92 protein-coding genes and 1 pseudogene (1 of these 93 only partly in view) are annotated in these 105,323 nt (G+C 73.2%); 47 read left to right on the top strand and 46 right to left on the bottom strand.

All coding sequences use genetic code 11. From position 1 onward, the window contains the following. Positions 1-102: the 5' end (the start) of a flavodoxin family protein gene (locus ACFXGN_RS00255; protein ID WP_384851425.1), read on the bottom strand. 456 nt of this gene lie to the left of the window's left edge; the window shows 102 of its 558 coding nt (coding positions 1-102); it begins with the start codon at positions 100-102; the stop codon falls past the left edge of the window. 50 nt (positions 103-152) lie between these two features. After that, the gene (locus tag ACFXGN_RS00260) at positions 153-989 is read right to left on the bottom strand and encodes a class I SAM-dependent methyltransferase (protein ID WP_384851427.1); all 837 of its coding nucleotides are present in this window, start codon (positions 987-989) and stop codon (positions 153-155) included. A 240-nt stretch (positions 990-1,229) separates the two neighbouring features. Here ACFXGN_RS00260 and ACFXGN_RS00265 point away from each other — a divergent pair, with 240 nt between their 5' ends. Then, positions 1,230-2,114, top strand: coding sequence for a LuxR C-terminal-related transcriptional regulator (locus tag ACFXGN_RS00265; protein ID WP_384851429.1), 885 nt, complete (start codon positions 1,230-1,232; stop codon positions 2,112-2,114). Positions 2,115-2,224: 110 nt separating this feature from the next. Here ACFXGN_RS00265 and ACFXGN_RS00270 read toward each other — a convergent pair whose 3' ends face one another. Genes ACFXGN_RS00270 through ACFXGN_RS00340 form a run of 15 tightly spaced genes read right to left on the bottom strand, consistent with a single transcriptional unit; the run spans position 2,225 to position 21,620 of the window. Then, positions 2,225-3,094, bottom strand: coding sequence for a thioesterase II family protein (locus ACFXGN_RS00270; protein ID WP_384851431.1), 870 nt, complete (start codon positions 3,092-3,094; stop codon positions 2,225-2,227). Next, complete coding sequence (locus ACFXGN_RS00275) at positions 3,091-4,098, bottom strand: 3-oxoacyl-ACP synthase III family protein (RefSeq protein ID WP_384851433.1); 1,008 nt, start codon at positions 4,096-4,098, stop codon at positions 3,091-3,093. Before ACFXGN_RS00275 ends, ACFXGN_RS00270 begins: the two co-directional genes overlap by 4 nt. Then, complete coding sequence (locus tag ACFXGN_RS00280) at positions 4,095-5,162, bottom strand: MupA/Atu3671 family FMN-dependent luciferase-like monooxygenase (protein ID WP_384851434.1); 1,068 nt, start codon at positions 5,160-5,162, stop codon at positions 4,095-4,097. The genes ACFXGN_RS00275 and ACFXGN_RS00280 overlap by 4 nt, the downstream gene beginning before the upstream one ends. A gap of 27 nt (positions 5,163-5,189) precedes the next feature. Further along, on the bottom strand, positions 5,190-6,434 hold the full coding sequence (locus tag ACFXGN_RS00285) for an MFS transporter (protein ID WP_384851435.1): 1,245 nt from the start codon (positions 6,432-6,434) through the stop codon (positions 5,190-5,192). Then, entirely contained in the window at positions 6,418-8,058 is a 1,641-nt protein-coding gene (locus tag ACFXGN_RS00290; protein WP_384851437.1) for an AMP-binding protein, read from the bottom strand. The genes ACFXGN_RS00285 and ACFXGN_RS00290 overlap by 17 nt, the downstream gene beginning before the upstream one ends. Beyond that, positions 8,051-9,220 carry an HAD-IIIC family phosphatase gene (locus tag ACFXGN_RS00295; RefSeq protein WP_384853050.1) on the bottom strand — a complete coding sequence of 390 codons (1,170 nt, stop codon included), beginning with the start codon at positions 9,218-9,220 and terminating at the stop codon, positions 8,051-8,053. The genes ACFXGN_RS00290 and ACFXGN_RS00295 overlap by 8 nt, the downstream gene beginning before the upstream one ends. Positions 9,221-9,249: 29 nt before the next feature. Beyond that, positions 9,250-10,290: a 3-oxoacyl-[acyl-carrier-protein] synthase III C-terminal domain-containing protein gene (locus tag ACFXGN_RS00300; RefSeq protein ID WP_384851439.1), complete on the bottom strand. Its 1,041-nt coding sequence runs from the start codon at positions 10,288-10,290 to the stop codon at positions 9,250-9,252. Then, positions 10,287-11,414, bottom strand: coding sequence for an acyl-CoA dehydrogenase family protein (locus tag ACFXGN_RS00305; RefSeq protein ID WP_384851440.1), 1,128 nt, complete (start codon positions 11,412-11,414; stop codon positions 10,287-10,289). Before ACFXGN_RS00305 ends, ACFXGN_RS00300 begins: the two co-directional genes overlap by 4 nt. Beyond that, positions 11,407-11,709 (bottom strand): acyl carrier protein, encoded by a 303-nt coding sequence (locus tag ACFXGN_RS00310; protein WP_384851442.1) that lies wholly within the window; start codon positions 11,707-11,709, stop codon positions 11,407-11,409. The genes ACFXGN_RS00305 and ACFXGN_RS00310 overlap by 8 nt, the downstream gene beginning before the upstream one ends. Further along, complete coding sequence (locus ACFXGN_RS00315; protein ID WP_384851444.1) at positions 11,706-12,605, bottom strand: 3-hydroxyacyl-CoA dehydrogenase family protein; 900 nt, start codon at positions 12,603-12,605, stop codon at positions 11,706-11,708. The genes ACFXGN_RS00310 and ACFXGN_RS00315 overlap by 4 nt, the downstream gene beginning before the upstream one ends. After that, a complete protein-coding gene (locus ACFXGN_RS00320; protein ID WP_384851445.1) occupies positions 12,602-16,069 on the bottom strand; it encodes a thioester reductase domain-containing protein in 3,468 nt (1,155 codons plus the stop codon). The genes ACFXGN_RS00315 and ACFXGN_RS00320 overlap by 4 nt, the downstream gene beginning before the upstream one ends. Positions 16,070-16,086: 17 nt before the next feature. Further along, positions 16,087-16,440 (bottom strand): phosphopantetheine-binding protein, encoded by a 354-nt coding sequence (locus tag ACFXGN_RS00325; protein WP_384851447.1) that lies wholly within the window; start codon positions 16,438-16,440, stop codon positions 16,087-16,089. Continuing rightward, the gene (locus tag ACFXGN_RS00330) at positions 16,437-19,493 is read right to left on the bottom strand and encodes a condensation domain-containing protein (protein ID WP_384851449.1); all 3,057 of its coding nucleotides are present in this window, start codon (positions 19,491-19,493) and stop codon (positions 16,437-16,439) included. Before ACFXGN_RS00330 ends, ACFXGN_RS00325 begins: the two co-directional genes overlap by 4 nt. Then, complete coding sequence (locus tag ACFXGN_RS00335) at positions 19,490-21,337, bottom strand: amino acid adenylation domain-containing protein (RefSeq protein ID WP_384851450.1); 1,848 nt, start codon at positions 21,335-21,337, stop codon at positions 19,490-19,492. The genes ACFXGN_RS00330 and ACFXGN_RS00335 overlap by 4 nt, the downstream gene beginning before the upstream one ends. Before the next feature lie 52 nt (positions 21,338-21,389). Further along, complete coding sequence (locus ACFXGN_RS00340) at positions 21,390-21,620, bottom strand: hypothetical protein (RefSeq protein ID WP_384851452.1); 231 nt, start codon at positions 21,618-21,620, stop codon at positions 21,390-21,392. A 274-nt stretch (positions 21,621-21,894) separates the two neighbouring features. Here ACFXGN_RS00340 and ACFXGN_RS00345 point away from each other — a divergent pair, with 274 nt between their 5' ends. Further along, positions 21,895-22,440, top strand: a complete 546-nt coding sequence (locus ACFXGN_RS00345; RefSeq protein ID WP_384851454.1) for a GNAT family N-acetyltransferase — start codon at positions 21,895-21,897, stop codon at positions 22,438-22,440. A 71-nt stretch (positions 22,441-22,511) separates the two neighbouring features. On the opposite strand, the gene ACFXGN_RS00350 is transcribed toward ACFXGN_RS00345, so the two are convergent. Then, positions 22,512-23,633, bottom strand: coding sequence for a magnesium and cobalt transport protein CorA (locus ACFXGN_RS00350; RefSeq protein WP_384851455.1), 1,122 nt, complete (start codon positions 23,631-23,633; stop codon positions 22,512-22,514). Positions 23,634-23,907: 274 nt separating this feature from the next. Between ACFXGN_RS00350 and ACFXGN_RS00355 the strand changes: the two genes are divergently transcribed. Next, positions 23,908-25,041, top strand: a complete 1,134-nt coding sequence (locus ACFXGN_RS00355; RefSeq protein WP_384851457.1) for a winged helix DNA-binding domain-containing protein — start codon at positions 23,908-23,910, stop codon at positions 25,039-25,041. 105 nt (positions 25,042-25,146) lie between these two features. On the opposite strand, the gene ACFXGN_RS00360 is transcribed toward ACFXGN_RS00355, so the two are convergent. Next, the gene (locus ACFXGN_RS00360) at positions 25,147-25,974 is read right to left on the bottom strand and encodes a response regulator transcription factor (RefSeq protein ID WP_384851459.1); all 828 of its coding nucleotides are present in this window, start codon (positions 25,972-25,974) and stop codon (positions 25,147-25,149) included. Between the two features lie 120 nt (positions 25,975-26,094). On the opposite strand from ACFXGN_RS00360, the gene ACFXGN_RS00365 reads away from it, so the two are divergent. The 3 genes from ACFXGN_RS00365 (at position 26,095) to ACFXGN_RS00375 (ending at position 30,971) form a co-directional block, all read left to right on the top strand. Then, positions 26,095-27,864, top strand: a complete 1,770-nt coding sequence (locus ACFXGN_RS00365; RefSeq protein WP_384851460.1) for an AMP-binding protein — start codon at positions 26,095-26,097, stop codon at positions 27,862-27,864. After that, entirely contained in the window at positions 27,861-29,462 is a 1,602-nt protein-coding gene (locus tag ACFXGN_RS00370; protein WP_384851462.1) for an AMP-binding protein, read from the top strand. Before ACFXGN_RS00365 ends, ACFXGN_RS00370 begins: the two co-directional genes overlap by 4 nt. 288 nt (positions 29,463-29,750) lie before the next feature. Further along, positions 29,751-30,971 (top strand): esterase-like activity of phytase family protein, encoded by a 1,221-nt coding sequence (locus tag ACFXGN_RS00375; protein WP_384851463.1) that lies wholly within the window; start codon positions 29,751-29,753, stop codon positions 30,969-30,971. Between the two features lie 213 nt (positions 30,972-31,184). Here ACFXGN_RS00375 and ACFXGN_RS00380 read toward each other — a convergent pair whose 3' ends face one another. From ACFXGN_RS00380 to ACFXGN_RS00390, 3 genes are all read right to left on the bottom strand, one after another. Then, positions 31,185-31,706, bottom strand: a complete 522-nt coding sequence (locus ACFXGN_RS00380; protein ID WP_384851464.1) for a GNAT family N-acetyltransferase — start codon at positions 31,704-31,706, stop codon at positions 31,185-31,187. Between the two features lie 19 nt (positions 31,707-31,725). After that, positions 31,726-32,529: a TIGR04222 domain-containing membrane protein gene (locus ACFXGN_RS00385; RefSeq protein WP_384851466.1), complete on the bottom strand. Its 804-nt coding sequence runs from the start codon at positions 32,527-32,529 to the stop codon at positions 31,726-31,728. A gap of 117 nt (positions 32,530-32,646) precedes the next feature. Continuing rightward, entirely contained in the window at positions 32,647-33,009 is a 363-nt protein-coding gene (locus ACFXGN_RS00390) for a hypothetical protein (protein ID WP_384851468.1), read from the bottom strand. Between the two features lie 1,639 nt (positions 33,010-34,648). Between ACFXGN_RS00390 and gcl the strand changes: the two genes are divergently transcribed. Continuing rightward, on the top strand, positions 34,649-36,427 hold the full coding sequence (gene gcl, locus ACFXGN_RS00395) for a glyoxylate carboligase (protein WP_384851470.1): 1,779 nt from the start codon (positions 34,649-34,651) through the stop codon (positions 36,425-36,427). Positions 36,428-36,664: 237 nt separating this feature from the next. On the opposite strand, the gene ACFXGN_RS00400 is transcribed toward gcl, so the two are convergent. Continuing rightward, positions 36,665-37,651, bottom strand: coding sequence for an ArsR family transcriptional regulator (locus ACFXGN_RS00400; protein ID WP_384853053.1), 987 nt, complete (start codon positions 37,649-37,651; stop codon positions 36,665-36,667). A 96-nt stretch (positions 37,652-37,747) separates the two neighbouring features. Here ACFXGN_RS00400 and ACFXGN_RS00405 point away from each other — a divergent pair, with 96 nt between their 5' ends. Continuing rightward, a complete protein-coding gene (locus ACFXGN_RS00405) occupies positions 37,748-39,043 on the top strand; it encodes an MFS transporter (protein WP_384851471.1) in 1,296 nt (431 codons plus the stop codon). Here ACFXGN_RS00405 and ACFXGN_RS00410 read toward each other — a convergent pair. The 4 genes from ACFXGN_RS00410 to ACFXGN_RS00425 form a co-directional block, all read right to left on the bottom strand. Then, entirely contained in the window at positions 38,979-39,650 is a 672-nt protein-coding gene (locus ACFXGN_RS00410; RefSeq protein ID WP_384851473.1) for a DUF1524 domain-containing protein, read from the bottom strand. The genes ACFXGN_RS00405 and ACFXGN_RS00410 overlap by 65 nt on opposite strands. A 573-nt stretch (positions 39,651-40,223) precedes the next feature. Then, positions 40,224-41,681, bottom strand: coding sequence for a catalase (locus ACFXGN_RS00415; RefSeq protein ID WP_384851475.1), 1,458 nt, complete (start codon positions 41,679-41,681; stop codon positions 40,224-40,226). Between the two features lie 189 nt (positions 41,682-41,870). Then, positions 41,871-42,761: a 2-hydroxy-3-oxopropionate reductase gene (locus tag ACFXGN_RS00420; protein ID WP_384851477.1), complete on the bottom strand. Its 891-nt coding sequence runs from the start codon at positions 42,759-42,761 to the stop codon at positions 41,871-41,873. Between the two features lie 220 nt (positions 42,762-42,981). After that, on the bottom strand, positions 42,982-43,815 hold the full coding sequence (locus ACFXGN_RS00425; protein WP_384851479.1) for a TIM barrel protein: 834 nt from the start codon (positions 43,813-43,815) through the stop codon (positions 42,982-42,984). A 140-nt stretch (positions 43,816-43,955) separates the two neighbouring features. On the opposite strand from ACFXGN_RS00425, the gene ACFXGN_RS00430 reads away from it, so the two are divergent. The 8 genes from ACFXGN_RS00430 (at position 43,956) to ACFXGN_RS00465 (ending at position 51,235) form a co-directional block, all read left to right on the top strand. After that, on the top strand, positions 43,956-44,207 hold the full coding sequence (locus tag ACFXGN_RS00430; protein ID WP_366445191.1) for a hypothetical protein: 252 nt from the start codon (positions 43,956-43,958) through the stop codon (positions 44,205-44,207). 44 nt (positions 44,208-44,251) lie between these two features. After that, complete coding sequence (locus ACFXGN_RS00435) at positions 44,252-44,590, top strand: helix-turn-helix domain-containing protein (RefSeq protein ID WP_384853057.1); 339 nt, start codon at positions 44,252-44,254, stop codon at positions 44,588-44,590. Positions 44,591-44,745: 155 nt separating this feature from the next. Further along, on the top strand, positions 44,746-45,261 hold the full coding sequence (gene uraD, locus ACFXGN_RS00440; RefSeq protein WP_384851481.1) for a 2-oxo-4-hydroxy-4-carboxy-5-ureidoimidazoline decarboxylase: 516 nt from the start codon (positions 44,746-44,748) through the stop codon (positions 45,259-45,261). Further along, a complete protein-coding gene (uraH, locus tag ACFXGN_RS00445) occupies positions 45,258-45,647 on the top strand; it encodes a hydroxyisourate hydrolase (RefSeq protein ID WP_384851483.1) in 390 nt (129 codons plus the stop codon). The genes uraD and uraH overlap by 4 nt, the downstream gene beginning before the upstream one ends. Before the next feature lie 5 nt (positions 45,648-45,652). Beyond that, complete coding sequence (gene pucL / locus ACFXGN_RS00450) at positions 45,653-46,576, top strand: factor-independent urate hydroxylase (RefSeq protein ID WP_384851485.1); 924 nt, start codon at positions 45,653-45,655, stop codon at positions 46,574-46,576. Positions 46,577-46,648: 72 nt separating this feature from the next. After that, the gene (locus ACFXGN_RS00455; protein WP_384851487.1) at positions 46,649-48,055 is read left to right on the top strand and encodes a nucleobase:cation symporter-2 family protein; all 1,407 of its coding nucleotides are present in this window, start codon (positions 46,649-46,651) and stop codon (positions 48,053-48,055) included. Between the two features lie 48 nt (positions 48,056-48,103). Then, a complete protein-coding gene (locus tag ACFXGN_RS00460) occupies positions 48,104-49,492 on the top strand; it encodes an 8-oxoguanine deaminase (protein ID WP_384851489.1) in 1,389 nt (462 codons plus the stop codon). A 393-nt stretch (positions 49,493-49,885) separates the two neighbouring features. Beyond that, complete coding sequence (locus ACFXGN_RS00465) at positions 49,886-51,235, top strand: nucleobase:cation symporter-2 family protein (protein ID WP_384853060.1); 1,350 nt, start codon at positions 49,886-49,888, stop codon at positions 51,233-51,235. 230 nt (positions 51,236-51,465) lie between these two features. On the opposite strand, the gene ACFXGN_RS00470 is transcribed toward ACFXGN_RS00465, so the two are convergent. Then, positions 51,466-52,068, bottom strand: a complete 603-nt coding sequence (locus ACFXGN_RS00470; RefSeq protein WP_384851491.1) for a hypothetical protein — start codon at positions 52,066-52,068, stop codon at positions 51,466-51,468. A 154-nt stretch (positions 52,069-52,222) separates the two neighbouring features. Between ACFXGN_RS00470 and ACFXGN_RS00475 the strand changes: the two genes are divergently transcribed. The 3 genes from ACFXGN_RS00475 to ACFXGN_RS00485 all read left to right on the top strand — a co-directional run bounded on the left by ACFXGN_RS00475 (position 52,223) and on the right by ACFXGN_RS00485 (position 56,787). Next, positions 52,223-53,188, top strand: a complete 966-nt coding sequence (locus ACFXGN_RS00475; protein ID WP_384851493.1) for a fibronectin type III domain-containing protein — start codon at positions 52,223-52,225, stop codon at positions 53,186-53,188. Positions 53,189-53,284: 96 nt separating this feature from the next. Beyond that, on the top strand, positions 53,285-54,928 hold the full coding sequence (locus ACFXGN_RS00480; protein ID WP_384851495.1) for a hypothetical protein: 1,644 nt from the start codon (positions 53,285-53,287) through the stop codon (positions 54,926-54,928). A 74-nt stretch (positions 54,929-55,002) separates the two neighbouring features. Continuing rightward, a complete protein-coding gene (locus tag ACFXGN_RS00485) occupies positions 55,003-56,787 on the top strand; it encodes a hypothetical protein (protein ID WP_384851497.1) in 1,785 nt (594 codons plus the stop codon). Between the two features lie 125 nt (positions 56,788-56,912). On the opposite strand, the gene aceB is transcribed toward ACFXGN_RS00485, so the two are convergent. Both aceB and ACFXGN_RS00495 read right to left on the bottom strand, forming a co-directional pair. Next, a complete protein-coding gene (gene aceB / locus ACFXGN_RS00490; RefSeq protein WP_384851499.1) occupies positions 56,913-58,535 on the bottom strand; it encodes a malate synthase A in 1,623 nt (540 codons plus the stop codon). A gap of 226 nt (positions 58,536-58,761) precedes the next feature. Then, positions 58,762-59,397: an NTP transferase domain-containing protein gene (locus tag ACFXGN_RS00495; protein ID WP_384851501.1), complete on the bottom strand. Its 636-nt coding sequence runs from the start codon at positions 59,395-59,397 to the stop codon at positions 58,762-58,764. A gap of 198 nt (positions 59,398-59,595) precedes the next feature. On the opposite strand from ACFXGN_RS00495, the gene ACFXGN_RS00500 reads away from it, so the two are divergent. After that, on the top strand, positions 59,596-59,934 hold the full coding sequence (locus ACFXGN_RS00500; RefSeq protein ID WP_384851503.1) for a DUF5955 family protein: 339 nt from the start codon (positions 59,596-59,598) through the stop codon (positions 59,932-59,934). 41 nt (positions 59,935-59,975) lie between these two features. Here the strand turns inward: ACFXGN_RS00500 and ACFXGN_RS00505 are convergent, their stop codons facing one another. Together ACFXGN_RS00505 and ACFXGN_RS00510 are read right to left on the bottom strand one after the other, a co-directional pair. After that, entirely contained in the window at positions 59,976-60,602 is a 627-nt protein-coding gene (locus ACFXGN_RS00505) for a response regulator (protein ID WP_384851505.1), read from the bottom strand. Continuing rightward, positions 60,599-61,927: a sensor histidine kinase gene (locus tag ACFXGN_RS00510; RefSeq protein ID WP_384851507.1), complete on the bottom strand. Its 1,329-nt coding sequence runs from the start codon at positions 61,925-61,927 to the stop codon at positions 60,599-60,601. The genes ACFXGN_RS00505 and ACFXGN_RS00510 overlap by 4 nt, the downstream gene beginning before the upstream one ends. 112 nt (positions 61,928-62,039) lie before the next feature. Between ACFXGN_RS00510 and ACFXGN_RS00515 the strand changes: the two genes are divergently transcribed. Both ACFXGN_RS00515 and ACFXGN_RS00520 read left to right on the top strand, forming a co-directional pair. Continuing rightward, positions 62,040-63,119 carry an ABC transporter permease gene (locus ACFXGN_RS00515; RefSeq protein ID WP_384851509.1) on the top strand — a complete coding sequence of 360 codons (1,080 nt, stop codon included), beginning with the start codon at positions 62,040-62,042 and terminating at the stop codon, positions 63,117-63,119. Further along, on the top strand, positions 63,116-63,796 hold the full coding sequence (locus ACFXGN_RS00520; protein ID WP_384851511.1) for an ABC transporter ATP-binding protein: 681 nt from the start codon (positions 63,116-63,118) through the stop codon (positions 63,794-63,796). Before ACFXGN_RS00515 ends, ACFXGN_RS00520 begins: the two co-directional genes overlap by 4 nt. Before the next feature lie 233 nt (positions 63,797-64,029). Here ACFXGN_RS00520 and ACFXGN_RS00525 read toward each other — a convergent pair whose 3' ends face one another. After that, the gene (locus ACFXGN_RS00525) at positions 64,030-64,836 is read right to left on the bottom strand and encodes an IclR family transcriptional regulator (protein WP_384851513.1); all 807 of its coding nucleotides are present in this window, start codon (positions 64,834-64,836) and stop codon (positions 64,030-64,032) included. Between the two features lie 341 nt (positions 64,837-65,177). On the opposite strand from ACFXGN_RS00525, the gene allB reads away from it, so the two are divergent. After that, positions 65,178-66,512 carry an allantoinase AllB gene (allB, locus tag ACFXGN_RS00530; RefSeq protein ID WP_384853063.1) on the top strand — a complete coding sequence of 445 codons (1,335 nt, stop codon included), beginning with the start codon at positions 65,178-65,180 and terminating at the stop codon, positions 66,510-66,512. 1 nt (position 66,513) lies between these two features. Beyond that, positions 66,514-67,629, top strand: a complete 1,116-nt coding sequence (alc, locus tag ACFXGN_RS00535; RefSeq protein WP_384851515.1) for an allantoicase — start codon at positions 66,514-66,516, stop codon at positions 67,627-67,629. Positions 67,630-67,867: 238 nt separating this feature from the next. Here alc and ACFXGN_RS00540 read toward each other — a convergent pair whose 3' ends face one another. Continuing rightward, positions 67,868-68,608, bottom strand: coding sequence for an SDR family NAD(P)-dependent oxidoreductase (locus tag ACFXGN_RS00540; protein ID WP_384851517.1), 741 nt, complete (start codon positions 68,606-68,608; stop codon positions 67,868-67,870). Positions 68,609-68,853: 245 nt separating this feature from the next. Here ACFXGN_RS00540 and ACFXGN_RS00545 point away from each other — a divergent pair, with 245 nt between their 5' ends. From ACFXGN_RS00545 to ACFXGN_RS00555, 3 genes are all read left to right on the top strand, one after another. Continuing rightward, positions 68,854-69,462: a dihydrofolate reductase family protein gene (locus ACFXGN_RS00545; RefSeq protein WP_384851519.1), complete on the top strand. Its 609-nt coding sequence runs from the start codon at positions 68,854-68,856 to the stop codon at positions 69,460-69,462. 230 nt (positions 69,463-69,692) lie between these two features. Then, the gene (locus ACFXGN_RS00550; RefSeq protein ID WP_384851521.1) at positions 69,693-70,628 is read left to right on the top strand and encodes a DMT family transporter; all 936 of its coding nucleotides are present in this window, start codon (positions 69,693-69,695) and stop codon (positions 70,626-70,628) included. An 11-nt stretch (positions 70,629-70,639) separates the two neighbouring features. Then, a complete protein-coding gene (locus ACFXGN_RS00555) occupies positions 70,640-70,993 on the top strand; it encodes a hypothetical protein (protein WP_384851523.1) in 354 nt (117 codons plus the stop codon). A gap of 102 nt (positions 70,994-71,095) precedes the next feature. On the opposite strand, the gene ACFXGN_RS00560 is transcribed toward ACFXGN_RS00555, so the two are convergent. Continuing rightward, on the bottom strand, positions 71,096-71,317 hold the full coding sequence (locus tag ACFXGN_RS00560) for a hypothetical protein (RefSeq protein WP_384851525.1): 222 nt from the start codon (positions 71,315-71,317) through the stop codon (positions 71,096-71,098). A 144-nt stretch (positions 71,318-71,461) separates the two neighbouring features. Here ACFXGN_RS00560 and ACFXGN_RS00565 point away from each other — a divergent pair, with 144 nt between their 5' ends. From ACFXGN_RS00565 to ACFXGN_RS00575, 3 genes are read left to right on the top strand one after another with little or no spacing between them, the layout of a single operon-like run. Beyond that, the gene (locus ACFXGN_RS00565; RefSeq protein WP_384851527.1) at positions 71,462-72,670 is read left to right on the top strand and encodes a sensor histidine kinase; all 1,209 of its coding nucleotides are present in this window, start codon (positions 71,462-71,464) and stop codon (positions 72,668-72,670) included. Next, positions 72,667-73,344 (top strand): response regulator, encoded by a 678-nt coding sequence (locus ACFXGN_RS00570; RefSeq protein WP_384851529.1) that lies wholly within the window; start codon positions 72,667-72,669, stop codon positions 73,342-73,344. Before ACFXGN_RS00565 ends, ACFXGN_RS00570 begins: the two co-directional genes overlap by 4 nt. Positions 73,345-73,353: 9 nt before the next feature. Continuing rightward, positions 73,354-74,532, top strand: a complete 1,179-nt coding sequence (locus ACFXGN_RS00575) for a cytochrome P450 (protein WP_384851531.1) — start codon at positions 73,354-73,356, stop codon at positions 74,530-74,532. A gap of 140 nt (positions 74,533-74,672) precedes the next feature. On the opposite strand, the gene ACFXGN_RS00580 is transcribed toward ACFXGN_RS00575, so the two are convergent. Then, complete coding sequence (locus tag ACFXGN_RS00580) at positions 74,673-75,647, bottom strand: helix-turn-helix transcriptional regulator (RefSeq protein WP_384851533.1); 975 nt, start codon at positions 75,645-75,647, stop codon at positions 74,673-74,675. Positions 75,648-75,729: 82 nt separating this feature from the next. Here ACFXGN_RS00580 and ACFXGN_RS00585 point away from each other — a divergent pair, with 82 nt between their 5' ends. Both ACFXGN_RS00585 and ACFXGN_RS00590 read left to right on the top strand, forming a co-directional pair. Beyond that, positions 75,730-76,464 carry an alpha/beta fold hydrolase gene (locus ACFXGN_RS00585; RefSeq protein WP_384851535.1) on the top strand — a complete coding sequence of 245 codons (735 nt, stop codon included), beginning with the start codon at positions 75,730-75,732 and terminating at the stop codon, positions 76,462-76,464. 385 nt (positions 76,465-76,849) lie between these two features. Then, positions 76,850-77,629: a hypothetical protein gene (locus ACFXGN_RS00590; RefSeq protein WP_384851537.1), complete on the top strand. Its 780-nt coding sequence runs from the start codon at positions 76,850-76,852 to the stop codon at positions 77,627-77,629. A gap of 421 nt (positions 77,630-78,050) precedes the next feature. On the opposite strand, the gene ACFXGN_RS00595 is transcribed toward ACFXGN_RS00590, so the two are convergent. The 5 genes and pseudogenes from ACFXGN_RS00595 to ACFXGN_RS00615 form a co-directional block, all read right to left on the bottom strand. Continuing rightward, entirely contained in the window at positions 78,051-80,282 is a 2,232-nt protein-coding gene (locus ACFXGN_RS00595; protein ID WP_384851539.1) for an FG-GAP-like repeat-containing protein, read from the bottom strand. Between the two features lie 164 nt (positions 80,283-80,446). Further along, positions 80,447-80,572, bottom strand: a complete 126-nt coding sequence (locus ACFXGN_RS00600; RefSeq protein ID WP_384853126.1) for a hypothetical protein — start codon at positions 80,570-80,572, stop codon at positions 80,447-80,449. 157 nt (positions 80,573-80,729) lie between these two features. Next, complete coding sequence (locus ACFXGN_RS00605; protein ID WP_384851541.1) at positions 80,730-81,650, bottom strand: GlxA family transcriptional regulator; 921 nt, start codon at positions 81,648-81,650, stop codon at positions 80,730-80,732. Between the two features lie 95 nt (positions 81,651-81,745). Continuing rightward, a pseudogene (locus ACFXGN_RS00610) lies at positions 81,746-82,498 on the bottom strand (IS5 family transposase). After that, on the bottom strand, positions 82,498-83,493 hold the full coding sequence (locus tag ACFXGN_RS00615) for a Gfo/Idh/MocA family oxidoreductase (RefSeq protein ID WP_384851543.1): 996 nt from the start codon (positions 83,491-83,493) through the stop codon (positions 82,498-82,500). The pseudogene ACFXGN_RS00610 and the gene ACFXGN_RS00615 overlap by 1 nt, the downstream one beginning before the upstream one ends. A 101-nt stretch (positions 83,494-83,594) precedes the next feature. Between ACFXGN_RS00615 and ACFXGN_RS00620 the strand changes: the two genes are divergently transcribed. From ACFXGN_RS00620 to ACFXGN_RS00655, 8 genes are all read left to right on the top strand, one after another. After that, entirely contained in the window at positions 83,595-84,350 is a 756-nt protein-coding gene (locus ACFXGN_RS00620; protein ID WP_384851545.1) for a GntR family transcriptional regulator, read from the top strand. A gap of 87 nt (positions 84,351-84,437) precedes the next feature. Continuing rightward, positions 84,438-85,457 (top strand): sugar ABC transporter substrate-binding protein, encoded by a 1,020-nt coding sequence (locus ACFXGN_RS00625; protein ID WP_384851547.1) that lies wholly within the window; start codon positions 84,438-84,440, stop codon positions 85,455-85,457. Next, positions 85,454-86,509, top strand: coding sequence for an ABC transporter permease (locus tag ACFXGN_RS00630; RefSeq protein WP_384851549.1), 1,056 nt, complete (start codon positions 85,454-85,456; stop codon positions 86,507-86,509). The genes ACFXGN_RS00625 and ACFXGN_RS00630 overlap by 4 nt, the downstream gene beginning before the upstream one ends. Continuing rightward, a complete protein-coding gene (locus ACFXGN_RS00635) occupies positions 86,509-87,300 on the top strand; it encodes an ATP-binding cassette domain-containing protein (RefSeq protein WP_384851551.1) in 792 nt (263 codons plus the stop codon). The genes ACFXGN_RS00630 and ACFXGN_RS00635 overlap by 1 nt, the downstream gene beginning before the upstream one ends. Before the next feature lie 37 nt (positions 87,301-87,337). Next, entirely contained in the window at positions 87,338-88,513 is a 1,176-nt protein-coding gene (locus ACFXGN_RS00640; RefSeq protein WP_384851553.1) for an ROK family glucokinase, read from the top strand. Continuing rightward, positions 88,510-89,088, top strand: coding sequence for a hypothetical protein (locus ACFXGN_RS00645; protein WP_384851555.1), 579 nt, complete (start codon positions 88,510-88,512; stop codon positions 89,086-89,088). Before ACFXGN_RS00640 ends, ACFXGN_RS00645 begins: the two co-directional genes overlap by 4 nt. A 198-nt stretch (positions 89,089-89,286) precedes the next feature. Next, positions 89,287-90,273 (top strand): proline racemase family protein, encoded by a 987-nt coding sequence (locus ACFXGN_RS00650; RefSeq protein WP_384851557.1) that lies wholly within the window; start codon positions 89,287-89,289, stop codon positions 90,271-90,273. After that, entirely contained in the window at positions 90,270-91,205 is a 936-nt protein-coding gene (locus ACFXGN_RS00655; RefSeq protein ID WP_384851559.1) for an ornithine cyclodeaminase family protein, read from the top strand. Before ACFXGN_RS00650 ends, ACFXGN_RS00655 begins: the two co-directional genes overlap by 4 nt. Positions 91,206-91,260: 55 nt before the next feature. Here ACFXGN_RS00655 and ACFXGN_RS00660 read toward each other — a convergent pair whose 3' ends face one another. Genes ACFXGN_RS00660 through ACFXGN_RS00680 form a run of 5 tightly spaced genes read right to left on the bottom strand, consistent with a single transcriptional unit; the run spans position 91,261 to position 96,908 of the window. Beyond that, entirely contained in the window at positions 91,261-92,241 is a 981-nt protein-coding gene (locus ACFXGN_RS00660) for an ABC transporter ATP-binding protein (protein WP_384851561.1), read from the bottom strand. Further along, on the bottom strand, positions 92,238-93,242 hold the full coding sequence (locus ACFXGN_RS00665; RefSeq protein ID WP_384851563.1) for an ABC transporter ATP-binding protein: 1,005 nt from the start codon (positions 93,240-93,242) through the stop codon (positions 92,238-92,240). The genes ACFXGN_RS00660 and ACFXGN_RS00665 overlap by 4 nt, the downstream gene beginning before the upstream one ends. Continuing rightward, on the bottom strand, positions 93,242-94,228 hold the full coding sequence (locus ACFXGN_RS00670) for an ABC transporter permease (RefSeq protein WP_384851565.1): 987 nt from the start codon (positions 94,226-94,228) through the stop codon (positions 93,242-93,244). Before ACFXGN_RS00670 ends, ACFXGN_RS00665 begins: the two co-directional genes overlap by 1 nt. Next, a complete protein-coding gene (locus ACFXGN_RS00675) occupies positions 94,225-95,151 on the bottom strand; it encodes an ABC transporter permease (protein ID WP_384851567.1) in 927 nt (308 codons plus the stop codon). Before ACFXGN_RS00675 ends, ACFXGN_RS00670 begins: the two co-directional genes overlap by 4 nt. A 14-nt stretch (positions 95,152-95,165) precedes the next feature. After that, positions 95,166-96,908 carry an ABC transporter substrate-binding protein gene (locus ACFXGN_RS00680; protein ID WP_384851569.1) on the bottom strand — a complete coding sequence of 581 codons (1,743 nt, stop codon included), beginning with the start codon at positions 96,906-96,908 and terminating at the stop codon, positions 95,166-95,168. Between the two features lie 223 nt (positions 96,909-97,131). On the opposite strand from ACFXGN_RS00680, the gene ACFXGN_RS00685 reads away from it, so the two are divergent. From ACFXGN_RS00685 to ACFXGN_RS00715, 7 genes are all read left to right on the top strand, one after another. Next, positions 97,132-98,289: an NAD(P)/FAD-dependent oxidoreductase gene (locus ACFXGN_RS00685; protein WP_384851571.1), complete on the top strand. Its 1,158-nt coding sequence runs from the start codon at positions 97,132-97,134 to the stop codon at positions 98,287-98,289. 32 nt (positions 98,290-98,321) lie between these two features. Continuing rightward, positions 98,322-98,636 (top strand): (2Fe-2S)-binding protein, encoded by a 315-nt coding sequence (locus ACFXGN_RS00690; RefSeq protein WP_384851573.1) that lies wholly within the window; start codon positions 98,322-98,324, stop codon positions 98,634-98,636. Between the two features lie 436 nt (positions 98,637-99,072). Continuing rightward, positions 99,073-100,596 (top strand): NAD(P)/FAD-dependent oxidoreductase, encoded by a 1,524-nt coding sequence (locus tag ACFXGN_RS00695; protein ID WP_384853067.1) that lies wholly within the window; start codon positions 99,073-99,075, stop codon positions 100,594-100,596. Between the two features lie 449 nt (positions 100,597-101,045). Next, entirely contained in the window at positions 101,046-101,957 is a 912-nt protein-coding gene (locus tag ACFXGN_RS00700) for a dihydrodipicolinate synthase family protein (RefSeq protein ID WP_384851575.1), read from the top strand. Between the two features lie 84 nt (positions 101,958-102,041). After that, complete coding sequence (locus ACFXGN_RS00705; protein ID WP_384851576.1) at positions 102,042-103,046, top strand: proline racemase family protein; 1,005 nt, start codon at positions 102,042-102,044, stop codon at positions 103,044-103,046. Beyond that, a complete protein-coding gene (locus tag ACFXGN_RS00710) occupies positions 103,043-104,428 on the top strand; it encodes an aldehyde dehydrogenase family protein (protein ID WP_384851578.1) in 1,386 nt (461 codons plus the stop codon). Before ACFXGN_RS00705 ends, ACFXGN_RS00710 begins: the two co-directional genes overlap by 4 nt. Before the next feature lie 47 nt (positions 104,429-104,475). Further along, complete coding sequence (locus ACFXGN_RS00715; RefSeq protein ID WP_384851580.1) at positions 104,476-105,156, top strand: GntR family transcriptional regulator; 681 nt, start codon at positions 104,476-104,478, stop codon at positions 105,154-105,156. Positions 105,157-105,323: the final 167 nt, after the last annotated feature.

Consider the following 105,323-nt stretch of genomic DNA (forward strand, 5'->3'; position numbering starts at 1 on the left):
GGCCGCGTACCGGGCCAGGGCCTCGGTGTTCCCGCCGCCGCGCGGGCTGCCCAGGATGAAGGCGAAGCTCCGGCTGCGTACCGATTCGAGCGTGGCAGTCACAGCAGTCCTCACTGCTCGTGGTGGTCGGGCGGAGTGGTCGGGCACGGCGGTCAGACCGTGCGGTCGGCGACCAGCCGGAGGTGGTCCCGGGCGTCGCTGTGCAACTGGTCCGAGTAGTCGATGGCTCCGCCGGGGCCCGCGTACCGGAGCTTGCGCGCCCCGGAGGTGCGGCGCAGGATCGTGACGCTGTTCTGCATGAGCTTCTGCGACTCCAGCAGGCTGACGACCTCCAGCTCGCCCGGGTTGCGCTCCTGGAACTTCGCGATGTAGCGGCGGACCGCGTCCCCCTCCGGGTACGTCATCAGGTAGTGCATGACGACGAGGCCGCCGTCCGGGTTGATGAGCGGCCAGAAGTGGTCGAAGAACCACAGGCACTCCCAGGCGTCGACCCAGGCGAAGTCGATGGGGGTCAGCTCCTCGGGGAGCTTGTCCAGCGAGTCCTTCAGATCGGCGTTGACGACGGTGACCCGCTCGTCCAGGCCCAGTTCGGCGAGCACCTCGCGGACCCGGCCCGCGGAGGACTCGGCGATGGACAGGTTGTCCACGGCGGCCAGCGTCGGACGGTACGGCTCCAGATGCGAGGCGGGCGTGACGAGCGGGGGCTCGGCGAGCAGCCAGCCGTCGTCGAGCGCGCGGCCGGAGTCCAGGTGCTCGCGGGTCTTCGCGGCGAGCGCGAGGGACTCGGCGGCGACCGTCCGCTCGGCCTCGGCGAGCGCGGCGGCGAGGAAGGGGGTCGTATACCCCATCCCGACCTCCAACACCCGCTGGGGGCGCAGAAGTTGGACGAGGTTGGCGAGAAGTGGACCGACCACTTCGGTGCCCATTCCGGGCACCGACAGCCGGGCGACCGCCGTACGGAACTCTTCGCTGTGAATCGAATGAGGCATTTCCATCCCTTGGTAAATGCGGTGTCGAACTGCTGGGAGTGGGCCCACTCATGCTTTCCGCCGCACAGTTGCTGCAACAACTTTCTGACCTAACATGTATGCGCAGCGCATGATCACGCAGGGGGGCAAATGTTACAAACAGGGTGTGTGGGCGCACGGTGTGGACCAGGGTTGTGCGAGTCGGGACTACGCCGTTACGAAAGCGCCGTCACCGGTGGGCCGGTCCCGGCCGATCCGCCGGTGCGTTGCGCGACCGAGCTGGGACTGCTGGTGCCGGTGCCGGGGGAACCGGGGCTCCTGGCGCCGGTCGCCCCGACGATAGCCGCCGGCCGTACGCTGGCTCCGCTGGAGCGGGAACTCGCGGAGAACGGACGGCGGTTGGAGGCTCTGGCCAAGTCGTTCGAGACGGCGGAGGCGGTGTACACCGAGGGCCGCCAGGGCGGTCCGCAGTCGTCGAGGGTGCTGCGCGGCGCCGCCGAGATCGCCGAGACGATCGACACCGCGGTCGGACTGTGCAAGGCGGAGCTGCTGACCGCCCAGCCGGGTGGCCGACGACCGCCGCAGATCCTGGAAACGGTCGTCCGCCGCAATCTCGACCTCCTGTCGAGAGGCGTATCGCAGCGCACTCTGTATCAACATGCCGTATGGAATCATCCGCCCACAGCGGAATACATCCGCACTGTCGTGGAAGCCGGCGGCGGTATCCGGACCGTTGATGAAATGTTCGACCGGGTCATCATCTGTGACCGCGCGGTGGCATTCATTCCGACGCTTTCCGATTCTCCGGACGAGGCTCTGGAAGTGCGCGATCCGCATGTCGTCCGGTATCTGGCCAATGTCTTCGAGTACGCCTGGGCACGCGGCACCCCGGTGGACCCGGCCGCCGGAAAAAGGCCGGAGATCGTCGTCTCGGAGCTGGAGCAGAGCATCGTTCGCTTCCTGGTCGCCGGACACACGGAGGAGAAGATCGCCCGAGGGCTCGGCATCAGCCGCCGGACCGTGGCCGAGTACATCAGCCGGATCTCGCGGCGCCTCGGCAGCGTCAGCCGGGCCCAGCTCGGCTATCTGATCGCGACCAAGGGGCTGTTGCCGGAGTCGCCGAACGAACGGGACTGCCCGCCATGACGGTTGCCCGAAGCCACCCGGCGCTCCCGGGCCCCTCCGGCGGTGGTGACGCCGTCGGCGCGCTCCCCGGGATGCCCCGGTCACGGACTCCTGAACCAGCGGACGAGACGTCATGAAGGCTGTCGCGCGGGGGAGTCGGAGGCCCGATGGCGAGCGCGGGCCGCGGTGATGTCACGGACGACGGCCCGGCAGACTTCCGCCGGGTGCTCGTACAGATAGAAGTGACCGCCGGGCCAGGAGTGCTGTTCGGCCGGGGCGGTGGTGCGGTCGGCCCAGGGCGCGGCGAGCGCCGGACGGGCGACCGGGTCGTCCGCGCCGGTGAACAGGGAGAGCGGCACCTCCAGCGGAGGGCCGGGCCGCTCCTCGTACGTGTCGACGACGGCGAGGTCTCCGCGCAGCGCCTCCACCATCGGTCCGACGATGTCGGGGACCGCGAGCACCTCCTCCGGGGTGCCGCCCAGCTCCCGCATGAAGCGGGTCAGCCGCTCGCGCGACCACAGGTGCCGCTGGGCGCGGTCGGGGCGGTGGCCGGGCGCGGGCGCGCCGGAGAGCCCGACCCAGACGGGCGGTCGCCCGTCCCGGGAGAGCTCCCGGGCCAGCTCGTACGCGACGAGGGCGCCCATGCTGTGGCCGAAGACGCCGTACGGTCCGTCGAGGACCTGCCGGGTGAGCGGGGCGAGCCAGTCCACCGCCTCGGTGGCGGAACGGCAGCCGTCCTCGCCCATGGCCATCAGACGGCCCGGGAGGTCCACGGCGAGCAGCCGCCAGTCGGCGGGCAGGTGCCGTGACAGCGGGGCGAAGGCCGCCGCCGACCCACCGGCGTGATGGACGAACAGCAGCGTGAACGGCGCCGTGGCGGGCCCGTCGGGCGTGCCCGCGGTGTTGTCGTTGCCGACCGGCCGGACCACGGGCGCGGTGACCGGGGCGAGGAGGCGCCGCAGGTCCTTCCAGCCCGCGTAGGGGCGTACGGGAGTGGTCATCGGCCCCGGTACTCCATCGCCGTCACGCTCCAGCTGAAGCCCATGCCGCTGGCGGCGACCAGGACCAGGTCCCCGGGCCGTATCCGCTCGTCCGCGATCAGTCCGTCGAGCGCGATGAACGGGTCCGAGCCGCCCATGTGCCCGTACCGGTGGTAGTTGAAGACGCTTTTCCCGACCGGGATGCCGAGCCTGGCGAGCAGCTTCTCGTGCATCCCCTTGTCGCCCTGGTTGATGAGGAACCAGTCGACGTCGTCGATCCGCTTGCCGAGGGTGCCGAGCACGTCGTCGACGCGGGCCGGGAAGTTCTCCAGATAGGCGTCCGCGAGCCCCTGCCGACGGCCCCGGCGGCGCATCAGGACCCGGTCGTCCTCCACGTCGCCGGAGTAGTAGTCGGCCCACGACGGGTCGGTGCGCATCGCCGAGGCCAGCACGTCGAGGAGGCAGTCCTCGCGGCCGATGAGCAGCGCGGCCGGGGCGTCGCCGAAGTTGAACAGGGCCTTGGACTCGGGGTCCTCGTGGTCGACCAGCCGGCTGAGCCGGTCACCGATGAGCACGAGGGCGTACGGCGCGGTGCCCAGGGCGAGTTCGGCCAGGGCGGTACGGACGGCGGTCATCCCGCCGTTGCAGAAGTTGGCGATCTCGAAGCAGTGGGCGCCGTTGATGCCCAGCTCGTCGGCGACCTTGGCGGCGGGCGACCAGAACGGCAGGTCCCACTCGCCCGAACCCGCGTACACGACGAGACCGATGTCGTCCGGGTCGATCCCCTGGCGCTCCAGCACGGTACGGGCGGCGGTCGCGGCCAGCTCCCACACGGCCTCGTCCTCGTCGAGGGCGGGGAACCGCTCGGTGTGCGTGATGGCCAGGATGTCGTCCACGGACACGCCGGAGGACTGGTGCAGCTCCCGCACGTCCACCGCCGACGACGGGAACACCACCTCGAAGTCGACGATCCCGCCCGGGGTCCGCGCCCCCGCCCCTCCGGTGCGCTCGGCGCGCCCGGTCATGACGCGCCGCCCTCTCCGCCGAGCGAGGTGCGCTCGCGCAGCCGGTTCAGGTGCTCCAGGCTCGCCAGGACGGTGGGCGTGGGCAGCCCGAAGTCGATCAGGCAGGCGATCTCGTCCACGCCGATCGCCCGGAAGCGCTCCACCATGCGCTCCGCCTTGTCGACGGTGCCGAGCAGCCCGCCGTCGTCGAAGTAGCGGTCGAAGGAGCGCGCCACGATGAAGTCGACGTCCTCCGGCGACAGCTTGGACGCGTCGAAGCGCCTGCCGTCGAGCCGCGAGCCCAGCAGCAGCCCGAGCGAGCTGCGCAGGTAGTCGCCGAGCGGGGCCCGTACGGTCTCGCGGACGGCGTCCTCGTCCGGGCCGAGGAAGGCGTGCACCATCAGGGCGACGTGCCCGGTCCAGCCGTCGGCGCGGCCGAGTTCCACGACCTCCTTGCGGTACTCGGCGATCTTGTGCGCGAGGTCGTCGAGGTCCTGGCCGAGCAGATGCGTCAGCAGACCGGAACCGGACCGGCCCGCGTTGCGGAAGGTCTCGACACCACCGGCGCTGGTCACCCAGACCGGAAGCTCGGGCTGCACCGGCGGCGGGTAGATCCCGAGCCGCTGCTCGCTGCCGACCCCGTCGGTGACCGTGATCCGCTCGCCGCGCCACAGTGCGCGGACCTGCTCCACCTGCTCCAGGAGGATCTCGCGGCGGTTCTCGTAGTTCTCCGGGCGCAGCGCGAAGTCGGCGGCGTGCCAGCCGGAGGCGAAGGAGAGGCCGACCCGGCCGTCGGAGATGTTGTCGACGACCGACCACTCCTCGGCGATGCGCAGCGGATGGTGCAGCGGGGCGACGACGCTGCCCGCCCGGATGCCGATGCGTTCGGTCACGGCGGCGATGGCCGCGCCGGTCACCGAGGGATTGGGGTAGAGGCCCCCGAAGGGGTGGAAGTGGCGCTCCGGGGTCCACACCGCGCTGAAGCCGTTGCGGTCGGCGAACTTCGCTCCCTCCAGGAGCAGTTCGTAGCGCTTGGCGGCGGACTCGGTGCTGTCGTTGGCGAAGTAGAAGAGGCTGAAGTCCATGGAGTGCGTTCTCCGTTCGGGCGGCGGTCAGGAGGTGACGGCCGCTGCGGTGCCCGTACCGGTGGCCGGTTCACGGGTGCGTTCGGCCCAGGCGGCCACCGCGGGGGCGGCGAGTCCGGCGCCGAGGAGCAGGGCCGCGAAGATGATCCAGGCCGGCCAGCCGAACTGCACGATGAGCAGGGTGGCGAGCGCGGGGGTGACCATCGAGCCGAGCTGGGTGGACATGCCGAACATGCCCTGGTACTGCCCCTGCGCGTGATCGGGGGCCAGACCGAAGGCCAGCGACCAGGATCCGGCGCTGTACAGCATCTCGCCGATCACGTGCACGGCGGCTCCGGCGAGCAGCGCGGCGACCGCGACCCACACCGGGCGGTCGGCGGCGAGCGCGAAGAACCCGCAGCACACGGCGAGGAAGACACCGCAGCGGCGCAGGGTGCGGGCGCCGCCGCGGACGTCCTCGCTGCCCTTGCCCGCGCGGACCTGGAAGAGCACGACCATGATGGTGTTGAGGATGAGGATCACCGAGTACAGCCACTTCGGCGCGCTGGTGTGCCCGGTGATCCAGATGGGCAGCGCGACCGTGAGGATGGCGACGTTCATCACCAGCACGGAGTTGAGCAGCGCCACCGCCGCGTACGGCAGGTCGCGCAGGACCACCCACTTGGGGCCGCTGCTCTCCTTCGGCACCGGAGCGACCGACGGCACGGTCGTGTACGCGGCTCCGGCGATCAGGAACATCGCACCGCCCGCGATGAGCAGGCCGATGTAGGCGGGCCGGTTGTCGAACCAGAGCGCGACGGCCCCGGCGGCGGCGCCGAGCGTCACACCGAGGTTGCTGACGGCGCGCATGTACGACCAGGCGCGGACGCGCTCCTCCTGCGGGATGAGCCCGGCGATCAGCGCGCCACGGGCGGCGTCCGTGGACGACTCGGCCATCAGCGCGAGGCTGGTGACCACGACGAGGGCGGCGAAGCTCTCGACGAAGGCGTACGCGCCGACGAACACGCCGAGCAGCAGCAGGAAGCCGACGGTCGTGTTGCGCGGGCCCAGGAGGTCGGCGAGCCGGCCGGCCGGGATGCTCGCGGCCATGGCCATCGCCGCGCCGATGCTCAGCGCGAGCCCGACCTGCACGGCGGGGATGCCGACGGTGCGGGTGAAGAACAGCACGCTGACCGCCATCAGGACACCGTGGCCCGCGGTCTTGGCGAAGTTGCTCAGACACAGGGTCCGTACGATGCCCGGTGGCGGGATGATGTCATCGAGAAACGCCATGATGGCCTCCACCGCCGCCGGCCGGTCCGGCCGCGGCGAGATCGGGGGACTGGAGATCGCCGGTGATGCGTGGCCGGTCGATCTTGCCGTTGGGGTTCAGTGGCAGGGCGTCCAGGTGCCGGAACCGCCGGGGCACCATGTGGACCGGGATCCGCTTGCGCAGCCAGCGGCCGAGCTGCTGCGGTTCGACGGGCGCGCCGGTGTGGCAGCCGACCAGTTCGACGTCGTCGCCCCGCTTCAGCGCGATGACGACGGCCTGGTCGAGGTCCGGGTGGCGGCGCATGGCGGCCTCGATCTCGCCGAGTTCGACGCGATAGCCGCGCACCTTGACCTGGTTGTCGAGACGGCCGAGGTGCACGAGACGGCCCGACTCCCAGCGCACCCGGTCACCGGTGCGGTAGTAGTGCTCCGGGGTCAGCGGGCCCTCGCCGTCGTACGGCGTGGCGCCGTCCCCGTCATGGGCGAGGAAGCGCCCCCGGTTGTCGGCCGGGTCGAGATAGCCGTCGAAGCGCTGGGAACCACGGACGACCAGCTCGCCCTCCTCGGCGGGGCGGCCCGCCTCGTCGAGCACCAGATGGTCGAGGAAGTCGTAGACCGGCCCGACCGGCACGGTGTCGTTGGAGGTGGCGGGCCAGTCGGCCGGATCGGCGGGCAGCGCGAACTCGGTGCACGCCACGGTCAGTTCGGTGGGACCGTAGACGTTCTCGATCGACGCCTGCGGGGCGACCGCGTACCAGGCCCGGGCCTGGTCGTAGGACAGCTGCTCGCCGATGAAGACGCTCATCCGCAGGCCCGTCGCCAACCCGGCCGGAAGATTGCCGAGTTGGGCGCTGACGGAGACCACGGACGGCACCGAGAACCAGTGGGTGACGCCGTTCTCCACGATGTAGTCGACCGGGGAGAGCAGCTCCGCCCGGCCCGGTACCACCAGCGTCGCCCCGCCGCCCCAGGTGACGAAGAGGTCGAACACCGAAGGATCGAAGGTCAGGTCGAAGGTGTGCGAGGTCCGGCAGCCGGGGCCGATCCCGTAACGCCCGATGCTGTGCCCCAGGTACGGGCTCAGATTGCGGTGCCTGATCGGCACGCCCTTGGGACGGCCGGTCGAGCCCGAGGTGAACAGGACGTACGCGACCTCGTCCGGCCCCGTGGTGTACGGCGGCAGCTCCGGCGCGGGCGTCGTCGCCGCCCGCCCGGCGGCGGCCACCTCGGCGGCGTCGAGCCGCAGTTCGGTGGGCGCGCAGCCGCCCAGCCCGCCGTCGAGCTGCGCCGCGTCCTCGGCGTCCACGATCAGCACCTCGGCGCCCGCCAGCTCCACGATCATCCGGTTGCGCTGCACCGGGAAGGAGGGGTTGACCGGGGTGACGCACGCGCCGAGCCGCTGGCCCGCCAGATAGGCGGCGAGGACCGCCACCGAACGGGTCGCCATCACGGAGATCCGGCGGGGCGCGGAGCCGTGCGCCGCCAGGATCCGGGCGGCGACGTGCTCGGCGGCCCGCCGCAGCTCGCCGTAGCCGAGCACGGTGCCACCGGCTTCGACGGCGGGCTCCTCCGGGTGCCGCTCGACGGTCCGGTCGAACCACTCGTACAGGGTGCCGGGCAGCTCCTCCGCGACGGGCTCAGCCATGCGACACCTCGGCGGGGACGACCGGGCCGTCCCCCGCGCGCGGGGCGGCGGGGACGGTCAGGTCGGGGGCGTCCAGCCGCATGGTGGTCGGCGGATCCTGCCGTACGGGCTCGATGTGCAGCAGCTCGATGCCGTCCCGGTCCGGTCCGGTGACCGCGGCGGCGCACGGGCAGGCGTCGCCGGTGAAGCCCGCGAAGCGGTAGGCGACCTCCATCATCCGGTTGCGCTCGGTGCGCCGGAAGTCGGCGGCGAGGTGCACGCCCGCCGCCGCGGCCCGGTCGGTCAGCCAGCGCAGGATCACCGAGCCCGCGCCGAAGGAGACCACCCGGCAGGAGGTGGCGAGCAGCTTGAGGTGCCAGACACCGGGGAGCCGTTCGAGCAGCAGGATGCCGACGGCACCGTGGTCGCCGAAGCGGTCGCTCAACGTGACGACCAGCACCTCGTGCCCCGGGTCGGCGAGCAGCGCGCGCAGCTCGGCGTCGCCGTAGTGCACCCCGGTGGCGTTCATCTGGCTGGTGCGCAGGGTGAGTTCCTCGACCCTGGCCAGGTCCACGTCGTCGGCCCGCCGGATCGTCATGACCAGGGCCAGCGTACGCAGGAACTCCTCGTCGGCGCCGGTGAAGTCCTGGCGGGCCGCCTCCCGGCGGGAACCGGCCTGGTACATCTCACGGCGACGGCGCGAGTCGGCGGTGACGACCGGGCTGAACTCCGGGCGCCCGGTGAGCTCCAGCGCCTCCTCGGCCCGGTAGCGCCGCACCTCGGGGAGGTGATGGCCGACCTCGGCGCGCTCGGCGGGCTGGTCGTCGATGAACGCGAGGGTGGTGAGGGCGAAGTTCAGCTGCTCGGCGATGGCGCGCACCGAGCCGGACTTGGCGCCCCAGCCGATCTGAGGGTGCACGAAGTACTCGGCCAGGCCGAGCTGTTCGAGCTTTCCCCAGGCGTGGTCGTGGTCGTTCTTGCTCGCCACGGCCTGGAGGATGCCGCGCTCGTCGAGGGTGGTGATCACCTGCCGGATCTCGTCGGAGAGCACGACCTCCCCGTCTTCGAGCAGGGTGCCCTGCCACAGCGTGTTGTCGAGGTCCCACACCAGGCACTTGACGGTCGTGACGGGGACGGTCTCGGAGGTCCCGGCGGAGTCCGGGGACACGGGGGAGTCGGGCATCTCGGAAGTCCCGGCGTTCTGGAGCACGGTCACACCTCCCACAGGGTCACGGCCCAGGCCGCGACCGGGCTGTTGTTGAGCACGAGCACGAGGTCGCCCGGGGCGAGTTCCCCGCTCGCGAGGAGCCGGTCGAGATTCAGCACCACGTCCATGGCGCCGAGGTGCCCGTACGCGGCGAGGTGCTCGCCGCACACCGGATGGACCGGCAGGCCGAGCAGCGTCTCGTAGAACTGGTAGGCGCTCGCGGTGACGTTCTGCATCAGCGTCGTGGCGACGGAGCCCTTGTCGACGCCCGCCTCCGCGAGCACCTCGTCGACCATCCGGGCCAGCCGCATCCGGCTGTTCATGGCCAGCTCGAAGCGGTACCGGTCGGCCGAGGCGCACTCCTCGCGCCACTCGTAGGATGGCACCTGCTTGTAGTCGACCCGGAACAGGTCGTGGAAGGTGCCGTCGGTCTCCTGGCGGTGGGCCCGCAGCACCGGCCGACCGCCCCGGACCAGGGTCATCGCGTAGGCGCCGTCACCGATCACGGTGACCGGGTACCGGACCCGGTCGAGGCCGGTCGGGCGGCTGCCGTGGGCGATGAGCACGCTCTGCCGCGACGGGTCGGCGAGCAGCAGGTCGCGGCCGAGCGCCCAGGCGGCGCTGGAGCCGGTGCAGCCGAGCCCGTCGAGGGTGAAGGCGAAGGCGCTGTCGAGCTTGGCCTCGGCCTGCACCCGGCAGGCGTCCGAGCCGAGCAGGACGTCGGGGGCGCGCGGCCCGACCAGCATCAGCGTGTCGGGCCGGGCCGCCGCGGGCCCGTTCCCCGCGAGCCCGTCCAGCCGGTCCAGCAGACCGCGGACGGCCAGGGCGGCCAGGTCGCCCGCGGTCGTGTCCTCCAGGACGCCGACCGTCCCGATGCCACTGCCGCGCACGAACTCGGCTTCCTGCGGTTCGAGTTCGGAGAACTCGGGCAGATCGCAGGGCGCGGTGCGGACGGTGGGCAGGACGGTGTGGACGATCCCGATCCCGATGCCGATCCGGGTGTCCGCGCCGGTCCCGGCGCCGACCGCGTCGGCGGTGCCGCTCATGACCACACCGCCAGGGCGTGCTTGCCGAGCAGCAGCTGGCTGATCTCGTTGCTGCCCTCGATGATCTCCATCAGCTTGGCGTCCCGGTAGGCACGGGCCACCGGGCCGCCGTCCCGGGCGCCCGCCGAGGCGAGCACCTGCACGGCCGAGGCCGCGCCGCGTGCGGCGTTCCCCGCGGCGAGGTGCTTTGCGGTGACGGCGGAGGTGACCAGCTCGGGGGTGTTCTCGTCCCAGCAGCGGCTGGCCTGCTCGCAGCAGCGGGCCGACGCCTCGTGGGCGACGTGCAGCTCGGCCAGGTGCCGGGCGACCAGCTGGTGGTCGGCGAGCGGTGCGCCGAACTGGTGCCGGGTCGCGGCGTGCGAGGCCGCGGCCCGCAGGCAGGCCCGCAGGATGCCGACGCAGCCCCAGGCCACGGAGACCCGGCCGAAGGTGAGCGCCGAGGTCACCAGCCAGTCGACCGGGAGCCCGGCGCCACCGAGCAGCCGGTCGGCCGGCAGCCGTACCCCGTCGAAGGTGATGTCGGCGTGTCCGGCGGCCCGGCAGCCCATCGGGTCCGCGACCCGCTCCACGGTCACGCCGGGCGCGTCCGTGGGGACGACCACCGCGCCCGCCCCGGCGCCGTGGCGGCCGAAGACGACGAGGAGGTCGGCGTAGGCGCCCACGGTGATCCAGGACTTGCGGCCGTCCAGGACGATCGTGTCGCCCTCGGTGCGGATCGTGGTGTCCATCGCGCCGAGGTCGCTGCCCGCGCCGGGCTCGCTGAACGCCACCCCGGCCAGTCGGCCGGAGGTCAGCTCACGCAGATGGACGGCCTTCTGCTCGTCGCCGCCGAGCCGCTCGACGGTCCAGGCGGCCATGCCCTGCGAGGTCATGACGCTGCGCAGGGAGGAGCACAGGGCGCCGACATGGGCGGTCAGCTCGCCGTTGTCGGCGCTGCTCAGACCGAGACCGCCGTACGCGGCGGGGACCTGGGCGCAGAGCATCCCCTTGCCGCCGAGCTCGCGCAGCAGCCCGAGCGGCAGCTCGCCGGACCTGTCCCAGCCGTCCGCGCGGTCGCCGATCAGCTCGGAGGCCAGTTGCTGCGCCTCGGCGCGGGTGCCGTCGCCCGCTGTCGGCTCACTCATCGTCGCCGTCCCGCAGCCGCAGTACGAGCGCGGTCATCGCGTCCACGCTGCGGAAGTTGTCGAGCGTGAGGTCGGGGCCGCCGACCTGGACCCCGAAGGACCGCTCGACGTGCACCAGCAGCTCCATCGCGAACAGGGAGGTGACCAGACCGGTGGAGAACAGGTCGACGTCGGCCGTGACCTCGGTCTTGGTGCGCTGCTCCAGGAACGCGGTGAGCGTCTCGCGGATGGCGGCGGTGTCCTGCCCGGCCGTGCCCTGCCCGGCGGTGTCCTGCTGAGTGGTGGGGGTGCTCATGTCGTGCTTCCTCCGTAGGCGAAGAATCCGCGGCCGGTCTTGCGGCCGAAGTCGCCGGCGGCGACCTTTTCCAGGAGCAGGGCGCAGGGCTCGTAGCCCGCGTCCCCGGTGCGCTCGTGCAGGACGCGCAGGGAGTCGACCACGTTGTCGAGACCGATGAGGTCGGCGGTGGCCAGCGGGCCGGTGGCGTGGCCGAGGCAGCCCTCGAAGGCGGCGTCGACGGACGCCGGGTCGGCCACGTCCTCGGCGACGATCCGGGCGGCTTCGTTGATCATGCGCTGCAGGATCCGGTTGATCACGAAGCCGGGCCCGTCGCCGACCAGGACCCCGCGCTGGCCCAGGGCCTCCAGGAGGACCTGGGCGGCGGCGACGGCGGCCTCGCCGCTGCGGGGGCCGCGTATCAGCTCGGAGGTGTGGATGAGATAGGGCGGGTTCATGAAGTGGATGCCGACCAGGTCCTCCGGCCGGGCCACCGAGTCGGCCTGCTCGTCGATCGGGACGGCCGAGGTGTTGGAGATCAGCAGGGTGCCGGGGGCGACCACCGCCGACACTTCGGCGAGCACCTTCGCCTTGAGCGGGGCCAGTTCGGTGACGGCCTCGACGACGGCGGTCGCCCCGGCCACGTCCTCGATCCGGGTGGTGGTGACCAGCTCGCCGGTCGCGCCCTCGCGCGGCAGCTTGCCCATCATCCGGGCGAACCGGAGCTGCCCGGTCGCCGCGGTACGGGCCTTGGCGAGGATCTCCTCGGAGACGTCGACCAGGATCACGTCGACGCCACGGCCCAGGGCCAGTGTGGTGATGCCGGTGCCCATGACACCCGCGCCGATGACGGCGAGCCGGTGCCGACCGTGCGGGACGGCGTTGCCGTCACCGGACGGCGTCGGATTGTCGCTCACTTCTCCCCCTCGATGCCCGTGCCCGTGCCCGCGCCCTCGGCCGCCAGGGCGGGCAGGAGCGAGCCGATGTCCTGGGTGCGGTGGGCCAGGAAGGCCAGTCCGCTGCGGAGCTGCTCGCCGGTGACCAGCGGGGAGAGCCCGGCCTTGCGCAGCCACGGCTGCCAGCCGCGCGCCTGCACACCGGCCTCGTCCAGCTCGTGGCCCTCCATCTCGTAGAGGGCGGTCGCCGCCAGGACCTTGCTGCCGGTGGCCGTGGCCCGCTCCGCGACCAGTCGCTGCCACTCGGTCAGCGGCACCGTGCGGGTCGGCAGCCCCGCTTCCTCCAGCGCCTCGAAGAGGTCCTCCAGGCTCGGCGAGATCTCGTCGACGAGGTGGTAGGCGCGGCCCACCGACTTGGAGGACAGGGCGAGTTCGGCGACCGCGCGGGCCAGCACGTCCACCGGGGAGACCGGCATCCCGCGGTCGTCGACCGGACGGGCGCCGACCACCAGGCCACTGGCGAGCAGGAACCAGATGAGGTCCTTGTCGTTGCAGGCGCCGGTCGCGCTGGAGGCCATGATCAGGCCGGGGCGGAACACCCGTACCCGCATCCCGTCCTGGTCGGCGCGCTCCAGGAGCCGCTCGCCGACCCACTTGCTGACGCCGTAGCCGCCGAGCTGCGGGTCGAGCGGCTGCTCGCGGGTCTCCATCAGCCGTCCGTCGGTGCCCGCGGGCGCGGTGGCGGCGACGGTGGAGATGAAGCTGATGTCACGGATGCCGAGCGGGCGCATCCAGTTCAGCAGGGCGACCAGCGGCAGGATGTTGTCCTCGCGCAACATGCGGTACGGCTCGGTGAAGACGACCTTGGCGGCGCAGTGCAGCACATGGCCGACCCGCTCCGCGAGTTCGCCGCCGCGGTACGTCGCGCAGACCTCGGCGATGCCGCGCAGGTCGCCGGGGACGGCGTGGACGCGCTCCGGGTCGGGCTCGGCCAGGCCGAACTTGGCGGCCGTCGCCCGCAGCCGGGCCATGCCCTCGGCCTCGTCGGCGGCCCGGACCACGCAGTAGACACGGCCCTTCGAAGCGCGCACCAGCTCGTCGAGGAGGAAGGCGCCGAGGTAGCCGGTGGCACCGGTGAGCAGGACGTCCTTGCCGGGCGCGGTCCGCTTGGCGAGCGGCTCCAGGGCGATCTGCAGGTCGGCGTCGACGAGCACGCCGTCGCCGTCGGCCGCCGGGTCGACCTCCTCGTCGCCGAGACCCGCGCCGTTCAGCAGGCCCTCGACGATGGTGGTGAGACGGCGGACGGTGGCCTGGCTGCCGCCCGCCCGGTGGATGTTCACCAGGACGCCGAAGCGCTGCTGGATCTCCAGGACCAGCTGTACGGACAGCAGCGAGGTGCCGCCGAGCGAGGCGAACTCGTCGTCCAGGCCGATGGTCTCGTGCCCGAACAAGTCCTTCCACAGCTGGACCAGACCGGCCTCGACGGTGCCCTCGGCCGCGGTGGACGCGGCGCCGGTGGCGGTGGGCGCGGCGGCGACCGGGCCGTCGTAGTCGAGGTGGTCGAGCGCCCAGTGGCGCTTGCGGGTGAAGGGGTACGTCGGCAGCGCGACGCGGCGGCCCTGTCGGCCGTCGAGCGCGGACCAGTCCACCTCGGCGCCGTGCAGCCAGGCGGTGGTCACCGCGTCGTCGAGGAGCTCGGCGAGAGCCTCCTCGTCCAGCGGGTCGGCCAGGGCCACCACATGACGGCCCTTCGCGGGCTCGCCGTGCCCGACGAGGATCGGGAACCGGCCCTCGGGCAGGCTCTCCTGAGGAGCCGTCAGGGCTTCGCCCAGCTCGGGCAGCGCGGCCCGCAGACCGGCCAGGAGGGCGGCCGGCGGCTGCGGGGCGTCCGTGGCGGGCAGGACGAGGACGGGGCGGCGACCGGCGGCCCGCTCGGTCCGCACGGCGGGCGGCCGTGGCATCCGGAGCGCGGCGGCCAGGCGCTCGCGGGGCGCGGTGACCACGCGCCGCTCGTCGAAGACGGCCCGGCCCGCCCGCAGGGTGTGGGCGACGTCCCCGGCGTCGAGCTCGCCCCCGTCGAGGGCGTCGGCGAGCCTGCGGCAGGCCTGGTCCAGCTCGGCGCGGGTACGGGCCGACAGCACCAGGCGCACGGTGGCGCGGCTCGGGGCCGAGGGGCGCACCGGCTCCGGCGGGGCGGCGAGCACGATGGCCGCGTTGGTGCCGCCGACCCCCATGGAGTTCACCAGGACGTGGCGGTCGGCGTCGGCGCACTCCTCGCCGGTGGTGGTGACGAAGAACGGGCTCTCGTCCAGGATGCCCGGGTCGCGCGGGCGCTCGAAGGTCGGGTGCGGCGGGATCTTGCCGGTGCGGGCGACGTGCACGGCCTTGATGAAACCGGCGATGCCCGCGGCCGGACCGGTGTGACCGATGTTGGACATCACCGAACCGAGCGCGCAGTACGAGGTCTTGTCGGTGCTGGCCCGGAACGCCCGGTCGAGCGCGATGAGTTCGATGTTGTCGCCGACCGGTGTCGCAGTGCCGTGCGCCTCCACGTAACGGAGCTTGTCGGCGCCGACCCCGGCGGTGCCGAGGGCCGCGGCGACGACGTCGGCGACACCGCGCGGGCTGGGCGCGATGAATCCGAGCCGGTCGCCGCCGTCGTTGCCGACGGCGCTGCCCCGGATCACCGCGAGCACGTTGTCGCCGTCGGCGAGCGCGTCGTCGAGGCGGCGCAGCGCGACGACGCCGACGCCCGAGCTGTAGGTGGTGCCGGTCGACGAGGCGTCGAAGGAACGGCAGTAGCCGTCCTCGGACAGTACGCCGCCGGGCTGGTGGCGGTAGCCGCGGAAGGGTTCGAGGACCGTCGCGCCACCGGCCAGGGCGATGTCGCACTCGCCGGACAGCAGGCTCAGGGTGGCGTAGTGCACACCGTACAGAGAGGAGGAACAGCCGGTCTGGAGGCTGACGGCGGGGCCGCGCAGCCCCAGCTTGTAGGCCGCGCGCGAGGTCATGAAGTCGGCCTGTCCGCCGACCGTGAGTTCGAGGTCGTCGACGGCCGCGCGCAGCCCGGACTCGCGGGCCTTCGCGGCGAGCAGGGCGGCGGAGTAGTTCCCGGCGGCGCTGCCCGCGAACACGCCGACGACGGGACCGTTCTTGCTCGCGGGGTGCCCGGCGCTCTCCAGCGCCTCCCAGCAGGCCTCCAGGAAGATCCGCTGCTGCGGGTCGATGGTCTCGGCCTCGCGGGGCGGGTAGCCGAAGAACGGGGAGGCGAAGTCCTCGACTCCGGGCAGCGAGGTGGCGACGCTGACGAAGGAGGGGTCGGCGAGCATCTCCTCGCTGACGCCGGAGGACTTCAGCTGCTCCGGGGACATCTCGCGCATGGAGACGACGCCCCGGTCGATGTTGCGCCAGAACTCCTCGGGAGTGGTGGCGTCGGGGTAGCGCAGGCCGATGCCGATGACGGCGATGTCGGTGGCGTTGCTCATGGTCCGGGTTCCCTCGCTCACTCGGAGACGCTCTGGTCGCGGCGGGCGCGGCCGAGCAGGCCGGCGCGGTTGCGCGCGCCCAGGTCGGTCAGCCGCTCCTCCGCGCCGGAGGTGTCGGCCAGCAGGGCCACCTGGGCCTTGACGGTGCTGTGCTGGAACAGGTCGGAGACCTTCAAGGTCCGCTCCGTCAGCGGTTCCAGCTCCTCCCACAGCATGATGAGGAGCAGTGAACTGCCGCCTGCTTCAAGGAAGTTGGCGCCATCGGGCACCTGCTCGACGCTGTCCAGGTCGAGTACGTCGGCCCATGCCTGCCGGACCCGGTCGAGCAGGTCGGTCTCGCTGAGCGGGGTCGTGGCCACGGTGTTGTTCACGAGATGCTCCTGGTGAAGGGATGGGAGTCGGGGGCGGCGGCGAGGTCTTCGGCGGCGGCGACCACGTCGCTGAGGAGGGTCTCGGCGGTGTTCCGGGTGAAGAGGTTGACGGCGTACGCCAGGCAGAGGTCCAGCCGGTCCTCCGTGGCCTCGGTGGCGACGAGTTCGAGCTCGTACTTGATGTGCAGCGGTTCCAGCGGGAGGAGCCGGGCGTCGATGCCGTCGGCGAGGGCCGCCGGTCCGGTGTCACCGCTCTGGGCGCTGAGGAACACCGGGGTGAGGGCGGGACGGCTGAGGTCCCGGTCGCTGTGCAGTTCGTTGGCGAGGACGTCCAGGGCCACGTCGGCGTGCCGGTAGGAGACGGAGCAGCTCTCCCTGACGCGGCCGAGGAGTTCGCGCCAGGTGGGCTCGCCGCGCAGGTCGAGCCGGAGGATCAGGGTGTTCACGAACATCCCGATCGCCTCGGTGGCGGACGGCTCCTCGCGGCCCGCCCACGGGAAGGCGAAGAGGAAGTCGCGCTGGCTGCCGCGCCGGGCCAGGGCCACGGCGAGCAGTGCCGCCGTGGTCATGAAGAGCGTGCACCCGTTGACCTCGGCGGCGACGGCGCGCAGCCGGGCGGCGGTCTCCTCGGGCAGCCGGGCGGTCAGCAAAGTGGCTTCGGTGGACTGGAGTTCGGACCGTGGCCAGTCGTGCGGCAGCGCGATGTCGTTCGGCGCGCCGTCCAGGTGTGCCAGGAGCGGGGCGGCCCGCTCCCGCTCCCGCGCCGGAGTGGCCGGGACGGCCGGTCCGAGGCGGGCCGGGTGCGTCGGCTCGGCGAGTACGGGCGTGGCGCCGTCGGAGAGGGCGCGGTAGGCCGTGCCGATCTCCGCGAGCAGCAGGTCGCGCGACCAGCCGTCGGCGACGATGTGGTGGACGACCAGGGCGAGCACGGTCCGGTCGGGGCCGAACCCGAGGATCTCGGCGCGGGCGGGCGCCTCTTTCGCGAGGTCCATCGGAGCCCAGCACAACTGGGAGAGCCTGCCGCGCAGTTGGTCGGCGTGCCAGTCGGTGGCGTCGGTGACCTCGACCGGTGCCGGGGTGACCGTGGTGCTGTAGCAGACGTGGCGCTTGCGCCGGTCGAGGGAGAAAACCGAGGACAGCGCGGGGTGGCGGGCGAGGACCAGGTCCACGGCCCGGCGCAGCACGTCGTGGTCGACGGCTCCGGTGTACTCGACGAGGGTGGGGATCAGATAGGCGGAGCGCAGCGACGGCAGCCGGTCCAGGAACCAGAAGCGTTGCTGCACCGGCGAGGCCTGGTGGGTCTCGGTGTCCGCGCTCGCGGGCATCGGGGCGGGCCGCTCGGCGGGCTCGGGCGTGGCTCCGGCGGCCCGTGCCTCGGTGAGGAGCCGGGCGAGACCGGCGACCGTGGGCCGCGGAAGGAAGGCCCTCGGCGAGACGGCCAGTCCGTGCCGCCGCTTGGCCTCGGCGAGCATACTGACCGCGAGCAGCGAGTGCCCGCCGAGCGCGAAGAAGTCGGTGTCCCCGGTGAGCGTGGCCACCGCGGGCGCGGGCGCGAGCCCGCCGCGCTGGGCGAGCGCGGTGACGAAGAGCTCGGCGGCCTCGGCCTCCGCTCCCTCGAGCGCGGCACCGGGCGCCGGGGACGCCCCGGCCGTTCGGCCGTCGGCCGGGACGGCGGTCCGGGTGACCGGCTCGGGCGGCGGAGGCAGTGCGTCGGCCCGTGGCTGGCCCGGCAGTTCCGGCAGCGAGTCCAGCGGCGCGTCCGGATCCGCGACCGCCGCGTCGAGCAGTGCGGCCACGCCCTCGGCGAGGGCCCGCGCGGAGGAACGGCGGTACAGCTCGGAGTCGTACTCGACGGTGACGGCCAGACCCGCGGGCCCGTCCTCCAGGATCAGCAGCAGGTCGAACTTGGCGGTGCCGGTCCCCAGGACGACGGGCGCGGTCCAGCCACTGCCGCCGGACCGGGGCGAGGGCGCGTTCTGGTACACGAATCCGACCTCGACCAGCGGCCGACGGCCCGCCGCGTGCGCGGCGGCCACGGCCGAGGTGAGCCGGTCGAACGGCACCCGCTGGTGCGACAGCGAGCGGAACGCCTCCTTGCGGGTGGCCGTGCACAGCCCCCGGAACGAGTCCGCCGGATCGATCCGGCAGCGCAGCGGCGTGTTGTTGACGAAGAAGCCGACGGCCTCCTCCAGACCCGGGTGGTCCCGATTGGCCGTCATCGTGCCGAGCAGGAACTCGCCGCGCCCCGACCAGCGCTGCAGGACCGCCTGGACCGCCGAGGTGAGCACCACGTACGGCGTGACGCGCAGCGCCCGGGCGAACTCCTCGATCCGGTCGCGGACCCGTGGCGGGACGGTGACGGTGAGCTGCTCGCCGGGCCGTGTGCCGTCCGGCCCGGCCGGCCGGTCGGCCCGGCCCGCCAGCCGGAGGCCGGGGGCGACCCGCAGCATCTCGGCGACCCGCTCGTCCAGGGCCCGCACGTTCGCCGGGTCGTGCTCGGCCGCGCGTTCGAGCGCGGCGAAGTCGGCGTATCGGGTGGGCAACGCGGGCAGCTCCGCCGGATCACCGGCGGCCACCGCCTCGTAGGCCCGGGCCAGGTCGTCGAAGAGCGGTGCCAACGACCAGCCGTCCACAGCGATGTGATGGATGGTCAGCAGTACGGCGTCGCCCTCGGGCAGGCCCTGCCACAGCGTGCAGCGCACCAGCGGGCCGGTCGCCAGGTCGAAGGGCGCCCGGCCGCGTTCCCGCGCCTCCCGCTCGACACGGTTCACCGCGTCCGGTTCGCCGGTGAGGTCGACGACGTCGACCGGCACCGGCTCGGCCGGGCGCACCTCCTGCACCGGGCGGCCGTCGACGAGGCGGTAGACGGTGCGCAGCGGCTCGTGCCGCTCGGCGACCGCCGCCAGGGCGAGGGAGAGGACCTTGGGGTCAAGAGGTCCGGGGGCGCGGAAGAGCAGCGGGACGTTGTACGTCGGGTTGCCCGGCGAGGTCGCGTCGGCGAACCACAGGCGCTCCTGGGCGAAGGAGAGCGGTGAGGGCCGGTTTCCGGTCATGAGGCGCCCGCCAGGGAGGTCGAGGCCACATGCGCGGCCAGCTCGTCGAGGCTGTCGGTCAGCAGCACCGCACCGGCGTCGACCCGGACGTCGAGGCGCTCCCGCACCCGGACGGTCACCTGCATGGCGAGGATGGAGTTGCCGCCGAGGTCGATGAAGTTGGCGGTGGGCTCCACGGCCCCGGTGCCGAGCACCTCGCGCCAGATGTCCTGGAGCACGGCGAGAGCCGGGGCGTGGCCGGACGCGTCGGACCCGGTGCCGGTGGAGACCGGGGGCACCGGGCCCTCCGGCGGCGCGGCGGGCGCGTCGAGCAGCCGCAGCAGTTGCGTACGGTCGGCCTTGCCGGTCGAACCGAACGGGACCCGGTCGAGCACCAGCCAGCGCGAGGGGAGCATGTAGCTCGGCAGGGTCTCGCCGAGCTGCCGGTGGAGGGCGGCGGGCAGCTCCGCCCGGCCGATCCCCTTGTCGGCCTCGGGCGAGGGCAGCACGAAGCCGACGAGCGTGGCGGCGGCGCCGTCCCCGGTCTTCTCGACGAAGGCCGCGTCGGCGAGGCCGCCGGTCGTCGCGGCCCGCTCGATCTCCTCCAGCTCGATGCGGAAGCCGCGCAGCTTGACCTGCCGGTCGGTGCGGCCGAAGAGCTCGACGGCGCCGCTCGGGAGCAGTCGGCCGGTGTCGCCGGTGCGGTAGATCCGCGCACCGGTCGAGGGCAGTGTGACGAAACGGTCCTTCGTCAGCTCGGGGCGGGCGAGATAGCCGAGCGCGACACCCGGCCCGCCCACGCACAGCTCACCGGTCCCACCGGCGGGCACGTCGTTCAGGTCCGCGTCCAGGAGATGGAGGGAGGTCTTCTGGAGCGGGAAGCCGACCGGCACCCGGTCGAGACCCGCGAGGCTCGCCTCGGTGCAGTCGAAGTACGCCGCGAAGGTGGTCGTCTCGGTCGGGCCGTAGCCGTTGACCAGCCGCCCCGGCGGGCCCGCCGCCAGCACCCTGCGCACCGCGCCCAGCTCCAGCTGCTCACCGCCGACCACGACGGTGCCCACGGTGGAGAAGGCGTCCGCGCTCTCGCGCGCCACCGTGTGGAAGAGCGAGGTGGTCAGGAACATGGCGTCGATCCGCTCGGTGCGGATCAGCGCGGTCCACTCGTCCATGGCCAGCTCGGTCACGGACGGGAAGACCACGACCGTCGCACCGCCGCAGAGCGCGTTCCACACCTCGAAGGTGGTCGCGTCGAAGGCCGGATTGGCGGAACTGGCCAGCCGGTCGCCCGGCTCGACCGTGCAGAACAGCGCGTTGAGAGCGAGCCGCAGCACGGCCCGGTGGGGGACGACGACCCCCTTGGGGCGGCCGGTCGAACCCGAGGTGAAGTTGACGTAGGCCGGGTCGTCGGCGTCACCCGTCGGCGCGGGCACCGGCAGACCGGGGTCCTGCTCGGGCGGGTCGAGCGGCTCGACGCCCTCGGGCAGCCAGGACGACAGCTCGGACCAGCGGCCCGCGTCGCCCCGCCGGGCCTCCGGAGCGCGGACGATCACCCGGGAGCCGGACTCGCGGACGATGTCGGCGAGCCGCCCGGTGGGGGCGAGGGCGTCGAGCGGGAGGTAGGCGGCGCCGCAGCGCAGGATGCCGAGGAACGTGACGATCAGGTCGACCGAGCGGTCCTGCGCGACCGGTACGAGATCGCCCCGGCCGACCCCCCGGCGGGCCAGCTCGGCGGCCAGCCAGCCGGAGCGCCGCCACAGCTCCTGGTACGAGAGTGCCCGGCCGCCCGCCGGTTCGCGTACCGCACAGGCGCCGGGCGCCCGCTCGACCCACTGAGCCACGACGTGGTGCACGCCGACCGCCGTCATTTCCTGCCTCTCCGCTGAATTCGAAAGGAACCGTGCGCCGAACGGGACCGGATCATCCCCAGCCGTGGTCTTCGGTTCCGCCGGCGAGGACGAGAAGGCCGCCCTCCGCCGCGGGCCCGGGACCGGCGAACCGGCCCCAGCCGTGATCCGCCACATTCCGGCCGGTCGTCTCGGCCAGGGAACCGGCACCCGCCAGGAGATCACCCGAGACAGCCGGAGCGGTCGCGAGGAAAATGGCCGAGACGGCCAATCCCGTGGACTTGACGAACCGGTTGGTACGCATCGTTCTCCGTTTCAGTTCGACGGCCTTCGAAGGTTTTCGGCCGCGTTCGCTTTCCGAGGTCCTCATCGTGTGATGAGCGAGGAGCGCGGATCAACGAACCGCGAGCGCATACCTGTGCGGCGCATCATCATGCGGACCGGTGAAACGGGCATCCCGGACTGCCCAGGTGAGCGGGCCCATCGGCGCCCGCTTAGGGTGGGCAGCGTTCACCAGAGGGGCGGACGCGCGTCAACTGCCCGTCGTGACACCCGGATCCGACTCGAAGGAGGCTCGTGTGACGCTCTTCGGCCACGACCTGACAGACTCCGCCCAACTGCGCCCACTGGAGCCGTGGCAGGCGGAAGAATTCGCCGGGTACGTCGAACGGGTACGGCCGCACCTCGCGCCGTGGCTGCCCTGGGCGCACTTCGTCGTGGACACGGACTCGGCCCGCACGTTTCTCCAGCGGTACGCGGACACCCAGAGTCAGGACGGCGGCCGGATTTTCGGCATCTGGGTGGACGGCAGAATGGAGGGCGGGGCGCTGTTCCGTATTTTCGACCTGCCGACCGGCGTGTGCGAAATGGGCGTCTGGCTCTCCCCGGACGCCCAGGGAAAGGGCCTTGTCACCCGCGCCGCCGGGTATCTCGCCGACTGGGCACTGCGGGTCCGGGGAATGCACCGGGTGGAATGGCGGGTGACTCCGGCGAACGAACGGAGCATCGCCGTCGCGAAACGACTCGGAATGCGGTACGAGGGCACGCTGCGTGAGGTCTTCGCATTCGACGGAGCACGCCAGGACCTGGAGATCTGGGCACTACTGGCGGGAGACCGCGCCTGAACGGCCCGGCGAAAGTCCCGGGTCGGCTCCACGCCCGGAGCACCGAGGGCTGACCCGGCGGGCGCGCGTCCCTACAGCCAGTCCCGCTTCTTGAAGACGACGTACAGGCTGACGCAGACCACCGCCATGAGCAGGATCGCGAAGGGGTAGCCGACCGCCCACCGGAGCTCCGGCATGGTCTCGAAGTTCATGCCGTAGACGGTTCCCACGAGTGTGGGCGCGAAGAGGATGGCGGCCCAGGAGGAGATCTTCTTGATCTCCTCGTTCTGTTCGAAGCCCGCCTCCGCCAGTGCGCGCATCTCCGCGTTCTGTTGCTGGGTCACCAGGGTCGCGTTCACCGTGAGGATGTCCGCCAGAGCCTGGCGGAAGCCGTCGACTCGTTCGCTCGTGTGGGTCACGTGGTCGGCGACGTCCCGGAGGTAGCGCTGGAGTTCCTCGTCCGTGCCGTACTTCGCGAAGCCCGCCATCAGGCCGTGGAGCATGGCCACCAGCGGGCGGGTCGCGCGCTGGAACTCGACCATCTCCCTGGCGAGTTCGTAGATGCGGCGGGAGACCGCCGGGTCGCCGCCGAAGACCTCCGTCTCGATCTCGTCGATGTCGTTCTGCACGCCCGCCACCACCGGCGCGTAGCCGTCGACCACCGCGTCCAGGATCGCGTACAGCACCGCCTCGGGGCCCAGCGCGAGGAGCTCCGGGTCCTGCTCCATCCGCCGCCGGACCGCCGTGAGGTCCGGGGCGGCACCGTGGCGGACCGTGATCAGGAAGTCCGGGCCCACGAAGACGTGCAGTTCGCCGAAGTCCACCTCCTCCTGGGCGTCCAGATAGCGGGCCGCCCGCAGGACGACGAACAAAGTGTCCCCGTACCGCTCCAGCTTCGGCCGCTGATGGGCCTCCCGCGCGTCCTCCACCGCCAGCTCGTGCAGGTCGAACTCGGCTGCCAAGGAACGGAGTTCCTCCTCCGTCGGGCGGTGCAGGCCGATCCACGCCATGCTGCCCGGGTGCTCCCGCAGCCTGCGGTACGTCTCCGCCAGCGTCGTCGGCGAGAAGACCTCGCGGCCCTCCTGGTACACGCTCGCCCGCACCACGCTCGGCCGGTCCCCGGCCGGGTCCGATGCCTGGTCCTCCGGCGGCGGGGACGCGGGCGGTGTCGCCTGCGGGCGCCGCCAGGCGGCACGGGTGCGGCGGTCGGACATCGTCGGGCACCTCCTCGTCCCCGGCAGGATATAGCAGGGCGTAATCGGATGAACCGGTTGGTTGAACCAGTCGGTGGCGACGGTCGCGGCAGTGTCGGCGGTGTCCGCGGTGTCCGCAGTGTCCGCGATGTGGTCGGTGTGGTCGGTGTGTGCTTCCCGTCTTTCTCGGGACGCCCCCCGCCTTGCCCGGGTGCCCCTCACCTTCCCGGATGCGCCCCCACCCCCCCGCCCTTGCGGACCATACCTGTCCGCAAGCCCGAGTAGCGTGCCCGCCATGGCCCCCAAGACGACCCCTCCCGTGCTCGGCACCCGCGCCCTGAACCGCGCCACCCTCCACCGGCAGCTCCTCCTGGAGCGTGCCTCCATGGGCGTGGCCGATGCCGTCGGGCACCTCCTCGGGCTCCAGGCGCAGAACACGAGCCCGCCGTACTACGCGCTCGCCGCCCGCCTCGACGGCTTCCGGCCCGAGGAGCTGTCCGCGCTCATGGAGTCCCGGGCCGTCGCCCGTATCGTCACCCTGCGTTCCACCGTGCACACCCACACCGCGCGGGACGCCGTCGCGCTGCGCGGGCTCGCCCAGTCGGGGGCCGTGGACCGGGAACTCGCCGTGTTCGTCGCCCGTGGGGGGCTCGACGGCGTCGACCTCGACCGGCTCGCCGCGCTCTCCCGCTCGCTCGTCGAGGAGCGGCCCCGCACCCCCAGGGAGCTGCGCGAGGAACTCTCCCGGGAGTGGCCCGGCGCCGACCCGCCGTCGCTCTCCGTCGCCGCCCGCTGCCTCCTGCCCCTCGTCCAGGTCACCCCGCGCGGCCTCTGGGGGCGCTCCGGGCAGGTCGCCCTCACCACCACCTGCCACTGGTTCGACGGCCCCGGCGGGGAGGCCGCCGACCTCGACGAAACGGTCCTGCGCTATCTCGCGGCCTTCGGGCCCGCCTCCGTCAAGGACATGCAGTCCTGGTGCGGCCTGACCCGGCTCCGTACCGCGTTCGAACGGCTCCGGCCCCGGCTCCTCACCTTCCGGGACGAGCCCGGCACCGAACTCTTCGACCTGCCCGAAGCGCCCCGCCCCGACCCGGACACTCCGGCCCCGCCCCGCTTCCTGCCCGAGTTCGACAATCTGCTGCTCTCCCACGCCGACCGGAGCCGGGTGGCCGCCGTCGAGCACCGCTCCCGCACGTGGACGGGCAACCGGTCCCACTGCGTCTTCCTCGCCGACGGCTTCCTGGCCGGGCTCTGGCACCTCGACGAGACGAAGGAGCGCACCGTCCTGACCGTCGAACCGTTCGCCCCGCTCGGACGCGCCCTGCGCACCGACCTCCTCGCCGAGGCCGAACGGACCCTGAGGACCATGACCCCTACGGACGTCCCCTACGAGATCCGCGTCGGCACCCCTGAGAGCCGACCCGCCTGAGAGCCGACCCGACCATGAGTCGACCCGACCATGAGCCGATACCCCTGAGGGCCGACGCCCGAGAGATGCCCCGCCCCGAGGGAAGGCCCCACGGCAGACCCCCTCTCAGGGCAGCAGCCCCGCCCGCCGGGCCGCCGCCACCGCCTCCGTCCGGGTGTGCGCGCCCAGCTTCCGCATCGCCGCGCGCAGATAGCCCTTCACCGTCTCCGGGCGCAGCCCCAGCCGGGCCGCCGCCGTCGCGTTCGTCGCCCCCGACGCCACCGCCGCCAGGATGTCCTTCTCGCGCGACGTCAGGGTCACCCCGGGGGCGGTGCCGGTCGCCCCGGAGGCCGTCTCCAGCCGTCCGCACACCGCGAGCAGCCGTTCCCGCAGGTCCGGGTCGGCGACCCGGGGCACGAGCCCGCGCAGTTCCCCGTACGCCTGCCGGACCTCCTCCCAGGACGGCCCGGAGGGCGGCCCCTGCGGCTCCGGCGCCAACAGGCTCCGCACCTCGTCGCCGACGGCGAGCGCCTGCTCCACGTCCCGGGCCGCCGCCACCGCCGCGTCGAAGACCCGCTCCCCGATCGGCAGCGACTCCCGCAGCGCCCCGTACAGCACCCCGCGCACCTTCCGGCGTACGACCACCGGGACCGCGATCACCGACCGCAGGCCCTCCGCCGTGACGGGACCGTCGTACTCGTGGGTGATGTGCCGCGCCGACGGATAGTCCGTCACGGCGCACGGCCGGGACAGGGCCAGGCACTTCCCGCCCAGACCGGAGCCGGCGGAGATCGCGAGACCGCGCAGGGCCGGGGTCACCGCCCCGTTCAGCTCGGCGATCCGCAGCGCCCGCCCCTCGTGCAGCAGTCCGCCGAAGACGACCGGGAGGCCGGTGGTGCGGCGCAGCCGCAGCAGCGCGCCCCGCAGCTCCACCGATTCGACGTGCTCTCGCACCGCGCCCTCCTTCGCCGCCCTCGCCGCGGACCCCGCCGGGTTCACCCCCGAACGGGGGTGGTGAGACCTGGGCCACTGATTACACGATGTCCGGGACCGGTCCCGCAACGAGGAGGACGCATGACCGATACGGGCGCGACCAGCGCGACGGAGGAGTTCCGGGCCGCCCGGGACTTCCTGCTCCAGCACCGCGAGGACTACGGGACGGCGTACGAGGGCTTCGTCTGGCCCCGGCCCGAGCGGTTCAACTGGGCGCTCGAATGGTTCGACGTCATCGCGGCGGGCAACGACCGGACCGCCCTGCACATCGTCGAGGAGGACGGGACGGAGACCAGGGTCGGCTTCGCCGAGATGTCCGCCCGCTCCAACCGGGTCGCGAACTGGCTGCGCGCCCGGGGCGTCCGCGCGGGCGACCGGATCCTCGTGATGCTGGGCAACCAGGTGGAGCTGTGGGAGACCGCGCTCGCCGCGATGAAGCTGCGCGCCGTCCTCATCCCCGCGACCCCGCTCCTCGGCCCCGCAGATCTGCGCGACCGCGTCGACCGGGGACAGGCCCGCCACGTCGTGGTCCGCGCCGAGGACACCGCCAAGTTCGACGAGGTGCCCGGCACGTACACCCGGATCGCCGTCGGCGGAGAGGGAGCCGGAGACGCCGCCGAGGCCGGAGCCGGAGCCGGTGTCGGAGACGGAGACGACGCCGGGGTCAGGGGCGGAGACGGCGTCGGCGCCGACTGGCTGGGGTACGCGCACGCGTACGAGGCCTCCGACGTGTTCGAGCCCGACGGGCCCACCCGCGCCGACGACACCCTGATGCTGTACTTCACCTCCGGCACGACCGCCCGGCCCAAGCTGGTCGAGCACACCCACACCTCGTACCCGGTCGGGCACCTCTCGACGATGTACTGGATCGGTCTCCGGCCCGGTGACGTCCACCTCAACATCTCCTCGCCCGGCTGGGCCAAGCACGCCTGGTCGAACCTGTTCGCGCCGTGGAACGCCGAGGCGACCGTCTTCATCCACAACTACACGCGCTTCGACCCGGCCCGTCTGATGGACGAGATGGACCGCAACGGGGTCACCAGCTTCTGCGCCCCGCCGACGGTGTGGCGGATGCTGGTCCAGGCCGACCTGAGCCGTCTGAAGACCCCGCCGCGCGAGGTCGTCGCGGCGGGCGAACCCCTCAACCCGGAGGTCATCGAGTCGGTGCGGCGGGCCTGGAACGTCACCGTCCGGGACGGCTTCGGCCAGACGGAGACCGCCGTCCAGGTCTCCAACAGCCCGGGTCAGCCGCTCAAGGAAGGCTCCATGGGGCGTCCCAGCCCCGGCTTCCGCGTCACCCTCCTCGACCCGGTGACCGGCCGTCCGGACGTGGACGAGGGCGAGATCTGTCTCGATCTGTCGGCCGCCCCGGTGGGTCTGATGACCGGCTACCACGGCGATCCGGAGCGTACGGCCGAGGCCATGGCGGGCGGCTACTACCGCACCGGTGACATCGGCGCCCGGGACGCGGACGGGTACGTCACCTACGTCGGGCGCGCCGACGACGTCTTCAAGGCGTCCGACTACAAGATCAGCCCCTTCGAGCTGGAGAGCGCCCTGCTCGAACACGAGGCCGTCGCCGAGGCGGCCGTCGTCCCGGCGCCCGACCCGCTGCGGCTGGCCGTCCCCAAGGCGTACGTCGTCCTGGCGGCGGGCTGGGAGCCCACGGCGGAGACCGCGAAGGCCCTGTTCGCGCACTCGCGCGCGGTCCTCGCCCCGTACAAGCGCGTCCGCCGCATCGAGTTCGCCGAGCTGCCCAAGACGGTCTCGGGCAAGATCCGGCGCGTGGAGCTGCGCCGTCTGACGGCGGAGGGCGGCGGCACGGAGTACGCCGAGGGGGACCTCGCGTGAACCTCTCGTACGCGCACGGGACCTCCACCACCCCGCTCCTCGGCGACACCGTCGGGGCCGACCTGGACCGGGCCGTGGCCACCTGGCCGGAGCGGGAGGCGCTGGTCGAGGTGCCGACCGGCCGCCGCTGGACGTACGCCCGGTTCGGCGCGGACGTCGACCGGCTGGCGGGCTCCCTCCTCGGCAGTGGCGTCCGCAAGGGCGACCGGGTCGGCATCTGGGCGGTCAACCGCGCCGAGTGGGTCCTCGTCCAGTACGCCACCGCCCGCATCGGTGCGATCATGGTCAACATCAACCCGGCCTACCGCGCCCATGAGTTGGGGTACGTCCTGCGGCAGGCGGGCGTCTCGCTGCTGTTCGCCTCGCTCGCCCACCGGACGAGCGACTACCGGGCGATGGTCGAGGAAGTCGGCGGCGAATGCCCGGAGTTGCGCGAGACCGTCTACTTCGACGACCCGAGCTGGGACGAACTGCTCGCCCGGATACCGGGCGGACTGCGCCCGGAACCGCTCTCCTGCGACGAGCCGATCAACATCCAGTACACCTCGGGCACCACGGGCTTCCCCAAGGGGGCCACGCTCTCCCACCACAACATCCTCAACAACGGTTACTTCGTGGGGGAGATGATCGCCTACGACGAGCAGGACCGCATATGCGTGCCGGTGCCGTTCTACCACTGCTTCGGCATGGTCATGGGGAACCTGGCCGCCACTTCGCACGGTGCCTGCGTCGTCATACCGGCGGCGTCGTTCGACCCGGCGGCCACGCTCCGGGCCGTCCAGGAGGAGCGCTGCACCTCCCTGTACGGGGTCCCGACGATGTTCATCGCGGAACTGGACCTCCCCGACTTCGCCTCGTACGACCTCTCCACGCTCCGCACCGGGATCATGGCGGGCTCGCCGTGCCCGGTGGAGGTGATGAAGAGGGTCGTCGCCGAGATGAACATGGCGGAGGTGTCGATCTGTTACGGCATGACCGAGACCTCGCCCGTCTCCACCCAGACCCGCCGTGACGACGACCTGGAACGGCGGACCGGCACGGTCGGCCGGGTCATGCCGCACGTCGAGGTGAGGATCGCCGACCCGGTGACCGGGCTCACCGTGCCGCGCGGCACGGCGGGCGAGCTGCGCACCCGCGGCTACAGCGTGATGCTCGGCTACTGGGACGAGCCGGAGAAGACCGCCGAGGCGATCGACACCGGCCGCTGGATGCGCACCGGGGACCTGGCCGTGATGCGGGACGACGGCTACGTCCAGATCGTCGGCCGCATCAAGGACATGATCATCAGGGGCGGCGAGAACGTCTACCCGCGCGAGATCGAGGAGTTCCTGTACGGGCATCCCGCCATCGCGGACGTGCAGGTCGTGGGCGTCCCCGACGAGCGGTACGGCGAGGAGGTCCTGGCCTGTGTGATCCCCCGGGACCCGGCCGCCCCGCCCACCCTCGACGACCTCACCGCCTTCTGCCGGGGCCGTCTCGCCCACTACAAGGTCCCGCGCCGGTTGGAGATCCTCACCGAGTTCCCCATGACGGTGAGCGGCAAGGTACAGAAGGTGGAACTGCGGCAGAGGTACGGGGAGGGGGCCGGGGAGCGGTGAGCCGGGCGGACCCGGACCGAGGGGCGGAGACGGCGCGGCCCTTCGCGCACCGAAGCGCCGCACTGGAGGGCTGAGCCGAAGAGCCGCGCCGAAGAACCGCGCCGAAGGGTTGAACCGAAGAACCGCGCCGGAGGGCTGACCCGAAGAGCCGCGCCGGAGGGGCGCCCGAAAGGCCGTCGAAGCTGAAGCTCCGTCACCGGCCGTACGTCCGGGGCCGGAAGACAGTTCTGATCTTGTCACGCGCATGGGGGACTGTGCTTTCCCCGTGCGCGGGCCAAGATCATTCGCATGAGACCTTCCTTGATCCGCCGCGCGTCCGTCGCGGCCCTGGTGCTGGCGGCGACGGTGACCCCCGCGCTGGCGGCCGGTCCCGGCGACGGCGCCACCCGTACCGACGGCGCCACCCTGACCGGCACGGCCCCCCGCACCGGCACCGCCGTGGAGTCCGCCGTCGGAGCGAAGGCCCGGCTGCTGGGCGAGAAGATCGTTCCGCACAAGCTCGCCTTCCAGGACACGACCGTCGGCGGTCTCTCCGGAATCGACCGGAATCCCTGCACGGGCGAGTACGTCATGATCAGTGACGACCGCTCGAATCTGCAGCCCGCCCGCTTCTACACCGCGAAGGTCCGGGTGGACGGTGCCGGTGTGCACTCCGTCGACTTCACCGGCACCCACCCGTTCCTCCAGCCGGACGGCTCGGTCCACCCGCCGGTGAGCGCGGGCGACGGCCGGGCCGTCGACCCGGAGGAGATCCGGGTGGACCCGTGGACCTGCCGCTACTGGTGGGCGCAGGAGGGCGAGCGGCCGAAGTCTCCGGATCAGCCGGTGATCCAGCCCTCGATCCAGTTCGCGGGCCGCTCCGGCGCCTACCTCGGGAAGCTGCCGCTGCCCGCCGACTACGAGGTCACCCTGGGCGACCGGGGTCCCCGGCGGAACAAGGCGATCGAAGCGATCACCTTCGGGGAGGGGGGCCGCGTGCTGACCAGCGCCGTCGAGGGCCCGCTGCTCCAGGACGGCCCGGAACCCACTCTGGAACGGGGCGCGCTGGCCCGCGTCACCCGGCAGGGCCGGGGCGGTGACGTACTCGCGCAGTACGCCTACCCCATCGAAAGGATCTTCACCGCGTCCGACCCGTCCAGCCCCTGGCCCCCGGACACCGGAGTGCCCTCGATCCTCGCGTTCCCCGAGGACCCCAGCCGCTACCTCGTCCTCGAACGGACCTGGGTGGCGGGCTCGGGCTACAAGATCCGCCTCTACGACGCCACCACCCGAGGCGCGACCGACGTGCGGACCTTCGACTCCCTGGTGGGCCGGGACGTCCGTCCGATGCGCAAGAGCCTCGTCGCCGACTTCCACGACCTGGGCCTGTCCACGGTCGACAACACCGAGGGCATGACCTGGGGCCCGACCCTGCCGGGCGGCGAACGGACCCTGGTCCTGGTCAGCGACGACAACTTCGCCGACGACGCGGTCACCCAGTTCGTCGCACTCGGCATCCGCACCCGCTGAGGAACGGGCCACGGCCCGGAGCGGCGAAGCGCGTCCCGTACGGGCCGGGCCCGCCGCCCGACCGGAGCCCGAACGGCCGCTATCGGTCGGTGAGTCACCGGGGGCGGGGCCGTTCTCGGCCCGCCCCCGGGGAGCCGCCGGGAACGGGCCCCGCTCCGCCGCCCGCGCGGTGGACACGGGACACCGGGCTCCCCGTACGGTGTCCCGTGGGACTCAGGGGCCCGCCACCTCCCGGCGCATACAGACGCGGGGCCAGGCCGAGAGGCCGTGGGCCGCCTCGGCGGCGCTGATCGCGCGCAGGCCCTCCGTCAGGGCCGGGTCCGCCCCGGTCAGCGGACGGAAGCCGAGCCGCGTGTAGTACGGGGCGTTCCACGGGACTTCGGCGAACGTCGTCAGCGTCAGCGCCGCGAGACCCCGTTCCCGCGCGGACGCCGCCAGATGCTCGATCAGCGCCCGCCCCACCCCCCGGCGGGCCGCGTCCGGATGCACCGACACCTGCTCGATGTGGGCGGCGCCGTCCACGGTGTCGGCCAGCAGGTACGCCACCGGACGGTCGGCGGCGTCCACCGCCACCCACGCCCGGCCGGCGTCCCGGTACGACTCCAGCACGTCCAGCGGCAGCGGATCGTCGTCCGCGATCGCCGCCATGCCGAGCCCGCGGAACGGTTCGCCCGCCGCCCGTTCGATGTCCTGGAGCAGCGGGAGTTCGGCCGGTTCGGCCGCTCTGATACGCATACGACAGTATGGCGCGGCCTCAGCACCGCCCGCCGACCGCACCCGGTCCCGCGTCCCCGCCACCACCGCCCGGCGGCCGGAATCCGTCCACCTCGCGCGGCCGGTCGAGGAGCCCGCCGTCCCGCGAGAACCTCGGCAGGAACAGCCTGAGCGCCGGATCGCCGTACAGCGCCACGTACAGCTGGACCAGCTTCCCGTCCGTCACCTCGCGCCGGTGCGCGGGCAGCGGATACCGCTCCCGCAGCGCCGACAGCAGCCGCCGCGCCGCCGGGGTCGCGGACGGCAGCCGCAGCAGGACGACCGCCGCGAGCACCGGCAGCGTCCCCGCCGCGAGCGCCCCCACCGCCGTCGTACCGGACCTCCCCGTCGCGTACGCCCCCGCGAGCACCGTCACCGGCACACCGCCGAGGAGCACCCGCGCCGCCCACAGCCGCGTCCGGGGCCGCAGGAGCCCCGCTCCCCGCAGTTCCCCGCTCAGCGCGTCCACCGCCCGCCGCGCCTCGGGCCGCTGCGCCAGGTCCCGCAGCCGGAAGGCCCGGTCCAGCGCCCCGTGCACACCCAGCTGTACGGGGTCCCGGGTGCGGCCCGGCCCGCCGTTGGCCCGAATCGTATGTTTGCGGCCCGCGGCGACCGCGCCGCGCTGGTGGAGCGCCACCAGGGCCACGGTGACGGCCGCCCGCCGCCCGCCCCTCAGCAGGGCGAGCGCCTGGGGCTGCGGTGGTTCCTCCGTTCCTCTTTCCCTGCTGCGCGTTCGCAGCAGCACGGTGGCGAGCAGCAGCTGCCCGCAGGACGCTCCTATGAACCACCACATCGCCGTCGGCATCACGCCCACCCCCCGAGGGTGTTGTGCCCGGGGGAGCGTGATCGTCACGCGTGAATGGCCGGTTTCGGATGCCGAGGTGTTGTGGGCGCCGGGGGCGGAGCGCCGGAGCGGCCCGGCTCAGGGGCCGCCCGCCGCCAGATCGTCGGCGGCGCCGTTCACCGGCTGCGGGGTGCCGGTGAGGTCGAGCACGAACAGCGGCAGCCCGATCTCGGTCGCCCGTGAGCGGGCTTCGGGCGTGTAGCCCGCGAGCGAGAAGAAGACGCTCACCGCCGGGGCGCTCAGCCCGTTGAGCCAGAGGCACTCGACCGCCCGGAGCCCCGTGGGCCGGGTGCTCGGATCGACCTGGGCGACGAGCCCCGGCCCCCGCAGGTCCACCCCGGACACGGGCCGCTCCTCCGGCTGGACCACGTCCCGGAAGCCGAGCCAGCGCAGATACCCGGCAGCCGCGGCGACCGCGTCCCGCGAGGTCCGGATCGTCACGGGCCGGAACGCCCCGCGCACCGGAGCGGGCCGGGGCGCGGTGGGCGGCAGCGGGATGTGCGGGGGGTGCGCGGGATACCGCTCGGCGAAGGTGCGGTGCCCGCCGCCGGGGGACGCCTGCCCGGGACCGGTGGGGGCGGGATCCGTTGGACCGGTCGGCGTGGTCGGGCCGGAGGGAGCGGTGGGTCCGGTCGGTGACACGGGAGTGACGGGTGGGACAGCCTCGGCGGGTCCCGAGGGGCGGGCAAGCTCGGTGGGTCCGGTGGGTCCGGTGGGTCCGGTGGGTCTGGTGGGGCTCTGAGGGTTGAGGGGACCCGTGAGGCCGGTGTGCCCCTCGGGGCTGGTGGAACTCTCGGGGCCGGTGGGACCCGTCTGGTCATTGGGACCCGTCCGGCCAGGGGGGCCCGCCACACCAGAGGGGCCCACCATGCCAGAGGGGCCCGCCGCGCCGACGTCCCCCTCGGGGCCGGTGGAATCCGTGGGACCCGTCCGCGCCGCCCGGCCGTCCGCGCTCGCGGGGCCATGGGGACCCGTGGGTCCGACGGGGTCCGGAGGTCCGGCAGGGTCCACGGGTTCCGGTGGTGCCGCCCGCCCGGGGAGACCTCCCGGACCATCGGGGCTCATAGGGCTCATGGGACCCGTCCGCGTGCCCGAGGCCGTCGGCCCCGGCCGCGCCCCGGAGGCCGTACCGGCGTCGGAGCCCGAGTGGCCCCCGTCGGCGGGTGCGGGCGCGGGCGTGAGACCGGCGCCGGGACCCGGGACCAGGCCGTCGCCGGGTCCGCCGGGTCCGCTGCCGGGTCCGGCGCGGAAGGCACTGTCGGTTCCGGACGCGGGGCGAGGCCCCGGGGCTTCGCCCGGACCCCGGCCGGTGAGGGGGCCCCGCTCCGGGTCCGCGCCGAGATCGAGCCCCGGCCCGGGGACATCGGGCGGGCCGCCCGGCGCCCTCCGGCCCGTGAACGGCCAGCCGGGGAGCGCGCCGGGCCCCTGCCCGCCGGGCCCCGGGGGCCTCACGGGCCCCACCGATCCCTCAGGTCCGGCGGGCGCCGAAGGTGCCCAGCGCCCCGGCGCGCCCGGGGCCGTACCCGTGGGGGAGCCGTCCGCCGCCCCCGGGCCGTCCTTCCCGCGCGGGCCCAGGACCGGTACGCGGAGCAGTGTTCCGCAGGGGCAGCCCAGGTCCGGGTGGGGCCAGTCGTTCTCGCGGCCACAGGCGTCGCAGCGGACGGTGACCCACTCGTCGGTCCAGTTGCGATGGGTGATCGGCTCCGCCGTCGCACCCGGCACCACCGGTGGCGCGACCGGGCTTCCGCACGCGCAGGGCAGGACGGGCGGCGCGTACGCCTGCGTCCGCAGACACACCGGGCAGCGCACCGGTACCGGATCACCCACGGTCAACCCCCTGTCGTTCGGTCCCATCGTCCACCCAACGGGCTTCCGGGGGTGGGCGTTCGGCCACTTCCGCACCCCCTTCGCGTTCCACCGCGCGGACCTCCCTTGACGGTTCTCCGGAGCCCGACCTACATTGCTTCCGTATAGCAGAACAGTATTTCCGCATTACGGAAACAGGCCCCTCGGTTCCTCTTCGAGCCGACCGGTGGGCCTGGGTCCGCCCGGCCGAAGCAGGAGCACTCCCATGCCTCGTATGACCGCCGCCGCAGCGGCCGTTGAGATCCTCAAGCGCGAAGGCGTCACCCAGGCGTTCGGCGTCCCCGGCGCGGCGATCAACCCCTTCTACCGCGAGCTCAAGAACGTGGGCGGCGTCAACCACACGCTCGCCCGCCACGTCGAGGGCGCGTCCCACATGGCCGAGGGCTACACCCGCGCCAAGGCCGGCAACATCGGCGTCTGCGTCGGCACCTCGGGCCCCGCGGGCACCGACATGATCACCGGTCTGTACTCGGCCATCGCCGACTCCGTCCCGATCCTCTGCATCACCGGCCAGGCCCCGGTCGCGAAGCTCCACAAGGAGGACTTCCAGGCCGTCGACATCGCGACCATCGCCAAGCCGGTCACCAAGGCGGCCACCACCGTCCTGGAGGCCGCGCAGGTCCCCGGCGTCTTCCAGCAGGCCTTCCACCTGATGCGCTCCGGCCGCCCCGGCCCGGTCCTCATCGACCTCCCGATCGACGTCCAGCTGACCGAGATCGAGTTCGACCCCGAGACCTACGAGCCGCTGCCCGTCTACAAGCCGCGCGCCAGCCGCGCGCAGGCCGAGAAGGCGCTGGGCTTCCTCCTGGAGTCCGAGCGCCCGCTGATCGTCGCGGGCGGCGGCATCATCAACGCCGACGCGACCGACCTGCTCGTCGAGTTCGCCGAACTGACCGGCGTCCCCGTCATCTCCACCCTGATGGGCTGGGGCACCATCCCCGACGACCACGAGCTGTCCGCGGGCATGGTCGGCGTCCAGACCGCGCACCGCTACGGCAACGCGACCTTCCTGGCGTCGGACTTCGTCCTCGGCATCGGCAACCGCTGGGCCAACCGCCACACCGGCTACAACCTCGACGCCTACACCGAGGGCCGGAAGTTCGTCCACGTCGACATCGAGCCCACCCAGCTCGGCAAGATCTTCGCCCCGGACTACGGCATCGCCTCCGACGCCAAGGCCGCCCTGGAGCTCTTCGTCGAGATCGCCAAGGAGCTGAAGGCGGCCGGCGGGCTCCCCGACTTCACCGCCTGGGCCGCCTCCGCGCAGGACCGCAGGGCCACCCTCCAGCGCCGTACGCACTTCGACGACATCCCGATGAAGCCGCAGCGCGTCTACGAGGAGATGAACAAGGCCTTCGGCCAGGACACCCGGTACGTCACCACCATCGGGCTCTCCCAGATCGCCGCCGCGCAGTTCCTGCACGTCTACCGGCCACGCCACTGGATCAACTGCGGCCAGGCCGGTCCGCTCGGCTGGACGATCCCGGCGGCGATCGGCGTCGCCACCGCCGACCCGGAGACCCCGGTCGTCGCGCTCTCCGGCGACTACGACTTCCAGTTCATGATCGAGGAGCTGGCGGTCGCCGCCCAGCATAAGGTCCCCTACGTCCACGTCCTCGTGAACAACGCCTACCTGGGGCTGATCCGCCAGGCGCAGGGCGGCCTCGGCATCAACTTCGAGGTCAACCTGGAGTTCGAGAACATCAACACCCCGGAGATCGGCGTCTACGGCGTGGACCACGTCAAGGTCGCCGAGGGCCTGGGCGTCAAGGCGATCCGCGTCACCGACCCCGACAAGCTGGGCGAGGCGCTGGAGCAGGCCAAGAAGCTGGCCGTCGAGCACCGGGTCCCGGTCGTCGTCGAGGCCATCCTCGAACGCATCACCAACATCGCCATGAGCAAGACGGTGGACATGAGCGACGTCACCGAGTTCGAGGAGCTGGCGACCGAGCCCGGCCACGCGCCGACCTCGATCAAGCCCCTCCGGGTCTGACCCCGCACGCCGTCGCACCCACGGCCCCCGCCCCGAAGAGCACCGGGGCGGGGGCCGCCGCCCATGCGCCCCCGACAGCATTTCTCCTGAAGGCCGTTGCCCAACGGGCCTTATATGAAGGCTGGTTGCCCGAAAGGTCTCCGTCCGGAGACCGTCGGCCCGATGCCCGATGCCCGATGCCCGATGCCCGATGCCCGGCGCGCCCACGGGGCCTCCGGCCGTCCACCGCCGGTCCATTCAGAGGCGGTGCGCGTCGCCCTGCGCCCGTACGAGCACCTCGCCCGCCGCCGTCCGTTCGTACAGGACCGACCGGCCCGCCCGGTCACGTCGTACGAGCCCGGCGTCGAGCAGCACCTTCAGATGCCGTCCCACCGACCCGAGTCCCTGCCCGGTGAGCGCCACCAACTGACTCGTGGACATGGGCGATCCGAGCCGTACGAGGACCCCGGCGCGGGCCCCGCCGAGGAGCGCGCCCAGCGCCTCGGGCACCGGAGGGCCCGACACGTCCGCGAGGGCGCCGGAGCACGGGTACACGAGCGCGAAACGCTCCGAACCCTCCCAGGAGACCCAGCCCGTCCGAGGCGTCACGGGCACGAAGAGGAGCCGCCCCCCGTCCACCCGGCGCGGCGGATACGCGCGGGCGTTGACCTGGAGCCGCCCCTCGCCCAGCCAGCGCGTCCTGCCCGGACTCAGCTCGCCGACCGCCGCCGCCCAGCCGTCCCGCGCCAGCCGCGCCGTGCGGGCCACCACGTCCGCCTCCAGGACCCGGCGCCGCCGCGCCCAGTCCGGCAGCACCGTCTCCCGCCACACCCACTCCAGGACGCCCGCGAGCCGGTCCGGCAGGTCGTCCGCCGTCCGCAGCGGCTCCGGTACGGGGCCGCCGACCGCCACTTCCAACTGCGGTACGGCGTCGGCGGGTTCGCAGTCCCGGACGGCCGCGACCTCCTCCTCGAAGGACCGGCCGGGCGCGCCCGTGGGCGTCGGCGTCAGGAAGTCCGCGTTCCAGGTGGGCCCGATCGCGGCCCGGACGAGCAGTGCGTCGAGCGGTGCGGCGGCGAGCCGCCGCCGGTACGCGGGCAGCTGCGCGGCCAGCCAGGCGCGCTCACCCGGATGGGAGCCCGTCCCCGTGTGCAGGGTCTTCAGGGCGGCGACCGTCTCGGCGAGCGGCGAGACGACGAACCGGCTCCCGGCCAGCGAATCCGCGCCGATCCGCCACCAGCCCACACCGCCCACCGTCCCCTCCCGCGCCCCGGCCCGTACGGCCTTTCGCCGGTGCGCGAAACAGTACCGGGGCGCCGGGCCCGACCGGAGACTCCCGGCATGACCCGCTACCGCGACCTCTTCCGCGTCCCCGAGTTCACCCCGCTCTTCCTCACCGGCGCCGCCCACAACGCGGCCCAGACCGTCGCCGGGCTCGGCCTCGCCACGCTCGTCTTCCGCGCGACCGGCTCCCCGCTCCTCGCCGCCCTCGCCCTCTTCGGGCCCTCGCTCGCCCAACTGGTCGGCGCCACCACCCTGCTCTCGGCGGCCGACCGGCTGCCGCCGCGCGCCGCGATCGGCGGGATCGCCCTCTGCTTCGCCGTGGGCACGGCGGTCCTCGCGGTCCCCGGTCTGCCGGTATGGGCGCTCTTCGTGATCCTGTTCGCCGAGGGCCTCGCGGCCTCCCTCGGCGGCGGCGTGCGCTACGGACTCCTCAACGAGATCCTGCCCCGTGACTCCTATCTGCTGGGCCGCTCGCTCACCAACATGGCCACGGGCGTCTGCCAGATCGCGGGCTTCGCGACCGGTGGCCTCCTCGTCGCCCTGCTCTCGCCGCGCGGCGCGGTCCTGGCCGGTGCGGGCTGCTACCTGGCCGCCGCGCTCCTCGCCCGGCTCGGGCTCGGCGCTCGTCCGCCGCGCGCGAAGGGGCGGGCGTCCGTCGCCGAGACCTGGCGGACCAACCGGCTGCTGCTCTCCTCGCCCGCCCGCCGCCGCTGCTACCTCGCGCTGTGGGTGCCCAACGGGCTGATCGTCGGCTGCGAGTCACTGTTCGTGCCGTACGACCCCGGGCGCGCCGGGCTCCTCTTCGCCTGCGGCGCGCTGGGGATGCTGGCCGGGGACACCGCGGTGGGCCGCTTCGTACCGGCGCGGCTGCGCGGACGCCTCCGCTTCCCGCTCCAGGCGCTGCTCGCGGCCCCGTTCCTGCTGTTCGTCCTGGCCCCGCCGCTGCCGCTCGCGCTGCTCGCGGTGACGGTCTCGGCGGTCGGGTACGGGGCGAGCCTCCTGCACCAGGAGCGGCTGATGGGCCTGGTGCCGGAGGAACTGGGCGGGCACGCCCTCGGGTTGCACTCCTCCGGGATGCTCGCCCTCCAGGGGCTGAGCGCGGCGCTCGCCGGGACGCTCGCCCAGTACACCTCGCCCCGTACGGGCATGACGCTCCTCGCCGTCACCTCGCTCGCGGTCACCTGCGCCCTGGCGCGGGCGGACCGGACCACCGGTCCCGGCCCTGACGGAGGAGGTGACGGCGGTGACGGAGGACGGGCCGCCGGGGCGGCCGTCGTCGCGGGGTCCCTCAGCGCTGGGGCGTCGAGCGGAGCACGACGGTCTCCTCGCAGGGACCGTCCGCGAACAGCTTGAGCGCCTCCATCTCGTCCTTGTCGACCGACAGGCCCCAGCGCAGCTTGGTGGAGATCCACTCGCCGACGTAGCGGCAGTACTGCCCGGCGTCCGACGGCACCCACTCGGCCGGGTCCCGGTCGCCCTTGGCGCGCTGGCTGCGGGCGGTGACGGCGACGAGCGTCGCGGTCGCCCCCTGGTCGTTCGCGAACCGCTCGCGCCGCTCCTGGGTCCATCCGGAGGCGCCCGACTCCCACGCCTCCGCCAGCGGGACGAGGTGGTCGACGCGGAGCGTCGTCGGGTCGGTGACGCTCTGCCCGTCGTAGTACGAGGTCCACCGGCCGCCGGTCAGCGCACAGCCGGTGCCGGTGCCGGGGGCGTCGACGGCCTCGGCGAGCAGCACCTCGGAGCGGGTGTCGCAGCCGTCGGCCGCGTCGAGGCCCGTGTTCCAGTGGGGGAAGGCGGCCGGGCGGAAGCCGGTCGGGTCCTCGGTGGCCTCCGGCAGTTCGGCGAGCGCGTCGGGCAACAGGACCACCCCGACCCCGGCGGAGACGGCGGGGGAGGGGGCGGCCAGCGGCGACAGGATCAGGGCGAGCGGGACGAGCCCGCGCATCAGGTTCTTCAGCATGGAGAAGTGCATAACCCCGGCCGGGGGGCGAGGTGGTGCCGAATCGCGGTAAACCCCCCGGGCGGGTGCGCGTCTTCACCGCAGAAACGATGCGGCGGCGGAGTCGTACGAGAAGGCCTCGTACAAGAAGGTCTCGTACAGGAAGGTCTCGTACAGGAAGGCCTCGTACGAGAAGGCGAGGCGCGCGTAGGAAGGGCGCGAGCAGGAAGGGCGGGGCGGTACAGAGGAGGGGCGCAGGAGAAGAGCGCGGGACCAGGGACCGTAGACCTGGTTCCGCGCTCTCCGCCGGTGACCGCCCGGCGGTACGGGGCCGGCGCGACAGGACGTCCGCGCCGCCGGGCGGAGCGTGAGGGCGTTGGGACCGCGGCGGCGGCGACGGGCGGCCGGCACTCCCCTCTCCTTCAGGTCGGGAAGGGGGGCCGCACGCCCTTACCACCGCACTGGCTCGTCGCCGCCGCGGTCCGCACGCTGTCCGGATCTCCGGCCACCCCTCATTCGGGCCGGTCGATCCGGACCACGTACGGCACTGACCTCCCGTCATATGCCGTACGCAGTCTGGAAAGTGAGGGAGTATCAGTCCTCGCGCAGGGCGCGGACCGCCTCGGCCACGCGCTTGCCGTAGTCCGCGTCGGCGGCGGCGAAGTGCGCGAGGTTCTTCTCGATGACGTCCTCGCGGGACACCTGGGACAGACCGCCCGCGATGTTGGCGACCAGACGGCCCTTCTCGTCCTCGGACATCAGCCGGTACAGCTCGCCCGCCTGGAAGAAGTCGTCGTCCTTGGTGTGCTGCGGGGCCGCGTGGGTGCCGGTCCAGCCGTGGACCGCCAGCGGGGCGGAGAGCGCCGCGTCGGTCTGGGCGGGGCCGGAGTACGAGTTGGGCTCGTAGTTCTTGTCGTGGCGCGAGCCCTGACGGGTGGCCATGAGGCCGTCCCGGCCGTAGTTCTCGGCGACGGTCGCCTTCGGGGCGTTCACCGCGAGCTGGGTGTGGTTGACGCCGAGGCGGTAGCGGTGGGCGTCGGCGTAGGCGAAGAGACGGCCCTGGAGCATCTTGTCAGGCGAGGGACCGATGCCCGGGACGAAGTTGTTCGGGGAGAACGCGGCCTGCTCGACCTCGGCGAAGACGTTGTCCGGGTTGCGGTCGAGGACCAGACGGCCCACGCGCTGGAGCGGGTAGTCGCCGTGCGGCCACACCTTCGTGAGGTCGAAGGGGTTGAAGCGGTACTCCGCGGCCTCGGCGGCGGGCATCACCTGGACGTACAGCGTCCAGGAGGGGTTCACACCGCGCTCGATCGCCTGGAGCAGATCGGTCTGGTGCGAGTTGGCGTCCTTGCCGACCAGTTCGGCGGCCTGCTCGGCGGAGAGGCTGCGGACGCCCTGGTTCGTCTTGAAGTGGTACTTGACGAAGAAGGCCTCGCCCGACTCGTTGGTCCACTGGTAGGTGTGGGAGCCGTAGCCGTTCATGTGCCGGTACGAGGCCGGGATGCCTCGGTCGCCCATGAGCCAGGTGATCTGGTGGGTGGCCTCGGGGGAGTGCGCCCAGAAGTCCCAGACGTTGTCCGGCTCCTGCTTGCCAGTGAAGGGGTCGCGCTTCTGCGAGTGGATGAAGTCGGGGAACTTGATCGGGTCCTTGACGAAGAACACCGGGGTGTTGTTGCCGACGAGGTCGTAGTTGCCCTCCTCGGTGTAGAACCTCAGCGCGAAGCCGCGCGGGTCGCGGACCGCGTCCGCGCCGCCGAGCGAGTCGGCCACGGTGGAGAAGCGGATGAAGGTCTCGGTCCGCCTGCCGACCTCGCCGAGGAAGTGCGCGCCGGTGTACGCGGTGACGTCGTCGGTCACCTCGAAGAAGCCGTACGCGCCGGAGCCCCGGGCGTGGACCACGCGCTCCGGGATCCGCTCACGGTTGAAGCGCGCGAGCTTCTCCAGCAGGTGCTGGTCCTGGAGGAGGAGGGGGCCACCGACGCCGGCGGTGGCGGAGTTCTGGTTGTCGGCGACGGGGGCGCCGGACTCGGTCGTAAGCACGCGCTTCGACATCGTGACCTTCCGTACGGGGGCTCTGCTGACGGTCCGAGGAGCGTAGGTTCGGCCCGAACAGGACGTCAACAGTTTGTTGAAAAGGAGGTGGGGTGTTCCGGTCGGTGGCGGCGCCTGGGCGCGACAGGACAGGTTGTCAGCGCCGCCACCGGCCGGAGATCGGGGGCCCCGGCTGAGCCGGGGCGGGCATCAGCCCTGCGGGCCGGAGAGGCGCTCGACGGCGCGCAGCAGGGCCGAGTGGTCCAGACCGCCGTCGCCCTGGGCGCGCAGCGAGGCGACGAGCTGGGCGACGACCGCGCCGACCGGGAGGGCCGCGCCGACGTTGCGGGCGGCGTCGGTCACGATGCCCATGTCCTTGTGGTGGAGGTCGATCCGGAAGCCGGGCCTGAAGTCCCGGTTCAGGAAGTTGTCCTTCTTGCGGGTCAGCACGGTCGAACCGGCCAGACCGCCGTTGAGGACGTCGAGGGCGGCCCCGAGGTTCACCCCGGACTTCTCCAGGAAGACCACGGCCTCGGCGCAGGCCTGGATGTTGACCGCGACGATCAGCTGGTTGGCGGCCTTCACGGTCTGGCCGGAGCCGTGCGGGCCGCACAGGACGATGGTCCTGCCGAGGGCCTCCAGGACCGGCAGGGCCTCGTCGAAGTCGGCCTGCTCGCCGCCGACCATGATGGAGAGGACCGCCTCGACGGCACCGGCCTCGCCGCCGGACACCGGGGCGTCGATGACGCGGATGCCCTTCTCGGCGGCGTTCTTGGCCAGGTCCACCGAGGTCTGCGGGGTGATCGACGACATGTCCACGATCAGCGCGCCCCGCCGGGCGTTCTCCAGGATGCCCTCGGGGCCGTAGGCGATGGCCTCGACCTGGGGGGAGGCGGGCACCATCGTGATGACGACGTCGGCGTCCGCGACGGCCTCGGCGATCGACCCGGCGGCGGTGCCCCCGGCCTCGGTCAGGCGGTCCAGCTTGTCCTGCTCCAGGGTGTAGCCGGTGACGGGGTAACCGGCCTTCAGGAGGTTCTCGGACATGGGGGAGCCCATGATGCCGAGACCGATCCACGCGATCTTGGGAAGGGTGCTCATGAGGGTGCCTCTCGAAAGCGGGTGGTACGGGGAGGAGTCGCGGGCCGACGGGCGGTCGGCGGGGTGGGCCGGGGAGGCGGGGCCCGCCGGGCCGACGGGTACCGGCTGCCGGAGTCCTGCCGGAGTGGCGGGGTGCCGGGGTGCCGGGGTGCCGGGGTGCCGGGGTGTCTCCCGGAGTCCCGCCGGGGTCGGCGGTCCGCCTTCCGGGGTCCCGCCCGGGTCAGTGGGCGGCGCGGGCCCCGGCGGGGAGCCACCCGAAGGACGCGGCGGCGTCGGCGGCCTTGTACTCCAGGCCGACCCAGCCGTCGTACCCGGCCTTGGTCAGTTCGTCGAGGAGCCGCTCCAGCGGCAGCTCGCCGGTGCCCGGCGCGCCGCGGCCCGGCTTGTCCGCGATCTGCACGTGGCCGGTCTTGTCGGCGTACTCCGCGATGACCCGGCTGACGTCCTCGCCGTTCATCGACAGGTGGTAGACGTCGAGGAGGAACTTGGCGTTGCCGAGGCCGGTGGCCGCGTTCACCTTGTCCACGACCTCGATGGCGGCGGGCGCGCTCACCAGGGGGTAGAGCGGCGATTCCGGCTCGTTGAGGGTCTCGATCAGGAGGATCGCGCCGACGCGGTCGGCGGCGCGGGCGGCCAGGACCAGGTTCTCCAGGGCCAGGGTGTCCTGGATCCGCGGGTCGGCGCCCGCCACGCGGTTGCCGTAGAGCGCGTTGAGCGCCCGGCAGCCGACCGAGGCCGCGAAGTCGGCGGCGACCTCGATGTTGGCCCGGAACCGGTCCGACTCCTCGCCGGGCACGGAGAGGGCGCCGCGGTCCGGGCCGGGGAGCTGTCCGGCGTAGAAGTTCAGGCCCACCAGCCGGGTGCCGGCGTCGTCGAGGGCCTTCTTGAGGGCGTCGAGCTCGCTCTGTTCGGGGGTGGCGGTGTCGATCCAGGGCCACCACAGCTCGACCGCGGTGAAGCCCGCCGCGGCGGCGGCCGCGGGGCGCTCCAGGAGCGGGAGTTCCGTGAAGAGGATCGACAGGTTCACATCGAAGCGCTGGTCCGTGAATCCCATGAGGGGCGGCGCTCCTTCCGTATCGCGGAAGTAAGTTTCTGTCTGACGGAATGCTGCAAGGCGGGCGGTGTACTTGTCAAGGGGTCTCCGCAGGTCCGGGGCTCCCGTGGGTCACGGCAGGGCCGTAGCGTGGGGCCATGGTGCGTTTGAGAGTGGAGTTCACGACCGAGCCGTTCGACCTCGACGAGGCCCCGGCGCACGCGGTCGTGGCCCGTGAGGTCATCCAGTCCGCCGAACTGGACGCGGTCGACGTCGGTCCCTTCGGCAACACGGCGGAGGGCGGCGCCGACGCGGTCCTCGGCGCGGTCGACGAGCTGCTGCGCCGGTCCCTCGCGGCCGGTGCCACCCGTGTCTCCCTCCAGGTCAATGTGATCGGGGAGGGTGGGGAGTGAGCGAGCACCCGCTGGTCGCCGCCGTGAGGCCGCTGGCCGACGCGATGGGTGCCGAGCTGCTCGGCCCCGCGCAGGCGGAGGCCGACGACGTGGTCCTGTCCTGGGAGGGCGAGGAGGTCCTCGCCGTACGGCTGCCGCAGCTGTCCGAATCGCTGGACCACATCCTCGCCGCGATGGAGCGGCGGCACGGGATGCCGCTGGCCGAGCTCGACCGCAAGGCCAAGCAGGAGGCCGTCCGGCTCCTGGAGGCGCGTGGCGCGTTCTCGGTGCGTCACGGGGTGGAGACGGTCGCCGGGGCCCTGGGGGTCAGCCGCTTCACGGTGTACAACTACCTCAACCGGGAGACCGCCCTGAGCAGGGAAAAGGCGGCCCAAGGCGAGTAGTTGACCGGTCACCACCGCAAGCCGTCGTCCGGATGTCGGGACGACGGCTTTTGCGTGACCGAGTTTTCAACAAAGTGTTGACGTCGTGTTGTCGAGGGCGTTAGCTATCCGCAGCCCGTCCGACGCACAGCGAAAAACAGCCACGGAGGCTTCCCGTGACTTCAGGTACGACACCGGGTCTCGCCCGGTTCAACACCTCGGCGGAGAGCGAGGCCGTCGCCGCGCTCCACGAGGTGTGCTCCAGTTCGGCGTGGGGGAGCAAGATCCTCGCCCAGCGCCCGTACACCACCGCCGAAGCCCTCTTCCTCAGCAGTGACGCCGCCATGGCCGAGCTGACCGGCGAGGATCTGGCCGAGGCGATGGCGGGGCACCCGCCGATCGGTCGTCCGAAGGCAGGGGACCCGACATCCTCCCGCGAACAGAGGGGAATGGACGGCGCCTCCGAGGGACTCAAGGCCGAGATGCTCGAACTCAACCTGGACTACCAGGACAGGTTCGGCCACGTCTTCCTCATCTGCGCCACCGGCAGGACCGGAGAGCAGATGCGCGACGCGCTCCGGGAACGGATCGGGAACTCGCCCGAGGCGGAGCGGGAGACCGTCCGCACCGAACTGGGCAGGATCAACCGTATCCGGCTGACCCGACTCGTAGAAGAAGAGGACGCGCGATGAGCACCGACACCACGGCCTCGGTGTCCACCCACATCCTGGACACCAGCATCGGCCGCCCCGCCGGGGGCGTGGCCGTCACGCTCGCGGCCCGCGGCGGCTCCGACGCGGAGTGGGTCGCGCTCGGCGGCTCGGCCACCGACGCGGACGGACGCTGCAAGGACCTGCCGGCCCTGCCGGAGGGCACCACCCACGTACGCCTCGACTTCGAGGTCGAGACGTACTTCTCCAAGAACCGAGCCGAGGCGCAGCAGGACGCCCCCCGCGTAAGGGACAGCGGTGCGTTCTTCCCGGAGGTGGCGATCACGTTCGCCGTCGCCCCCGGCGAGCACTACCACGTACCGCTGCTGCTCAACCCGTTCGGCTACTCCGTATACCGAGGGAGCTAGCAGACATGCCCACGATTCTCGGCCAGAACCAGTACGGCAAAGCAGAGAACCGCGTCGTCAAGATCACGCGGGACGGCGACACCCACCACATCAAGGACCTCAACGTCTCCGTCGCCCTCTCCGGCGACCTCGAAGACCTCCACCTCTCCGGCTCCAACGCCCACTGCCTCCCCACCGACACGACGAAGAACACCGTCTTCGCGTTCGCCAAGGAGTACGGCATCGAGTCCGCCGAGCAGTTCGGCATCCACCTCGCCCGGCACTTCGTGTCGAGCCAGGAGCCGATCCGGCGCGCCCGCATCCGGATAGAGGAGTACGCCTGGGACCGCATCGCCACCTCCGAGGCCAACTCCAGGTTCATCGGCGCCGACGAGGTCAACCACTCCTTCGTCCGCCAGGGCCAGGAGACCCGCGTCACCCAGATCACCTACGACGGCGAGAACTGGGAGGTCATCTCCGGCCTCAAGGACCTCGTCGTCATGAACTCCACCAACTCGGAGTTCTGGGGCTACATCAAGGACAAGTACACGACGCTCCAGGAGGCGTACGACCGCATCCTGGCCACCCAGGTCTCCGGCCGGTGGCGGTTCAACTGGACCGACGACGAGCAGCGGATGCCCCACTGGGAGCGGTCCTACGCCGAGACCCGGAAGCACATGCTCCAGGCCTTCGCCGAGACCTACTCGCTCTCCCTCCAGCAGACGCTCTACCAGATGGCCTCGCGGATCATCAACCACCGCTCGGAGATCGACGAAGTCCGCTTCTCGCTCCCCAACAAGCACCACTTCCTCGTCGACCTCGAACCCTTCGGACTGAAGAACGACAACGAGGTCTACTACGCCGCCGACCGCATGTACGGCCTCATCGAGGCCACCGTCCTCCGCGACGGAGCCACGGCGCGGATCCCGGTCGACATGACCAACCTCTAAGCGGCATCTGAGTGAACGGCCCCCGCCCGCGCCGCAGTCGGGCCGGGGCCGCGCCAGACCGGAGGGAATCTCATGGCACAGCCCGCAAAGGGGCCGGCACCCGCCGAAGGCCCGTGTTCCACCTCGCCGGACACCACCCGTCAGGTCCATCCGGTGGACGAGAAGCTCCCCGCCGCGCGGCTGGTCCCCGCGGCACTCCAGCACATCGCCGCCATGTACGCAGGCGTCGTCACCCCTCCGCTCATCATCGGCCAGGCCGTCGGCCTGGACGCGGCCGGGATGACCCGGCTCATCGCCGCCAGCCTGCTGATCGCGGGCTGCGCGACCGTCCTGCAGACCCTCGGCGTCGGACGCTTCGCCGGAAACCGGCTCCCGTTCGTCAACGCAGCCTCCTCCGCGGGCATCGCCCCGATGCTCGCCATCGCCGAGACCAGCGCCCCCGGCCGTCAACTCCCCGCCATCTACGGCGCGGTCATGGTCGCCGGAGTCTTCTGCCTCGCCGTCGGGCCCTTCTTCGGCAGGCTCCTGCGCTTCTTCCCGCCGCTCGTCACCGGCGTCGTCATCACCCTCATCGGGGTCACCCTGATGCCCGTGCCCGTCGGCTGGGCCCAGGGCGGCGACAAGACCGCCACCGACTTCGGCGCCATGAGGCACCTGGCGCTCGCGGGCTTCACCCTCGTCGTCATCCTGCTCTTCCAGCGCTTCGGCAAGGGCTTCGTCAGACAGATCGCCCTGCTCCTCGGCCTCTTCATCGGCACCCTCGCCGCGATCCCCTTCGGCCTCGCCGACTTCAGCGCCCTGCGCGAGGCACCCGTCGCCGCCCTGCCCACCCCCTTCGCCTTCGGCGCCCCCGAGTTCCAGCCCGCCGCGATCCTCTCCCTCTGCATCGTCATGCTGGTCCTCATGACCGAGTCCAGCGCGGGGATGCTCGCCCTCGGCGAGATCTGCGACCGGCGCAGCGACGGCCGGACCATCACCCGGGGACTGCGCACCGACGGCATCGCCACCCTGCTCGGACCCGTCTTCGGCGGCTTCCCGACCTCGGCCTTCGCCCAGAACGTCGGCGTCGTCTCGCTGACCCGGGTACGGTCCCGGTACGTGGTCGCCGTCGCGGGCGGCGCCCTCCTGGTCCTCGGCGCCTTCCCCGTCCTCGGCGCGGTCGTCTCCACCGTCCCCATGCCGGTCCTCGGCGGCGCGGGCATCGTCCTCTTCGGCTCGATCGCGGTCAGCGGCATCCGCACCCTGTCGGAAGCCGGACTCGACGACAGCTCCAACATCATCCTGGTGGCCGTCGCGCTCGGCGCGGGCATCATCCCGCTCGCCGCCCCCACCTTCTACGCCGGTTTCCCCGCCTGGGCGCAGACGGTCCTCGGCTCCGGCATCAGCGCCGGCGCGCTCGTCGCCGTCCTGCTCAACCTGTTCTTCCACCATCTCGGCACCCGGAGCCGCCAGGCGGCCCCGGCACTCAAATCCTCCTAGGGTCCTGCCGTGCCCACTCCACCCCAGAGGAACGAAGGAACAACCGCCATGGCAGCACCTTCGGCAGTCCAGCGCGTCGTCATCGAGAACGCGGCGATCGCCACCGTCGACGCGCACGACACCGAACACGCCTCCGGCCACCTCGTCGTCGCGGGCAACAGGATCGAGTCCATCGGTGCCGGAAAGGCCCCCGAGGGCCTGGAGAACGTGGTCCGGCGCATCGACGCCACCGGCCACCTCGTCACACCCGGTCTGGTCAACACCCACCACCACTTCTACCAGTGGATCACCCGGGGCCTCGCGACCGACCACAACCTCTTCGACTGGCTCGTCGCCCTCTACCCCACCTGGGCCCGGATCGACGAACCGATGGTGCGCGCCGCCGCGCGGGGCTCGCTCGCGATGATGGCCCGCGGCGGTGTCACCACCGCCATGGACCACCATTACGTGTACCCGGTGGGCTCCGGTGACCTGTCGGGCGCCATCATCGGCGCCGCCTCCGAGATGGGCGTCCGCTTCACCCTCGCCCGGGGCTCCATGGACCGCAGCGAGAAGGACGGCGGCCTGCCGCCGGACTTCGCCGTCGAGACGACCGAGGGCGCGCTCGCCGCGACCGAGGAGACGGTGAAGAGGTACCACGACGCCTCCTTCGACGCGATGACCCAGATCGCCGTCGCCCCCTGCTCGCCCTTCTCCATCTCCACCGAACTCCTCCGCGAGGGCGCCGCGCTCGGCCGCCGCCTCGGCGTACGGATGCACACCCACGGCTCGGAGACCGTGGAGGAGGAGAAGTTCTGCCACGAACTGTTCGGGATGGGCCCGACGGACTACTTCGAGTCCACCGGCTTCCTCGGCGAGGACGTGTGGATGGCGCACTGCGTCCACATGAACGACTCCGACATCGCCGCCTTCGCCCGCACCGGGACCGGTGTCGCCCACTGCCCCTCCTCCAACGCGCGGCTCGCCGCGGGCATCGCCCGCGTCCCCGACATGCTGAAGGCGGGCGTCCCCGTCGGCCTCGGCGTCGACGGCACCGCCTCCAACGAGTCCGGCGAACTCCACACCGAGCTGCGCAACGCGCTCCTGATCAACCGGCTCGGCGCCCACCGCGAGGCCGCGCTCGACGCCCGCCAGGCCCTGCGACTGGGCACCTACGGCGGCGCCCAGGTCCTCGGCCGGGCCGACAGCATCGGCTCCCTGGAGGCGGGCAAGCTCGCCGACTTCGTCCTCTGGAAGATCGACGGCCTCGGCCACTCCACGATCGCCGACCCGGTCACCGCCATCGTCTTCGGCGCGGCGGCCCCGGTCACCGCCTCCTTCGTCAACGGCCGTCAGATCGTCGAGAACGACCGTCTGCTCACCGTCGACGAGGACACCATCGCGCGCGACGCGCGCACGGAGGCGCAGCGCCTGGCCCGCATCGCGGCCCGGGGCTGACCCTCCCCACGGAGTCCGGCCGAGGGGGACGGCCCTCGGCCGGTCGCCGCGGACCCGATCGGGGTCCGCGGCAGCCGGGCCGGGAGGTGCCGTACGCAGAAGTCGTACGGCACCTCCCGGGACGGTGAGCCACGCCCGCACCCCCCACCGGGCACCCGTACCCCGCGCCGCACCCCCTCCGCGCGCGCCGCACCACCCCCGCACCGAGCCGCACCTCGTGCACCCCGCACCGCATCGCACCACCTCCCTGACACCCGCGTCACCGCCGACGCGTACCCGACCGGAGGAACCGCCGTGGCCGCAAAGCCCCAGGTTCGCAATGCACAAGACGCAGGCTCCGCCCCCGACGACCACGAGACGCATCCGGTCGACGAGAAGCTGCCCCCACTGAAGATGCTCACCAGCGGCCTCCAGCACGTGGCCGCCATGTACGCGGGCGTCGTCGCACCGCCCCTGATCGTCGGAGCGGCCGTCGGCCTCTCCGGCACCGAACTCACCTTCCTGACCGGCGCCAGCCTGTTCACCGCGGGCCTCGCCACCTTCCTCCAGACCCTCGGCGTCTGGAACATCGGCGCCCGGCTGCCCTTCGTCAACGGCGTCACCTTCGCCGGGGTCGCGCCGATGCTCGCCATCGTCGACACCACCGGGGACAAGGCCGACGCCCTCCCCGTGATCTTCGGCGCGGTCATCGTCGCCGGAGTCCTCGGCTTCATCGCCGCCCCCTGGTTCTCCCGGCTCGTGCGGTTCTTCCCCCCGGTCGTCACCGGCACCGTGATCACCCTCATCGGCGTCTCCCTCCTCCCCGTCGCGTTCGGCTGGGCGCAGGGACCCGATCCCAGGGCCGCCGACTACGGTTCGACCACGTTCCTCTCGCTGGCCGGCATCACCCTGGTCGTCGTCCTGCTGCTGCGCCGCTTCACCCGGGGCTTCCTGAAGCAGATCGCCGTCCTCGTCGGCCTCGTCATCGGCACGCTGATCGCCATCCCCTTCGGCGTCACCGACTTCTCCCCGGTGATCGAGGCGGACGTCGTCGGCTTCCCCACGCCGTTCCACTTCGGCGCCCCCCAGTTCGCCCTCGCCGCGATCATCTCCATGTGCGTGGTGATGCTGGTCTCCATGACCGAGTCGACCGCCGACATGCTGGCGCTCGGCGAGATCGTCGAGCGCCCTGCCGACGAGAAGACCATCGCGGCGGGACTGCGCGCCGACACCCTCGGCTCCGCGATCAGCCCCCTCTTCAACGGCTTCATGTGCAGCGCCTTCGCGCAGAACATCGGCCTGGTCGCCATGACCCGCGTCCGCAGCCGCTTCGTCGTCGCCTGCGGCGGCGGCTTCCTGGTCCTGATGGGCCTCTCGCCGGTCGCCGCCTCGCTGATATCGGTCGTCCCCCGGCCGGTCCTCGGCGGCGCGGGCGTCGTCCTCTTCGGCTCGGTCGCCGCCAGCGGCATCCAGACCCTGGTGAAGGCCGGTCTGGAGAAGGACAACAACGTCCTCATCGTCGCGGTGTCGCTGGCCGTCGGCATCATCCCGATCACCAAGCCGGACTTCTACCACGCCTTCCCGGAGACCGCCCAGATCATCCTGGACTCCGGCATATCCACCGGCTGTGTCGCCGCCGTCCTGCTCAACGTGGTCTTCAACCACCTGGGCGGGGGCCGGGACGACGACGAGGTCACCGCGCCGATGGAACCGGGCGAGGAGATCTCCGGCGCCCGCACCCCGAAGGCGGCGCACCTCCACTGAACCCGCCCTCCCCCCACCCGCCCCGGGCCCCGCGCACCCCGCCGGACCCGGGGCTCCGGCGTCCGGCGGGGACGGGGCACGATGGCCTCCCGCCCGGAGGGAGAGCGCGCCGGGCCGTACGGTCCCGCTCCGATGACCGGTCAGGGCCCGCGCACCGCGCCTTCCGGACCCCGTGACCCCCGCCGTCGAGCACCGCCCGGCCGCCCGCGGCCCCGTACCCGCCCCGCCGCTCACCCCTCCACCGCGATCCGCCGTCGGCACTCCCGGGCCAGCGCGGGATAGGCGGCGGCGATGGCCTCGTACAGCCGCCTCCGGAGCAGCCGTTCGGCCTCGCCGCGCCCGGTCTCCCCGTACAGGCCGTCGAGCAGGGCCTCGTACCGTGACAGCGCCTGCCGCAGATAGCTCACCTGCCATCGCGTGAGCGACTCCCGGGACACCTCGGGCGGTACGGACTCCCCGTCAGGTCCGGGGCTCCGGGCCGTCAGGAGCCGCCGGTGGCGCACCGCCCGCCGCTCCAGCTCGGGCCCCGGCAGCCGGGGCACCTCCACGGGCTCCGCGCGGACGGCGGCCAGCACGGCGGCCCGGCGCCGCTCGGCATGGGCCAGCGCGGCGGCGGACCGTCCGGGGGCGAGGGCCGCGCTCCCGGCGAACTCGGGGGTCCGCTCCACCGTCTCGACCCGGGCGAGGAGATAGAGCCGGACCGGTGTGAGGGACCAGCGGCGCGGGTCGCGGCCCTGCACATCGGGCGTGCCGAGCAGATCCCGCACCATCGTGTCGGTCCAGCCCCGGCGCCGCACTCCGACGTGCGTCACATAGATCGTACGGTCCGTCATGATTCCCCCTGGATCGACTACGGAGAGTGATGTTCCCAGTGAAGCGCACCCCACTGACAACGCTCCCGCGCCCGTCCCGCCGACGCCCCCTTGTCGGAGTCGGCCCCGGTGTGCGATATAGGTCTGGACCATTCCGAAGGATGGAGGCCGGCCCGTGCAACGCCCGTTCGCCACAAGCCTGTTGACGACCCTCGCGCTCAGCCTTGCTCTTATGGGCTGCTCCGCCGCCGCCGCTCCCGAGGTCAAGGACACCGGACCGCCCACCGCCCCGACCGGCGTCACCGCCACGGCGGGCAGCTCGCGCACCGTCCACGTCATGTGGAGCGCCGCCACCGACGACCGGGCCGTCACCGGCTACACGGTCTACAGCGAGGGCCGCCAGGTCAAGGACCTGCCCGCCACCACCCTGATGACCGATGTCGTCGGGCTCGCCCCCGCAAGCACCCACCGCTTCACGGTCCGCGCCCGCGACGCGGCGGGCAACGTCTCGCGGCCCAGCGCCACGGTCACCGCCACCACCCTTCCCTCCGCCGCCGAGGACCGCGCGGCTCCCACCGCGCCGACCGGGCTCCGGGTCGCCCCCGACGGCAGCCGCGCCGCCACCCTCCACTGGCGCCCGGCGAAGGACGACACGAAGGTCACCGCCTACGACGTCTACCAGGCCGACACCCGCATCCACACCGTGCCGGGCACCGCCACCACCGCCCATGTCACCGGGCTCCGGCCCGGCACCGCCTACGCGTTCACGGTCCGCGCCCGCGACGCGGCCGAGAACTCCTCCCAGGACAGCGCCCCCGTGGACCTCACCACGGCCGCCTCGCCCGGCGCCCCCGCGAACACCGCCCCCGCCGACCTCGTCGTCACGGCGGCCCGGGGCGAGATCACCGTCACCTGGCTGCCGCCCGTCACCGGCGCTCCCGTGACCCACCACCAACTGGACCTCGACGGCCGCTTCGCCACCACGATCGTCTGGGGCAACGCCCCGCCCCCCGGCCGCGCCACCTACACCTTCCCGGTCCAGGACCCCCCGGGCACCCGCTACACCCTCACCCTCCGCGCCCAGCTCCCCGACGGCACCTGGGGCGACTTCTCGGCGCCGAGGACGGTCGTCGTGCGCTGACCGGAGGGCGCGACTGGCCGGAAATGCGCCCTTTCGCTCCGGACCGCCGCCCCGCACCCTGCGAACAGGGGATGCGACGGCCGCTGGGGGGCGCCGATGTCCGAGCCGATGTCCGGATCGCCGAGGAGGCACCGCGAGGACCCGCCAGACCACCCGTCGGCGGAGGCGGACGACGGGCGCCCGGCGGCGGGGCCCGCCGAGCCGCCGCTCTACGTGCCCGCGCTGCCCGCGCGGCCGAGCGCGCTCGACGCGTACGCCCTCCTGCCGACCCGGGCGCGCGCGTGCGTGACGCCCCTCTGGACGGTGCCGCCCCCGGGCGGCGGGAGCCGCGCCCGGAGCGCCCGGCCGCGCCATCCCCGGGCGGCCCCTTGGCCCCACCCCGAGCCCGACCCCGACCCCACCCCCCGGCCAGCCCCTGACTCCCGCCCTGACTCCGGCCCTCACCCCGGCCGTCTCGCCGACCACCTGAGGACCACTCTGGACCGCATCGAGGCCGTCCAGCGCGGGCGTCCCGCCTGGGTCGACGCCTTCCACGCCGAGGGCGGGACGGGCCTTCCGGCCGGAGAGCTCCTCCGGTACGGACGCCCCGGCAGCCCGCTCCGGCCGGTGACGGGCGTCGAGCGTCCCGCCCGGCAGCAGACCGCCACCGCCGAGACCGCCCTCGGGAACGGCGACGGCCTCGGCGTGCGCGTCCCCCTGACGGCCCCGCCCGGCGAGGCCCTCCGGGACGGGGTCCGGCGCCTCCTGCGGCGCGTCGCCTTCGCGCACTGCCCGGTGGACCTGCTCCTCGACCTGCGCTCCGTCGTCGACGAGCACCACCCGGCGGAGAAGTGGGCGCTGCGGGCCCTGGACCTCCTCGTCCCGCTCCACCCCTGGCGGACCGTCGTCCTGCTCGCCGGGTCCTTCCCGCGCGCGTACCCCGGGGCGTACGGGGCTCCCCTGGCGGAGGCCCACCGGTTCGACTGGGACCTCTGGCACATGGTCGTGGACGGGCCCGAACGCCCGGACGTCCGCGTGGTGTACGGCGACTACGGCGCCGACCACGCGGGCAGCGCCGACCGGCCCCTGAAGGCGGACGGCGGCGCCCCGTGGGGGACCGTGCGCTACACGATGGAACGCACCTTCGTCCTGGCCCGGGTGCCGACCCGGGGACCGGACCACGCGGACGCGGTCCGCGCCTCGGCCCGGGAGATCGTCTGCGCGGAGGGCTTCCGGGGCGGACAGTTCAGCCGGGGCGAACGCTGGCTCCTGGCCTGCGCGTCCGGAGCGCGGGGAGCGAACGCCGGGAGAGGGCCCGGTCCGTGCGGTACGGGCCGCGCCGACCCCTGCGGCGAGGCGTTCGGCGAGGAGGACCCCACCGGAGCCCCCGTCGCGGGATCCGGCCCGCCCTCCCCGGACCCCGCCGCCCCGACCCCTACGGGACCCGGCACCGCATCCCGTACGGACTCCGGCGACGCGCGTATGGGACCCGGCGACGCATCCCGTACGGTCCTCGCCGCCGCGCCCCCTACGGCACCCGGCACCGCGCCCCCCACCGGGCCCTCGGGGGCGCCCCGTACGGGACCCGCCGCCCCGCCCGGCGCGGAATCCCCCGCCCCGCCCGGCGCCGGGCGCACGCGCCCGTCCTCCCGTACCACCGGCACCGGCACCGGCGGTCCCGGGATCTGGCTCCGCGTCGGACACGTCCAGCACATGGCGCAGGTCGTCCGCGCCCTCCGCAGACGGCTCCCGGACGCCTGAGACGGGCGGTCGCCGCCCCGCCGCCCAGGACGCCCTGCGTCCGATCCGTCCCCCTTCGAACTACTCTGGGAAGCGTGGCCGAGACCGTTCTCACCAACCTGGGGCTCGACAGTTTCCTCGACGGAACCGCCGAGCACCGCGATCCCGTCTTCACCCGAGCCGCCGAGGCGGTCCTCGGACTGCTCGCTCTCCGGGGCGCCGACCGGGGGAGCGGGGTCCCCGAGCCGACGCCCGCTCTGGTGCGGCAGCTGCTCGTGGAGGACCTCCCGACGTTCGTGTACGCCCCGCCCGGCGACCTCGCCGCCTACCTCGCCGTCCTCACCCGGCTCGCCGCCCGGTTCGACGGCACGGGCGAGCCGGTCGCCGCCGTGCTCCGGGAGTCCGCCGCCGACTTCGAACGGGCCATGACCGACCCCGGCAACCTCACCTGGCACCGCTGGTACGCCTCCCTGCTCCGCACCTGCGGCGCCGACCTCCGCGACCCCGAGGACGTCCGGCGCAGACTCGCCGCGCTCGACGGCGCCCCGCTCCCCGACGGCGTGCACCGCGCCGACCTCATGGGGCGGACGGCCCTCGCGGACATCCTCCTCTCGGAGGCGCTCACCCGCGCGTACGTGAGGGACGCCGAGACCCCGCCCGCCGCCGGTCCGCTGCTCACCGACCACGCCGTCGCCACCGGCATCGGGCGGGTGGCGGGCGGGCTCCTGGACCGGTGGACCGCCGCCGGGCTCGCGGAGCAGCTCTCCGGGCCGTACGCGCGCTTCGCGCCGGGACCCGACGACTTCCCGCACCTCGTCCTGGCCGATGTGCTGCTCGACGAGCACCTCGACGACCACGGCGATCCCGCCGTCCCCGCGCCCCCGCCGCCCGCGATCGAGTCCGGGCCGGTCGAGGCGGACGCCGACGCCCTCGTCGGCGCCGTCGAGGAGCTGTCCGAGGAGGAGTTCGAGCCCTACGGAGGCGAGGCGCCGCATCTGCTGTACGTGGTCTACCGGCGGGGCTGCGCGGCGGAGTCCGTCGCCCGCAAGGCCGCCGAGTACGAGGACTGGACGGTCGATCCCGATCTGGAGGACCTGCCCGTCCCCGTGCCGGAGGGGGCGCCGGGCGCGTACGAGCTCCCGCCGCTGCCGGAACTGGCGCGGCTCCTCGGCGCCGTCGGGCCGACCGAGGCGGACCGGACCCGGCTGGAGCGGCCCGCCCGTGATCTCGCCCGGGTCCTCGACCGGCTCGCCGCCACCGGCCTCGTCTTCCGCGCCGGGGACGCCTTCGGGCTCACTCCGCGCGGTGCGGGCGCCGTGCGCTATCTGCTGAGGGTGCGGGGAGTGGCCGCCCCGGATGCCGCCGAGGTGAGGACCTGGTCCGCGCCCGCCGTGGTGGCCGCCGCCACGGGCTGGCCCGGCTGCGTCGCCGCACGGGTGCTCGCGGACTGGCCGCACGCGCGCGGGGACACCGCCGACGCCTGGGCGGCGCTGCTCGGCGCCCTCGGCACGGTCCACGCCGGAACCTCCGGAGCCGCCGCGGTCCGTGGTCTGTTCGGCGTCCTGGACACCCGGAACGTCCCGCCGGACGCCTTGCGGGACGCCGTCTCCGACCCCGTGATCGGCGCGTACGTCCACCGGGCCCTGCGGGCGCGCGACGAGCCCGACGACCCGCTCCGGGTGCGGACCTCGGCGCGGGCGCTGTTCGTCCTGGACCGGCTCCCGGCGAAGAAGGGGCCGCTGGAGTCCCGCCGTACCGCCTTCGACACGGCGGCGGCCGACTGGCCGGGCGGTTCGGCGGCGCTGCTGCGGGCGATGGCGGCGGCGGACCCGCACGAGACCGCGCGCGTCCTCGGACCCTTGGGTCTGACCCCGCCCTGAGCCCCGCGTACTGGTGCACGCGCGACGGCCCCGCCCCGGAACCGTGCGTTCGCCGGGGGCGGGGCCGTCGCGCCGAGAGGCCGTGGCCGACCGGTCGGCCGTACCGATACGTGTACGGGTACGGGTCAGCCGACCAGTTGCTCGTACGCGGGCAGCGTCAGGAAGTCCACGTAGTCCGTGTCGAGCGAGACGCGCAGCAGCAGGTCGTGGGCCTGCTGCCACCGGCCCGCCGCGAAGGCCTCCTCGCCGATCTCCGCGCGGATCGCGGCGAGTTCCTCGGCGGCGACCCGGCGGGCCAGCTCCGGGGTGGCGGGCTCGCCGTTCTCGAAGACGACGCCCGCGTTGATCCACTGCCAGATCTGCGAGCGCGAGATCTCGGCGGTGGCCGCGTCCTCCATCAGGTTGAAGATGGCGACCGCGCCGAGACCGCGCAGCCACGCCTCGATGTAACGGACGCCGACCTGGACGGCGTTGCGCAGACCGTCGTAGGTGGGCCTCGCGTCGAGGGAGTCGATGGCGATGAGGTCGCCCGCGGCGACGGACACGTCCTCGCGGAGCCGGTCCTTCTGGTTCGGCTTCTCGCCGAGCACCGCGTCGAAGGAGGCCATGGCGATCGGGACCAGGTCGGGGTGGGCGACCCAGGAGCCGTCGAAGCCGTCGCCCGCCTCGCGGTCCTTGTCGGCCTTGACCTTCTCGAAGGCGACCTTGTTGACCTCGGCGTCCCGGCGGGACGGGATGAAGGCGGCCATGCCGCCGATCGCGTGCGCGCCGCGCTTGTGGCAGGTGCGGACGAGGAGTTCGGTGTACGCGCGCATGAACGGCGCCGTCATCGTGACCGCGTTGCGGTCCGGCAGGACGAACTTGGCACCGCCGTCACGGAAGTTCTTGACGATGGAGAAGAGGTAGTCCCAGCGGCCCGCGTTCAGCCCCGCCGCGTGGTCGCGGAGTTCGTAGAGGATCTCCTCCATCTCGTACGCGGCCGTGATGGTCTCGATGAGGACCGTGGCGCGGACGGTGCCCTGCGGGAGGCCGACGTGGTCCTGGGCGAAGACGAAGATCTCGTTCCAGAGGCGGGCCTCCAGGTGCGACTCCGTCTTCGGCAGGTAGAAGTACGGGCCCTTGCCGAGGTCCACCAGCCGCCGGGCGTTGTGGAAGAAGTACAGGCCGAAGTCGACGAGCGCGCCGGGCACCGGGCTCCAGTCGAGGACGAGGTGGCGCTCGTCCAGGTGCCAGCCGCGTGGCCGCATGACGACCGTGGCCAGCTCCCCGGCGGGCCTGAGGGCGTACGACCTGCCCGAGCGGGGGTCCGTGAAGTCGATCTTCCGGGTGTACGCGTCGATCAGGTTGAGCTGGCCCAGGACCACGTTCTCCCAGGTCGGCGCCGAGGCGTCCTCGAAGTCGGCGAGCCAGACGCGGGCGCCGGAGTTGAGCGCGTTGATCGTCATCTTGCGGTCGGTCGGGCCGGTGATCTCGACCCGGCGGTCGTTCAGGGCGGCCGGGGCCGGTGCGACCTTCCAGGAGTCGTCGGCGCGGATCGCGGCGGTCTCCGGCAGGAAGTCCAGGGTGGACGTGCGGGCGATCTCGGCGCGGCGCTCGGCCCGGCGGGCGAGCAGCTCGTTCCGGCGCGGGGTGAACCGCCGGTGCAGTTCGGCGACGAAGGCCAGGGCGGCCTCGGTGAGCACCTCTTCCTGACGCGGCAGGGGCTCGGCATCGACGACGGCCAGGGGGGACGGCGCTGGTGCGGACATGAACTGTCACTTCCTTCAGCGGACTTCACGGGCGGTGCCTGGCGGCCGTCGGGCGTCACGGGATGGCACGGAGTGCCACCGGCGCCGGGATACGGCCGCGAGCGCCTCCCGGACCGGCAGGCGCTTCTGATCAGTGGATACTAGTTTCCTCATGGTGGAAGTTCAATCGTTTGTTGATGTCGAGATTCTCAGGATCGACACAACGTGGCGCGCGGTGCCGGGCCGCTCACTCCAGGTGCGCCAGGTCCGCCTCCGTGTCGATGTCGTACGGCTCGGCCACCCCCGAACAGTCCACCCGGGCGATCTCGTCCCGGTGCGCCGCCAGATAGTCCCGCGCCCCCCGGTCGCCCACCGCGCGCTCGGCGATCCCGGCCCAGTGCTCCGCCCCGAACAGCACCGGATGCCCCCGCACCCCGTCGTACGAGGCCGCCGCCAGCGTCCCCCGCCCCGCGTACGCCCCGAGGACCCGGGCCACCGCCGCCGCCCCGATCCCCGGCTGGTCGACCAGGAGCACGAGCGCCGCGTCCACCCCGCGCGGATCGGCCGCCAGCGAGGCGAGCCCCGCCCGCAGCGAGGAACCCATGCCCTCGGCCCACTCCGGGTTGTCCACGAGCACGCACCCCGGCAGCTCCGCCCGCTCCCGTACGGCCCCGGCGGAGGCGCCCAGGACCACATGGACCACCTCGCAGCCCGCCGCCCGCAGCGCCCCCGCCGCGTGCTCCACCAGCGGTCGGCCCCGGTGCGGAAGGAGGGCCTTCGGCCGCCCGCCGAGCCGCCGCCCGCCCCCGGCGGCGAGCAGCAGACCCGCGACCACGGGGGCTCGTCCAGCCGTTCGGTCATGCGTGGTTGTCGTGGTTCTCATGGGAACTGCATACCTCATCAGGCAGAACGCGGCCCCCGCCCGAATCACCCCCGCGGAGGGTGGTGCGCCGGGCGCGCGAAGGAGTTAACTGGCCCCCGCGCCCCCCGGTGCCCGACCGTTGTCCGAGGGGCTCGTCCGGGGCGCCCGGACAGTTCGGGCGGTGAGTTCCGCGCACGGAACGGCGCGAGGGGGAGAACCATGTTGCGAAGCGTGGGGCAGAAGAGGCGAGTGACCGGCGAGGGCGTGGACCCCAGGGTGGCCGAACTGCGGTCCGCCGTGTCCCGGCTCCGCCGCGAACTGGCCGTCAACCGGCTGGAGTTCGCCGACCGGGGCATCGCCGAAGAGGAACTCGCCGCGCTCGACGCGATGGCGCTCAGCGGCGCCCCCGAGGTACGGCGGCTGCGCCGCTCCCTGCTGCTCGTCGCCGGTTCCGTCGGCTCCGTCAGCGCCCTCGCCGGGGGCCTCGCGGGGGTCCGCCGGGCGGTGGAGCTCTTCGGCCCGCCCCCGACCGGCCCGACGGGCCGAGCCGGGACCTGAGGCCCGTCCCGCAGGGGCCCGGAGCGGCCCCGTGCCGCGCCCTACCGTCTGATCAGCCGCCGTGCCGTCGCCGCCGCCACCGCCGCCGTCCGGGAGTCCACGCCCAGCTTCGCGAACACATGCACCAGATGCGACTTCACCGTCGCCTGGCTCAGGAACAGCGCCTTGCTGATCTGCTGGTTCGACAGCCCCTCGCCGACCAGTTGGAGCACCTCCAGCTCCCGCTTGGTCAGCGCCTCCGCCGGGGTCCGCATCCGGTCCATCAGCCGGTGCGCCACCGCCGGGGCCAGCGCCGACTGCCCGGCCGCCGCCGTCCGCACCGCCGCCGCCAGCTCCTCCGGCGGCGCGTCCTTCAGGAGGTAGCCCGAGGCGCCCGCCTCCACCGCCGCCAGGATGTCCGCGTCCGTGTCGTACGTCGTGAGCACCAGCACCTTCGGCCCGCCCGGCACCGCGGTGATCGCCGCGGTCGCCTCCGAACCGTGCATCCCCGCGCCGAACTGCAGGTCCATCAGGACCACGTCCACGCCCCCGGCGGCGGCCAGCTCCACCGCGCGCTCGGCGGTCGCCGCCTCGCCGACGACCGCGAAGTCCGGCTCCGTGTCGAGGACCGCGCGCAGCCCGGCCCGTACCACCGGATGGTCGTCGGCGAGAAGAAGACGGATGGTCATACGAGTGCTCCAGCGGGAAGGGGGAGGGAGACGGCGACGGCCGTGCCCTGGCCGGGCGCCGACTCGACGGTGAACGCGCCGCCGAGGGACTCCGCGCGCGACCGCATCGCCGGGAGCCCGAACCCCCCGTCGGACGAGGGGCGCACGGCCCCCGGGTCGAAGCCCACGCCGTCGTCGACCACGTCCAGGGTCACGGAGGAGTCCATGAACGACAGGGTGATCTCGGCCCGTGAGGCGGCGGCGTGCCGCACGGTGTTCCCGAGCGCCGACTGCGCGATCCGCAGCAGCGCCACCTCGTAGGGCGTGGGCAGCTCGACGGGCGTACCGCTCACCGAGAACCGGACCCGGGGCCCGGCGGCCGGACCGGCCCCGGAGGCGGGACCCGGGCCGGGACCGGGCCCGGAGCCGGGCGAGGCGCCCGAGGCCGAAGCGTCCGCCGTCCGCGCCGAGGGCCCCGCGCCCGTCCCGTACGGCCCCGGGAGCGCTTCCGTCCCGTCCGCCCCCCAGTCCGTCCCGTACGGCCCCACCCCGTCGCACAATCGTTCGAGGGCCGCCGCCAGGGAGCCGTGCTCCAGGTCCGGCGGCGACAGCGCGCGGACGAAGCGCCGGGCCTCCGCCAGATTGTCCTGCGCCGCCCGCCGCGCCCGCTCGATGTGCCCCGCCGCCGGGGAACCGGGCGGCAGCGTCCGCTCCGCCGCGCGCAGCAGCAGCTGGATCGAGGAGAGGCCCTGCGCCAGCGTGTCGTGGATCTCCCGGGCCAGCCGCTCCCGCTCGGCGAGCGTCCCCGCGTGCCGCTCCGCCGAGGCCAGCTCCGCCCGGGTCGCCAGCAGCTCCTCGATGAGCCGCCGCCGCCGCTCGCTCTCCCGGTACAGCGCCTGGTAGCCGAGGACCGTCGCCACCGCGACCGCCCCGCCCAGCAGCGGCCCGATGAACACGCCCGGATTGAGCGGGGCGCCGTGCCCCACGTACGAGAGGATCGCCGCGCCCGCCGTCAGCGCCACCGAGGGCAGCGACCAGCGCGCGGGCAGCAGGTGCAGCTGGAGGAAGTACAGCGGGAACGCCACCCAGAGCGCCTCCGGCGTCAGCCAGAGCATGACCAGCCAGGACGCGCCCAGGACCGCCAGCCACCCGGCCGCCGCCCGCTGCGAGGTCCGTACCGGCCCGAGGTGCGAACCGGCCGCGTAGACCGCCCCCGTCACCGCCGCCGCCACCGTCCCCGCCGCCGATTGCGCGCGGACCGCGGCCAGCACGAGAAGGCCCGCCATCAGCAGATGCAGGCAGAGCCGCAGGACGAACGGGGCGGGGGTGAGGGAACGCGGATGCATGGTCCCCCCAGCGTAGGCGGGGCCGGACAATCCGGGCTCAACCAAAAGTTTGATCGCGGAGCCATCCGGGGCGCGATGCCCCCGCCGCACCTCCGGGACCACCCTGGTGAGCATGTTCGTGGCATGGAGAGACCTCAGGTTCGCCAAGGGGCGATTCGCCCTCATGGGCACGGTGATCGTGCTGATCACCCTGCTCGTCGGATTGCTGTCGGGGCTGACCGCCGGGCTCGCGCGGGAGAACATCTCCGCGATCACCGGCCTGCCCGCCGACCGGCTCGCCTTCGCCGCGCCGCCGTCCGGGCAGTCCGCCTCGTTCACCAACTCGACGGTGACCGAGCGGCAGTGGCGGGCGTGGGCGGAGCGGCCCGGAGTGACCTCCGCCGCGCCCCTCGGCATCCGTACGCTCAACGCCGCCGCCGGGGACCGCACCGCCGCCGTCTCCGCCTTCGGCTCCGAGCCGGGAGCGGGACTCGCGCCCGGCACCGTGGGCCCCGGCAAGGCCGTCCTGTCCCTGTCGGCAGCCGAGGAACTGGGCGTCTCGGCGGGCGACGCCGTCCGGCTCGGCCCCCTGGAGCTGACCGTCGCGGCCGTCGCGGGCGACGCCTCGTACAGCCACACCCCGGTCGTCTGGACGTCCCTCGACGACTGGCAGAAGTTCGGCCACAGCGGTACGGGCCCGGAGGAGCAGGCCACCGTCGTCGCACTCGGCGGGACCGCCGGGACCGACTGGGCGGCCGGGGACAAGGACCTCGGCACCGAGGCGCGGACCCTCGACGGAGCCCTCACCGCCATCGGCTCCTACCAGGCCGAGAACGGCTCGCTCCAGCTCATGCGCGGCTTCCTCTTCGCCATCTCCGCGCTGGTCATAGGGGCCTTCTTCACCGTCTGGACCATCCAGCGCAGCGGCGACGTCGCCGTCCTCAAGGCGCTCGGGGCCTCCACCCCGTACCTCCTCAGGGACGCCCTCGGGCAGGCCGTCCTCATGCTGACCGCCGGGACGCTCCTCGGCACCGCGCTCGCCGTCGGCATCGGCGCGCTGGTCAGCGGCGGGAACGTGCCGTTCGTCCTCGAACCGCTCACCGTCCTCGGGCCCGCCGCCGTGCTCGTGCTGCTCGGCGTCCTCGGCGCCGCCCTGTCCATCCGGCGGATCACCGCCGTCGACCCCCTCACCGCCCTCGGGAGCGCCCGATGAGCCTCGTCCTCGACGCCGTCACCCTCACCTACCCCGACGGCGACGGGCGGCTGACCGCCCTCGACGCCGTCTCCCTCGACGTCCCCGCCGGGACGCTCACGGCCGTCGTCGGACCCTCCGGCTCCGGCAAGTCCAGCCTGCTCGCCGTCGCCGCCACCCTGGTGACCCCGGACCGGGGCCGGGTCGAGGTCGCCGGTACGGACACGGCGACGCTGGACGCCGCCGGGCGGGCGGCGCTGCGGCGGGAGCGGATCGGGATCGTCTTCCAGCAGCCCAATCTGCTGCCCTCCCTGACGGCGGTCGAACAGCTCCAGGTCATGGCCCATCTGTCCGGCCGCTCGCCCAAGGAGGCGCGGAGCCGGGCCCTCGGACTGCTGGACGCGGTGGGTCTCGCCGATCTCGCGGGCCGCCGTCCGCACCAGCTGTCCGGCGGCCAGCGGCAGCGCGTCAACATCGCGCGGGCCCTGATGAACGAGCCCTCGGTGCTCCTCGTCGACGAACCGACCAGCGCGCTCGACCACGAGCGCGGCGAGGCGGTGGTGGAACTGCTCGCGGGCCTGACGGGGGAGCGCGGCACGGCGACCGTGCTCGTCACCCACGACCGTACGCACCTCGCCCGCGCGGACCGCGTGGTGACCGTCCAGGACGGCCGCCTGACCGAACCCGTCACGGCCTGACAGCCCTCGCCGCCCGATCCCCGTACCCGTCACCGCCCGATACCGGTCAACGCCTGATGCCGGTCACTCGGTCGCACCGGTCGGGGATCGCGTCGTTCGCCCGCCCGAGCCGTGCGCGCCCCGCGCCGGACCCGGCCGGGCGTCGGGCCTTCGGTCGGGGAGTCCCGGGCGGTTCGGGGAGGTGCGGGGCCGTCTCGGGCCGGGGCGGTGCGGTTCGGAGCCGTACCGGCGTGTCAGGCTCCCGTGCCGCCCGAGGTGTTCGCCAGGGCCGCCGACAGCTCGCGGGCGACCTGCTGGAGGATCGGGACGATCTTCTCCGTGGCCTCCTCGGTCACCCGGCCCGCCGGGCCCGAGATCGAGATGGCCGCCGCGGTGGGGGAGTCCGGCACCGGCACCGCGAGGCAGCGGACCCCTATCTCCTGCTCGTTGTCGTCGACCGCGTAGCCGGTCTCGCGGACCACGACGAGCGCGTCCAGGAAGCCGTCCGGCGTGGTGATGGTCTTCTCCGTCGCGGCGGGCATACCGGTACGGGCCAGCAGCGCGCGGACCTCCTCCGCCGGGGTGTGCGCGAGCAGCGCCTTGCCGACGCCGGTCGAGTGCGGCAGCACCCGTCGGCCGACCTCGGTGAACATGCGCATGGAGTGCTTGGACGGCACCTGCGCCACGTACACGATCTCGTCCCCGTCGAGCAGCGCCATGTTGGCCGTCTCGCCGGTCTCCTCGACGAGCCGCGCCAGATAGGGGCGGGCCCAGGTCCCGAGGAGGCGGGAGGCGGACTCGCCGAGCCGGATGAGCCGGGGGCCGAGCGCGTACCGCCGGTTGGGCTGCTGGCGCACATAGCCGCAGGCGACCAGGGTGCGCATCAGCCGGTGGATGGTGGGCAGCGGCAGCCCGCTGCTGACGGAGAGCTCGCTCAGCCCGACCTCGCCACCGGCGTCGGCCATCCGCTCCAGAAGGTCGAAGGCACGCTCAAGGGACTGGACGCCCCCGCTCGCGGCGGGCTTGGCGGCGTCGGTGGTGCTGGCGCTGGACGTCGGCACGTCAACGGTCCTTTCGGGGCAGGCGGGCAAGGCAGCAGCCTACCGGGCGCCCCCGGCCGGGGCACACGGTCCCGGGGTCGGCGTCCGCGCCGGTCAAGGGGTGTTTGTCCGGTGTGGCCGACGGTCCGGGGCGGTCCGGGGCGGTCCCGCATGTGCGGAGCTACGTTCTACTTTACGAAATTTACATTCCACTTCGTGGAAACGCCCAAGCGGGGTCCCGGTGGGCCCGGCGGTGGAGGCGTGCCCTTGACGGCATGTCGTCGGTAAGTGAAGACTCCTTCAACAGTTCGTTGAATTCCCTGGTGGCGGATTCCGCCGAAGCACTGGAAGAAGGGGTACGGGTGGACGTCGACCTGGTCCTGCGCTCGACACGCGTCATCACTCCCGAGGGGACGCGCCCGGCGTCGATCGCCGTCTCCGGAGGGACGATCGCGGCTGTGCTGCCGTACGACGCCGAGACGCCCCCCGGCGCCCGGCTGGAAGACGTCGGCGACGACGTGGTCCTGCCCGGTCTCGTCGACACCCACGTGCATGTGAACGACCCCGGCCGCACCGAGTGGGAAGGCTTCTGGACGGCCACCCGCGCCGCCGCCGCGGGCGGCATCACCACCCTGCTCGACATGCCCCTCAACTCGCTGCCGCCCACGACCACCGTCGCCAACCTGCGCGTCAAGCGGGAGGTCGCCCGCGCCAAGGCCCACGTCGACGTCGGCTTCTGGGGCGGCGCCCTGCCCGACAACGTCAAGGACCTGCGCCCGCTGCACGACGCCGGGGTCTTCGGCTTCAAGTGCTTCCTCTCGCCCTCCGGCGTGGAGGAGTTCCCCGAACTCGACCAGGAGCGCCTCGCCACCTCGCTCGCCGAGGTCTCCGGCTTCGGCGGCCTGATGATCGTGCACGCCGAGGACCCGCACCACCTCGCCGCCGCGCCCCAGCGGCCCGGTCCCGCCTACGCCGACTTCCTCGCCTCGCGGCCCCGGGACGCCGAGAACACCGCGATAGGGAACCTGGTCGACCAGGCCCGCAGGCTGGACGCCCGCGTCCACGTCCTGCACCTCTCCTCCGCCGACGCGCTGCCGCTGATCGCCGCCGCCAAGGCCGAGGGCGTCAAGATCACCGTCGAGTCCTGCCCTCACTTCCTCACCCTCACCGCCGAGGAGGTACCGGACGGCGCGACCGAGTTCAAGTGCTGCCCGCCCATCCGCGAGGCCGCCAACCAGGACGCGCTCTGGCAGGGCCTCGCGGACGGCACGATCGACTGCGTCGTCTCCGACCACTCGCCCTCCACCGCCGACCTGAAGACGCCCGACTTCGCGTCCGCGTGGGGCGGCATCTCCTCCCTCCAGCTCGGCCTGCCCGCCATCTGGACCGAGGCCCGCCGCCGGGGCCACACCCTGGAGGACATCGCGCGCTGGATGTCCGAGGGCCCCGCCCGGCTCGCCGGACTCCACCGCAAGGGCGGCATAGTGCCCGGACGCGACGCCGACTTCGCCGTCCTCGACCCGGACGCCACCTTCACCGTCGACCCCGCCGGACTCCAGCACCGCAACCGCGTCACCGCCTACGCGGGCAGGTCCCTCAGCGGCGTCGTCACCTCCACCTGGCTGCGCGGCGAGCGGATCGCCCACCGCGGCACCCTCGCCGAGCCCACCGGCCGCCTCCTCGAAAGGACCACCTGACGTGTCCGCGATACCCGCCTTCACCGGTGACGCAAGCCCCTACGGCGGCGGCGACCCCTACGCCGACTACCGCACCGCCGACTTCCCCTTCACCCGGTACGCCGACCTCGCCGACCGCCGCCTCGGCGCGGGCGTGGTGGCCGCCAACGACGAGTTCTTCGCCGAGCGCGAGAACCTGCTGAAGCCCGGGGCCGCCGAGTTCGACCCCGAACACTTCGGCCACAAGGGCAAGATCATGGACGGCTGGGAGACCCGTCGCCGCCGGGGCGTCTCCGCCGTGGAGCCGCACCCCGCCGACGACGACCACGACTGGGCCCTCGTCCGGCTCGGCGCCCCCGGGATCGTCCGGGGCGTCCTCGTCGACACCGCCCACTTCCGGGGCAACTACCCGCAGGCCGTCTCCGTCGAAGCCACCTCGCTGCCCGGCTCGCCGTCCCCCGAGGAACTCCTCGCCGACGACGTCGAGTGGACGACCCTCGTCCCCCGCACCGCCGTCGGCGGCCACGCGGCCAACGGCTTCGCCGTCGACGCCGCACGGCGCTTCACCCACCTGCGCGTCAACCAGCACCCCGACGGCGGCATCGCCCGCCTCCGTGTGTACGGCGAAGTCGTCCCCGACCCGGTCTGGCTCGGCGTCCTCGGCACCTTCGACCTCGCGGCCCTGGAGAACGGCGGCCAGGTCGAGGACGCCTCCGACCGCTTCTACTCCCCGGCGACCAACACCATCCAGCCCGGCCGCTCCCGCAAGATGGACGACGGCTGGGAGACCCGCCGCCGCCGCGACAAGGGCAACGACTGGATCCGCTACCAGCTCGCCGCCGAGTCCGAGATCCGCGCCGTCGAGATCGACACCGCCTACCTCAAGGGCAACAGCGCCGGCTGGGCCGCGCTCTCGGTCGCGGCCCGGGACTCCGAGGACTGGACGGAGATCCTGCCCCGGACCCGCCTCCAGCCCGACACCAACCACCGCTTCGTCCTCGACGTCCCTGCGGTCGGCTCGCGCGTCCGCGTCGACATCTACCCGGACGGCGGCATCTCGCGCCTCCGCCTCTTCGGCTCCCTCACCGACGCCGGTACGGCCCGGCTCGTCGCCCGCCACCGGGAACTGGGCGGCTGACCTTCCTCCCTTCTTCCGGGGCCCGGCTCCGATGCCGGTCGCCGGTCGTAGGTTGTCGGTCCGGGTGGGGGAGCCCCGGCTCCGACGTGGGTCGTTGGCCGTTGGCCGTTGGCCGTCGGTCGTCGGTCGGGGCGAGGGAGGCCCGGCCCATCCGGGCTGACCCGCCGGGCCCCGTCCCGAGGCGAGGCCCGGCCCCGGGGCCACCCCGAGACCGGGCCCGCCTCGGCCCGATCCGGCCTCAGGCCGCGTGTCCCCCGTCCACCGAGAACTCCGCGCCCGTCACGTACCGGCCCTCGGGCCCCGCCAGGAACGCCACCATCGCGGCCACCTCCTCCGGGGTGCCGAAGCGGCCGAGGGCCGTCAGGGCCCGCTGGCCGTCCGCGTACGGTCCGTCCGCCGGGTTCATGTCGGTGTCCACCGGACCCGGGTGGACCAGGTTCGCGGTGATGCCGCGCCCGCCGAGGTCCCGCGCCAGCGCCTTCGTCAGACCGGTCAGCGCCGCCTTGCTCATCGCGTACAGGCTCCCGCCCGGCCCCGGCACCCGCAGGGCCATGCAACTGCCGACCGTGACGATCCGCCCGCCCTCGGGCAGATGCGTGGCCGCCGCCTGCGAGGCGAGGAAGACCGCCCGGACGTTCACCGCGAGGACCCGGTCCACGTCCGCGAGCGACAGGGACTCCAGCGGGCCCAGGACCCCGACGCCCGCGTTGTTCACCAGCACGTCGAGACGGCCCAGCGCGTCCACCGCCCAGCCGACCGCGCCCGCCGCGTCCCCGGCGTCGGCCGCGTCCGCCCGCAGGGGCAGCGCCCGGCGACCGGCCGCCTCGATCCGCGCGGCGACCTTCTCGGCACCCGCCTCGTCCCGGACGTAGGTGAAGGCGACGTCGGCGCCCTCCCGGGCCAGCCGGACGGCGGTGGCCGCGCCGATCCCCCTGCTGCCGCCCGTCACCAGGACCGCCGTTCCGTTCATCGTGGACATCCCGAAACCTCCGTGGAAGAAAAAGCCAGAAGTGGTTGCGGGTTCAATGAAATGCCTCCGGGCCCCGGAGCGCTGGCGGGTATCGGACGCCGACCCGAAGACTGGAGGGGACGGACGAAGGCTGGAGGGCCGGACGAGGGTCGGAGGGGGAGGACGAGAGCCGGAGGGGCGGACGCCGATGACTTCCGCCGGTTCCACCGGTCGTAAGGGATGAGAAGTACGGGACCGATTCGAAAGGCGCCACCATGGCCACGCTCAGCCTCACCCAGTTCCTCACCCTCGACGGCGTGCACCAGGCCCCCGGCGGTCCGGAGGAGGACGCCAGCGGCGGCTTCGCGCACGGCGGCTGGTCCGTGCCCTACGACGACGAGGACTTCGGCCGGTTCATCACCGGGATCTTCGCCCGGCCGACCGCCTTCCTCCTCGGGCGGCACACCTACGAGATCTTCGCCGGGTACTGGCCGGGGCGCACCGACCCCGCCGACCCGATCGCCGCCAAGCTCAACGCCCTCCCCAAGTACGTCGCCACCACGACCCTCGACTCCGCCGACTGGTCCGGCACCACCCTGCTGCGCGGCGACGCCGTCGCGGAGGTCGCCGCCCTCAAGGAGCGCACCGACGGCGAGATCCAGATGCACGGCAGCGCCGGACTCGCCCGGACCCTCCTCGACCACGACCTCATCGACACCCTCCACCTGGCCGTCCTGCCGGTGGTCCTCGGCTCGGGCCGCCGCCTCTTCTCCGACGGCGTCCGCCCCACCGCCTTCCGGACCACGGAGACGAGCGTCACCAGCACGGGCGTCGTCCTCCTCACGTACGCACGCGAGGGCCGCCCCTCGTACGGCAGCTTCTGAAGCGAGCGCGGCGGCTTTCGAGCCGATGCCGGATGCCGGACGCCGGACGGTCGACGGCCGTCCGGCATCCGGTGGGGGTCCCCGGCCGTCCGACGATCACGATCCGGCAGCCCCGGACCGGGGGCGGCAGAAGGGTGTAGTCACCACACGCCGCCCCCGGTACTGTGATCGCTCCGAGTGCGAGCCGCAGAAGTCTCCACCCCTCCCGATGAGTTGGAGACCGGCCCGAGATGGCAGCTTCGTCCTCCTTCGCCACCCCCCTGCCGCTCGGCGCCCCGCGCCGGGCCTGGCTCACCGACCTGCCCGTCCTGGTCGTCGCCGTCGTCTGGGGCGCCAGCTACCTCTCCGCCAAGGGCATCACCACCAGCCACACCGTCATCGCGGTCCTCGTGCTGCGGTTCGCGGTCGTGCTGCCCGTCCTGGTCGTCGCCGGATGGAGCAGGCTCCGGGCGCTCACCGCGCCCCAGTGGCGGGGCGCCGCCACCCTGGGACTGATCCTCGGCGGGATCTTCCTCCTGGAGACCTACGGAGTCGTCCACACCTCCGCCACCAACGCGGGCCTGATCATCAGCCTCACCATGATCTTCACCCCGCTCGCCGAAGCCGCCGTGACCCGGATCAGGCCGCCCCGCGCCTTCCTCGGCGCCGCCGCGCTCTCCGTCACCGGCGTCGTGCTCCTCACCCAGGGCGGCGGCTTCACCGCGCCCTCCACCGGCGACCTGCTCATGCTCCTCGCCGCGCTCGCCCGTACCGTCCACGTGCTCGCCATGTCCCGGATCAAGGCGGTCCGCTCGGCCGACTCGCTCTCCCTCACCACCGTGCAGCTCGGCGCCGCCGTCGCCGTCTTCGCCGTCATCGCGGCCTTCCCCGGCACCGGCGCCGCACCCTGGACGGTCGCCCTGGACTTCGGCCCGCGCGAATGGGCCGGACTGCTCTTCCTCTCCGTCTTCTGCACCCTCTTCGCCTTCTTCGTGCAGATGTGGGCGGTCCGCCGCACCTCCCCGTCCCGGGTCAGCCTGCTCCTCGGCACCGAGCCGCTGTGGGCCGCTGCCCTGGGCATCGCCGTCGCCGGTGACCGCCCCGGCGTCCTCGGCCTCGCGGGCGCGCTCCTCGTGCTGGCGGGCACCACCTGGGGCCGCCGGGCCGCGGACTCCGCCGCCGGGTAGGTTCTGCGGCCATGCGTTCACTTCCGTACGACAACGCCTTCCGCGCCCGCGCCCGCCGCACCCAGGGCTGGGGGCTCGGGCTGCTCGCCGTCGCCGCCCTCGGCTGGGTCTGGCTCGGGGTGCTCCTCCTCACCCCGTACGGGCCCGAGGACGGCAGCAGTCCCTGCCCCGCGCTCCTCACCAGCTCCTTCGTCCACGACGAGAGCTGCGTCGAGGAACGCGACTGGCCGCTGCTCGTCGGACTCGCGGGCGGCTCCGTGCCCTTCGCGGTGATCGGCGCGGTCCTCTGGACCACCGGATCGGTCTCCCACCGCATGTCCGAGCACCTCGCCGAGGTGACCCGGCTCGACTCGGCGAGCACCTGACCCCAGGACCGGGCCCGGCGGGCTTCCGTACGCGATCCGGCAGACCCCGGACCGGGGCCCGCCGGGTCCTCGGCGTGGTCCCGCGGACCCCGTCCCGGTCCGTCAGGACTTCCGCACCCGGTCCGACACGATCATCAGGACCACGCCGAGGACCACGATCACGATGTTGGCGAACAGCTCCCGGCCCTGGAGGAACCCCACGTTCTCGGTCAGGAACCGCGTCGCGCCCATGAAACGGAACCAGCCGTCCGTCAGCTCGCGCACCACCCCGGCGGCGCCGAAGGCCGCGAGCAGGAAACCGGTGACCTCAAGGAATCGCTTCATGTGGTGATCATGACCCGGCCGGGGGAACGCCCGCGTCCGTCTCCCGTCCACGGCACCGCTACCGAAGTACCGACTTCCGCGACTTCGGTAGCGTCCCCGCCGCTCGTGCCCGGCACCGGATCCCCGGCCGCATACATTGCCGCTATGACACGTACGGACCGGCAGCGCTGGCTGTTCCCCTCCCACCTGGTCGCACCGGGCGGGAGCGGGGCGCCCCGGCCCCGCCGTACCGTCCGCGACTGGATCGTGGACACCGCGCTCTTCCTCCTGGCGGCCTTCTTCGGCCTCGTCGCCGCCGACTCCAGCGCGCAGTACACCAGCGAGGTCGTCACCCTCCTGGACCAGCTCGTCGGAGCCGCCGCCTGCTGCGCCCTCTGGCTGCGCCGCCGCTGGCCCGTCGGCCTCGCCGTCGGCCTCAGCCTGCTCAGCGTCGTCGCACCGGTCGCCGCCGGAGCGGTCCTCGCGGCCCTCTTCAGCGTCGCGGTGCGACGCCCCTTCCGGGAGGTCGCCTGGATCGGGGCGCTCGCCACCGCCGCCTCCGCCGCCCAGGTCTTCGTCCGGCCCGATCCCACCATCAACGTCGGCTTCGCCCTCGCCCTCAGCTTCGTCCTCATCCTCCTCGTCACCGCCTGGGGGATGCTCGTCCGCTCCCGCCGCCTGCTCGTCGAGGCCCTCAGGGAACGCGCCCGCCGGGCCGAGGCCGAGGCCGGACTCCGCGCCGAACAGGCCCAGCGGCTCGCCCGCGAGGCCATCGCCCGCGAGATGCACGACGTCCTCGCCCACCGGCTGACCCTGCTCAGCGTGCACGCCGGAGCCCTGGAGTTCCGCCCCGACGCCCCGCCCGAACAGGTCGCCCGCGCCGCCGGAGTCATCCGCGACAGCGCCCACGAAGCCCTCCAGGACCTCCGCGAGATCATCGGCGTGCTGCGCGCCCCCGACGACGGCGACGGCCACCGCCCCCAGCCCACCCTCGCCACCCTCGGCGCGCTGATCGACGAGTCCAGGGAAGCCGGGGCGGACGTCGTCCTCGACACCACCGTCGACGACCCCGCCGCCGTGCCCGCCGCCACCGGCCGCACCGTCTACCGCATCGCCCAGGAGGCCCTCACCAACGCCCGCAAGCACGCCCCCGGCACCACCGTCACCGTCACCGTGCGCGGACGCCCCGGCGAAGGACTCACCGTGGACGTCCGCAACCCGGCGCCCGCCGGACCCGTCCCGCACGTCCCCGGCTCGGGGCAGGGACTCATCGGCCTCACCGAACGCGCCGCCCTCGTCGGCGGCCGACTGGAGCACGGCCCCGCCCCCGGCGGCGGTTTCTCCCTCCGCGCCTGGCTACCGTGGCCCCCATGACCATCAGGCTGCTCATCGTCGACGACGACCCCCTGGTCCGCGCGGGCCTCACCCTCATGCTCGGCGGCGCCGAGGACCTGGAGATCGTCGGCGAGGGCGCCGACGGCCACGAGGTCCCCGCACTCGTCTCCCGGTACGCCCCCGATGTCGTCCTCATGGACATCCGGATGCCGCAGGTCGACGGACTCACCGCCACCGAACTCCTGCGCGCCCGGCCCGGCGCCCCCGAGGTCGTCGTCCTCACCACCTTCCACGCGGACGAGCAGGTGCTCCGCGCGCTGCGCGCGGGCGCCGCCGGATTCGTCCTCAAGGACACCCCGCCCGCCGAGATCGTCGCCGCCGTCCGCCGGGTCGCCGCGGGCGACCCCGTGCTCTCCCCCGCGGTCACGCGCCAGCTCATGACCCATGTCTCGGGACGGCCCGAGCGGTCCCCGAAAGCCGCCGCGGCCGGGCGCCTCGCCGAACTCGCCGACCGGGAGAGGGAAGTGGCCGTCGCCGTCGGCCGGGGCCTGTCCAACGCCGAGATCGCCGCCGAGCTGTACATGAGCGTCCCCACCGTCAAGACCCATGTCTCCCGGGCGCTCGCCAAACTCGGCCTCAACAACCGTGTCCAGATCGCCCTGCTCGTCCACGACGCGGAGCTCCTCGACGGGGAACGGGGCGGCACCCCGTAGGGTGGAGCGATGTCCGTCATCGAACTGGGGGAGTACGGCGCGGACTTCACCGCGAACCCGTACCCCTTCTACGCGAAGCTCCGCGAAGCCGGACCCGTCCACGAAGTGCGGGTCCCCGACGGCTTCCAGTTCTGGCTGGTCGTCGGCCACGAGGAGGGGCGGGCCGCGCTCGCCGATCCCCGGCTCGCCAAGTCCCCGTCCGTGATCGGCGTACGGCCGCCGGAGGAGGACGTCATCGGCGTCCACCTCCTCGGCGCGGACGCCCCCGACCACACCCGGCTGCGCCGCCTCGTCACCGGCGAGTTCACCGCCCGCCGCGTGGAGGCCCTGCGCCCCCGCGTCGAACGCCTCGCCTCGGAACTGGCCGACGCGATGGAGCCCTCGGGGCGCGCCGACCTCGTCGACGCCTTCGCCTACCCGCTGCCGATCATCGTCATCTGCGAACTCCTCGGCGTGCCCGTGGAGGACCGCGACACCTTCCGCCGCTGGTCCAACGAACTGGTCACCCCGACCGACGAGCGCGACGCGGAGACCGCCATGAAGGGGTTCGCCGGATACCTCGACGAACTCATCGAGGACAAGCGCGCCGCCGGACCCGCCGACGACCTGCTCTCCGGTCTCATCGCCGCCCGCGCCGAGGACGGCGACCGGCTCTCCCTGCCCGAACTACGGGCCATGGCCTATCTGTTGCTCATCGCCGGGCACGAGACCACCGTCAACCTGATCGCCAACACCGTCCGCAACCTGCTCACCCACCCCGAGCAGCTCGCCGCCCTGCGCGCCGACCCGGCGCTCCTCGACGCCACGATCGAGGAGTCCCTGCGGTACGACGGGCCGGTGGAGACCAGCACCTTCCGCTTCACCCGCGAGCCCGTCGTCATCGGCGGCCGGGAGATCCCCGCCGGACAGTACGTCCTGGTCGGCATCGGAGCCCTCGACCGCGACCCGGACCGCTTCCCGGACCCCGACCGCTTCGACATCCGCCGGGAGACCAAGGGCCACCTCGCCTTCGGGCACGGCATCCACTACTGCCTGGGCGCCCCGCTGGCCCGCCTGGAGGGCCGCATCGCCCTCAGAACGCTCCTGGACCGCTTCCCCGACCTGGAGCTCGACCCGGAGGCCGCCCCCTGGGAATGGATCCCCGGCCTCCTCCTCAGAGGCGTCCGACACCTCCCGGTCCGCTGGTGACCACGCCCCGGGGGGCCAGGACCGGTGACGGCCCCCTCAGGGGTGCCCACCGGACCGCCCGCCGGTGGGGTCCATCACGCGAGGCCATCGCGTTGGCGCCGATCCGATGACAGAGGCCCTGTCGCGGTAGATCCGTCCATCTACCGCGACGGGGCTTCCGGTTGTCGTTCGGCGGCGGCGGCGAGTCGACCTGCCAGGTCCTTGAGGGCTTGGCGGAGTTCGTCGGGGCCGTGGATGGTGAAGGGCCACTCGAGAGAGGCGAGCAGGTGCGCCATGCCGTCGAGGCGTTCCGCCCGTGCCCGCATCAGCACGCCGACGGGTCGGGCGGTGAGGGTGACAGCCGTGCGCGGCAGCCTTCGGGCGATCTCGTCGAGGGGGCCGTGGACGGTCACCTCGACCTGCCAGCGGTAGGGCACCTGGGCGAGGGCCGCGGTGAGGTGGGCGACCGGGTCGAAGCCGTCAGGGGTCGTGAAGGTCCACGGGCGGGGGGTGGCGGAGGTGACGCGGTCGATGCGGAAGGTCCGTAGGTCGTCCCGGAGGTGGTCGTGGCCGACGAGATACCAGCGGCCGGTGTGGAAGACCACGCCGTAGGGGTCGATGTCGCGCTCGGTCCGGGTCTGCCGCCAGGACCGGTAGGTGATGCCGACGGTCGTTCTGGTGTGCGAGGCCTGGGCCAGGGCGAGCAGGACACCGCTCCCGGGTGCCTGCGCGCTCACGGCGTCGGTGGTGAAGGACAGAGTCTCCCGCATGGCGGTGAGCGGCTCCCGCAGGGCCTGTGAAAGCACCCTCTCGATCTTGGCCCGGGCGCCCGCGCCGGCCAGTACCGTCGTGCCCATCCCGATCCGTTCGGCCGCGAGGAGTCCGAGGACGACGGCGAGGGCCTCGTCGTTGGTGAGGACCAGGGGCGGCATCCGGTAGCCGCGGGCCAGGCGGTAGCCGCCGTGGCGGCCGCGCTCGGCCTCCACGGGGATGCCCAGGTCGCGCAGGTGGGCGATGTACCGGCGGACCGTGCGGACGTCGGTGCCCAGCCGGTCGGCCAGCTCCGTCCCGGTGAGTCCGGCGTTCGACTGGAGCAGTTCCAGCAGGGTCAGCACACGGGTCAGGGGATGCGACATGGATCACTCGACATTTCAGGGCTGATTCTGTCCTGTATCGACTCTACGCTCCCCGCAGCACCTCACTTCAGGGAGATCAGACATGGCTACCTTCGTACTCGTTCCCGGCGCCTGGCTCGGCGCGTGGGCCTGGAAAGACACCGCCGACGCGCTGCGGGAGCACAGCCACACGGCGCTGCCGCTGACACTGACCGGCCTGGCCGAGCGCGCCGCAGAGGGCGGGCCCCGGACGGACCTGGACGCGCACATCGCGGACATCACCGGCTTCGTCGAGAAGAACGATCTGCGCGAGGTCACCCTGGTCGCCCACAGCTACGGGGCCGCCCCCGTCACCGGGGCGGCCGGGCGGCTCGGCGACCGGCTGGAGCGCGTGGTCTACGTGGACAGCGCACCGTTCGCCGAGGACATGCGGATGCTCGACCTCATGCCGCCGGAGGTGGCGGACCAGCTGGGCGAGCAGGTCGCGGCCCACGGCGACGGCTGGCGGCTGCCGATGCCGCCGTTCGAGGTCCTGGGCCTGTCCAGCAGCCTCGACGGGCTCGATGAGGACCGGCGGGACGTTCTGCGCGCACGTGCCACCTCCCAGCCGTTCGGCACCTATACCCAGCGCCTCGCAGGCCCGGCCGAACCCGGCCCCGGGGTGGACCGTGTCCTGGTCGCCTGCCACGACTTCCAGGGCCTGCTGGACGGTGGGGTGCCGATGCTCGCCTTCCTCGACCACGCGCCGTGGCGGCGCTTCGACCTGGCCACCGGGCACTGGCCGATGCTGTCGGCCCCCGCCGCCCTCGCCTGCATCCTCCACGGGGCCGTCTCCTGACCGAGCCGGGTGCGGGGCTCGATTCCGGACGGCTTCCGCGAGAACCAGGACGGGCTCTTGGCCGTCGTACGGCTCGCGCGCTGTGTTCGTGACCGGCCGAGTGCCTCTGCGGCGGCCGATCCGGTCGTCGCTCTGCTCGCCGACCGCCGTCACAGACACCCGGCCGGTCATCGAGTCCGGCTGACCGGTTCCGACGGCGCTCCTTGACCTCGGCGCCGTGGACCGCGGGGTTCCCGCCGCCCTGCCGAGGAACCGGTCCGGAGAGCGGAATCCGGTTGGAGTGCCAGGTGGGAGATACTCAGGCCGTTCAGCCCACGGGTCGTTCAGTCCAGGGCCATTCAGTCCACGTAGGACATTCCCGCTGACCACATTCTCAGGAGCAGCCGTGCCGACACCCGCCAGGATCTCCCCCTCCGCCACCGGTTCCACGAATCCGCCGTCGGCCGGAGGCGGCAGCCGTATCCTGATCGGTTATGCGACACGGACAGGGACGTACGGAACCAGCGCGGACGCGGCGGCTCACTTCACCACGGCTGATCTGTCCGTCGGTGCGGCGGTCGTCGACGGCATCGGCCACTCGGACGCCCTGCACACGCTGGTCCCGCACGTCGCGGTGACCGCAGCGCGGATCGCCGCCGTCAGCGGAGCCCCCGCCGGTCTGCTCACCGGGGGCGGCATGATGTCCACCGCGGACGTGGACGGCGCCCGGCCGAACGCCGTCGCCGTGGTCGCCCACGCCCGGCCCGGCAGCCCCACCACCATCTGCTGGACCGGCGACAGCCGTGCCAGCGGCTGGGACGGCGTCCGCCTCACCGCGTACACCGTGGACCAGACCGTCGCCACCTACCTCCTCGAAGCCGGAGTCGCCGAGGAGATCGCCGCGGGGTTCCGCTCGCGCCTCAAGGGGTCACTCGCCGAGGTCGTCCCCGAGACCGCGAGCAAGGTCCTGATCCCGGCCGGACAACTCGTGATCCTGACCTCCGACGGCATCCACGACCAGGTCCTGGCCGACGTGATGGAAGCCCTCGTCCATCAGCACCAGGACGATCCGCAGGCCCTCGCCGAGGCCCTGGTCGCCGCCGCGGCCGCCGACGGGACCGGCTACCGTGACGACGCCACCGCGATCGTCCTGCACCCGGGCTCCGGGCTCCACCCCGGCCACTGAACATGAACCCGTGATGCCGGTGATGCCGCGGAGACCGCTCGACGTGGGCAGTCTGAGACCGGGACGGTGTCCGGAGCCAGTGACGCGCGGCGGCCGGTGCCACCGTGGTGCCAGCCATGCGTCAAAGCCGTCACAGGACATGGCATCGGTGTTGCGCTGCTTGTGGGTCTCGCGGTCGAAGGTGTGGCTGAGGGGGGCCTGAGCGCGGTGAGGGGCCCGTACTCGCCGATCCGTGGAACGGTGGGTACGGGCCCCTGCTGGAGCCGGGGGGGGGGGGGGGGGGGGCCCCGCCCCCCCCCCGGGGGGGGGGGGGGGGCGGGCGGGGGGGGGGGGGGGCGCGCCGGGGGGGGGGGCGGGGGGGGGCGGGGGGCCCGGGGGGGGGGGGGGGGCGCCGGGCCCCCCCCCCCCCCCCGGCCGTGGGTCAGGCGAGGGAGTTGAAGGTGGTGCCTTCGCCGGTGAAGAGGGGGGTGGTCTGGCGGGTGAAGGGGGCGGTGGTGGTACCGGTGGAGCGGTAGACGGAGGTGCCGGTCTTGCCGTAGGCGATCAGGTCGGGTCGGCCGTCGCCGGTCACGTCGCCGGCGCCGACGAGCTGGGTGAAGGCGTTCCAGCCCGCTCCGATCTTCACGCGGGTGGCGAACCCGCCCTTGCCGTTGCCCTGGTGGAGCCAGAGGACACCGGCCTTGTCCCGGGCGACGAGGTCTCCCGCCGAGGTCCCGGCGATGTTGCCGAGCGCGGTGATCTGGTCGTAGTCCTTCCAACCGGCACCGATCTTGACGCGGGCCGCGTACGGGGCGCTCGCGCTGCCGGTGCCCCGGTAGAGCCAGGCGGTTCCGGTGGTGTCGACGGCGACGAGGTCGGATCGGTTGTCGCCGGTCAGGTCGCTGCCGCCGGTGAGCTTGTCGTAGATCTGCCAGCCGGTGCCGACCTTGGCGCGCGTGGTGAAGGTGCCGTCGCCCTTGCCGGTGTACAGCCACAGTGCGCCCGCGGCGTCGCGGCCGAGGACGTCGCCGGGTGCGGTGCCCGCGAAGTCACCGACGGCCTCGATCTGCTGGTAGGTCTGCCAGCCGGCGCCGACCCGGGTGCGCTTGGCGGGGGTGACCTGGCCGGTGGCGGACGGCCAGTCGTGCAGGTCCTGACGCCACAGGACCCCGGATGAGTCGCGGGCGAGGAGGTCGGTGGAGCCGTTGTCGTTGTAGTCGTGCGGGTTCGCGGCCCGGGTGACCGTGAACCCACCCATGGCGGTGGCTGGAATCGCCGCCTCGGGCGTCTTGGCGGCGACCTGCCACGTGTAGGCGCCGTTGGGAGCGGAGGAGCCGTCCAGGAGGCCGTCCCACGCGAACCGGAAGGTGGCGCCGGAGGCGGGGGCGTCCAGGGTCCTGGTCAGGGTGCGGCCGCTCGCCGTGTGGGCGAGCGTGAGCTCCACGGTGGCCCGGGTGTGCGACAGGGTCCATTCCATCGGCAGGCTGGTACCCGGCTTCTCCAGGTCCACCGCGGTCGGCGCCTTCGATCCGGTGATCTTCACCGCGGGGATCCGGCCCGTGTCGGCGACGAGGGTGAGTTCCGGGCGGGCGGACCCGCTGTCGGTAATCCGGAACAGGCCTTCGTGTCCGGCGCTGGAACCGCGGACCAGGATGCTGCCGTCGGGGGCGTGGGCGACGCTGGAGAAGTCCTCCAGGAGCGGGTACGCGGCGGCGTCCGTTTTGATGTTGCGGGCGTAGAGAGGCGTCAGGAGCTGGTCGTCGGCCTTGCCGGGGACACCGTAGAGAAGGGTGTGCCCGCTGATCCCCGCGATCACGGTTCCGGCCTGCGAGGCGTCCATGGTGTACCGGCGGTGGGCGTACGGCCCGTCGACGACCAGGACCGTCGCACCGCTCCACTGCTGTACCGACGCCGTGTAGTCGGCCGTGAACGTCCCGGTGGACGACGGCGTCCAGAGCCCGGTGTCCCATCGTTCCGTCCACGTAGCGCCCTTGACATTGGTACGGCTCATCCAGTGGTTCGTGGAGTAGGTCGGGCCGGAGAACTGTCGCTGGGAGCCGAAGAGGAGCAGGTCGTAACCGGTGGAGAACGCCACCTTGAAGTCCAGACCGTAGTCGCCACCGACGACCTCCGACTTCGTCGTGGTGCCGTCCGTGTTCGGGGACAACTGCCACAACTGGTGGTAGTCGCCGGTGGTGGGGACCTTCACGTACAGGTACGAGCCGACCGCGCCGACCACCGAGGCTCCGGGACGGAACTCGGCCGCGATGTCGACCGTCACGGGGGTGGGGGTGGCCGCCGTCATGTCCCAGAGGGCGACCTTGTCGCCGTCGCGGACCACGACCGTGTCCGACACGCTGCTCACACCGACCAGGCCGGCGCCCACGGGAACGACCGAACCATCGGCGGAACGGTGCCACTCCAGAACCGAGCCCCTCGTCACGTCGCGGCGGCTGGTGAGGTAGCCGGTGTCACCCACGCTGACGATCTCCGCCCCCGCCGGCAGGACGGCCGCATCGGCAGCACCGGGGACGACTGCCGCGCCGAAGGCCTCGGTGGTGGCGGGCGCCGCCACGGCCTCGGGCACGGTCAGGGCCCCGGCACCGACGGTCACGGCGAGAACGGTGGCCACACAGGCGCCGAAACGACGCCGGTTGGTGAAGGCAGAAGACAAGGCAGTTCCTTCGAGAACAGGAGAACCGGTGTTCGCGTGCGGCGCGAACGTCCGGTCAGACCCGCGAAGGGAGCCGGTGGTTGTACGAGCCGAGCGCGATTTTTCGAACCGGGTGCGTGCGGGGCCGAACGCTGGGCCTGCGGAAGTGTCGGGTAATCGGGTGGTTACTCGTTCTTGAGGTCGTCGGCGAGGCGGCGGGCTGCTTCGGTCTCGATGGGGCCGCGTGGTGCGATCTCCTCGTCGGCGAGCCGGGCGGCCTCGAAGAAGAGGGTGGCCGAACCCAAGGCCAAGCGGGCCGCCGAGGGGAGGCGAAGAACTCGTAGAGCCGGTCGACCAGGCGCCGCCGGTCGGGGCGGCAGGCGATCAGGCAGGGGGGAACCGACGCTGTGGGACGCGAGCCGGTCGACCTCCCCCTTCAGACGGCCGGTCGGCGCGATCGCGTCGGTCTCAACGCTCCTCTCCGTCCTCCTGTCCTGTCATGGAGACCATCGCCGCGAAGCCGTGGAACATGCCGCGATAGGCGCTGGGTGTCATGCCCGTCAGACGGTGGAAGTGGTGGCGCAGGTTGGCCGGTGAGCCGAAACCGGACTGGACCGCTATCCGGTCGATCGGGGTGTGCGTGTTCTCCAGCAGCAGTTGGGCCTTGTGGAGGCGGGCCCGGAGCAGGAACTGGAGCGGGGGCAGACCCGTCTGGGCACGGAAGCGGCGGGTCAGGCTGCTGACGCTGACGCGGGCGTGTGCGGCCATGTCGGAGAGGGTGAGCGGCCGGTGGAGGTTGGCCTCGGCCCAGGCGCGGGTGGGGCCGATGTCGGTCCGGTCGGTGATCTCGCGTTCCAGTTCCTCCCGGTCGGTGACGGCCGAGTCGTGCAGGGGCGTCATGAGCTGCCGGACGGTCGTGGCGGCGGTCTGCACTCCGTGGTCCCGCTCGACGAGGTCGACACAGAGATCGAGTCCGCCGAAGAGGCCGGCCGCGGTGAGGAAGGGGCCGTCCTCCACCGAGGGCGTGCCCACGGGCACGACCTCGACCTGCGGATGGAGCCGGGCCAGCTCCGGGAGGTTCGGCCAGGCCGTGGTGGCCCAGCGGCCGTCGAGGATGCCCGTGGCGGCGAGGGTGAAGGTTCCGGTGCCGATCGCGGCCGTCCGGCAACCCCGTTCCACACAGGCGCGCAGCGCGTCCGCGACCTCGGGCGGGGGCGGTTCGCGGAAGGCTTCGTGGCCGGTCACCAGGACCGTGTCCGCATCGTCCAGAGCCTGAAGACCCCACGGGGTCGTGAGCCCCAGCGGCGGTTCGCCGGTGGTGACGGACCCGGTCGACGAGCAGATCCGCACCTCGTACGGGACCCGGGGCAGAACCGGCGTGACGGCCATCAACTCACCATTCCCGGAATGGTGAGTTGATGGCCCGGCACTCCGTTCGCGACCAGCACGGCGATCACTGTCATGAGCAGAATTTAGACGTCGTTTCACTTGGTGAGTCGTCGGTAGTTGATGAGGGTGGTGGCGATGGCTGTGAAGGCAAGGAAATGCTCTGCGTTCGTAGCGGCGGTGGAGCCGACGGCAGCCGGCGAGCCAGGACATGGTCCGCTCGATGACCCATCGGTGACGTCCGAGCCGCTGTGAGGTCTCGATTCCCCGGCGGGCGATACGAGGTGTGATGCCGCGGCTGCGGAGCCATCGCCGCAGGTGGAGATAGTCGTAGCCTTTGTCCCCGTGGAGCTTGTCGGGCCGTCGTCGGCGTGGTCCGCGCCGGCTGCGGATCGGCGGTATCGACGTGACGAGCGGCTGGAGCGCGAGACTGTCGTGGGTGTTCGCCGCGGAGATCGCGACCGCGACCGGCAGACCCGACCGGTCGGTGACGAGATGGATCTTCGATCCCTTCTTGCCACGGTCGGTCGGATCCGGTCCGGTCAACAGCCCCCTTTGAGGGCCCGGACACTCACCGAGTCGATCGCGAAGCGCGACCAGCCCAGTTCTCCCCGGGCACCGAGTTCATCAAGCACGACCCGGTGGAGACGGGCCCAGACCCGGTCCGCACTCCAGCGCGCGAAACGCCGGTAGACGGTCGGCCAGGCCGGACCGAACACCGGCGGCACCTGCCGCCACGCGCAGCCCGACGTGGCCACGAACACGATCGCCGCCAGACACTCACGATCCCCAGCCCGCCGACGGCCACCACCCTGAGGCCGCACCACCACCGTCTCCGGGGGAGCGTCCACTAAGGGGCGTCCACCGGGACCGGCCTCCGCTCCCGCCGGGAGCGTTCGCAGGCCTCCGCGATCCGGAGGGCGGCCAGGGCCTCCGTCCCGTCGCACGGATTGGCGATCTCCCCGCGTACGAGCCGGACGAACGCGTCCAGTTCCGCCTCGTACGCGGGGGCGAACCGCTCCAGGAACCCCGGCCACGGCTTCTCCGGCGCGGCCGGGGCGCCCGGTTCCACCGAGGTGAGCGGGGTGCGGTCGTCCAGGCCCACCACCAGCTGGTCGCGGTCGCCCGCCAGTTCCATCCGCACGTCGTACCCGGCACCGTTGCACCGGGTCGCGGTCGCCGTGACCAGCGTGCCGTCGTCCAGGGTGAGCACCGCCGCCGCCGTGGACACGTCACCGGCCTCCCGGAAGGCGCCGGGACCCCCGTCCGAGCCCGTCGCGTACACCTCCACGACCTCCCGCCCGGTCACCCAGCGGACGATGTCGAAGTCGTGCACCAGGCAGTCCCGGAAGAGCCCGCCGGACAGCGGCAGGTACGCGGCGGGCGGCGGTCGCGGGTCGGACGTCACCGCCCGGACGGTGTGCAGCCGGCCGAGCCGCCCCGAGCGGACCGCCTCGCGCGCCGCCCGGTACCCCCCGTCGAAGCGGCGCATGAACCCCAGCTGGAGCCGGGTGCCCGCCCCGGCCACCGCCGCGAGCGCCGCCCGCGTGCCCGGCACGTCCAGGGCGATGGGCTTCTCGCAGAAGGCCGGGAGACCCGCCTCCGCCGCGCGGACGATCAGCTCGGCGTGCGCGGCCGTCGCCGACGCGATCACCACCGCGTCCAGGCCCTCCGCGAACAGGGCCGTGACGTCCGGCGCGGTGCGCACCCCGAGCGCCGCCGCGACCCCGGCCGCGCGGGCGGGGTCCGCGTCCGTGACGACCAGCGTCCCGACCTCCGGGTGCCGGGCCAGCACCCCCGCGTGGAAGCTCCCGATCCGTCCCGTACCGATGAGTCCGATGCGCATGGCCCCACCGTGGAGCCGTGCCGTCCCCGATGTCAAGGATTTGTCAGGACAACCGGACGTAACGACTTCCCGTCATCAACCACCCGGGCTACGCTCCCCCCGTGTCCAAGCAGTCCGGCTCCGTCCTGCCCCCGCTCTCCGTGGACCGCACCAGCCCGGTCCCGCTCTACTACCAGCTGGCCCGGCAACTGGAGAGCGCCGTGGAGGACGGGACCCTGCCCCCGGGCACCCTCCTCGGCAACGAGATCGACCTCGCCACCCGTCTGGGGCTCTCCCGCCCCACCGTCCGCCAGGCCATCCGCACCCTCGTCGACAAGGGCCTGCTGGTCCGCCGCCGGGGCGTCGGCACCCAGGTCGTGCCCGGCGGGGTCCGCCGGGGACTGGAGCTGACCAGCCTCTACGACGATCTCGACGCCGCCGGACAGCGCCCCGCCACCCGGGTCCTGGCCGACCGCCTCGAACCCGCCGACGGACCGGTCGCGGCGGCCCTCGGCGTCCCGGAGGGCAGCGAGGTCCACTATCTGGAGCGGCTCCGCACCGCCCGGGGGGAACCGGTCGCCCATCTGCGCAACCACCTGCCGCCCGGACTCCTGCCCCCCGGCGCCGACCTGGCGGGAACCGGCCTCTACCGGCTGCTCCGCGCCGCCTCCGTGACCCTGCACAGCGCCCGGCAGTCCGTCGGCGCCCGCGCCGCGACCGCCGCCGAGGCCGCGCCGCTCGACGAGCGGGCGGGCGCCCCGCTGCTCACCATGGAGCGCGTCAGCTACGACGACAAGGGCCGGGCCGTCGAGTACGGTTCCCATCTCTACCGGGCCGCCCGCTACTCCTTCGAGTTCCGGCTGATGGTCCGTCCGTAGGTCTGGGAGGGCCCCCCGGCGAGTGCCACGACCCGCATGACCGATACTGCAATGCACGCAGAAGGACACAAAGGAGGGCACCGCCTCGTGACCAGGCTTCGGACAGCAGGGGTACGCGCCGTCATCGGCGGCGTGCTCGCGCTCGCGCTCACAGGGGCGCTCGCCGGGTGCAGCAGCACCGGCGGAAAGCGGGCGGAGGACGCCCGCAGGGCGGCCGAGGCCCAGGGCAGGGCGGCCGTCGACACCCCCCGCTGGACCTTCGCCATGGTGACCCACTCGGGCGACGGCGACACCTTCTGGGACATCGTCCAGAAGGGCGCCAAGCAGGCCGCCGTCAAGGACAACATCAACTTCCTGTACGCCCACAGCGACGAGTCCCAGCAGCAGGCGCAGCTGATCGACTCGTACATCGCCAAGGGCGTCGACGGGCTGATCGTGACCCTCGCCAAGCCCGACGCGATGAAGGCGTCCGTCGAGAAGGCCGTCAAGGCGGGCATCCCGGTGATCACCGTGAACTCGGGCGCCGCGCAGTCCAAGGCGTACGGCGCGCTCACCCACATCGGCCAGGACGAGACCGTCGCGGGCGAGGCGGTCGGCGAGGAGCTGAACGCGCGCGGGAAGAAGAAGGCCCTGTGCGTCCTGCACGAGCAGGGCAACGTCGGCCACGAGCAGCGCTGCGCCGGGACGAAGAAGACCTTCGACGGCGAACTGGTCAACCTCTACGTCGACGGCACCAACATGCCCGACGTGAAGGCGTCCATCGAGGCCAAGCTCCAGTCCGACAAGGCCGTGGACGCCGTCGTCACCCTCGGCGCGCCCTTCGCGGACACCGCCGTGCAGGCCGCGAAGAGCGCCGGGAGCAAGGCCGAGATCGACACCTTCGACCTCAACGCCAAGGTCGCGGGCGCGCTGGAGGCGGGCACCCTCGGCTTCGCGGTCGACCAGCAGCCGTACCTCCAGGGGTACGAGGCCGTCGACCTGCTCTGGCTGTACCGCTACAACGCCAACGTCCTCGGCGGCGGCAAGCCGGTCCTCACCGGCCCGCAGATCATCACCCGCAAGGACGCGGGCAGGCTCCTGGAGTACGCGGATCGGGGCACCCGATGAGTGCCACCGCCCCACCGCCGTCCGGGATCGACCACGTCGACGAACGGCTGCTGCGCACCACCCCGCTGAAGAAGCTCCTGGCCCGCCCCGAGCTGGGCTCGGTCGTCGGCGCGATCGGCGTCTTCGTCTTCTTCGCGGTGGCCGCCGACAGCTTCCTGCGCCCCGCGAGCCTGGGGACCGTGCTCTACGCGGCCTCCACCATCGGCATCATGGCGGTCCCGGTCGCCCTGCTGATGATCGGCGGCGAGTTCGACCTGTCGGCGGGCGTGCTGGTCACCAGCTCGGCCCTGGTCTCGTCGATGTTCAGCTACCAGATGACGGCGAACGTCTGGGTCGGGGTCGGGGTCTCGCTGCTGGTCACGCTCGCCGTGGGCGTCTTCAACGGCTTCATGCTGACCCGGACGAAGCTGCCCAGCTTCATCATCACGCTCGGCACCTTCCTGATGCTGACCGGTCTGAACCTGGGCCTCACCAAGCTGATCAGCGGCACCGTCTCCACCAAGACCATCGCCGACATGGAGGGCTTCTCCTCCGCCCGCGCGCTCTTCGCCTCGCAGGTGACGATCGGCGGTGTCGAGTTCAAGGTCACCGTCCTGTGGTGGCTGGCCCTGGTCGCGCTCGCCACCTGGATCCTGCTCCGCACCCGCTTCGGCAACTGGATCTTCGCGGTCGGCGGCGGCGCCGACGCGGCCCGCGCGGTCGGCGTCCCGGTCTACCGGACGAAGATCGGCCTCTACATGGGCGTGGCGTTCTGCGCCTGGATCTCGGGGCAGCACCTGCTGTTCTCCTTCGACGTCGTCCAGTCGGGCGAGGGCGTCGGCAACGAACTGATCTACATCATCGCGGCGGTCATCGGCGGCTGTCTGATCACCGGCGGCTACGGCTCCGCCATCGGCTCGGCGGTCGGCGCCCTGATCTTCGGCATGACCAGCAAGGGCATCGTGTACGCCGAGTGGAACCCGGACTGGTTCAAGTTCTTCCTGGGCGCGATGCTCCTCCTGGCGACCCTGCTGAACGCCTGGATCCGCAAGCGCGTGGAGGCCACCAAGTGATGACCGGCACCCCTCCCCTCGTCGAGCTGGACGACGTCAGCAAGTACTACGGGAACATCCGCGCCCTCGAAGGGGTCTCCCTGGAGGTCCGCGCGGGCGAGATCTCCTGCGTTCTCGGCGACAACGGCGCGGGCAAGTCCACCCTCATCAAGATCGTCGCGGGGCTGCACCGGCACGACGCCGGAACGTTCCGCATCGAGGGCGAGGAGGTCACCCTCGCCAATCCGCGCGACGCCCTGGACCGGGGCATCGCCACCGTCTACCAGGACCTCGCCGTGGTCCCCCTGATGCCGGTGTGGCGGAACTTCTTCCTCGGCTCCGAGCCGACCAGGGGCTCGGGCCCCTTCCGGCGTCTCGACGTCGGTCTGATGCGCGACACCACCCGCGAGGCGCTGCTGCGCATGGGCATCGACCTGCGGGACGTGGACCAGCCCATCGGCACGCTCTCCGGCGGCGAGCGGCAGTGCGTGGCGATCGCCCGCGCCGTCCACTTCGGCGCCAAGGTCCTGGTCCTGGACGAGCCGACCGCCGCCCTCGGCGTCAAGCAGTCCGGGGTGGTCCTCAAGTACGTGGCCGCCGCCCGTGACCAGGGCCTCGGCGTGGTCCTCATCACGCACAACCCGCACCACGCCTATCTCGTCGGCGACCGTTTCGTCCTGCTGAAGCGGGGCGTGACGGCGGGCAGCCACACCAAGGGCTCCGTGACGCTGGACGAGTTGACCCGGCAGATGGCCGGCGGCAGCGAGCTGGAGGACCTGCGCCACGAACTGGAACGGCCCTCCACGACGTAACGGCCCCCACACACCCCACCTGGCAGAATCGGAGCCGATGAGTACCTACCGTGACCTCGCCCACCGGGGCTCCGCCCGCGGCACCGTGCTGCGGACCGTCGGCACCCGGGAGCGGCGCTCCCACCTGACGGCCCCCCGGGTGCCGACCGTCGGCATCGACATCGGCGGCACGAAGGTGATGGCCGGTGTCGTCGACGCCGACGGCAACATCCTGGAGAAGCTCCGCACGGAGACCCCGGACAAGTCGAAGAGCCCCAAGGTCGTCGAGGACACCATCGTCGAACTGGTCCTCGACCTGTCCGACCGGCACGATGTGCACGCGGTCGGCATCGGCGCCGCCGGGTGGGTGGACGCCGAGCGGGCGACGGTCCTCTTCGCCCCGCACCTGGCCTGGCGGAACGAGCCGCTCCGCGACGCCCTCCAGAGCCGTCTCGCCGTCCCCGTGATGGTCGACAACGACGCCAACACCGCCGCCTGGGCGGAGTGGCGCTTCGGCGCGGGACGCGGCGAGGACCACCTCGTCATGATCACCCTCGGCACCGGCATCGGCGGCGCCATCCTGCAGGACGGCCAGGTCAAGCGCGGCAAGTACGGGGTCGCGGGCGAGTTCGGCCATATGCAGGTGGTGCCCGGCGGGCACCGCTGCCCCTGCGGCAACCGGGGCTGCTGGGAGCAGTACAGCTCGGGCAACGCCCTGGTCCGCGAGGCCCGGGAGCTGGCCGCCGCCGACTCCCCGGTCGCCTTCGGCCTCATCGAGCGGGTCAAGGGGAGCGTCCCCGAGATCACCGGCCCGCTCATCACCGAGCTGGCCCGCGACGGCGACGCCATGTGCGTCGAGCTGCTCCAGGACATCGGCCAGTGGCTCGGGGTCGGCATCGCCAACCTCGCCGCCGCCCTCGACCCCTCCTGCTTCGTCATCGGCGGTGGCGTCTCGGCCGCCGACGACCTGCTCATCGGCCCCGCCCGGGACTCTTTCCGCCGTCATCTCACCGGCCGCGGCTACCGCCCCGAGGCCCGCATCGCCCGCGCCCAGCTCGGTCCCGAGGCGGGGATGGTCGGCGCCGCCGACCTGGCCCGGCTCGTCGCCCGGCGTTTCCGCCGGGCCAACCGGCGCCGGTTGGAGCGGTACGAGCGGTACGAGCGCTACGCCCAGGTCCTGCGCAACGGACCGGTGGGCCGGACCACCCGTCCCCCCGAGGACCCCGCTTCATGACCGTGCCCCACCAGTCCACCCCGCCCCGCCAGCCCAGGGAGAGGATGCCCGAGGACCGTCGGCACATGATCCGCCGTCGCTGGCTGACGGCGGTCATCATCGTGCTGCTCGTCGGCATCCCCGCCGGGTACCTGGTCATCTCCGCCGGTCAGAGCCGGGACAGCGGCCGGGACAAGGAGCGGGAGTCCTCGGTGACCGGGCTCCAGGAGAACTGGCCCTCGCAGATGAAGCGCCGGGTCTTCGAGGTACCGGTCCCGTCCGGGGCGTGGGGCGTCGCCTACTACGAGACCAGCAACTGGAAGACGAGCCGGCTGTACGTGGAGTTCAGGACGACCGCGTACGGGCTCGACGCCTTCCTCGCCGAGTCCGGCACGAGCCGCGCGGCGCTCACTCCCGGCCGGATCACCGTGGGGGAGCGGGAGGCGGAGATCGCCGGGTGGTCCTTCACCGAGGGCACGGGCTGGGCGGGGACCACGGTGGCGCGCGAGGAGCCGCGTCCGACCACCCACATCACGGTGGACCTGACGGACCCGGCGTTCCCCCGGGTGTACGCGGTCTCGTCGACGAACCCCTGAGCCCCGGGTGACCGGGGCGACCCCGGGGCCCCTAGGGGTTGTCAGTGCAATGTCACATTACTATGCTCCGTACATGGGTCTGACGCGGCCGACGCACCCGCCGTGCGCACCACGACCGGCCCGCCCCGGGCCGGCCCTCCACGGGGGAGGGCTGGCCCGTTTCCCTTCCCCGTCCCCGCACCCCGGAGGCCGTCCTTCGTGAGCACCATCCCGTACACGGTCCGCACCACCGACTACCACACTGCGGGCGAGCCCTTCCGGATCGTCCACGCGGACCTGCCCCCGGTCCCCGGCGACAGCGTCGCCGAACGCCGGGCCACCGCGCTGGGCCCCGGCGGCACCGGCACCGACCCCCGCCCCGGCCCCCTCGACGACCTGCGCCGCCTGCTCTCCCGGGAACCACGCGGCCACGCCGGGATGTACGGCGGCTTCATCGTGCCGCCCGACGACGACGGCGCCCACTTCGGCGTCCTCTTCTGGCACAAGGACGGCTACTCCACCGCCTGCGGCCACGGCACGATGGCCCTCGGCGCCTGGGCCGTCGACACCGGACGCGTCCCCGCCCCCGACGACGGCACCGTCCCCGTCCGCGTCGACGTCCCCTCCGGCCGGGTCACCGCCACCGTCCACCGCGCCGGGGGACGCACCACCGCCGTCACCTTCCGCAACGTCCCCGGCCGCGTCCTGGCCCGCGCGGTCCCCGTCACCACCACCTTCGGCACCGTCCACGCCGACCTCGCCGACTCCGGCGCCCTCTACGTCTCCGTACCCGCCCGCGACCTCGGCCTCGGCGTCTCCGTACCCGCCCTGCCCGATCTCGTCCGCGCCGGACGGGAGATCCGCGCCGCCCTCCCCGAGCACGAGGTCTACGGCGTCATCCTCCACGAGGACCTGCCCGACACCCCCGAAGGCCCCGCGCAGCGCAACGTCACCGTCTTCGCCGACGGCCAGATCGACCGCTCGCCCTGCGGCTCCGGCACCTCCGCACGCCTCCTCCTGCTCGGCGACGACGGCCGGATCGCCCCCGGCGGCACCCTCCACCACGAGTCGGTCGTCGGCACCGCCTTCACCGGCCGCCTCCTCGCCCACGGCATCACCGAGGTCACCGGAACCACCCACCGCACCGGGGAACACACCTTCCTCCTCGACCCCGACGACACCCTGGGAGCAGGATTCCTGCTGTGACCACACCCCTCGTCATCGACGCCGCCACCACCGCCCGGCTGCTCGGACCCGCCGCCGCCACCGACGTCCTCGCCGACGTCCTGCGCGCCGGATTCGACCCCGACGCCGCACCGCACCGCACCTCCGTCCCCGTCCCGGCGGGCGAGATCCTCATGATGCCCGCCGCCTTCGACTCCTACGCCGGAGTCAAGATCGTCGGAGTGGCCCCCGGCAACGCCGCCCGGGGACTGCCCCGCATCACCGGCTCCTACCTCCTCCTCGACGGCACCGACCTGCGCCCGCTCGCCCTCCTCGACGGACCGGCGCTCACCGAACTGCGCACCCCGGCCGTCTCCGCCCTCGCCGTCCGCGGACTCACCCCCGCCGACCGGCCCCTGCGGCTGCTCCTCTTCGGCTCGGGACCGCAGGCGTACGCGCACCTCGAAGCCGTCCTGGCCGTCCGCGAGGTCGCCGAGACCGTGGTCGTCGCCCGCAACGAGGCCGGGGGCCGCGCCCTCGCCGGATACGCGCGGAGCCTCGGCGTCCCCTCCCGCACCGGCACGCCCGCCGACGTCGCCGGGGCCGATCTGGTCGTCTGCTGCACCACGGCCCGTGAGCCGCTCTTCGACGGGACCCTGGTGGCGCCCGGCGCCACCGTCGTCGCGGTCGGCTCGCACGAACCGGAGGCCCGGGAGACCGACACCGCGCTGGTGGTCCGCTCCGAGGTCTACGTGGAGTCCCGCTCGGCCGCGCTGCGGGAGGCGGGCGACCTCCTGGTGCCGATGAGCGAGGGCGCGATCGGGCCCGGCCATGTCACCGGCGACCTCGCGGAGCTGGTGACCGGCCGCCGGACGCCGGAGGAGGGCCGCCCCCGCTTCTTCAAGAGCGTGGGCATGGCCTGGGAGGACCTGGCCCTGGCCACCGCCCTGTACCTGGCCGCCCGCGAGGGCTGAACACACACCGGTGCCCCGGTCCCGCGTGCGGCGGGACCGGGGCACCGGTGTGTGTTCAGGGGCCCTCGGGGAAGTGGCAGGCGACCTCCCGCGCCTCGCCGGGCGCCGCGATCCGCAGCGGCGGTGCCTCCGCCCGGCAGATCTCCCGCGCCTTGGGGCAGCGCGGATGGAAGGTGCAGCCCGGCGGGGGAGCGGCCGGGCTCGGCGGGTCGCCGAGCAGGGTGATCCGCTCCCGGCGCCGCTCGGCCGCCGGGTCCGGCAGCGGCACGGCGGACAGCAGCGCCCGGGTGTAGGGGTGCGCGGGGGCCCCGTACACCCGCTCCTTGGTGCCGATCTCGACGATCCGGCCGAGGTACATGACGGCCACCCGGTCGCAGACCCGTTTCACCACGGACAGGTCGTGGGCGATGAAGAGGTAGGCGAGGCCGAGTTCGCGCTGGAGCCGTTCCATGAGGTTGACGATCTGCGCCTGGACGGAGACGTCGAGCGCGGAGACCGGTTCGTCGGCGATCACGAGCCGGGGGCCGGTGGCCAGGGCGCGGGCGATGCCGATGCGCTGGGCCTGCCCGCCGGAGAACTCGTGGGGGTGACGGTCCAGGTGCTCGGGGATGAGGCCCACCAGCTCCATCAGCTCCACGGCCCGTTTCCGCGCCGAGGCCGCCGACTCGCCCTGGACGAGCAGCGGGTCGGAGATGATCCGGGCCACGGTCTGCCGGGGGTTGAGGGAGGAGTGCGGATCCTGGAAGACCATCTGGAGGTCGCGGCGGAGCGGCTTCAGCGCGCGCTGGGACAGCCGGCTGATGTCCCGTCCGTCGTACGTGACGCTCCCGGAGGTCGGTTCCAGGAGCCGTACGATCGCGCGGCCCGTGGTCGACTTGCCGCAGCCGGACTCGCCGACCAGGCCGAGGGTCTCGCCCTCGGCCACGTCGAAGCCGACGCCGTCGACGGCGCGGACCGGGGCCGAGCCCCTGCGGCGGCCCGGGAACGTCATGGTGAGGTCCCGCACGCTGAGGAGGGGCGGGGGGCTGGTGCTCATGGGGCGGCGCCTTCGTACGCGGGGAAGTGGCAGGCGGCCGGGTGGCCCTCCGGGCCGCCGAGGAGGGGCCGTTCGCCCTCGCAGCGGGCGCGTTCCCCGGCGGTTCCGGCGGCGGCCCGGGGGCAGCGGGGCGCGAACGCGCACCCGGGTGCCGGTTCGAGCAGGGACGGCGGGCTGCCCGGGATGGCCCGCAGCGGGACGTCGTCGGGGTCGTCGAGCCGGGGCAGTGAGTCGAGCAGCCCCCGTGTGTAGGGGTGCGCGGGGGACGCGAACAGGGCGTCCACCGGGGCCTGTTCGGCGGCCCGTCCGCCGTACATCACGAGCACGTCGTGGGCGATCCGGGCGACCACCCCCAGATCATGGGTGATCATGACGACGGAGAGGCCCCGGTCCTGCTGGAGGCGGGCGATCAGGTCCAGGATCTGGGCCTGCACGGTGACGTCGAGGGCGGTCGTGGGCTCGTCGGCGATGAGCAGGTCCGGCTCGCAGACGAGGGCCATCGCGATCATCACGCGCTGGCGCATCCCGCCGGAGAACTGGTGCGGGTACTCGCCCGCCCGGCGCCGGGGCTCGGGGATGCCGACCTCGGCGAGCGCCGCCACGGCCCGCTCGCGGGCGGCGGCGCGCCGGGAGCCGAAGTGGACCCGGTGGTGTTCGGCGACCTGCTCGCCGACGGTGTAGTAGGGGTGGAGGCTGGACAGCGGGTCCTGGAAGATCATGGCCATCCGGCGCCCGCGCAGGGTGTTCAGCTCGCGGTCGGGCAGCCCGACCAGTTCGCGCCCGGAGAGGGTGACGGAGCCGGTGACCTCGGCACGGGTGTGCAGGCCCATGACGGCGAGGGAGGTGACCGACTTGCCGGAGCCGGACTCGCCGACGATGCCGAGGGTCCGGCCGGGCGGCACGTCGAAGGAGAGCGAGTCGACGGCCCGGACGGGGCCGCGCTCGGTCGGGAAGGTGACGCTGAGGTCCCGTACCGACAGGAGGGGGCCGGGGTCGGCCATCAGTACCTCACTCGCGGGTCGACGACGGCGTACAGCAGGTCGACGGCCAGGTTGGCGACGACGATGAAGGTGGCGGCGAGCAGGGTGACGCCGAGGACGACCGGCTGGTCCCCGGTGGACAGGGCGCCGTAGAAGAGGCGCCCGACGCCGGGGAGTCCGAAGATGGACTCGGTGATCACCGCGCCCGCGAGCAGCCCGCCGAGGTCCATGCCGAAGATGGTCAGGATCGGGGTCATCCCGGCCCGCAGACCGTGCTTGACGACCACGGTCCGGCGCGGGAGGCCCTTGGCGCGGGCGGTGCGGATGTACGGCTCCGCCATGCTCTCGATCATCGAACTCCGGCTCTGCCGGGCGTACATGGCGGCGTAGAGGAGGGCCAGGGCCAGCCAGGGCAGCAGCAGGTTGGAGGCCCAGGAGAGCGGGTCGGCGCCGAAGGGCACGTACTGCGGGTAGGGGAGCAGCCCGGTGGTCCTGATGAAGCCGTAGATCAGCATCACCGAGGTGAAGTAGACCGGCAGCGAGGCGGCGGCGACCGCGCCGACCATCAGGGCCCGGTCGGTGAGGGTGTCCTTGCGGAGGGCGGCGGTGACTCCGGCGGTGAGCCCCAGCAGCAGCCACAGCGCGGCGGCGCCGAGGGCGAGCGAGGCGGAGACCGGCAGCCGGTCGACGAGGAGCCCCCAGACGTCCTGGCTGTTCTCGTACGAGTAGCCGAGACAGGGGAAGTCGCAGCGCAGGGCGTACGTGCCGGTGCCCAGGGTGCGGCCGGTGAAGATGCCGGTGACGAAGTCGGCGAACTGGCGCCACAGGGGCGCGTCGAGGCCCATGTTGGCGCGGACGGCCTCCAGCCGCTCGGTGCTGCACGACTTGCCGCAGGCCGCGGCGGCGGGGTCGGAGGGCAGTACGTAGAAGATGGCGAAGGTGATGGCGGCGACGGCGACGAGCACGCCGAGCACACCGAGGAGACGACGGCCGAGGTAGGCGGTCACGCGCCGCCTCCCCGGGGGTCGAGGACGTCGCGGAGCGCGTCGCCGAGCAGGGTGAAGGCGAGCACGGTGAGGAAGAGGCAGAGGCTGGGGACGACGAAGTACATGGGGTCCGTGTCGTAGTAGGCGACGCTCTCGGCGATCATCTGGCCCCAGGACGGGGTGGGCGGGCGGACGCCGACGCCGAGGTAGCTGAGGGCGGCCTCGGTGGCGATCATCCCGGGGACGATGAGCGTGGTGTACGCGATGACCGGCCCCGCGACGCCCGGGAGGATCTCGCGGACGAGGATGCGCCAGGGGCCCGAGCCGCCGACGCGGGCGGCGTCGACGTACTCGCGGTGCTTGAGCGAGAGGGTCTGGCCGCGGACGACCCGGGCGATGCCGGGCCAGCCGAAGAGGCCGATGACGGCGGTCATGAGGACGATCCGGTTGACGTCCCGGGCCACCGACATCATCGCGATCATGAAGATGAGGGAGGGGAAGGACATGGTGAGGTCCATCAGGCGGGAGAGCACGGTGTCGGTCCGGCCGCCGAAGTAGCCCGCGGCGATGCCCGCCGCCGTCCCCGCGACGACCACGATGGCCGTCGCGGAGAAGGCGATGAGCAGGGACACCTGGGCGCCGTGCACGACCCGGGCGAACAGGTCGCGCCCGGTGACGGGTTCGACGCCGAGCCAGTGCTCGGGGGAGACCCCGCCGAGCGGCCCGAGGGGCAGGCCGCCGAGGTAGGGGTCGATGGCGTTCTTGTCGAACTCGTCCGGGCCCCAGCCGCCCAGCGGGGCGATCAGCGGGGCGGCCACGGTGAGGAGCGCGAGGAGTGCGACCACGCCGAGGGAGAGGCGGGCGGCGGGGCGGCGGCGCAGTTCGGCGCGGACGAGCCGCAGGGCGCCGTCGCCGCGTACGGGAGGTGCGGAGGTGGTGGTCATCGGGCTGCCGGTTCTCAGTTCGCGCTCTTCGCGGGGTCCTTGAGACCGACCGTCGCGTAGTCGAGCTGGCCGCCGTAGGAGATGTGGCCGAAGGCTCCGGCGACGTTGGTGCCGATGAGCAGGGGCTTGCGCTCGACGACGACGGGCGCGGTGGGCGCCTCGGCGAGGATCCGTCCGTCGAGCTCCCGCCAGGCCTTGCCCGCCAGGACGGCGTCGGTCATGGCGGCGATCTCGTCCATGCGCTTCATCGTGGCGTCGTCGCGGAAGAGCGAGTGGTTGCCGGAGTTGCCCTTCTCCTTGATGTACCGGCCGTCGAAGACGAAGGGCAGGAAGGTCGAGCCGGACGGGTAGTCCGGGCACCAGCCGGTGTAGACGAGGTCGGTGCGGTTCTTGGTGTCGCCGATGGTGTCGTAGAAGGCGGACGGGTCGACGGTCTCGATGGTGACCTTGATCCCGGCGCGGCCCAGGGACTGCTGGACGGCCTCGCCGACGGCCTTGTCGCCGTTGGAGACGGTCAGGGAGGTGCTGAAGCCGTCGGCCTTCCCGGCCTCCTTGAGCAGCTGCTTGGCCTTGTCGACGTCGCCGGTGAGCGGGATGCCGAGGGTGTCGGGCTGCTTGCCGCCGAAGAGGAAGCCGGGCATCAGGGCGGTGGCGGGGTCGTTGAGCGCGGGGCCGCCGGAGGCGGTGAGGACGGCCTCGCGGTCCAGGGCGTACTGGAGGGCCTTGCGGACCCGGACGTCGTCGAAGGGCGCGCGGCCGGTGTGCATCTGGACCATCTCGGTACAGCTGGTGGACTCGGCGAGCAGGCGCGCCCGGACGGCGGGCACGGTGAGGACCTTGGGGGTGGACTCGGGGCGGAGCTTGTCCCAGGGGACGGCGGAGGCGTCGGGTCCGGTGGAGGCGACGAGCCGGTCGTCGATCTGGTTGGCCTTGAGGCCCATGGTGACGACGATCTTGTCGGGGTACGCCTTGCGGACGGTGTCCGTGCCGGGGGTCCAGTGGGTGTTGCGGACGAGGACCAGTTGCTTGTCGCGGGCGTAGCTCTCGATCTTGTACGGGCCCGAGGAGAAGGGCCGGTTGTCGTACTGGGGGCCCTTGTCCTGGGCCGGGGGCACGGGCGCGAAGGTGGGCAGGGTGGCGGCGTAGGGGAACTCGGCGAAGGGGGTGCGGAGTTCGAAGACGACGGTCCGGTCGTCGGGGGTCTTCACGGAGGCGAGGTGCTTGCCGGTGGCGGGGCCCTGGTAGCCCTCGGCCCCGGCGAGGTAGCGGGCCGCGTAGTCGGGGCCGCCGGGCAGGTCGGGGGAGAAGGACCGCTCGACGTTGTGCTTGATGTCCCCCGAGGTGATCGGGGTGCCGTCCTCGTACTTCAGACCGGGCTTGAGGGTGAAGGTCCAGGTCCTGGCGCCGTTGGAGGGGACGCCGAGGTTCTCGGCGAGGTCGGGGACGAGTTCGCTGCCCCGGGGACCGGCGGCGGCGCGGTAGGTCACGAGGGTGCGGTAGAGCAGGCGGGTGCCGAAGTCCATGTCGCCCATGACCCAGTTGCGGGCGGGGTCGAGGTGGGTGAAGTCCTGGTTGGACAGGACGGTGAGGGTGCCGCCCTTCTGCGGGGTGCCGCCGAGGACCGTGCCGAGGTTGGCGGTCGCGGGGTTCTTGCCGGGGCGCTCGCCGCCGGTCTTCGCGGCGCCGGAGCAGCCGGTCGCGCCGAGGGCCAGGGTCGTCACCAGGGCGGTGGCCAGGGTGCGGGTGCGCTTGTTCATGGGTGGTCACTCCGGGGAGCAGGGGGACAGCCGCGGCCCGGGTGTGCGCCGAGGTGCGAGCTGGAATGTGACCGGTAACATAGTAATGTGAAATTGCACTGACAAGGCATCGGGAAGGACGTTACGCATCCGTGTCCGGGGGGCGTTCCCCCGGCGCCCCGCCATCGGAGATGCTCCGTTCCGGGGTCTTGGCAGCTCCAGTGCAATGTGAAATATTACTGCCGTGCCCACGAGAGAAACCTCGGACGTCATCGTCATCGGCGCCGGCATGGTCGGCGCAGCCTGCGCCCACTACGCGGCCCGCTCCGGCCTCACCGTCACCGTCGTCGACCGCGGTCCCGTCGCGGGCGGCACGACCGGTGCGGGCGAGGGCAACCTCCTGGTCTCCGACAAGGAGCCCGGCCCCGAACTCGACCTCGCCCTGCTGTCCACGGCGCTGTGGACCGAACTCGCCGACCGGCTCCCGCCGTCCGTCGAGTACGAGGCCAAGGGCGGGCTCGTGGTCGCCTCCGGCGAGACCGGGATGGACGCCCTCCGCGCCTTCGCGGCCCGGCAGCGGAAGGCCGGTGTCGTCGCCCACGAGGTGCCGGGGGACCGGCTCCACGATCTGGAGCCCCATCTCGCACCGGGCCTCACCGGCGGCTTCCACTACCCGCAGGACGCCCAGGTGATGCCCGCCCACGCCGCCGCGCGACTGCTGAGCAGCGCGGGCGACCGGGTCCGGCTCGCGCTCGGTGAGGAGGTCACCAGCCTCCTCACCGGCGCGGACGGAGCGATCCGCGGGGTAAGGACCGCCACCCGCGAACTCCACGCCCCGTACGTCGTCAACGCCGCCGGGACCTGGGGCGGCGCCGTCGCCGCGCTCGCGGGCGTCCACCTCCCCGTCCTGCCCCGCCGGGGCTTCGTCCTCGTCACCGAACCCCTGCCCCGCGTCGTCCGCCACAAGGTGTACGCCGCCGACTACGTGGCCGACGTCGCCAGCGGCTCCGCCGCCCTCCAGACCTCCGCCGTCGTCGAGGGCACCCCCGCCGGGCCCGTCCTCATCGGCGCCAGCAGGGAACGCGTCGGCTTCGACCGGAGCCTGTCCACCGAGGTGCTCCGCCGCCTCGCCGCCGGGGCCACCGCCCTCTTCCCCGTCCTCGGCACCGTACGGGCCATCCGCGCCTACCCGGGCTTCCGGCCCTACCTGCCCGACCACCTGCCCGCCGTCGGACCCGACCCGCGCGTCCCCGGACTCCTGCACGCCTGCGGGCACGAGGGCGCGGGCATCGGCCTCGCCCCCGCCACCGGACAGATCGTCGCCGCCTGCCTCACCGGCACCGCGCCCCCCCTCGACATCCACCCGTTCCGCCCCGACCGCTTCCCCGCCCCCGCGGTCTGACCCGCGCACCCGTCGCCCCGAGAGGAGGGCCCGTGCCCCGTACCCCCGCCGACCTGGTCGGAGCCCGCCCCGAGCCGCCGTTCGAGATCACCTTCGACGGCCGCCCGGTCACCGTCCTGCCCGGCCAGACCGTCGCCGCGGCCCTGTGGGGCGCGGGCATCCTGGCCTGGCGCACCACCCGCGACGGAGGACGGCCGCGCGGCGCGTTCTGCGGCATCGGCCAGTGCTACGACTGCCTCGCCACCGTCAACGGCACACCCAACCGCCGCGCCTGTCTGGTCCCGGCCCGCCCCGGCGACACCGTCACGACCCAGGAGGGACACGGCCATGACCGCCTCGGCGTCTGAGAACGGGGGCGCGGAGACCGTCGCGCAGGGCCCGAACCGGGGGAAGGGCGACCTCGCCGCCCCGGATGCCGTGCGCGGCTCCGGTCCCGTGGACGCTCCGGCCACCGGGGCGGGCCCCGCGACCGGGAGCGCGCCCATGGTCGTCCAGGCGGAGGGGAGCGGGACCGGCACCGCCCCGGTGCTCGACGACGGGCCGACCGGGACCCGGGACGCGGGGACCGCGAACGCCCCGGAGCGGCCGGGCGCGGCCGGTGCCGCCGAGCGCGATCCCGCCGACGGGGGCGTACCCGTGGCCGCCGCCAGGGCGGAGGGCGGCGCCGCCGGGGCCGAAACCCGGGCCGAGGGCCGGGCGGAGAGCCAGGCCGAGAGCCGGGGCGTGGGGCGTGTCGAGGGGTGTGACCCCGCAGCCGATCCCGCAGCCGACCCCGCAGCCGGGCTGGGCGCCGGGTCCGCAGCAGCCGGGCCCGGAGCCCCTGCCCAGGCCTCCACGGCGCCGACGAGCGCCCCCGCGCCCGCCGTCACCCCCGGGCCCCTCCGGGACCTCGTCGTCGTCGGAGCCGGGTCCGCCGGGCTCGCCGGGGCCGTCGCCGCCGCCGAACTCGGCCTCTCCGTCGCCCTCCTGGACTCCTCGACCCAGTCCGGCGGCCAGTTCTACCGGCATCCCGCGCCCGCCCTCGGCGCCGTCCGGCCCGAAGCGCTGCACCACGACTGGTCCGCCTTCACCGACCTGCGCCGCCGCCTCGCGGGCAGCGGCGCCGAGCACCTGACCGGCCACCACGTGTGGTCCGTCGTACGGGAGCCGGACGGCACCTGGACCGCGCACGCCCTCACCGGCGCCGACGGGTCCGACGAGACGCCCGTACGGATCAGGGCCCGCGCGCTGCTGCTCGCCACCGGGGCCTACGAACGCCAACTGCCCTTCCCCGGCTGGACCCTGCCCGGCGTCGTCGGCGCCGGAGGCGCCCAGGCCATGCTCAAGTCCGGGCTCGTCCTGCCCGGCCGGCGCGTCGTCGTGGCGGGCAGCGGACCCCTGCTGCTCGCCGTCGCCTCCTCCCTCGCCGCCGCGGGCGCCCGGGTCCCGGCCGTGGTCGAGGCGGCCGGGTACCTGCGGTACGCCCGTGCGCCCCGCGCCCTCGTCACCAACCCGCACAAGGCCGTCGAGGCCCTGACGCACGGCGCGGCCCTGGCCCGCCACCGGGTGCCGGTACGGGCCCGCAGCGCGGTGACCGAGGTGCACGGCACCGACCGGGTGGAGGCCGTCACGGTCTCCCGGCTGGACCGCGACTGGCGGCCACTGCCGGGGACGGGCCGCCGGATCGTGTGCGACGCCCTCGCGGTCGGCCACGGGCTCGTGCCCCAGATCGAGCTGGCCACCGCCGTCGGCTGCGCCACCCGCGCCCTGCCCGACGGGACCCTCGGCCTCGCCCTGGACGAGTCCCAGGAGAGCTCGGTGCCGGGACTGTGGGCGGCGGGGGAGACCGGCGGCGTGGGCGGCGCGGAACTCGCCCGCACCGAGGGGGAGCTGGCGGGCCGGGAGATCGCCGCCCGCCTCCTCGGGCGCCGTACCGGGGGCCCCGCCGTCGGTGCGCTGCGCCGCCGCCGGGACCGGATGCGCGCCTTCGCCGACGTGATGTCCGCCGCGCACGCCCCGGGGCCCGGCTGGACCGGCTGGCTGACCGACGGGACGGACGTCTGCCGCTGCGAGGAGGTCCCGGCGGGCCGTGTCCGCGAGGCGGTCGACGAGCTGGGCGCGCGGGACGCCCGGACCGTGAAGCTCCTCACCCGGGCCGGGATGGGCTGGTGCCAGGGCCGTATGTGCGGGACGGCCGTGGCGTGTCTGGCGGCCCGGGGCGGCGCCCCGGAACCGCCCGCCGAACGCCGTCCGCTCGCCGTGCCCGTACCGCTGTCCGCGCTCGCCGCGCTGGAAGCCACCGCGGAGCCGCCGCCCGGCACCCGGTAGGCCCCTCGCGGTGCGGTGCTCCGCCGGGGCCTCTCCCCGGGGCCGGGGACGGCTCCACGAGGCCCCCGGACCCGGGGACCTCGTGGAGCCCGGACCCTCCCGGGGCGACGGCTCCCAGGGACCCGGGGGAGACCTCCCGGTCCCGGGCCCGAAGCCCCCGGCGACGCCCCTCGGCGAAGCGCCGGGGACGGGGGCGGCCGACACCCTCCCCGGCCCCCCAAGGCGACCGCTACCCGCCCGGACCCCTCAATGACCGGCCGATACCAGCCGAGACAGGCTGATGTTCGCCGCAATCGCCCCGACCCGGTGCGTAACCGGGCAGCGGTGTACGAGTCCCACCGGGCCCCCGCCCGGCCCCACGGGGAAAGCCCCGAAAGTCCATGGAAACCCCTTGCGGGCTCCCCCGCCCCTCCTAGTAAAATGTCACACATTACAGAAAGGTCGTCGAGATGAACGCCACCACCGCCTGGACCACCGAACACCCCTGGCGCGGAATCATGGTCGCCACCACCCTGCCCTTCAAGGAAGACCTCTCCGTCGACTACGACGCCTACGCGGAGCACGTCGCCTGGCTCATCGCCAACGGCTGCGACGGCGTCGTCCCCAACGGCTCCCTCGGCGAGTACCAGACCCTCACCCCCGACGAGCGCGCCCGGGTCGTCCGCACCGCCGTCGCGGCCGCGGGCGACGGCGCCCGCGTCATGCCCGGCGTCGCCGCCTACGGCAGCGCCGAGTCCCGCCGCTGGGCCGAGCAGGCCGCCGAGGCGGGCTGCGGCTCGGTCCTGCTGCTGCCGCCCAACGCCTACCGCGCCGACGAGCGCGCGGTCGTCGCCCACTACGCCGACGTGGCCCGGACCGGCATCCCGGTCGTCGCCTACAACAACCCCATCGACACCAAGGTGGACCTCGTCCCCGCCCTCCTCGCCAAGATCCACGGCGAGGGCTCCATCGTGGCCGTCAAGGAGTTCAGCGGTGACGTCCGCCGGGCGTACGAGATCGCCGAACTCGCCCCGGAGCTCGACCTCCTGATCGGCGCCGACGACGTCCTCCTGGAGCTGGCCCTGGCCGGTGCCGTCGGCTGGATCGCCGGCTACCCCAACGCCTTCCCCGCCAGCTGCGCCGAGCTGTACCACGCCGCCGTCACGGGCGACCTCGCCACCGCCCGCTCGCTCTACTCCTCGCTGCACTCCCTGCTGCGCTGGGACTCCAAGGTCGAGTTCGTCCAGTCCATCAAGCTCTCCATGGACATCGCCGGACGCAAGGGCGGCGGCTCCCGGCCCCCGAGGTTCCCGCTCGTCGGCGCCACCGAGGCCGCCGTGCGCACCGCCAGCGAGAAGGCCGTCGCCGACGGCCACCGCTGACGACCTCGGCCGCCGGGCCGGTCGCCGGGGACACCCCGGCCACCGGCCGTCCGGCCGACCCGCCCGCCCACCGAAAGGAACTCCGTGCGTACGCGTCACGTCTTCCACGCCGTCGACTCCCACACCGAGGGAATGCCCACCCGGGTCATCACCGGCGGCGTCGGCGTCATCCCCGGCGCCACCATGGCCGAGCGCAGGCTCCACTTCATCGAGCACCTGGACCACCTCAGGACGCTCCTGATGTTCGAACCGCGCGGCCACGCGGCGATGAGCGGCGCGATCCTCCAGCCGCCCACCCGCCCCGACGCCGACTACGGAGTCCTCTACATCGAGGTGTCGGGCCTGCTGCCGATGTGCGGCCACGGCACCATCGGGGTCGCCACCGTCCTCGTCGAGACCGGCATGGTCCCGGTGACCGAACCCGTCACCGCCGTGCGGCTCGACACCCCGGCCGGTCTCGTCTCCGTGGACGTCCTGGTGGAGGACGGCGCCGCGAAGTCCGCCACCTTCACCAACGTGCCCGCCTTCAGCGTCGGCCTGGACCGCGCCGTGGAGGTCCCCGGCCTCGGGAAGGTCGGCTACGACCTCGCGTTCGGCGGCAACTTCTACGCCTTCGTCTCCCTGGACGAGCTCGGGCTGCCGTTCGACCGCGACCGCAAGGACGACCTCCTCGCCGCCGGACTCGCCGTGATGGACGCGATCAACGCCTCCCCGGACCGGCCCGCGCACCCGACCCGGCCCGAGATCGCCGGACTCAAGCACGTCTACCTCACCGCCCCCGGCTCCGACGCCACGCACTCGCGGCACGCCATGGCCATCCACCCCGGCTGGTTCGACCGCTCCCCGTGCGGCACCGGCACCAGCGCCCGGATGGCCCAACTGCACGCCAGGGGCGAACTCCCGCTCGACCGCGACTTCGTCAACGAGTCCTTCATCGGCACCCGGTTCACCGGCCGTCTCGTCGCGGACACGGAGGTCGGCGGCCTGCCCGCCGTCGTCCCGACCGTCACCGGCCGCGCCTGGATCACCGGCACCGCCCAGTACTTCCTCGACCCGGACGACCCCTTCCCCGGAGGCTTCCTCCTGTGACCACCGACACCACCACCCTCGTCTCCCGCAACCCGGCCGACCCGGACGACATCGTCGTGAGCCTGCGGGCCCCCGGCGCCTTCGCCGCCGCCGACGCCGTCGAACGGGCCCGCGCCGCCCAGCCCGGCTGGCTGCGCGGCGGGGCCGCCGCCCGCGCCGCCGCCCTCGGCGCGGTCGCCACCGCCCTCGAGGCCGAGGCCGGGGAACTGGCCGCGCTCGCCGTCCGCGAGGTCGGCAAGCCCCTCGCCGAGGCCAGGGCCGAGATCGCCCGCGCCGCCGCGATCTGGCGCTACTACGCCCAGGCCCCCTACGAGGCGACCGGCGCCGTCCACGAGACGGCGGCGGGCGCCGGACTGCTCCTCAGCCGCCGCCGCCCGTACGGTGTCGCCGGACTCGTCACCCCCTGGAACTTCCCCTTCGCCATCCCGAGCTGGAAGGCCGCCCCGGCGCTCGCGGTCGGCAACGCGGTCGTCCTCAAGCCCGCCCCCGAGGCCACCGCCTGCGCCCAGCGGCTCGCCGAGATCATCGGGCGGGCGCTGCCCGAACGGGTCTTCACCCTGCTGCCCGGCGGCGCCACCGAGGGCGACGCGCTCGTCTCCGCCGCCGACGTGGTCTCCTTCACCGGCTCCACCCCCGTCGGCCGGGCCGTGGCCCGCACGGCGACGGCCCGGGGCATCCCCGCCCAGGCCGAGATGGGCGGACTGAACGCGGCGATCGTCCTGCCCGACGCCGACATCGGCCGGGCCGCCGCCCACATCGCCGCCGCCGTCGCCGGGTTCGCGGGCCAGAAGTGCACCGCCACCAGCCGGGTCGTCGCGGTCGGCGCCGCCCTCGAACCGCTCCGCGAGGCCCTCGCCGAGGCCTTCCGGGCGATCCGGGTCGGCGATCCCTCCGACCCGGCCACGGTCTGCGGACCGCTCGTCCACGAGAGCGCCCGGGACCGGGTCGCCGACGCCTGGCAGGGCCTCTCCGCCCTCGCCGGCGCCACCGTCCCCGACGCCCCCGGCTGGTACGCGGCCCCGACCCTGGTCGAGAAGGTCCCGCCGGGCCACCGGCTGCTCAACGAGGAGGTGTTCGGGCCCGTCGCCGCCCTGCTGCCCGCCGACGACCTCGCCCACGCGGTACGGATCACCAACTCGGTGCCGTACGGCCTCGTCACCTCGGTCCACACCGGGAGCCTCGACGCGGCCCTGTACGGCCTGGACCTGCTCGACACCGGCATGATCCGGGTCAACGCCCCTTCCACGGGCGTCGACTTCCACCTGCCGTTCGGCGGCTCCAAGCAGTCCGGACACGGCCCCAAGGAGCAGGGCAGGGCGGCCCTGGAGTTCTACACCTCGTCCCGGACGTACACCCTGGCACCCGAGGGCGCCGCAACGTGACATCGTACGGTGGTGAAGGAGACCGAACCGAAGGGACCACCACCGTCATGGGGCACCTGACCCACCGCGACCTGAACGCCTCCCGAGAGCGGCTGCGCGACCAGGTCGCCCACGCCCTGCGCGCCGCCCTGATCTCCGGCGAGCTGCGTCCGGGCGTGGTGTACTCGGCGCCCACCCTGGCCGAGGACTTCGGGATCTCCGCCACCCCCGTCCGCGAGGCGATGCTCGACCTGGCCCGTGAGGGCCTGGTCGAGCCCGTCCGCAACAAGGGCTTCCGGGTCACCGAGGTCGACGAGCGGGACCTCGACCAGTTCACCGAGATCCGCGCGCTCATCGAGATCCCGACGGTCGTCCAGGTCACCCGGACCGCCGCCCGCGAGGACCTGGAGGCGCTGCGGCCCGTCGCGGAGGAGATCGTGCGCGCCGCCCGCGACCACGACCTCATCGGCTATCTGGAGGCCGACCGGCTCTTCCACCTCACCCTGCTCGGCCTCGCGGGCAACGAACGCCTGGTGGAGACCGTCGGCGACCTCCGCAAGCGCTCCCGCCTGTACGGGCTCACCGCCCTCGACGAGCGCGGCGACCTCATCCCCTCGGCCGAGGAGCACCTGGAACTCCTCGACCTGATGCTCGCGGGCGACGCCGAGGGCGCCGAAGCCTGCATCACCCGCCACCTGGGCCACGTCCGCTCCCTGTGGGCGGAGGGGGACGAACCGACGGGGGACTGAGGCGAGGCCGATACGGACTTTCAGGCTGACTGGTGCAGGAACGCCCGAAGGCCTTCGTGAAAGTGGTGGGGGGGGGGGGGGGGGGGGGGGGGGGGCCCCCGGCCCACATGTATTTGGGATTAGGAGGTTGGGGGGGGTTTAAAAAGAGTAAAAAGCGGCCGCTGAAA

The organism is Streptomyces sp. NPDC059247 (assembly GCF_042754005.1).
Lineage (GTDB): Bacteria > Actinomycetota > Actinomycetes > Streptomycetales > Streptomycetaceae > Streptomyces.

Coding starts and splice junctions, on each gene's coding strand:
- aceB (WP_384851499.1), bottom strand. CDS start 58,535: ATGTCCGCACCAGCGCCGTCCCCCCTGGCCGTCGTCGATGCCGAGCCC.
- ACFXGN_RS00550 (WP_384851521.1), top strand. CDS start 69,693: ATGGCAGCTTCGTCCTCCTTCGCCACCCCCCTGCCGCTCGGCGCCCCG.
- ACFXGN_RS00365 (WP_384851460.1), top strand. CDS start 26,095: ATGACCGATACGGGCGCGACCAGCGCGACGGAGGAGTTCCGGGCCGCC.
- ACFXGN_RS00415 (WP_384851475.1), bottom strand. CDS start 41,681: ATGTCGAAGCGCGTGCTTACGACCGAGTCCGGCGCCCCCGTCGCCGAC.
- ACFXGN_RS00565 (WP_384851527.1), top strand. CDS start 71,462: ATGACACGTACGGACCGGCAGCGCTGGCTGTTCCCCTCCCACCTGGTC.
- ACFXGN_RS00635 (WP_384851551.1), top strand. CDS start 86,509: ATGACCGGCACCCCTCCCCTCGTCGAGCTGGACGACGTCAGCAAGTAC.
- ACFXGN_RS00295 (WP_384853050.1), bottom strand. CDS start 9,220: ATGCCCGACTCCCCCGTGTCCCCGGACTCCGCCGGGACCTCCGAGACC.
- ACFXGN_RS00505 (WP_384851505.1), bottom strand. CDS start 60,602: ATGACCATCCGTCTTCTTCTCGCCGACGACCATCCGGTGGTACGGGCC.
- ACFXGN_RS00520 (WP_384851511.1), top strand. CDS start 63,116: ATGAGCCTCGTCCTCGACGCCGTCACCCTCACCTACCCCGACGGCGAC.
- ACFXGN_RS00605 (WP_384851541.1), bottom strand. CDS start 81,650: ATGGCCGTCACGCCGGTTCTGCCCCGGGTCCCGTACGAGGTGCGGATC.
- ACFXGN_RS00420 (WP_384851477.1), bottom strand. CDS start 42,761: ATGAGCACCCTTCCCAAGATCGCGTGGATCGGTCTCGGCATCATGGGC.
- ACFXGN_RS00310 (WP_384851442.1), bottom strand. CDS start 11,709: ATGAGCACCCCCACCACTCAGCAGGACACCGCCGGGCAGGGCACGGCC.
- ACFXGN_RS00380 (WP_384851464.1), bottom strand. CDS start 31,706: ATGCGTATCAGAGCGGCCGAACCGGCCGAACTCCCGCTGCTCCAGGAC.
- ACFXGN_RS00340 (WP_384851452.1), bottom strand. CDS start 21,620: ATGCGTACCAACCGGTTCGTCAAGTCCACGGGATTGGCCGTCTCGGCC.
- ACFXGN_RS00385 (WP_384851466.1), bottom strand. CDS start 32,529: ATGCCGACGGCGATGTGGTGGTTCATAGGAGCGTCCTGCGGGCAGCTG.
- ACFXGN_RS00375 (WP_384851463.1), top strand. CDS start 29,751: ATGAGACCTTCCTTGATCCGCCGCGCGTCCGTCGCGGCCCTGGTGCTG.
- ACFXGN_RS00510 (WP_384851507.1), bottom strand. CDS start 61,927: ATGCATCCGCGTTCCCTCACCCCCGCCCCGTTCGTCCTGCGGCTCTGC.
- ACFXGN_RS00280 (WP_384851434.1), bottom strand. CDS start 5,162: ATGGACTTCAGCCTCTTCTACTTCGCCAACGACAGCACCGAGTCCGCC.
- ACFXGN_RS00275 (WP_384851433.1), bottom strand. CDS start 4,098: ATGACCGGGCGCGCCGAGCGCACCGGAGGGGCGGGGGCGCGGACCCCG.
- ACFXGN_RS00555 (WP_384851523.1), top strand. CDS start 70,640: ATGCGTTCACTTCCGTACGACAACGCCTTCCGCGCCCGCGCCCGCCGC.
- ACFXGN_RS00700 (WP_384851575.1), top strand. CDS start 101,046: ATGAACGCCACCACCGCCTGGACCACCGAACACCCCTGGCGCGGAATC.
- ACFXGN_RS00355 (WP_384851457.1), top strand. CDS start 23,908: ATGGCCCCCAAGACGACCCCTCCCGTGCTCGGCACCCGCGCCCTGAAC.
- ACFXGN_RS00405 (WP_384851471.1), top strand. CDS start 37,748: ATGACCCGCTACCGCGACCTCTTCCGCGTCCCCGAGTTCACCCCGCTC.
- ACFXGN_RS00660 (WP_384851561.1), bottom strand. CDS start 92,241: ATGAGCACCAGCCCCCCGCCCCTCCTCAGCGTGCGGGACCTCACCATG.
- ACFXGN_RS00335 (WP_384851450.1), bottom strand. CDS start 21,337: ATGACGGCGGTCGGCGTGCACCACGTCGTGGCTCAGTGGGTCGAGCGG.
- ACFXGN_RS00640 (WP_384851553.1), top strand. CDS start 87,338: ATGAGTACCTACCGTGACCTCGCCCACCGGGGCTCCGCCCGCGGCACC.
- ACFXGN_RS00585 (WP_384851535.1), top strand. CDS start 75,730: ATGGCTACCTTCGTACTCGTTCCCGGCGCCTGGCTCGGCGCGTGGGCC.
- uraH (WP_384851483.1), top strand. CDS start 45,258: ATGAGCACCGACACCACGGCCTCGGTGTCCACCCACATCCTGGACACC.
- ACFXGN_RS00330 (WP_384851449.1), bottom strand. CDS start 19,493: ATGACCGGAAACCGGCCCTCACCGCTCTCCTTCGCCCAGGAGCGCCTG.
- ACFXGN_RS00435 (WP_384853057.1), top strand. CDS start 44,252: ATGGGTGCCGAGCTGCTCGGCCCCGCGCAGGCGGAGGCCGACGACGTG.
- ACFXGN_RS00575 (WP_384851531.1), top strand. CDS start 73,354: ATGTCCGTCATCGAACTGGGGGAGTACGGCGCGGACTTCACCGCGAAC.
- ACFXGN_RS00495 (WP_384851501.1), bottom strand. CDS start 59,397: ATGAGAACCACGACAACCACGCATGACCGAACGGCTGGACGAGCCCCC.
- ACFXGN_RS00515 (WP_384851509.1), top strand. CDS start 62,040: ATGTTCGTGGCATGGAGAGACCTCAGGTTCGCCAAGGGGCGATTCGCC.
- ACFXGN_RS00540 (WP_384851517.1), bottom strand. CDS start 68,608: ATGTCCACGATGAACGGAACGGCGGTCCTGGTGACGGGCGGCAGCAGG.
- ACFXGN_RS00630 (WP_384851549.1), top strand. CDS start 85,454: ATGAGTGCCACCGCCCCACCGCCGTCCGGGATCGACCACGTCGACGAA.
- ACFXGN_RS00305 (WP_384851440.1), bottom strand. CDS start 11,414: ATGAGTGAGCCGACAGCGGGCGACGGCACCCGCGCCGAGGCGCAGCAA.
- ACFXGN_RS00545 (WP_384851519.1), top strand. CDS start 68,854: ATGGCCACGCTCAGCCTCACCCAGTTCCTCACCCTCGACGGCGTGCAC.
- ACFXGN_RS00480 (WP_384851495.1), top strand. CDS start 53,285: ATGTCCGAGCCGATGTCCGGATCGCCGAGGAGGCACCGCGAGGACCCG.
- ACFXGN_RS00645 (WP_384851555.1), top strand. CDS start 88,510: ATGACCGTGCCCCACCAGTCCACCCCGCCCCGCCAGCCCAGGGAGAGG.
- ACFXGN_RS00470 (WP_384851491.1), bottom strand. CDS start 52,068: ATGACGGACCGTACGATCTATGTGACGCACGTCGGAGTGCGGCGCCGG.
- ACFXGN_RS00500 (WP_384851503.1), top strand. CDS start 59,596: ATGTTGCGAAGCGTGGGGCAGAAGAGGCGAGTGACCGGCGAGGGCGTG.
- ACFXGN_RS00715 (WP_384851580.1), top strand. CDS start 104,476: ATGGGGCACCTGACCCACCGCGACCTGAACGCCTCCCGAGAGCGGCTG.
- ACFXGN_RS00270 (WP_384851431.1), bottom strand. CDS start 3,094: ATGACCACTCCCGTACGCCCCTACGCGGGCTGGAAGGACCTGCGGCGC.
- ACFXGN_RS00560 (WP_384851525.1), bottom strand. CDS start 71,317: ATGAAGCGATTCCTTGAGGTCACCGGTTTCCTGCTCGCGGCCTTCGGC.
- ACFXGN_RS00465 (WP_384853060.1), top strand. CDS start 49,886: ATGCTCACCAGCGGCCTCCAGCACGTGGCCGCCATGTACGCGGGCGTC.
- pucL (WP_384851485.1), top strand. CDS start 45,653: ATGCCCACGATTCTCGGCCAGAACCAGTACGGCAAAGCAGAGAACCGC.
- ACFXGN_RS00290 (WP_384851437.1), bottom strand. CDS start 8,058: ATGGCTGAGCCCGTCGCGGAGGAGCTGCCCGGCACCCTGTACGAGTGG.
- ACFXGN_RS00580 (WP_384851533.1), bottom strand. CDS start 75,647: ATGTCGCATCCCCTGACCCGTGTGCTGACCCTGCTGGAACTGCTCCAG.
- ACFXGN_RS00680 (WP_384851569.1), bottom strand. CDS start 96,908: ATGAACAAGCGCACCCGCACCCTGGCCACCGCCCTGGTGACGACCCTG.
- ACFXGN_RS00285 (WP_384851435.1), bottom strand. CDS start 6,434: ATGGCGTTTCTCGATGACATCATCCCGCCACCGGGCATCGTACGGACC.
- ACFXGN_RS00675 (WP_384851567.1), bottom strand. CDS start 95,151: ATGACCACCACCTCCGCACCTCCCGTACGCGGCGACGGCGCCCTGCGG.
- gcl (WP_384851470.1), top strand. CDS start 34,649: ATGACCGCCGCCGCAGCGGCCGTTGAGATCCTCAAGCGCGAAGGCGTC.
- ACFXGN_RS00455 (WP_384851487.1), top strand. CDS start 46,649: ATGGCACAGCCCGCAAAGGGGCCGGCACCCGCCGAAGGCCCGTGTTCC.
- ACFXGN_RS00300 (WP_384851439.1), bottom strand. CDS start 10,290: ATGAGCGGCACCGCCGACGCGGTCGGCGCCGGGACCGGCGCGGACACC.
- ACFXGN_RS00320 (WP_384851445.1), bottom strand. CDS start 16,069: ATGAGCAACGCCACCGACATCGCCGTCATCGGCATCGGCCTGCGCTAC.
- ACFXGN_RS00425 (WP_384851479.1), bottom strand. CDS start 43,815: ATGGGATTCACGGACCAGCGCTTCGATGTGAACCTGTCGATCCTCTTC.
- ACFXGN_RS00460 (WP_384851489.1), top strand. CDS start 48,104: ATGGCAGCACCTTCGGCAGTCCAGCGCGTCGTCATCGAGAACGCGGCG.
- ACFXGN_RS00260 (WP_384851427.1), bottom strand. CDS start 989: ATGCCTCATTCGATTCACAGCGAAGAGTTCCGTACGGCGGTCGCCCGG.
- ACFXGN_RS00615 (WP_384851543.1), bottom strand. CDS start 83,493: ATGCGCATCGGACTCATCGGTACGGGACGGATCGGGAGCTTCCACGCG.
- ACFXGN_RS00665 (WP_384851563.1), bottom strand. CDS start 93,242: ATGGCCGACCCCGGCCCCCTCCTGTCGGTACGGGACCTCAGCGTCACC.
- ACFXGN_RS00570 (WP_384851529.1), top strand. CDS start 72,667: ATGACCATCAGGCTGCTCATCGTCGACGACGACCCCCTGGTCCGCGCG.
- ACFXGN_RS00410 (WP_384851473.1), bottom strand. CDS start 39,650: ATGCTGAAGAACCTGATGCGCGGGCTCGTCCCGCTCGCCCTGATCCTG.
- ACFXGN_RS00350 (WP_384851455.1), bottom strand. CDS start 23,633: ATGTCCGACCGCCGCACCCGTGCCGCCTGGCGGCGCCCGCAGGCGACA.